The following is a 110,868-nucleotide window of genomic DNA, read 5'->3' as shown; positions in this document are numbered from 1 at the left end:
GTCAACCAGGCCCATGCCAGGTTCGATACCCTGAACCAGCAACTGGATGGGCTTGCTGAACGCCTGCAAGCGTATGAAGCGCGCATCGACACGGTGTCCGCGCCCGCCGAGGCCGCCGTAAGGGATATCGCCGTGCTGCAGTCGGGACAAGCCGGTCTTGCCGGCCAGGTCGCTGATCTGTCCAGCCAATGCGGCGCATTGTCGGCGCAGCTCGACGGCCTGTCGCGCCGATTGGGATCCGAATCCGCCGCGCTGGCCGAGCGTGTCCACCACGACACCATGGCGCTCTTCGCGCGCAACGCGGCGCTGTTCCGCTCGCACGCGCCGCGCGCGCCGGGCGCACCGCGCAAGCAGACCGAGGTGGTGGAGAAGATTGCGTTCCTGGTGCATTCCAAAGAGCTCATCAACCACTACGGATGCGTGTGGGACCAGCTCCCCCCGGACAGTTTCGCCGTCGTCCTGCATGGCTCGGTCGCGGCCGCGTCAGTGTCGGATTTCACCCGCTGGAAGTGCGACGTCGTCACCTCCGAGGCGGTGCTCTCATCCGGGCGCAGCTACCGCTATCTCGTCTCCAACCATCCCGTGTCCGACCATGGCGAGCCCCTGATCCAGCGCCTGGCGCAGATCAATATCCGGTTCATGTACGCCGCTGGCAAGTCCGGCTGGAACCTGTCCGCCTGGAACTCGCTGTATGACGTGATCCTGTGCTTCGGTCCCTATCACGCCGCGAACTTCTCGCACGCCAGCGACGCCGTCATCGTGCAGATGGGCTACCCGCGATTCGACCGATACTTCAACGAGCCGGCGGACCCGGAGCGCCTTGCCAAGGCGCTGGGCTGCGACCCGTCGAAAAAGACCGTCGTGTGGCTGCCCACGCAGGGCGCGATTTCGTCGCTGGGCCATTTCGACGAGGAAATCGCCGCACTCACGTCGCGCTACAACGTCCTGGTGAAAATGCATCCGCTCACCCCGCTGGCCGACCCCGACAAGGCGGCCGCGCTGAAACGGCTGCCGTTCACCCAGGTCATCGCCGATGCCTCCGACAATCTGCCTCTCTACCAGGTGGCGGACTACATGCTGTTCGACTATGGCGGCCCGCCCATGGCGGGCATCTACACCGACAAGCGCATGGTGCTGCTGAATGTGCCGGGCGCCGCGGACGATGCGCTCACCGGCGACGATTCACCCGATATCGCGATACGCCGGGAGCTGGTCAGCGTGGAGCCCGATGCGCACGCCATCGCGCGGCTGCTGGACGACGACACCACATGGCAGGTGCAGGCGCCCGCGCGGCGCCGCCTGCGCAGCCTGTACTTCGCCCCGCATTTCGGCTTTTCGGCTCAAGTCGCGGCGCAGGCGCTGACCAACCTGCACAGGCTCGTCCCCCATGCGGACGAGCCGGCGCCCGGCAAGGAGAACTTCTGACATGGTGATCTGGCTGGTGGGACTGTCTGGTTCGGGCAAGACGACCCTGGGCAGGGAAGTGGCGCGCCAATGGCGGCTGACCGCGAGCAACACCGTGCTGCTCGATGGCGACGAGCTGCGCGAGGTGTTCGCGCATGACCGTTCCGAATCCGCCTACACGGTCGAAGGCCGCCGCATCAATGCCGAGCGCATCGCCGCCCTGTGCAAGATGCTGGATGCCCAGGGCATCAACGTCGTGTGCTGCATCCTGTCCATCTTTCCGGAGATGCGAAAAGCCAACCGGCAGCGCTTCAGCCGCTATTTCGAGGTGTTCATGGACGCCGACATGGACGCGCTGGCCAGACGCGACACCAAGGGCCTTTATCGCGCGGCGCGCGCCGGGACGCAGCGCAATGTCGTGGGCGTGGACATTCCCTTTCCGCGCCCCGATACGGCGGACATGATCATCCCGTCTTCCGGCGAATGCCCAGACATCTCCGCGCTGGCCCGCAGCGTCCTGGAACAGGCTGGCCTCCATGAATAGCGATCACGCCGATATCTATCCCTACGCCGCCGGCCCGCTGCTGGACGCCCGCAATACGTACTCGTACACGGCCTACCACGGCACGGCCTTCCTGGACGCCTGGCGCGAAGCGCGCGAGCGGGTCCTGGCCGCCCCCACCCCGGATGCCGCGCCACGCGCCGAACCGCCGGCCAGTCCCACCGCGCGCCTGTTGCGCCGCATCCAGGCCAGCCTGGCGGGTGGCGATGAGCGAAGCGCGGCGCTCGCCGACCTGAACCGCCTTCTGCAGCGCTTCGAGGTCACCAAGCGCGTGCATGGCGAGTACAACGAAAACTGGCGGCCCGCCGATCCCGAGGATTTCCGCGAACTGGGCCTGTATCTGGTGCTTGCCGAGACGCTGGACGCGGCCTACACCGCCACCGGCGTGCTGCAATACCTGAATGGCCTGCTCAAATGCCTGGATACGCTGTCCGCGTACCTGCCGGTCCTGGACGGACCGCAGATGGGGCGCCTGCGCGCGCTCGTCCGGCAAGAACGCGCGCATGTCGACGCGTTGGGCGCAACCTTGGGAGCGAGCGGCACATGATCCTAGATAAAGTGGTCCTGCTCGCGGCCCGGACGGCGAGATCCCAAGCCTATCTCCAGACCCTGGCGGCGTTCGACCTGCTGCCTGGCGAAGTCATCCTGCTGGCGCCGCCGGAGAATGCGCCCCCCGCGCGGACTCACCCGGCGCCCCCGCCCGTGCCTGGCCTGTTGTTGCCAGACCTGAACGAAACCCTGGCGCAGACCTGCGCGCGCGCCGGGCTGCGCACCGCCGAGGCCGGCGTCCGGGACGTCAACGATCCCATGACCGCCGAGGCCATCCGCCGCTCGGGCGCCGAAATCGTGATCTATTCGGGCTATGGCGGACAGATCGTCGCCGACCCCATCCTGAAGCTGGGGCCGAAGTTCCTGCACATGCATTCCGGTTGGCTGCCCGAGTACCGCGGCAGTACAACCGTCTACTACGCGCTGCTCGAAAGGCAGCCGCCCGCGGTGTCCGCGCTGCTGTTGGACAAACATATCGATACCGGGCCGGTCGTGGCGCGCCGGCACTATCCCCCGCCCCCGGCCGGCATCGACGTGGACAGCGTCTACGATGCCGCCATTCGCGCGGATCTGCTCGCTCGCGTACTGAAGGACTATGCCGCCACGGGCGTGCTGGACGGCGAACGCCAGGACGCCGCGCCCGGCACCAGCCCCTATTTCGTGGTGCATCCGGTGCTCAAGCACCTGGCGCTGCTTTCCTTGTCACCCTCCACGGGACACGGCGATGCCTGAACATCCCCTCTCAACTGCCCCAGCCGGTCGCATCTTCGACTTCGGCACCAAGGCGGAGACGCTGCAGACATTGCAGGCCAGGCTGCAGCACGCGAGCGTGCCGGACTTTCTGTACTTCTCGCTGCGGCAGTGGAGCACCGACCGGGAGGCGATGCTCACGCGCATCATGGCGCAGTTTTCCGGCGTGCCGCTCGTCGTACGCAGCAGTGCCCTGATCGAGGACGGCGCGCGCGCCTCCATGGCCGGCGCGTTCCTCAGCCTGCTGGACGTGGACGGGAGCTCGCGCGACATCATCGCAGACGCGGTCGACCGGGTGGCGCGGTCGATGACCAACAACCCGCGAGACCAGGTGCTGGTCCAGCCGATGATCCGCGACATCGCGGTCAATGGCGTGATCATGACCTACGACATGGTTCACGGCACGCCCTACTACTGCATCGATTTCGACGACGAGAGCGGCCGCACGGACACGGTTACCGGCGGCAGCGCCATCAACAAAGGCCTGTTTGTCTACCGGCACGCCGCCCCCGAGTACCTGCGTTCGCCCCGCGTGGCCCGCTTCATCGCGCTGGCCCGGGAGCTTGAAGCGCTGTTCGGCTGCAGCGCGCTGGACATTGAATTCGGGCTGGACCGGGCCGGCAAGCTGCATCTTTTCCAGGTGCGGCGCATGGCGATGGCGGCGCAATGGCATCCCGTGACCGAGCGCCGCGTGGCCCGGCAACTGGCTTTCGTCGAGGATTACGTCCGCCACTGCTCGCTGGCGCGTCCCGGCGTGGTGGGCGAGGGCACCGTGCTGGCGATCATGCCGGACTGGAATCCCGCCGAATTGATCGGCACGACGCCCAAGCCCCTGGCCGCTTCGCTGTATCGCGAGATGATCACCCGCTCGACGTGGCACGAAGCCAGGGCGGAGATGGGCTACCGGCCGCTCGCGGACGCCGAGCTGATGGTGCTGATCAACGGCCATCCATACATCGACGTGCGGCTCAGTTTCAACTCCTTTCTGCCCGAGGGCGTGAGCGATGCGGTCGGCGGCAAGCTGGTCACCGCATGGCTGCGCCGCCTGGCAGCGCATCCCGAATTCCATGACAAGGTCGAATTCGATGTGGTGCCCACCTGCCTGGATTTCTGCTTCGAAGAGGATTTTGCGCAGCGGTATCCGGACCTGCTGGACGCCGCCGAATTCGAGGGATACCGCGAGGCGCTGCGAAAACTCACGCGGCGCGCCATCGAGCCCGGTCCCGATTCCACGTTGACGCGCGCGCTCGAGGCCGCCGCACGCCTGGAACAATTGACCCATCCGACGGATTCCGGCACGCAGGCGCTGGCCAGCGCCAGCCACCTGCTCGCGCAGTGCCGGCGCCTGGGGGTGCGGCCGTTCGCCGTGGCCGCGCGGCACGCATTCATCGCGGAGAACCTGCTGCGCTCCGCGGTCAGGCGGGGCGCCCTGACCCAGGCCAGGTTGAATGATTTCAAGCGCACCATCCGCACGGTCACGGCGAGCATCGTGGGCGAGTACGCAGCGGTGTGCCGCGGCGTGTCTTCGCGCGACGCGTTTCTGGCCCGCTACGGCCATCTCCGTCCGGGCACCTACGAGATCACGTCGCTGCGCTATGACGAACGCGACGACCTGTTCCAGAACGAAGCCCCCGTGCTGCCCGATCCGGTGGAGCACACCTTCGAGCCAACCGAACACGAGCGCGGGGCGCTCAACGCCCTGCTGCGCGAAAGCGGGTTGGACGTCGTGGACGCCGACCAACTGCTGGCCTATGCGCGCACCGCGATCGCGGCGCGCGAAGGGGTCAAGTTCACCTTCACCCGCACCCTGTCGGATGCGCTGTCGCAACTGGTCGTGTGGGGCGGGGAAATGGGCCTGTCGCGCGACGATCTGGCGTACCTGGACTGGGCGTCCATCCATGCCAGCCTGATCCAGCCTCCCATGGACTATGTGGATCGGCACTACCTGGCGCAGGTCGCCAACGCGCGCATCCAGATGGAAGCCGCGCACGCGTTCAAGCTCGCCCACATCATTTCCAGCGTGGACGACATCTATGTCGCTACCCTGAACCGCAGCGTGCCCAACTTCGTCGGGACAGGCAGCGTGTCCGGCGCCATCGTGGAGCTGACTGCCCGCATGTCCGCGCAGGCCGACATCGAGGGCAAGATCGTGTGCATCGAAAACGCCGATCCCGGATTCGATTGGATCTTCACCCAGCGGCCGGCCGCGCTGATCACCCGCTTTGGCGGGGCCAACTCGCACATGGCGATCCGCTGCGCCGAATTCGGCCTGCCGGCGGCCATAGGCTGCGGAGACCAGCTGTACTCGCGCATCGTGGCGGCCGGCACGGCCGAACTCGACTGCGGCCAGAAGAGCCTGAGGACCCTGCATGAAAAATGACCGCCGCATCGGCGTCAGCATGCGGATCGTCCAGGCGGACGGCTATCACGAACCGCGCGACGCCCTGTCCCAGCAATGGCCGGCTTTCCTGGCGAGGGCCCTGCCCGGCATCGCCTGGCTGCCGGTGCCGAACCTGGGCGCGGCCGGCGTGGATGCTTATTGCCGGCTATGGGGCCTGAATGCGTTGATCCTCACTGGCGGAGACGATCCCGGCGTTCATGCGCTGCGGGACGAGACTGAACTTGCGCTGCTGGACTGGGCGCAGCGCACCGGCGCGCCGGTGCTGGGCGTCTGCCGCGGCATGCAGCTCATGAGCCAGCGCGCCGGCGTGGCCCTCGTTCCCGTTCAGGGCCACGTGCGCACCCGCCATCTGCTGACCGGTGAACGCAGCGGCGAGGTGAACAGCTTCCACGGCTGGGCGCCGGCCGCCTGTCCCGACGCGTTCCGCGCGCTGGCGCATTCGCCCGATGGCGCGCTGGAAGCGATCGCACATGAAGCATTGAAATGGGAGGGCTGGATGTGGCACCCGGAAAGGGAAGCGTCCATGGACCCTGCAGACGCGCTCAGATTGCGGAGATTGTTCGAATGAAAGCCATCATCCTCGCCGCAGGCCGCGGGAGCCGCATGGGCGGCATGACCGACGCCCAGCCCAAATGCCTGGTGACGGTCAAAGGCCGGACGCTGCTGGACCGGCAGCTCGACGCGCTACGGCAGGCAGGCATCGACGAGATCGCCATCGTCACCGGCTACCGCCGCGAATCGCTGGCGGACCGGGGCCTGCATGAATTCCACAACCCCGACTGGAGCCGCACCAACATGGTGTCGTCGCTGGCGTGCGCGGCGCAGTGGTTGGAGCAAGGTCCCTGCATCGTCAGCTATTCGGACATTTTCTACGACGCCGCCGCGGTGCGCGCGCTGGCCGCCTGCGGGCACGCCCTGGCGCTGACCTACGATCCGAACTGGCTGGCGATCTGGCGCGCCCGCTTCGGCGACCCGCTCGTGGACGCGGAAACCTTCCGGATGGCGCCGGACGGCACCTTGCTGGAGATCGGCCAAAAGCCGCGCACCGTGGACGAGGTGCAGGGCCAGTACATGGGGCTGCTGCGCTTCACCCCGCAAGGATGGCGTGCGATGCAGGCCATGCGGGCCACGCTGCCCGCCGAGGAGCGCGACCGCATGCACATGACGGGCGCGCTGCAGCGATTGATCGCGACGGGCGCCCTGCCCGTTCACGCCGTCGCCTACACCGGAACCTGGGGCGAAGTGGATTCGCAAGACGACCTGTCGGTCTACGAATCCGCCTGACCTTACCGCAAATTGGGAACCGGGCAGCCTTCCGTGAACTGCGACGTCCCGTCGGCGTACAGATACACCATGCAGGTCGACGACGCGCCGCCCGTGGTGGGCGTGGCCTGCCAGGCGCTAACGCCGCCGCCCGTCACCGAGACGATCTTGCCGGCCACATAGCTGCCCTTGGGCACGTCGAGCAATGCGTATTCATTGTCCTTGAGCGCCGGCAGGTCGATGGGCACCCGGACGGTCGCGCCGTCGGGCGTGGACAACTGGAGTTCCGCGGCGCCGCTGTTGGTGCGCATGTGGGTGCCGAAGTTGATGCCCAGGCGGGTGATCTCGCGCTGGTGCGCAAGGTAGCGCGGGCTCATGGCGACCGTGATCGGATTGTCCGGCGAAAGCGGCGGCGTGGGGCTGACGGACACCGACGCCGACTCGATGGGCGCGAAGGACTGATAGTAGCGGCCCAGCATCAGCGAGACCGTCGCCGTGACGGACAGGTACGCCAGGGCGGCCAGCACGACGGCCGCGCCCTTCCTCGCCACGCCTTCAAAGGCGCCCTTGCCCGCCGCGATGGCGTAGGCCAGCAGGATCATCGGCAGCGTGAAATACCGCCCCTGCACGCCCAGGATCACGTCAGCCGGATGCTTGTTCCACGTCACCAGCAGCGCAAAAAAGGTCATGAGCACGGAGGCCACGGCGCAGAACAGCAGCATGGCGCGCGGCGGCCATTCCGTCCGCAGCCGCCGCAGCGACAGCGACAGCACGCCGATGACGACCAGCGCCGCCAACGCCAGCCGGTACACCTCCGGCCTGAAGCTCGCGTCCAGCCAGCCGAGCACCCCGACGAAGGACGACATGTAGAAGCCCATGAGATCCGGCCGGTCCAGCGTCGCGTGCAGCACGCGCAGGAAGGCAAAGGGATGCTTCAGGTAGTACAGGGCGACCTCGGACGTGCTCGCCCCCACCAGCACGCGCTTGTCGACGGTGCTGCCGATGGCGTGGAGCAGCCAGGCCGCGATGATGACGATCGACAGTGCGAACAGGACGTAGGCGGACCTGCGGCGCACCTGGAAGCAGGCCATGCCGAGCAACAGCAGGGCCGGCAGCATATGGATGCGGCTGCCGATCAGGACGACCAGCACCAGCGCCAGGACCGGCGTCAGCCACGCGGCCGCGGCGCGGCGATCGTGGGCGATGCGCAGGAACAGAGACACCGCCAGCACCGTCAGCGCCATCGACAGGCCGTCGATGGTGGCCGAGGCAAACTGGAAAAGGCTCATCGGCAGGATGAGCAGCGCCAGGACCGCGGGGTTCGCTGGATAGATGGCGAACGCGGCCCACAGCAGCGCCGCGCAGCTCAGGATGGTGAGCAGCACGGCAAGGTCGTAGGAATTGCCGATGGTCAGGCCGGCGGCCTCGCCGATGGCCAGCCCCAGCGCCTGCGGCACGTAGATGACTGGCAGGTAATAGCCGGTTCCCGGCGCGGCGCTGAATTCGCGCTGCCCGGTCCAGCGGGCGGCCTCGGCGGCATAGTTCTCTTCCAGCGACAGCTTGCGGTGCGGCCGGTAGGGGAGCACACCGTAGGCCTTGAAATACGTCATCAGGCCAGTGTCGACCAGGCCGCCCGATCCCTGCTCTTCGAAGCTCTGCAGCGTGAAGACGCCCTTGCCCAGCAGGTAGGCCCGCTTGACGTGATCGAACTCGTCCGGCGACTGCATCGACGGGATGAGCTTGGCCATCGTGATGCACACCAGCACGAACAGGGCGACCAGCCACCGCCGGCTGCAGCGCCCTGCGTGCAGATCCTGGATCAGGGTCACATCGGTTCGGTCCATTCCCATGATCAGGAGCGGACCGCGATCACGATGCCCGCGGCGATCAACGCGACGCCGACGAAATATTGCGGATTGAAGCGTTCGCCCAGGAAATAGTAGCTACCGATGGGCACCAGCACGAACGCCATCGCCATCAGCGGGTACACCCGGCCCAGTTCCGCCTTCTGCAAGACCCAGACCCACGCGATCGTGGTCAGGCCATACAGCGCGAAAGCGGAGAACAGCAAGGTGAGCGTGCCCAGGTCGAAGAAGCTGCCTGTCCTGTGCAGCGACTGCGCGCTGAGCTTGAAAAGAATCTGCCCGACGGCAATGCCGATCACGCAGATGATGGCGACGAGGTAAGTCATTGGACATCCACCGGTTTTCTGTTTTTCTTCATCAGGCTCCTCACGCGCCGGTGAAAAGGCCGCTTGGGCACGGACGCAATGTCGTACCCGATGAACGCAAGAATGAACTGCACGCCCAGGATGATGGGCAGGGCCGCCAGCATGACCGTGCCGGCCGGGGTAGCCACGCCGGCATGCGCCGACGAGCTCCACTGCACCAGGCCATAGCCCAGGCCCCAGGCCAGCATGGCCACGCCCAGCGGCAGTTCCAGCGAGGCCAGCGACATGTCGCGCAGGTAGTAGTTGTAGAACACGCGCTTCCAGAAATTGCGCACGTGCTTGGCGGCGAACTCGCCGATGATCTTCGAGATCTTCAGGTTGCTGACTTCGTCGCCGTACTTGGCGTCCATGGGGATGTCGACCACCACGGCGCGCAGGATGTTCAGGCGGAACAGCATGTCCGTCTCGAAAAAATAACGGTTGCTGATCTTGTCGAAGGGCAGGTGCTTGGCCACGTCCCGGTGAATGGCGGTGTAGCCATTGGTGGGATCGAACACATCCCAATAGCCCGAAGACACCTTGGTCATGAAGGAGAGCGCGGCGTTGCCGAAGGAGCGGATCCTGGGCATGTCGCGGATCTTCTCCAGGTCAAAGAACCGGTTGCCCTTGGTGTAATCGGCCTCGCCGGCCTGGATGGGCAGGACGAACTCGGAGATCAGCGCGGGATCCATCTGGCCGTCGCCGTCGATCTTGACGATGACCTCCACGCCTTCCTCCAGGGCCGCGCGATAACCCCGCATCACGGCCCCGCCCACGCCCCGGTTGACCTCGTTGCGGACCACCTTGACGCGCGGGTCGGTGCAATGCTGCGCCACGAAGTCGCCGGAGCCTTCCGGGCAGCAGTCGTCGACCACATAGATGCGTCCGACTTCGGGCCCGATGCTGTCGATGACGCCCAGAATGTGCGCGCACACCTTGTAGCTCGGTATGACAACGGCTATCTGGGGAACCGGACTTTGCATATCCACTCTGGGTCGCGCCTCGTTGGTAGGTTCATGTTGCGCGGCGGCGTCCGCACGCGCGCCAAACGACACGCCGGAACTCGGGTTCCGGCGCGTTCATGGGCAAGGGTGCGAAACCCCTGCCAGCCAGGCTGTCCTGCGTGGGATCAATTCACCCCAGCCGCATGCGCCTGTTCATCCGCATGGTACGAAGACCGCACCATCGCGCCCACCGCCGCATGCGAGAACCCCATGGCATACGCCTCGCGTTCGAACATCGCGAACGTGTCCGGGTGCACGTAGCGCAGCACCGGCAAATGATGCTCCGACGGCTGCAGGTACTGGCCGATGGTGATCATGTCGACGTTGTGCTCGCGCATGTCGCGCATCACCTGCAGGATTTCTTCGTCGGTCTCGCCCAGGCCCAGCATGAGGCCGGACTTGGTGGGCACTTCCGGATGCAGCTTCTTGAACTCGGCCAGCAGCTTCAACGAGTGCATGTAGTCCGAACCCGGGCGCGCCTGCTTGTACAGGCGCGGCACGGTTTCCAGGTTGTGGTTCATGACGTCGGGCGGGCCGGCGTTCAGGATGGTCAGCGCGCGGTCCAGCCGGCCGCGGAAGTCGGGCACCAGCACCTCGATGCGGGTGGTGGGCGACAGCTCGCGGATATGGGTGATGCAATCCACGAAGTGGCCGGCGCCGCCATCGCGCAGGTCGTCACGGTCGACCGAGGTGATCACCACGTACGACAGCTTCATGGCGGCGATGGTGCGCGCCAGGTTCTCGGGTTCTTTGGTGTCCAGGGGGTCGGGCCGGCCGTGGCCCACGTCACAGAACGGGCAGCGGCGGGTGCACTTGTCGCCCATGATCATGAAGGTGGCCGTGCCCTTGCCGAAGCATTCGCCGATGTTCGGGCAGGACGCCTCTTCACAGACCGTGTGCAGGTTGTGCTCGCGCAGGATGCGCTTGATGTCGTAGAAGCGCGAACCGGGCGCGGCGGCCTTCACGCGGATCCATTCGGGCTTCTTCAGGCGTTCGGCCGGAATGATCTTGATGGGGATGCGCGCCGTCTTGGCCTGCGATTTCTGCTTTTGCGTCGGATCGTAGACCGCGTCCGCGGGCGCGGCGGCGGATTCGTTCGAGGGCACAGGAGACTCGGCGAGCGTAGACATGGGACACCTTCATGACCGGCCCGCAGGACGGCCGGGTCTGGGAGAAAAAGGGCATTTTACCCTTCGCGGCCCGATCCGCCGCCCGATCGTCCGCCCGATTGCCCCCCCGGCAGCCCGCGGGCCTGGGTTATCGTCTGGCCTGGCGTATTTCCCGACTTTTCCATGCCCGCCCTGCCCTCGCCCGCCCCCGTCGCCGTGATTGCCCCCCGTCTGGATGCCGGCCCGGCCGCCCGCGCCCTCCAGGCCTGCGGCGAACGGCTCGCTCCCGCCGGCTATTTCCTGGCGGCCGCGCCCTGGCAGGACGCCGGTACGCTGCCCCTGCTGGAGGCCTTGCGCCCCGCTGCGGCCCTGGTCATCGGGCCGCTGGAGGACGCCGCGCTGCGCGCCGCGCTCACCGCGATGGAGATTCCGGTCGTCGAGACCTGGAGCGCGTCCCCGCAGACGCTGGACAGCGCCGTGGCGATCGACAACGCCGAGGCCGGCCGCCTGGCCGCCCGGCACCTGGCCGACAAGCGCCACCCGCGGGTCGCCTGCGTCAGCGCCGACAATCCGTGGGAACGCGCCCGGCGCGAGGGCTTCATCCACGGCGCCGCCGCGCTGGGGCTGGAGCTGGTCGCGGACATCGTGCAGCCCGAGGTCCAGCACATGGACGACGGCCGCATGGCCTTTTTGCGCCTGCTGGCCACCAATACGATCTTCGATGCCGTGTTCTGCACGTCCGACCTGCTGGCCGCCGCCGCCGTGTCGGAGGCGCACAACCGCGACCTGCATGTGCCGCAGGACCTGGCGGTGCTGGGATTCACGGACGACGGCAGCGCCGTGCAATGGGTGCAGGGGCTGACGACGCTGGGCGTGGACGCCGCCGACCTGGGCCGGCGTGCGGGTCAGTTGCTGCTGGACCGGCTGGACGGCGAACGTGGGCCCGGCCAACGCGACATGCTGGAAGTGGTGTTCGAGATTCGCTTAAGTACTTGAGCCACACCGGTACTTGAGCCACACCGGTACTTGAGCCACACCGGGGCATTCGTACGCTCAAATCAGGTCAGTGCAGTTCACTACGTGACCAAGAACTTCGCGTACTTGGGTCGAATCTTTTCGTAATCCGATCTTGAATATTCGAAAAAATGATCCAACGCCGTGGTGCGAACAATTTTTGCCCCGAATCGTTTATGAAACGCAACGACTCGCTCATTCTCTATCCTCACATCAAAGTGCGAATGAGAAAAACCCAATTCGAAAAAAGCAAACTCGTATAAAAGAATTGCGGACTCCAAAGCCGTTGTGCCCGAAACCCCCGGCTTCATCATCCAGCTTCCCCAACAAAACGAAGTCGGTCGCAAATCATAGATGCGCACTGTCCCGACCTGCTCTCCATTTTGTTCGACAATAAAATAGTGCTCTTCATCTCGCTGCTCCCGAAGCTTGTAGCTTTCCAGCCAGCGACGCTGATCCTCGACCTCTCCCGTTACCGTGGAAACAAACTTATTTCGACTCGAATCCGTTCTGAGGCCGAATACGAAAGCGGCATCATCTGGCGTCGCATAGCGAAACGATATGGATTTCCCACGGACAGGACCCTTCATACACTCATTCCCATCAAAATTTACGGCAACAACTATTAATTGATACTCGCGTGAACAAGCAGGTGCAAATATCCGCCCGGACCTGCGCGACAGGTCTGGTGGCGCCGGGCACCTGTCGACTCACGCCTACATCTCAGATCTCATACAGCGCCGGAAAGCCGCAGTCCTGCAGCATGCCGTTGGCTTCCTTCAGGAAGGCCGGCGTGGCGGTTTCGGGCACGCGGACGAGCCATTGGACGGCTTCTTCCTTTTTGCCTTGCAGGAGCAGCAGGCGGCCCAGGTGGAACATGCCCCGGAAGTCGCCGCCTTCGGCGCAGCGCTGGTAGCAATCGAACGCGCGCGCCATGTCCTGCGGGATCACGTCGCCCGCCTCGTAGTAGCGGCCGACCACGCCGATGGACTTCACGTGGCCCGCCTGCGCGGCCTGCTGGTACAGGGCCAGCGCCGCGGCGGGGTTCTGCGTGACGCCGCCGCGCCCGCTGCGCAGCATGTGGGCATAGTTGTACAGGCCCCAGTCGAGCCCCGCATCGGCGGCCCGGCGAAACCAGTACGCCGCGACGGTGTCGTCGGCCGGCACACCCCATCCGTTTTCGTAGCAGCGTCCCACCATGTTGATGGCCATGGGGTGATCGGCATGGGCGGCGCGCTTGAACCACGCCAGTCCCTCCGCGGGCTCGCGTTCGACGCCCACGCCGTCCAGCAGCATCTGCCCGTAGATCGTCTGGGCCTCGGTCAGGCCCAATTCGGCCGCGGTGCGGATCCACGCGGCGTATTCCTCGGGCGGGCCGGATTCGCGCAGGCGCGCGAGCTGTTCGGGCGTGGTGGCGGCGACCTCGGCCGCGGTGTAGGTCTTCAATTCGGGTTCCTTCGACGACGCCATGCCCGCGCCAGGTTCTGGGCCAACGCGTCGCCCGCCTCGGTGGGCGAGCAGCGCGCGCCACAGGCCGCCATGTCGACGGTGCGCAGCCCTTCGTAGCCGCAGGGGTTGATGCCGAGGAATGGCGCAAGATCCATCTCGACGTTCAGCGACACGCCGTGATAAGCCCTGCCATTGCGGATCTTGATGCCCAGGGCCGCGATCTTGGCGAGTTCGCCGCCGGCGGGGTCGGGCACGTAGACGCCGGGCGCGCCCGGCTTGCGACAGGCGCCGCTCACGCCGAACCGAGCCAGCGTGTCGATGACGGCGGATTCCAGCAAGGCGACGTATTCCTTGACGTACATGTCGGCGCGGCGCAGGTCGAACAGCGCATAGGCCATGACCTGGCCTGGGCCGTGGTAGGTCACCTGGCCGCCTCGGTCGCAATGGACGATGGGGATGTTGCCGGGGTTGAGCACATGCTGGGGCAGGCCGGCCTGGCCCAGCGTATAGACCGGCGTGTGCTCGCACAGCCAGATCTCATCCGGCGTGTCGGCGTCGCGCTGGCTGGTGTAGGCCTGCATGTCCTGCCAGACCGGCAGGTAGTCCACCGGCCGCGCGAGCCACTTGATCACGGCGATCTTGCCTTACAGGACGATGGACACCATGGGGTGGCCATGCAGCGCCCGATACAGGGCGTCGAGCTGCTCGCGGGAGGTCGCGCGCACGGTGAAGGTCAGTCCCAGGTAGTTGCCCCCCTTGCTGGGGCGCATTTCCACGGTCGCGGCGTCGAATCCCGGATCGAACTGCAGCACGACCTCGGTCAGCGTCTGCGCGAATTCGGGATGATGCTTGCCCATGACCTTGATGGGAAAGTCGCTGGGATATTCGATCAAAGAATCTTCGGGCGGAATGTGCATGATGTGCCTAAAAAGAGTTGCCCCTGAATGTTCTTATATGGGGGCAAGCGGCGCGCCGGCAAGGGCCGGCGCGCGCCGGGCGGGCGGCCCCGGGGCCGCCCCGCGCCGGGACTACAGCGCGGCGATGCGGGCATCATAACCCGCACGCAATTGCTCAAAAACAGGGCCGGGCTTGCCGGTTCCCACGGGTTTGCCGTCCAGCGAGACGATGGCCAGCACTTCCTTGGTGGCGGACGACAGCATCAGTTCGTCGGCCTGCTCCACCTCTTGCTGCGAGATGCGGCGTGCTTCGAACGGGATGCCGGTCTCGGCGGCCAGTTCGCCCATCAGCCCGTAGCGGATGCCCTCGAGGATCAGGTTGTTCTTGGGCGGGGCCAGCAGCTTGCCGCCCGAGACGACCCAGATATTGGTGGAGGAACCTTCGGTCAGGTAGCCGTCGCGGAACTGCAGGACTTCGTCAACGTGGGCGTCCACCGCCTGCTGCTTGGCCAGCACATTGCCCAGCAGCGACACGGACTTGATTTCGCAATGCAGCCAGCGCTCGTCGGGGATGCTGATCGCGGACAGGCCCTGGGCGCGCTGCGCGGCCGCCGGCGGCGACCAGGCCGAGATCATGCCGAACACCGTCGGGGGCACGGCGGGCGACGGGAACTGGTGGTCGCGCTTGGCCACGCCGCGGGTCACCTGCAGGTACACGATGCAGGTTTCCAGGTTAGAACGGTCCAGCAATTGCTGGATCAGGTCGATCCACCCGCTGCGGTCGAACGGCTGCGCGATGCGCAAGGCGGCCAGGCTGCGGTCGAGACGGTCGAGGTGTTCGGCCATGCGGAATGCATTGCCTTGGTACACGGGGACGACTTCGTAGATGCCGTCGCCGAAAATGAAGCCGCGGTCCAGGACGGAGACCTTGGCCTCGTCCACGCGCAGGAATTCACCGTTGAGATACACCTGGCTTTCGCCCGGCACGCCCGGAATCATGAGGCACTCCTGAATTTGAAATGGAACAGGGACGAGCCGCCCGGCCCGCCCCCGAAGAATGCAAAACGGGCGTTTCGCGCACGAAACGCCCGCTGCTAGCTTACACCCGCGGCCGGGGCCGCGGTGCCAGATTTACTGGAACCAGCGCTTGACGGTGTCGACCATGCGGCCGAAGAAGCCGGCGCGCTCGACGGCGTCCTGCACCACCAGCGGTTCGGTGCGCAGCACCTTGCCGTCCAGCGTGAATTGCAGCGTGCCGACCTGCTGGCCCTTGGCCAGCGGCGCAATCAGCGGATCGGTGCGCTGCGCGACCGGCTTGAGTTCGCCGGCCTTGCCGCGCGGCACGGCGATGGAGACGGGGTTGGGCGGGCCGAGCTTGACGTTTTCGGCGGTGCCTTCCCAGACGCGGGCGTCGATGCCGGGTTGGCTCTTGTCGAACAGCTTGACCGTGTCGAAGTTCTGGAAGCTCCAGTTCAGGAGCTTCAGGCTTTCTTCGGCGCGCGTGGCTTCGCTGTCGGTGCCCACCACGACCACGAGGATGCGGCGGTCGCCGCGCACGGCCGTCGACACCAGGCAGTAGCCGGCCGATTCGGTGTGGCCGGTCTTCATGCCGTCGACCGAGGGATCGGCCCACAGCAGGCGGTTGCGGTTGGGCTGCGTGATCTTGTTGTACGTGTAGCTTTTCTGCTTGTAGTAGTGGAAGTAGTCCGGGTGATCGGTGATCAGGTGAGCGGACATCGTGGCGAGGTCGCGCACGGACGTCGTGTGCTGCGGGTCGGGCAGGCCGGTGGCGTTCATGAAGTGCGTGTTCTTCATGCCCAGGCGCTCGGCCTCCTGGTTCATCAGGGCAGCGAAGGCGGACTCGCTGCCGCCCACGGCCTCGGCCAGCGCCACGGACGCATCGTTGCCGGACTGCACGATCATGCCCTGGTTCAGTTCGTCCACGGTGACCGGCTTGCGCGGCTCGATGAACATGCGCGAACCGCCGGTGCGCCAGGCGTGTTCGGACACCGGGACCGTCTGTTCCAGCGTCAGGCGCTTTTCTTCCAGCGCGTTGAAGACCACGTAGGCCGTCATGATCTTGGTGAGCGAAGCCGGCTCGACCTTCATGTCGGGATTGGAAGCGGCCAGCGTCTGGCCGCTGTTCACATCGACGACGATCCAGGCCTTGGCCGCGATCGTGGGCGCCGGGACGGCCGACACGTCGCCGACAGGGATCGCGCCCGCAGGCGTGGGGGCCGGGGCCGTCGCAGCCGGCGCGGCGGCGGGAGCGGCGGGCGCCTGCTGCGCCCAAGCCGGCATGGAGGCCGCCAGCATCGCCGACAACACGGCGCCTGAAACGAGGCGGCGGGTAAAGACAACGGGGGATTGAGCGGAGTGAGGCAATTTCTTCATCGGCAACGTGGGTCCAGGAATGACGCCCGCCGGCGCGGGGCAAGTGGCTGACAATTATAGGCAGTCGATCAGACCCATCCCGGCCACGCGGGGTTCCCCGCGCGCCTAAAACATGCAACCTGATGCAACCTGCGGCGTGCCGCGCGGACCGTTCAGTCCAGCGCGACCTTCAGGCGAGCCTGCACCAATTGGCGCAGCACGAGCAGCTTTCCGTGAAAGAAGTGCGAGGCGCCCGGCACCACCACGACAGGGATCGAGCGCGGACGCGCCCAGTCCATGGCCTCGGACAGCGGCACCACCTCGTCCTCTTCGCCGTGCACCATGAGCGTGTCGTCGGGGACCTGCACTTCGTGCGACTGAAAGCGGTTGACGGCGGGGCCCATCAGCATCAGGGCCGACGGCAGGACGGGCTCGCCCTGCTCGGCCAGCGCGGCGTAAGTCTGCGCCGCGACGGCCGTGCCGAACGAAAAGCCCGCGAGCACCCAAGGCGCCTGCGCCAGTTCGGGATGGCGTTCGCGCATCTGCGCCACGACGGCCAGCATGTCCTGGGTTTCGCCCACGGATTTGTCGAACTCGCCTTCGGACTGGCCCACGCCACGGAAGTTGGGCCGCACCGCCACCAGCCCGTGCTGCACGCACGCGCGCGACAGCGTCGTGACCACCTTGTTCTCGCGCGCGCCGCCCTGCAACGGATGCGGATGCAGCACCAGCGCCCATCCGCGCGGCGATCCGGCGGGCCAGTCGATGGCGCAGTCGATACGGCCGGCGGCGCCGACGAAAGCGTGGGTTTCAGTGCGTGCGGACATGGCGTGACTCAGCGTGCGGAAAAAGGAACGATGTTAACCGCTCATCTCGCGCGGGCCGTCTGTGCCGGCGCTGCCAGTGTGGCGCCGAGCCATTGCGCGAGCTGGTCGCAGGCCTGGTCGGTGGCCTCGCGCAGGGCCGCGACGCCGCCTTCGGCGTCCTGCGTAGGCGCGGGCGCCGTCACCAGGATGCGCTTCTGGTCCACCACGGCGCGTCCATTCAGCAGCACGGCCTGCAACAGGATGCGCCCCTGGCTGGACTGCCCGTCCTCGGTGAAGACCTGTTCGAACTGCGCCAGCGATAGCTGCAACTGCGGCGTCTGCAAGGTGACGCGATCGTTGAGCACCGGGCCCTGGCGCGACAGGCGGTCGACGACGCGCTGGCGCACCAGGTCGGCGGGCGACGCGGCCCAGCGATACGTCGCATAGGACCGCGGCGCGGCGCTGTCGCCCACGCGCCAGATCATGCCGGTGTCGGACAGGCCGGGCGCGGACTGGAACGTCAGCGCAATCGGGTCGCGCGCCGGCAAGGCGGGCACGGGCCTGGCGTCCAGCCCCAGGTCGAACACCTTGGGCGGCGCGTCGACGCGGCCGATACCGCAGCCCGCCAGGGTCAGGGTCAGGATAAGGAGGGCGCTGCGCATCTTCATTTCGGCTATCTCCCGAATCCGGCAAAGCCGGGTTCGCCGGGTCCCGGCGCCATGGGCGCGGGACCGAACAGGAACGATTGCGGCGTGCTGTCCACACGGCGCAGGGTATTGGCGGCGCCGCGCGCGGCCGCGCCGACGTCCGTCGCCATGCCGGTGATCGCCGGCAGGGTCTCGCCATCCAGGCGCGCGGCGGCCAGGGCGATGTCGTTGAGGCTGCGCGTGGCCACAGCCAGCGGGCCGTCCGGCGCATTCAGGCGCGCCAGCGACTGGCGGGCCTGCTGCGCCAGGTCGCCGATTTCGCGGGCGGCGCGGTCGGCCTGGCGCGAGGTGCGGTCCAGCGACTCCATGAGCGGCCCGAGCTTGGCCAGCGTCGGCGTCAAAGTGCGGCTGGCCTCTTTCAGGGATTGCGAGATATCGGTGGCGTTCTGCAGGCTGGCGGTAAGGGCCTGCACGTTCTGTTCGCTGAGCACGCGCTTCAATTGCTCGGTGGCGACCTCGACGTTGGAAATCAGCTTGTCGCCGCGCTGCTCCACGCGGTCCAGGAAGCCGGGCCGCAGCGGAATGGCGGCCGGATTCTCGGCGGTGGAGGTCAGGCGCTTGAGCGAGGAGCCGTCATCGCGCAGATCCACGTTGGCCATGCCGGTCACCCCCTGCACGCCCAGTTCGGCCCACGTCGATTCGGTGATCGGCGTGTTGGGAGCCACGCCGATGCGGATGCGCACCTGGCCCGGCTTGTTGGGATTGAGCGCGAGCGACTGCACCCGGCCCACGGGCACCCCCTGGTAGCGCACGGCCGATTGCGGATTCAGGCCGGTGACGGCCGTGGCCGAGATGATCTCGTATGGCTGCAACTGCGTCCGGTCGCGGCCGATCAGGATGGCCGTCAATACCGCTGCGGCCAGCAGGACCAGCGTGAAGATGCCGGCCATGAGCGCATGACTACGGTTTTCCATGTTGCATTCCCTTCGGTGCCAAGTCCCCCAGCGCGCGCAAGCCGCGCTCGCCCAGGAAGAACGTATGAATGAACGGGTGATCGAACTTCAGCACTTCAGGCACCGTGTCGCAAATGATCACCCGCTTTTCCGCCAGCACCGCGACGCGCGTGGCCAGCGCCAGCAGCGTGTCCAGGTCGTGCGTCACCATGACGACGGTAAAGCCGAGCTGCCGGTGCAGACTGCGCACCAGGTCCACGAACTCGTCGGATCGCAGCGGATCGAGCCCGGCCGTGGGCTCGTCCAGGAACAGCAATTCCGGGTCCAGCGACAGCGCGCGCGCGAGCGCCACGCGCTTGACCATGCCGCCGGACAGGTCGGACGGGCGCTTGTCGGCGTCGCGCGACGACAGGCCCACCATCGCCAGCCGGCACATGACGACGTCGCGCACCAGGTCCTCGGGCACCGTGCGCAGTTCCCGCAGGGGCAAGGCCACATTGTCGAATACCGACAGCGCGGAGAAAAGCGCGCCGGCCTGGAACAGCATGCCCCACCGGTATGACAGCCGGCGGCGTTCGCCGGGCGTCAGTTCGGACAGCGTGTGGCCCAGCACCTTCACGGTGCCCGCCGCCGGCACGTCCAGCCCGATGATCTGGCGCAGCAGCACCGTCTTGCCCGTGCCCGACCCGCCAACTAGCACCAGGATTTCTCCGGGGAATACGGTCAGGTCCAGGTTGTCGTGCACGACGTGGTCGCCGAAGGCGGTGCGCAGGCCCCGCACGGTGATGACCGGCTCGACGGTGACGCCTTCTTCGGTGAACAGCCGGTGCTGGGTGGCGCTGTTCATCAGATGCCCACCGTGCTGAAGATGACCGCGTACACCGCGTCGAGCAGGATGACGCCGGTGATCGAGGTGACCACCGAGGTGGTGGTGCCGCGGCCCAGGCTCTCGGTGTTGGGCTGGATGCGCAGGCCGAAGTGGCAGGCGATGAGCGCGATCAGGATGCCGAAGGTCACGCCCTTGAGCATGCCGATCCAGTAATTGGTCAGGGTGATGGCGTCGGGCAGCGACTGCAGGAACCACTGCGCGGACACGCCAAGCTGCGCCTGCGCGGCCAGCATGCCGCCCAGCAGCGCCATGGCGCTGGTCCACAGCACCAGCAGGGGCATGGTGACCGCCAGCGCCACCACGCGCGGCAGGATCAGGCGCTGCCCGTGCGAGATGCCCATGACCAGCATGGCGTCCAGTTCCTGCGTGACCCGCATGACGCCGATCTGCGCCGTGATGGCCGAACCGGAGCGGCCCGCCACCAGGATGGCCGCCAGCACCGGGCCCAGTTCGCGCACGATGGATACGCCCAGCAGGCGCACGATGAAGCGGTCCGCGCCGAACATCTGGAGTTGCTGCGCAGACAGGTAGGACAGCACCACGCCGATCAGAAAGCCCACCAGCGCGGTGATGCCCAGCGCCTGCGCGCCGGTGCGGTACACCTGCGCCGAGATCTCGCGCCACGGCCCCAACCGCGGCCGGCGCAGCATCGCGCCCACGTCGAGCACCAACTGGCCCAGCATGATGAGCAGGGCCTTGCCGTTTTCGGCCGCCCGCAGGATCCCGCCGCCCATGGCGCGCACCCACGCCCAGGTCTCGGGCCTGGGCGCCGCGGTCAGCGCCTCGCCCTTGTTCATCGCCAGGGCGTTGAAGACGTCCTGCTGTCCGGCGCCCCAGCGCACGCGCTCGGGCAGTTTCTCGCCCCAGGCCTGCCAGATGATCAGCGCGCCGATCGTATCCAGCCGGTCGATGCCGTGCATGTCCCAGCGCGCGCCGGCCTGGGCCGCCCGGCCCAGCGCCGCGCGCCGACGGTCGACCTCGCCCGGCTCGGCCAGCGCCAGCACGCTCCAGTCGCCGCCGACGTGGCAAACCCCGCCCTCGTGGCGAAAAGGCGCGGCGGCGGTCGCAAGCAAGGCGGAATGCGGCATGTCGTCCGGTTATCGATGCAAAATGTGTCGTCAATCATATACGCAGGGGCTGCGCGGCCGCGAGCGCGGCCCGCGTGCCCTACAATCGCCGCCATGCTCGACCAAGTCCGCCCCATCGACCTGCCCGCCCCGGAAATCCTCGCCCGGACGCTGGGCGACCGCCTGCCCGCCTTCCAGGACATCGCCTGGACCGCCAGCACTGGATCGACCAACGCCGACCTGCTGGCCCGCGCGCGGTCGGGGGCCGGGCCGGGCAAGCCGTGGCTGCTGGGCACGCACCTGCAGGAAACCGGCCGCGGCCGCGCCGGCCGTCCCTGGCAGAACCGCTCGGGCTCCACGCTCATGTTCTCGTGCGCGTTCGACGTGCACTTGCCCGCCATGCAACTGGCGGCGCTGTCGCCGCTGGCCGGCGTGGCCGCGTGCGAAGCCCTGCGTGCCGTTGCCGGCCGCGATGCGCGCGCGCTGTGCATGAAATGGCCCAACGACGTGCAATGGCACGACGCCAAGCTGGCGGGCATCCTGGTCGAGACCACCCGCAATCCCGGCGGCCGCGACGCCGGCTACACCGTGGTGATCGGCATGGGCGTGAACCTGGTCGATGCCCCCGAGCTGTCGCGCGCGCTGGGCCGCGAGGTCGCCGATTGGACCCAGGTGCAGGCCGCGTCCGCGCACGCCGCGGCCGCCGCCGACCTGGTCTGCGCCAGCGCCACGGCGTGGCACGACGCGGTGCGCACGCTCGAGCGCGAAGGCTTCGGCGCCTTCCGGCAGCGTTTCGACCAGGTGGACGCGCTGGCGGGCCGCAAGGTGAACGTGCTGGACAAGGACGCTATTCTTCTCAGCGGAACCGCCTGTGGCGTGGACGAGCAAGGCCGCCTGCTGGTGCAGACGCCCGAGGGCGCCACACCGATCTCGGTCGGTGAAATTTCGATTCGACGCCAAGCATGATTATTCTCATCGACTCCGGCAACAGCCGCCTCAAAGTGGGTTGGCTGGACGCCAGCAATCCGGACATGCCGCGCGAACCCGCGGTCGTCGCGTTCGACGGCCTGGACCTGGACGCGCTGGACAGCTGGCTGGCGGGCTTGCCTCAAGCGCCGCGGCGCGCGCTGGGCGTGAACGTGGCCGGCGCGGCGCGCGGCGATGCCATCGCGGCCATCCTGCAGAAACGCGGCTGCGCGGTGACGTGGTCGCCATCACAGGCCACGACGCTGGGCCTGGTCAACAGCTATCGCAACCCCACCCAGTTGGGCGCGGACCGCTGGGCCTCGCTGCTGGGCGTGCTGTCGCGCCTGCCGGGCACCCACCCGCCCTTCGTGCTGGCCAGCTTCGGCACCGCGACCACCATCGACACCGTCGGACCCGACAACGTCTTCGCGGGCGGCCTGATCCTGCCGGGACCGGCCATGATGCGCACCTCGCTAGCCCATGGCACGGCCAACCTGCCCATCGCCAACGGCCAGGTCGTGCCCTACCCCACGGACACGCACGAGGCCATCGCATCCGGCATCGCCGCCGCCCAGGCCGGCGCCGTGGTGCGCCAATGGCTGGCCGGCCGCCAGCGCTACGGCCAGACCCCGCAAATCTACGCGGCCGGCGGCGGCTGGCCCGAGGTGCACCAGGAGATCGAACGGTTGCTCGCCGACGCGGGCGGCGCCTTCGGCGCGGCGCCGGTGCCGGTCTACCTGGACCACCCCGTGCTCGACGGGCTGGCCGCCGTCGCGCGCGCCACGCTGTCCCCTCATCCCTGACGCAGGCCCGGCATGCGCGTGCTATTGATCCTGATTCTGCTTGCGAACCTGGGCGTGTATGCGCTGGGACAGGGCTGGCTGGGCGCCAGGCCCGACGACGAAGGCCGGGACCCGCGGCGCTTCAGCCAGGAACTGAATCCTGGCGCGGTCACGTTGACGCCCAAGCAAAACCCATAAGATTGCTGTACGTTGCGTTGGAAAGCCCCGCCCGGAACGATCCGTGACGGTGCGCTTTCCTGCGCCTTATACGCGCCCTCTCCCAGCTTGCGCTCGCCCGAGGAGCCCACGGCCCGCGTGCCTGCGTTGCAGGGGCGCCAAGCAGGCCGCCATCAAGGAGTGAAATGAACCAAGCCACGCCGGCCAGCCAGGAGCAAACTCCGCACATCCTGCTCGTGTACCTGTGCTACTTCCTGATTCTCGGCGCCTACGCCACCTTGGTGCACCAGCCCGCAGGACAGATCGACGCCTTTAACACTACCGCCCGCGACCTGCTCAAATTCGTTCCTTCCGATCCGGGCAGCTTTATCACGGGGGCCATGGACATCGCAGACAAGGGATGGATTGCGCCGAGCAACAACTGGATCATCAGTTTCTGGCCGCCCGGTTTCCTGCTGATCGAAGCGGGCCTGATCAAGGTAATGGGGCTGGATACCCCCCATTTCGTCTATGCCATCCAGTTACTGGCCTGTGCGGCGTGGGCCCTGGTCCTGTGCCAGTTCAATCGGACGCTGCGCGACTGGGTATCAGCGCCCCTCGCCTGGCTGTTGCCCCTGGCGCTCTTCGTCCCGCCCGTTGCGCGCTCATTCCTCCTGGAGCCCGGTCGCGTCATCTTCGGGGAAACGTTTTCCATCGCCTTCTTCTTTCTGGGCGTGCTGTATGCCCTGCAAGCGCTCGGCGCGATTCGTCCCCGAAAGCTCGCCATCCTGGCGGGCATGAGCCTGGGATTCGCCGCGTATTTTCGGTCGCAGTTCGAATTGTTTGTGCTCGGTTTGACGTTTTGGTTGCTGATAGCATGGCTCTGGCATCTGATGCGTCGCAAGCAGGAGCCGGCAAGCGCGCGCTGGATGGGCGTCGCGCTGGTCATCGTCCTTTCCGCTCACGTGCTGATGCTGCCGTGGCGTGTCTACCACCAGGTGACGATGGGCAGTCCCAAGTGGGTCTATACCGAGCAATTGTCTTTTTCCACGTCGGTAACGACCCGTGAGGAGTTGCTGAGCAAGGGAGGGGGATTCATTGTCGAGGGGGGCGGAGGCCTGACATGCCGCATCGACCCCAGCACGTGCGGACGGGTCGACGAGGCAGCCAGGCTGTTCATCCGTACGCTGCTGACGCATCCCATCCAGTGGCATGCGATGAAGTTCGGAATCATCGGTAAGTATTTCTTCGCCAGTCAGCAAGATATGGACCAGGCGGGATCACCGCGGAGCGTGACGGATTACGTCACGAACATTTACTTCCTGGCCTCGATGATCGGTGCCATCCTCTTGGGTATTGCGTTGGCGCGGCGGGGGTCGGTTTTCGCACCGTTGCTCAACTGGCTCAATGTCACCGTCCTATCGGCTTACTACCTCATATTCATGGTCCACCAGTATGAGGTCCGGTACTTTTATTTCGGCAAGCTGTACGCGACCCTGATGGCGCTCACCGGCTTGGTACTTTGGATAACGAACGACAAGCAACACAGGAAGAAGTCAACACTTCGGAAATGACAAGCTCGACTCGACAAGATCCTGACTCATTCGACGCCGACGCTCGATCCGAGAGCGAGGGCCTTGAAGTGTCGATCGTCATTCCTGTGTATCGCAGCGAGACCATCGTGCCCAAGCTGGTGGCCAAAGTGGCCGACGCCATGCACACGCTGCACCTGTCCAACCGTTTCGAGCTGGTGCTGGTCAACGATTGCAGCCCGGACGACAGCTGGAAAGCCATTACCGACAACGCCCGCCTCCACCCCTTTGTCAAAGGCATTACATTGCGCAGGAATTTCGGCCAGCACAACGCCGTGATGGCCGGCCTGCATTACGCCAGGGGTCGCTATGTCATCCTGATGGACGATGACCTGCAGCACCCTCCGGAGTCCATCGGAAAACTGCTCGAAGCGCTGCGCAGCGGCTACGACGTCTGTTATACGCGGTATGTCGGTCGTCAACACGCGCTGTGGAAACGGCTGGGCAGCAGGTTCAACGACATGGTCGCCACGTACGCGCTGCGCAAACCCAAGGGACTATACCTGTCTTCTTTCAAGGGGCTGCGCCAGGAAGTGGTGCAGGAAGTGATCCGCTACGACGGGCCGTACGCGTATGTGGACGGGCTCATCCTGGACGTCACTGCGTCGATCACCTCGGTGGACATCGAACATCAAGCGCGGGCCGACGGGGAAGGCAACTACAACCTGCGGCTGTCGCTATCGCTGTGGCTCAAGATGCTGACCAGCTTTTCGATCCTGCCCCTGCGCCTGGCCACGGGTATCGGCTTCTGCATGTCTGTTTTCAGCCTGATCATGATCCTGGTGATCACCGTCCACGAGTTCCTGCATACGGACTATCCCAGAGGCTGGACCTCGCTCATTGCCACCATTCTGATGGTGGGCGGCATTCAGACTCTTTGCCTGGGCCTGATCGGCGAATACCTGGGCCGAGCGTATCTCAAGGTCAATCGCAAGCCGCAATTCGTCATCGCAGGCACGACGTTCGGTATGCCGCCGCAAAACCGTTCGAGCGCGAGCAACCCCGAGCATCATGTCTAGATTGAAGAACGAAGCGCATCGCCTGGCGAGATTTGCGCTGGGCGGTGGTTTGAACACCCTGGTCGGCTTTGGCGTCATCTTCGTCCTGATGGCCCTGGGCGTCTCGGCCGTCCTGGCAAACATCATCGGCTACACCGTCGGGTTCATTCAGAGCTTCTTCTTTTCCAAGAAGTTCGTGTTCCGCAGCGAGGGCGGGTTGGCCAGCGAGGGCGTCCGCTTTTTCTACACCTTCGCCGTCTGTTTTCTATTGAACCTGGCGATCCTGAAGATCCTGCTGGCCTACAACGTGAGACCGGTACTCGCGCAGCTGGCGGCGGCGGCCACCTACAGCGGCGCAATGTACGTGCTGTCGGCATGGCTGGTGTTCCGCCCCGGCCGCCACGACGAATCCTGAAGGGATCGCTTCAGCGCAACAGCCCGTCCAGCGCCTGCATCGTGCGCGCCGTGGCGCCGGCATGGCTGCGGAACCATCGCGCCGCCGCCGCGCCCATGGCCTCGCGCCGCGCCTCATCGGCCAGCAACGCCATGGCGGCGTCCACCGCCGCGCCTTCGCGCTCGGCGCGGCACGCCGCGCCCGCCGCGACGGCGTCCTCGGCCGCCTGCTTGAAGTTGAACGTGTGCGGCCCGACGATGACGGGCACGCCCGCCGCGCAGGCCTCGATCAGGTTCTGGCCGCCCAGCGGCGCAAAGCTGCCCGCCACGATCGCCACGTCCGACGCGGCGTAATAAAAGGCCATCTCGCCCAGCGTGTCGCCCAACAGCACGGCGGCCTGCGGCGCGGGGGCCGTGCCCGCCGAGCGGCGCACGAACGCCAGCTTTGCGTCTGTCAGCAGCCGGGCCGCTTCGTCAAAGCGCTGGGGATGGCGCGGAATCAGCAGGAAGAGCGGCGCGTCCGGCGCGGCGGCGTGGCGCTTGATCGCGTCAAGGAACGGGGCATCCTCGCCCTCGCGGGTGCTGGCCACGGCGACGACACGCCGGCCCAGTTGGGCGCGCCACGCCCGTCCCGCCTGTACCTGCGCGGGCGGCAGGACGAGGTCGAACTTGAGATTACCGGTCACCTGGGCCGCCGGCGCGCCTGCCTGTGCCAGCCGGCCGGCGTCCTCGGCCGTCTGCGCCAGCACGATGTCCAGCCCCGCCAGCGCCTCGCGCATCACGCCGCCCATCCTGCGCGCCTGCCGCAGGGACGATTCGGAATAGCGGGCGCTGACCAGCGCCATCGGCACCCGCGCCTGGCGCGCCGCGGCCAGCAGATTGGGCCAGATCTCGCGTTCCATCAGCAGGCCGCAGCGCGGACGATGGGCCGCCATGAAGCGGCGCGTCGCGCCGGGAAAATCGTACGGGAGCCAGGCCTGGCGCAATTGGCCGCGCGCGATGGCGTCCTGGAACAGGCGCTCGCCTTCCGCGCGGCCCGTGGCCGTCACATGGGTCAACAACACCGGAAGGCCGCGTTCGAGCAGCGCGTTCAAAAGCGGTAGCGCCGCCCGGGTCTCCCCCAGGCTGACGGCATGCACCCAGACAGGCGCGGCGTAAGGCAACGCGGAAGGATTTTCCGAAGGAATCAGGGACGCAACTTGGGACGGCTGGGAAGACGGCTCGGACGACGGCCCAACACGCCCGAACCGCTCGGGAGAAAAGATTTCCCAGCGCCCGCCCGCGCGCCGGGCGCGATGGGCCATCCACAGCCAGATCAGGGGCGCGAGGGCCCGGAGCGCGAGCGTATAGACGCCGCGGTTCATGTCACTGCGCGGCCAGCGCCTGCTCGACCGAGGCCATGACGGCCTCGCGCGACGGCGAGGCGCCGCGGTCGCCCAGGCTGGCGGTGTAGTTGGACCCGACCAGAGGGGTGCGCACGGGCGTGGAGGCGCGGTAGATGCCGATGGTCGGGCGGCCCAGCGCGGCGGAAAGGTGCGTCAGGCCGCTGTCCAGCCCCACCATGAGGCGCGCGCCGGCCAGCAGCTTGGCCACCGCGGACAGATCCATGCGGGGCATGACCTCGGCGCCGTCCATGCCGGCCACCAGCAGGCGGGCGCGCTCGGCCTCCTGGTCATTGCCGGCAAGCAGCTTCAACATGCAGCCGGCCTCGCGCAGGCGGCGGAACACCGCGCGCCAGTCCTCTTCGGGCCACAGTTTGTCGTCGCGGCTGGCCGACGGCATGATCACCGCGTAGCCGCGGTCGGTGTCCAGATGGTGCAGCCGGGGCAGTTCGGTGGTGTTCAGGCCGCCGCTGCCCACTTCCAGGACCGGCTCGGGCGCCTGCGTCGCCTGGCGGGCGAACGCCTGCAATCCGAAATCCGGCAGGCCGGCGTGCTGGTAGCCGAAGGTCAGCCCGGCCAGCTTGCGCTGGCGGATCACGGCGGGCTGCCAGAACTCGACGCGATGGCGCACGTTGTAGAACAGCGAGGCCAGGGGTTCGCGCGCCGACCGCCAGTCCAGGCCGTGCTTGACGCCCTGCGTCTGGCGCACCAGCCACGCCGATTTGAGCAGGGCCTGCATGTCCAGGACGACGTCGTAGCGCACGGCGCGCAGGCGCTCGCGCAACGCGCGGCGCTCGGCCCGCACCTGCGCGGACCACCAGGACTTGCGCCAGCGGCGATGCGCGACCTTGATGATTTCATTGACGGCGGGATGCCACGAGGGGATCTCGGCAAACGCCTCTTCGACGACCCAGTCGATCTGTGCGTCTGGCACATGCCGGGCGATATCCGTGATCGCCGGCAGCATGTGGACGAGGTCGCCCAAAGAGGACGTGCGAACAATGAGAATTCGTGTGGGCATGGGCAAGGATTGGTGCTTGGAGCCGCCCTCGACCCGATGTGGGCGGACACCGTTCAACGCAGCCCGAACTGTACATCAACAATGGCGATTGCTGCGCAAACCGGCACCCGGTTTTGGCCAGCGCTGGCGGCGACCCCCGGGGCCCGGCGGCGGGGGATTATTGCCGCTTCTTTTTCTTCACGATCATCCATTTCGGCATGCGGAACAAAACCAGCTTGCGATACAGCACGACATAGGTGGTCGAGAATATGCCCGTAAACAGCATCAGCAGCCAGGGCTCCTGCCAGAACAGCACCGCCGGAATGACCGCCAGCGACGACAGCAGCCACAGGTAGGGCGACGTCATCGAATTGCGCTGCGTCTGGTGCCGCATTTCGCGTGAGCCGATGGCCCAGCGGACCAGGCGCTTGTAAATCAGCATATGCAGGTGCACCCCATCCGGCGCGCCAGGCGAGCGGCCGCGCAGCCACTTCTTGCGGTAAATGGAGAACAGCGTTTCGAACACCGGATAGATGCACAGCAGGAGCGGAAACCAGGCCGACACATAGGGGTGCCTTGCCAGCATCAGCACGGACAGTTCTCCGATGATGAAACCCAGGAAATATGCCCCGCCGTCGCCAAGGAATATATGGCCGTGCGGGTAATTCCAGACCAGGAAACCGATCACCCCGCCCAGCGTGCTCAGCGCGACGATCAATAAAAACCGGTCGCCCAGATAAAACGAGACATACGCGAATCCGGCCAATATCATCGCGGAAACCACGGCGGCAAGACCGTTATATCCATCGATAATGTTGATGGCATTGGCCGCGCCCCCGATGGCGACGGAAGTAAATACCAGCGAAACCACCCAGAACTGCAGCAGCCAGTCGATCCCGATAATGTCGACACGCGTGACCGCCGCACCCAGCAGATAATAGGCCGCCACGCCCGACAAAATCGCCAGGCCCAGCCGGACCAGCACGCGGACCTGCTTGGTGAGGTCTTCCGCGAACCCCCCCAGGAACGCCGGCATGCCCGCGGCGAGCAGCAGCACCATGCTGGGCAGCACGTCGGGTTCGCGCACGGCCACCAGGGCGCAGGTCACGCCGCTGGCGATCAGCAGGGACAGCCCGCCGATCCGCGGGACGGGGGCCGCATGATACTTCTGCACCCCTTCCATATCATGGTCGGCCGTCAGGCCGTCATGCCAGGAGCGGTAGCGAACGATCAGCAAGGTCGAGATGAGCGAAACCAGGAACGCTACGAGGACGTACAGCATGGAAGGGTGCCTTTTGGAATAGGGCGGATTGTAGCGTCAGACGCGGACAAGCCATGAAAGCAAAACCCACAGTTTTGCAAACGAATAGCAACGAGGCTTGCAAAATAAAAGGGGCCTGCATCGACGGCAGGCGAGCGGCTAAACTCCCGCATCTGCTAGATGGCGAAAGGCCGTCCGCCGGCGCTCCCGGCCTGCCGGCAGACCCGACCATTCCAGTATCAAGACGTATTCTCGAATATATGCATCCTTTCAAACCCGCTGAACACGCAAGCCTGTTGCACCTGTCCGAATGGAAGGCATATTCCGAAGCCGTGCTGGAAGCGTCGTTTCGCCCCGACGCGCTGCACCTCGTGCAGGCAGCCGGCCTGACGATCGACCTGAGCGCGCACGTGGATTCCCCCGCAGCCCGCCGGGCGGGCGAGGCGCTGCTGGAGGCCCGCGGCTTTGACGCCGCGCGCAAGGCGCTGATGGCGGGCGAACCCGTGAACATGACCGAGGACCGCGCCGCCTGGCACACCATGCTGCGCGCGCCCGCCCCCATCGAGGAGGTGGCCCGCGAACACCAGCGGGTGCGCGACTTCGTGCTGGACGCCGACGCGCGGGGCCAGTGGAAGTCCATCATCCACATCGGGATCGGCGGCAGCGACTGGGGCGTGCGACTGGCGACGGACGCCTGTGGCGGCTATGGTTGCCGCCGGACCTTGAAGTTCGTCGCCAACATCGACGGACATGCCATCGAGGATGCGGTCCAGGACATCGACCCCCACGAAACGCTGGTGGTGGTGACGTCCAAGTCCTTCACCACGGCCGAGACCCTTGCCAACCTGCGCCGCGCGGTGCAATGGCTGGCGGACGCGGGCATCGCAGACCCCTACCGGCAGGTCGTCGCCATCACCGCCCGGCCGGCCGCCGCCGCCCAGCTCGGGATTCCCGACAGCCAGATCTTCCGGTTCTGGGACTGGGTGGGCGGGCGCTACTCGCTCTGGTCGGCGGTCGGCCTGCCCGTGGCGCTGGCGGTCGGGCTGGACGTGATCGAAGGCATCCGCGCCGGGGCGGCCGCCATGGACGACCACTTTGCGCAGGCCCCCATCGCCGACAACGCGCCCGCGCAGCTCGCGCTGGCCGGGGTCGCCAATCGCAGCGTGCTGGGCTATGGCTCGCTCAGCATCGCCGCCTATGACGCCCGCCTGCAGTTCCTGGCGCCCTATCTGCAGCAGCTCGACATGGAATCGCTGGGCAAGTCGGTGGATATCGCCGGCAGGCCCGTGGGCGTGCCGACCGGGCCGTCGGTCTGGGGCATGCCGGGCACGGACGGGCAGCACACGTTCTTCCAATGGCTGCACCAGGGCACCGACGGCGCCGCGGTGGATTTCATCATGTGCCGCGAAGCCGATCACCAGTGGGTCGAGGAACACGCCATGCTGCTGGCCAATTGCCTGGCCCAGCGCCAGACCCTGCTGCGCGGCACCTCCATCGACACGGACGAGGCCGCGCTGCTGGCCCAGGGAATGCCGCAGGCCGACGCGCAATGGCTGGCCCGCCACCGTCACCACCAGGGCGGACGGCCCTCGACGCTGATCGTGCTGCCGCGCCTGACGCCCGAGGCGCTGGGCGCCCTGCTGGCACTTTACGAGCACAAGGTCTTCGTGCAGGGCCTGATCTGGGGCATCAATCCGTTCGACCAATGGGGCGTGGAGGCCGGCAAGAAGATGGCCAGCGGCATCCTGCGCGAACTGCATGGCGAACCGCAAGCCCCGTCGCACGACCAGTCCACCCGGCACTGGATCTCGCTGCTGGCGGGCGACAGGCAGGGACGCTGATCCGGCCTGGCGCCGGCCCCCCGATAGCCAAACCCGCTTTTTGGGCAGAGAATGTACGCATAACGCTTCCTACAAGGAGACAGCCATGCGCATTGCCGATGCCCAATGGATTCCTTCGACGCAGCACCAGACCTGGGATGCGTTGACCGACCCGCGAGTGCTGCAGAAGTGCATTCCGGGCTGCGTGGAAGTCGCGATGCGCAGCCCGACCGAATATGCCGTCACGCTGCGCGCCAAGATCGCCGGCATCGACACCGACTACGAGGGCGAGATCCTGCTGTCGGACGTCAACGCCCCCGATAGCTGCACACTGGTGTTCGAAGGCAAGGGCCGCGCCGCCTGCCTGGCGATCGGCACCGCCCAGGTCAACCTGTCCACCAAGGACGAAGGCACGCGCGTGGCCTACACGGTGGCCGGCATGGCGGGCGGCAAGCTGGCCGAATGCGGGGAAAGCGTGCTGCTGAAGGCCGCCGAAAAAATCATCGACAAGTTCTTCACCGCCTTCATCGACCACATGGCGGCGCAGCCGCGCATGGCCCCTCCCCCTCCTCCCCCCGAACCCGAGCCGCGCGGCCTGGCGAATTCGCGCTGGTCGTGGATGCTGGTGGTGCTGGTGATCGCGGTTTTCTGGGGATACCACACGTTTTACAAGTGATAACCCTAGGGTGCCGGTGATATCCTTGGCGGCATGACGCCGCCGCCCTCACCGCCCCAGCCCGCCGCCGATCCCGCACGTTCACGGCGGGATCTGCTGATGGCGATGGCCGGCGTATCGGCGACCGTGGTGCTGGCGGCGTTCGATTCCACCATCATCAGCACCACGCTGCCGCGTGTTGCCGAGGCGCTCAACGGCATGGCGCTCTATGCGTGGGTCGGCACCGGCTACCTGCTCGCCACCGCCGCCTCCATCCTCATCTTCGGCCGGCTGGGCGACATGTTCGGGCGCAAGCCCCTCATGCTGGTGTCGGTCCTCATCATCGCGCTCGGCTCCATCGCCTGTGGGCTGGCGCAGTCCATGACGCAACTGATCGTGTTCCGCACCCTGCAGGGGATCGGCGGGGGCATGATGATCGCCACCGCGTTTGCGGCGCCGGCCGACCTCTTTCCCGACGCCAAGCAGCGGGTGAGATGGATGGCGCTGGTGTCGGCAGCGTTCGCGATGGCCAGCGGCATCGGTCCGGTGCTGGGCGGCGCGGCCACGCAGGCGCTGGGCTGGCGCGCGGCATTCTTCATTTCGCCGATCGCGGCCGCGGGCGCGTTTTTCCTGCTGGCGCGCTACTTCCCGCGCATCCGCCCCATCCACGACGGCAACCGCAAGATCGACTGGGTGGGCGCCATCCTGCTGGTGCTGGCGGTGGGCGCGCCGCTCGCCGCGCTGGAACTGGCCTTTGCCAGCGGCGATCACGCGCAGCCGGTGCTGGGCCTGACGCTGGCGCTGGTCGGCGCGGCCGCCATCGCCATCCTGATCCCGACGGAACGCCGGGTGCAGTCGCCGATCTTCCCGCTGCGCGTGCTGTCCGGGCGCGAGCCGCGCCTGTTGAACCTGGCGGCCATGATGGTGGGCGCGGTGATGTTCATCCTGATCTTCTACAGCCCGCTGCTGCTGCAACAGGTGCTGGGCTACACGCCCAGCCAGGCGGGCCTGCTGCTGACGCCGCTGGTCGCGGCCATCTCGGTCGGCAGCATCATCAACGGCCGCATGTTTCCCAAGCAGACCGAGCCGCAGCGGCTGATGGTGTTCGGCGGCGGGCTGCTCGCGGCCGGCTCGCTGATGGTGCTGCTGATTTCGCCGGGCACGTCGGCCTGGTGGATCCTGGGCGCGTTCTTCGTCAACGGCTGCGCGCTGGGCTTTCTGCTGCCCAACCTGACGCTCTTCATGCAGATGCTGAGCGAACGGCGCGACGTCGGCGTCGCCTCGGCGCTGGTGCAGACCACGCGCGCCATCGGCAGCGCCCTGGGCACCGCCGTGGTCGGCATCCTGATTTCCCACAGCACGGTGCTGAACGGCGTGCGCACCGGCCTGGTCCTGTGCGTCGTCCTGTCCCTGACCTGCGCGCTGCTGGCGCACCGGGTCAAGATGAAGAATCTGGTCACGAACCGGAAATAAGGCGCTCCTCCGAGACAACTCATGCGTCAACGCAATCTGATGGACCTGCTGCTCCTGGCCGCTGTCTGGGGCGGTTCTTTCCTGTTCATGCGCGTGGCGGTGCCCGAGTTCGGCCCCATCGCGCTGATCGAGCTGCGCGTGGGCCTGGCCGCGCTGTTCCTGCTGCCGGCCGCGCTGTGGCGCGGCAAGTTGCGCGTGATCGCACGCCACTGGAAGGCGCTGCTGGTGGTGGGCACGCTCAATGCCGCCGTGCCGTTCCTGCTTTATGCCTACGCCGCCCAGTCGCTAGGCGCGGGCTTCCTGTCGGTGGCCAATGCGGTAACGCCTGTGTGGGGCGCGGTGGTGGGATGGTTGTGGCTCAAGGACAAGCTGCCCTGGATGCGGTCGCTGGGGCTGCTGATCGGCCTGGTCGGCATCGTGGTGCTGGTGTGGAACAAGCTGGACTTCGGCGCCGGCGGCACCGGGCCGGCCGTGCTGGCCGCCATTTCGGCGCCGGTCTTCTACGGCATCGCGGCCAACTGGACCAAACGATTCCTGTCTGGCGTCGACGCGCTGGCCAGCGCCACCGGCAGCATGATCGCCGCGTCGCTGGTGCTGCTGCCGTTCGCCATTCCAGCCTGGCCCGACACACCGGCATCGGCCACGGCCTGGATCGCCACGATTCTGCTGGCGGTCGTCTGCACCGGCGCGGCCTACATCATCTTCTTTCGCCTGATCGCGAATGTCGGCCCCACCGCGGCGGTGAGCGTGACCTTTCTGGTGCCGATCTTCGGCGTGGTGTGGGGCGCGACGCTGCTGGACGAGGCCGTCACGCCGTCCATCGCGATCGGCGCCGCCATCATCCTGGTGGGAACCGCGCTGGCGCTGGGTCTGCTCAAACCGCGCCGCTGAACGCGCGCGTTCAGTTTCAGTATTTGTCCGACGTGCCCGTGAACGCCACGCCGATCCGCAGCAGCGTGTAGGACATCGCGTCGACCCAGCGCCGCAGGAAGCCCCGGCGCTGGTAGTCCAGCGGCCGGATGAAGCGGCCGCCCTCGCGGATGGCGGTTTCCAGGCGTTCCTGCAGGTCCCAGGCAAACGGCTGGCTGTCGACCACGACGTTGGCCTCGCGCGCCAGCAGCAGGCTGAAGGGATCCAGGTTGGACGAGCCGACGGTGGCCACGTTGTCGATCACCGCCACCTTGGCATGCAGGTAGCTCGGCATGTACTCGTAGATTTCGATGCCGTCGCGCAGCAGCTTGTCATACAGCGAGCGCGTGGCGTGGTACTGCATCCGGTATTCGACCTTGCCCTGCAGCAGCAGCCGCACACGCACGCCGCGGGCCGCGGCCTTGGCCAGCGCGCGGCGAAAGCGCACGCCGGGAAAGAAGTACGCGTTCGCGATCAGGATGTCGCGGCGCGCGCGCGAGATGCCCAACAGGTACGCGCGCTCGAACGTCCGGCGAAAGCGCAGATTGTCGCGCAGCACCAGGGCCGCGCGCAGCACGCCGCCCGGCTCCACCGGCACGTCGCGCGGCTTGAGCAGCTGCATGCGGTTCCAGTCGCGCGGGTGGCGCCGCAGCCGCGCCCAGTTCAGGCGCACCCACAGCAGTTCCTGCGCATAGGCGGCCTGCGCAACCAGCGGGCCTTGCACCTGCACGGCGAAGTCGAACCGCGGGCCGGTAAGGCCGTCCGTGGGATCCAGGTCGTCATAGTCATCGACGATGTTGATGCCGCCGATGAAAGCGATGCGGCCGTCGACGACCGTGACCTTGCGGTGCAGCCGTCGCAAGCGGCTGCGCGACGGCACGAAGCGCGCGAACCAGCGCGGTTCGGGCCGGAAGATGCGGCACTGCGCGCCGGCGTTGGTCAGCGCGATGCGCACCCGCTCGGCGTGCAGGGCGCTGCCGAATCCGTCCAGGACCACGCGCACCTTGACCCCGCGGCGCGCCGCCGACGCCAGGCATTCCAGCACTTTCGCGCCGGTCCGGTCGACCATGAAAATGTAGGTTTCCAGGTGCACGCTGACCGTGGCGGCGTCGATCGCCGCACACAGGGCAGGAAAAAAGTCGGCGCCGTTCTGAAGCAAACGGATATCGTTGCCCTGCGCCCATTCCAGCTTGTCCTGCTCTTCCTTCACGGCAGTTCAAGCTCCGCCAGCAAGGGAGAGTGGTCGGACAGCTTGGCCCATTCGCGGCCGCGCAGCACGCGCGCGCTGCGCACGGCAAAGCCGCGCTGGTAGATGCGGTCCAGGCGGAACCACGGAAACACGGCCGGGAACGTGCGCGGCGGCGGCAGCAGCAGGGGCGCACTGCCTTCCATGCCGAGCTGGTTGGTGCGCTCCATGACGGAGACGCCGCTGTTGGGCAGCCCGCGCAGGGCGTTGCTCAGCCGCTTGACCGAGTCGCGCAGGCGCGGCAGGTCGCCGCCATGGCTGCGCGGAGCGTGCGAAAACACCTCGTACAGCCCCAGTTGCTGCACGAACAGGGGCGCCAGGCGGTCGTTCCAGTCGTTGAAGTCCCCGGCGATCAGGATGGGCTCGCCATCGGGCACCATGCGCTTGATGCGCTCGGTCAGCGCCAGGATCTGGCGGCTGCGGCTGCCGGCGAACAGCCCCAGGTGCACCACGAAGCAATGCACCGCGCGATCCCCGACGTCGATGCGGGCATGCAGCAGCCCGCGCTGCTCCAGCCGGTGGTCGGAGATGTCCAGGTTCTCGTGCTCGATGATCGGATAGCGCGACAGCAACGCGTTGCCGTGGTCGGTGGCGTGGCGGACCGCATTGCGGCCGTAGGCCACATCCAGCCGCAATGCGGCGGCCAGGGATTCGTGCTGGGCATCGAGCAGCGACTTCTGCTCGTTGCGGCCCTGGACCTCCTGCAGGAAGACCAGGTCGGGGCGCAGGCCGTACAGGCCCAGGCGAAGTTCATTCAGGGAGTCGCGCCGGCCCAGTGCCGAACGGCCCTTGTGTATGTTGTAGCTGACGACTCGGATGAGCGACATGGAAGCAATGGCGCCTTTCAAATCTGGGGAACCGCCGGCCGGGTCCCGGAAGGTCCTCTGGCCAGGCGCCGCCACGTCGGGCGGCGTCAGCCAGATTACTCCATTTCAGCCGGCCGTTCCCACCTTTGCGGTGCCTGTGCGCGAGCGCACCGCAAGCGCAGCGCCGCGGATCCGGCTCCGCCGGTCCGCCAGCGGGCCCCCTGGGGGGAGGCGCCGCAGGCGCTTCGGGGGGGGCTACTTCTCGACGTTGCGCAGGCGGATGTGCAGCTCGCGCAGTTGCTTCTCGTCAACTTCCGACGGCGCTTGCGTCAGGAGGTCCTGGGCGCGCTGCGTCTTCGGGAAGGCGATCACGTCGCGGATCGATTCGGCGCCGGTCATCATCGTAACGATGCGGTCCAGGCCGAAGGCGATGCCGCCGTGCGGAGGCGCGCCGTACTGCAGCGCGTCCAGCAGGTAGCCGAACTTCTCGCGGGCTTCCTCGGCGCCGATCTTCAGCGCGCGGAACACCTTGCTCTGCACTTCTTCGCGATGGATACGGACCGAGCCGCCGCCGATTTCCCAACCGTTCAGCACCATGTCGTAGGCCTTGGCGAACGCCTTGCTGGGATCGGATTCCAGGAAGTCTTCGTGGCCGTCCTTGGGGCTGGTGAACGGGTGGTGGGCGGCGGTGTAGCGGCCGTCTTCCTCGTCGTACTCGAACATCGGGAAGTCGACCACCCACAGCGGCTTCCAGCCGGCCGTGAACAGACCCGTCTTCTTGCCGAATTCGCTATGGCCGATCTTCACGCGCAGCGCGCCGATGGCGTCGTTGACGACCTTCTCGCGGTCCGCGCCAAAGAAGATGATGTCGCCGTCCTGGGCGCCCGTGCGCTTGACCAGCTCGGCCAGCGCAGCGTCATGCAGGTTCTTGACGATGGGCGATTGCAGGCCGTCGCGGCCCTTGGCCACGTCGTTGACCTTGATGTAGGCCAGGCCCTTGGCGCCGTAGATGCCGACGAACTGGGTGTAGGCGTCGATCTCGCTGCGCGACATCTCGGCCCCGCCCGGCACGCGCAGGGCAACCACGCGGCTGCCGGGCGCCGTGGCGGCGGCGGCGAACACCTTGAAGTCCACGTCGCGCATCACGTCGGTGATGTCGGTGAATTCAAGCTGCACGCGCAGGTCCGGCTTGTCCGAGCCGTAGCGGCGCATCGCCTCGGTCCAGGGCATGATGGGGAACGGCGACGGCAGGTCGACGCCCTGCACCACCTTGAAGACGTGGCGGATCAGGTTCTCGAAGATCTCGCGGATTTCGAATTCGTTCAGGAACGAGGTTTCGCAGTCGATCTGGGTGAATTCAGGCTGGCGGTCGGCGCGCAGGTCTTCGTCGCGGAAGCACTTGGTGATCTGGTAGTACCGGTCAAAGCCCGAGACCATCAGCATCTGCTTGAAGAGCTGCGGCGACTGCGGCAGCGCGAAGAAGTGGCCGGCGTTCACACGCGAGGGCACCAGGTAGTCGCGCGCGCCTTCGGGCGTGCTCTTGGCCAGCATGGGGGTTTCGATGTCGATGAAGCCCAGCTCGTCCAGGAACTTGCGGGTTTCGATGGACACGCGATAGCGCAGCATCAGGTTGCGCTGCATCTGCGGGCGGCGCAGGTCCAGCACGCGGTGCGTCAGGCGGGTGGTCTCGGACAGGTTGTCGTCATCGAGCTGGAACGGCGGGGTGACCGACGCGTTCAGGATTTCGACTTCCTTGCAGAGCACTTCGACCTCGCCCGAGGCCAGTTCGGCGTTGGCCGTGCCGGCCGGACGCTCGCGCACCAGGCCCGTGACGCGGATGCAGAATTCGTTGCGCAGGCGCTCGGCGGTGGCGAAGGCGGCGTTGTCCGGATCGAACACGATCTGGGCCAGGCCCGCGCGGTCGCGCAGGTCGATGAAGATGACCCCGCCGTGGTCGCGGCGGCGGTTCACCCAGCCGTACAGGGTGACGGTCTGGCCGAGATGGTCACGGCAAACCTGGCCGGTGTAGCAGGTACGCATGCGGGATGACTCCGTTGTGTGCTTGGTTTGAGCGTAAGGGTTACGAATCGGCGCGGGGTGCGTCGTGCACGCCCGGCGCCGGAGAGAGCGCAGCCGGCCGGACCGCGGGCGTCGCCGCCGGGACCGGGGCGACCACGCCCATGGAAACGATGTACTTCAATGCCGCGTCCACGCTCATCTGAAGGTCGATCGCCTCTTCGCGAGGCACCATCAGGAAAAAGCCGGACGTGGGGTTCGGCGTCGTCGGCACGTACACGCTGATGTGGTCGCCAGGCAGGCTGGAAGCCACTTCACCGCTGGGCGTGCCGGTGACGAAGGCGATGGTCCAGGCCCCGGCCCGCGGATACTGCACCAGCACCGCGCGGCGGAACGCCTGTCCGTTGGGGGCAAGCACGGTATCGCTGACCTGCTTGACCGAGTTGTAGATGGAGCGCACCAGCGGGATGCGGCCCAGCAGGCTTTCCCACTGGTCCACCATGGTGCGGCCGATCAGGTTGGCTGCGAAGACGCCAGTCAGAAGCACCACCACGATGACCAGGACGAAGCGGAAACCGGGAATGTCGATGCCGAAAAGCGATTCGGACGACAGGAAACCGGGCACGAACCCTTCCAGGGTGGCGACCAGCAGTCCCAGTACCCACACCGTGATGACCAGGGGAACCCAGATCAGCAGGCCGGTGATGAAGTACTTCTTGAAGACGCGCATCCGCATCGCGCGGGCTCTAGGCGGCGGTGCCGCCGGCAGCAGGCGCCGCCGGGGCGGGCGTTGCAGCCGGCGCCGCGGCGGGCGCGGCGCTTTCGGCGGACGCCGCCGGCGCACCGGCCGGCGCGGCGCCCTGGCCGCTGCCGCCGCCATTGCCATTGCCATTGCCACGGAAATCCGTGACATACCAGCCGGAGCCCTTGAGCTGGAATCCAGCCGCGGTCACCTGCTTGGAGAATGTGCTTTGGCCGCATTCGGGGCAATCCGAAAGCGGCGCATCGGAGATCTTCTGCAAGACGTCTTTGGCGTGGCCGCAGGCGCTGCACTTATAGGCGTAGATGGGCATCGAGGGCTCCCAGGCGCAAGCCGGGCATATCAAATTCCGCCGGTCCGCCTGCGCGGGCGCAGGGCTCGGCGGCTGGGCTAGGCCGGAAAAATACGGGAAAGTGTTGAATTTTAGCGGTTTTTCTTAAAGCATCGCAGGCCTGCCCGGCCTGCCGGCCGGAAGCCGCCGCCCCCGGCGCGGCCCCGGGGCCCGGCGGCCCCTGCCCTACACGGGCAGCAGGAACATCGCCGCGGCCACCAGGGTGGGCGCCAGGGCGCACAGGAAGAGGCGCCCGGAGGAAATGCTGCCGTCGGGGAAATGGTTCTTCAGGATGGCGAAGCCCGCGGGATTCGGGGCGTTGGCGATCACCGTCAGCCCGCCGCCGGTCACGGCGCCGGCCACCAGCATGTACCGCCAGGTCTCGTTGGTGCCTTCGACCAGCGACCCCAGATAAGTCAGGGCCGCATTGTCGGTGATGGCGGTGAGCGCGGTGGCTCCCCAGAACAGCAGGAACGGTTCCAGTCCGCCCAGCAGGTCCTGCAGCCACCACTTCTGCAAGCCGCCCAGCACCACCAGCCCCGCCAGGAAAAAGCCCACCATCAGGCCCTCTTTGATCATCAGGCGGTCCTGGTGCCGCTTGTAGGCCTCCGAGAAGCCGATGAACATCATGAGCAGGCCCATAAAAATCGCGGGATGATGCGCCGTCAGCACCACGGCGATCAGGAAGACCAGGTGCACCAGGATCACGATGGCCGGCACCGGCGCACGCTTGCCCGCGCCCTGCGGCGCGTCCACGCCGCCGCCGGTGCCCACCGAGTGCTCCATCAGCGCCTTGCGGCAGATGAACGTCAGCAGGCCGGCGTTCAGGCACACCGCGACCGCGGCGCGCCAGCCGAAATGCTGCAGCATGAAGGCGGCATCCCACCCGAACGTGCCCGCGACCATCAGCACGGGCGGCGCGGCGTATGAAGTCAGCACCCCGCCGATGGACACGTTCACGAACAGCACGCCCAGGGTCAGGTACTTGAAGCCGGCCCGGCCGCTGGTGCGGAAGTAGGCATCGCGCAACAGGATGGCCGCCAGGGTCATGGCGGCGGGCTCGGTGATGAACGAGCCGCCCAGCGGCACCATCGCCATCACCACGAAGAAGGTGGACAGTTCGCGCGGCAGGGGCAAGGCCCGGGCCACGACGCGGACCAGCAGACCCACCAGCTCCAGAATCGGCCGGCTGGCGGCCACGACCATGATGACGAAGACGAACAACGGCTCCGTGAAGTTGCGGGTGTCCATGTACGCGATGGCGCTGGCGGGGCCGCCCAGCGATGCCATCGTCACGATCAGCGCGAACGCCCAGACGCCGAAGACGGCCTCGACTTCGGAGAACAGATGCCAGAAGCCCGCATGCGGTCCGCCACGATGCGCGAGCCGCGCGAAGAAGGGAACCGAGAAGGTATGGAGGACCGCCACGGCGAACAGAATGGTGGCGATGACCTCTAGCGGCTGGGGCATGTAGGGGAATTCCTGTAACGGGTTCACGCGGCGCGCCGTCGGGCGGATCCGCCGCGCGACGGCGCGCCGCGCAACAGATACACGTTCCGGCAGGCTTGTCGGACAAGCGTCGCAATATAGCCCACCGGCCGGACGATGTAACGCCGGGTCAACACTGATCCCTGCCGTCTTTTCTACGCGATCGGGGCCGGCGGTTCGGCGCCCGCCTGCGCCGCTTTCATCTCCATCAGCAGGCTGTGCAGCATCTCGGTGGACAGCCCGTGCAGCACCAGCCGATAGCCCGCGCGCAGGGTCGACAGCGGCACCAGCGGATGGTTGTTGTTGACCAGGATCAGGTGCTGCGGCGCCCCCAGCAGCTTGGCCGCATAGATGCCGATGGTCTCGTCCAGCTGCAGCGAATTGGCCGCGCGCCAGAAGTCGTTGTCGGTCAGCATCAACTGGTACAGCGGCGTGAAAAGCTCGATGGCGCTTTGCAGATCCAGGAAGTTCAGCTTGCCCCGCGGCATGTCCTCCAGCCGGATCGGCGGGTCGCGGAGCATGGAGAAGTCCACCGTCTGGGGCGCATGCATCTCCACGCCCGCATCGCGCAGCGCCTGGTTCAGGCGGATGACGAAGTTAAAGAGATTCAGGTCGTGCTTGACGAAGAGATCGTCCTTCAGGTCGTCGATCTCCATCGGCTCGAGCGGCGTCGTGGTGATCGGCACCGGCGAGTTGGCGGCGATGAAGGCCAGCGCCTGCGCGCCCAGGTGGAAATGCCGCAGGATCAGCCAATTGGCCTCGGGCGACACGAACCGCTTCAGGCCCCAGGCCAGGATGCGGTGCAGCAGCTTCGAATGCGACCAGCGGCGCGGCAGGAAGGTCTTGATGACCTGGATCAGGATGATGAAGGCGCGTGCGATCGGCCGCAGGAACGGCAGCAGGTACTGGCGCGACGCGCAGCTCGAGTCCGTCAGCCAGGCCTTCTTGACCTTGTCCGGCAGCGGCGTGCTGCGGTCCAGGTACAGCGCGAGCCAGGGGCTCGGGTCCGCGGGATCGTGTTCCCGGGCAAGGAATTCGGGCTCCTTGTTCATGCCGCGTCCGCCTCCATCACATGATGAAACTGCATCAGGTAGAGCGCCGCCGTGCGGCGCGCCGTGTCGACGATGCGCTGCGCGGCGCGCCCGTCCTCGTCGCAATCGAGCACCAGCTCCACGGCGGTCAGCCACCGCGCCAGGTGGTGCTCGTCGTTGTGGCCGTGGTATTCCAGGAAGCGGAAGGCGTCGGGCGGCAGCGTCAGGCTTGCCTTGAGCAGCGGCAGCAACGCCGGCACGATGCGCTGTCCCGTGCCCTCGATGATGTAGATCGCACCCAGCAGTCCGATCGGATCGCGCGTGGCCGCCAGCCCGTGCAGATAGGCGTTGAGCGCCTCGCCGCCGGGATTGCGGCGCAGGGCGTCGATGTTGTCCACCGTGCCGCCCGCCGTGCGGTAGTCCTGGAACAGGATCTGGAAATCGTTCTGCTCTTCGCCCGCGTGCGTGTCGATCAGCGCGGCCAGGGGCGCGTACTGCTCGGACAGCGAGGCGGCGCCCTCGCGCATCCACTTGCTGCCTTCGCGCACCTGCGGGATCCAGTTCTCCATCCAGGTCAGGTAGTCCGCGGTCTGGAACCGGCGCTCGCGCAGGCGCCTGACCACCGGCGTGCGCCACACGCGCGAGCGGTAGTCGTGCCAGATGGACGCCAGCTCGGTCAGCAGTTGTCCCAGGCCTTGCGGGGCCATGTCGGGATCGTGCGGCGGCGCGATCGCCTCGGCGTCCAAGCTCGCCGCGTCCTGGCGCGCGGCGGCGGCGGGCACTGCGGCGGCGACGCTGGCGCTGGCGTGGACCGCCTCGGCTTCCAGCAGCATGTAGGCCGCCATGAAGCGGCCGGATTCCGGGATGTAGCAGAAGATCTGCTCGCCCGGCTTGACCTCGCGCGTCTCCAGGAACTCGGCCAGCATGATCAGGATGGACGCGGCGCCGGTGTTGCCGCGCCAGGCCAGGTTGCTGAACCAGCGCTCGCGCGGGATCGCAAGGCCCGCCTTCTCCATCAGGTCTTCCACCACGGGGATGAATTTCTCGGATGAGTAATGGCACAGGAAGTGGTCGACCTGGTCCGGATCCACCCAGCCGTCGCGCACCAGCTTGGCGTATTCATGGATGCCGATATCGAACAGATGCGGCAGCAGGCGGATGTCCTGGCGCAGCGACAGCGCGCCGTCCGCTTCGGCCTCGTTCCAGGACGGGTAGTCCAGGTGCCCCTTGCTCCGGTCCGCCGACAGCCCGAGCTGCATGCACACGGGGTAGTCGCCCGAGAACGAGCGCTGGTGCACCCACTTCAAGCGCAGGCGCACGCCCTGCGACGCGCCGGCCAGCGGCCGGCCGCTGTTGCCCAGCAATACCGCGCCGGCGCCGTCCGACAGCATCCAGCGCAGGAAGTGCGCGTCGAAATCCGCGTCATAGCCGCGCGCGGCGAAGCGCGAGCGCTTGAACAGGCGCGACGGCAGTTCGCTCGCCACGGCCAGGGCGCTGGCATGCGCCCCCAGCTCCACGCCCTGCGCGGCGGCCTGGATGGCCGAGACGCCCGCGGCGCAGATGCCATGCACCGACAGCGTTTCCATGGGCGGCGCGGCCAGCTCGCCCTGGATCATGTTCGAAAAACCCGGCATCAGCGCATCGCCGCCCGACGATCCGCTCGTGAGCAGGGACACGGCCGACAGATCGGTGTCGTGGCGCCGCAGGCAGTCGCGGATGGCGTTGGCCGCGAGCTGCGCGTTGGAAAACACGGTCGCGCCGTCGGCATCGATGGCGTAGTAACGCTGCTTGATGCCGTTCTCGGCCAGGATGCGGCTCTTGATCCGGCTGGACATGCGGTTCAGCGGCGCGATGTAACTGTCCATCGCTTCGTTGGACACGGGCTCGCCCGGCATGAAATAGCCGGCGCTCTCCAGGTAGACACGATGAAACGCAATAGGCATGGCGGATCTCTGGTGAAGGGTGGCAATGCGGCGCTAGCGGACGTGCTCGGGCGCCATGCAGGAACGGCTGCGAAACCGCGCAACGAAAGCGCCCAGGATGAAGACGCGGAACATATACGGCGTCAGGCCGCGTTCATTCAGTTCGCTTCGCACGCGGCCGCGATAGTGGTCGCGGTGCAGGCGGGTCAGTTCGGACCAGTGCGCGCGCGGATGCTCGTGATGCGCGGTATGCAGGCCGATATTGAATAGCAGCGGGTTGACCAGGCCCTCGAAGTTGCGCGCGTAGTTCAGGCCGGCCACGTGCCGTGGCCCGCCGTCCGCGTGCGCATGCTGCAGGTAATTTGTGGCCAGCAGCCAATGCAGGCCATGGAGCTGCGGCACGATCACGAACACCAGCGCCTTGACCGGGTTCAGCGCGATCAGGCCGGCCCACAGGCCCAGCCACGCGCCGTACTGCGCCATGCAGTAACGCCACGCGCCGGGCCAGTGGCGGCGCAGCCGCCCCAGCCACGCGAAGAACAGCGGATACAGCACCCAGACCGCCTGGACGGGATGGATGACATAACCCCACAGGTGGTTCGTGTCGCCGCCGAAACGGTAGGTGCGCGCCACGTCGCGCGCGCCATGCTTGTAGCGGTGGTGATTGGCCACGTGCGCCGGATAGAACACAAAGGTGGGGTGCCCCTGCAGCAGCGTGATCCAGAAGTCGGTGATCCGGTTCGCGCGCCGTCCGCGCCACATCCGGATGTGCGTGTGGTTGTGATGGATGACACCGATGCCCAGCGTCAGGAACAGCATCAACGCATAGAGCGGCCACCAGAACCCGTAGGCCCATTGCCACGCCGCCAGCGCGGGCAGCGCGGCCAGATAGGCCAGGCTCTGCCAGTCGCGCCGGTTGCGCAGCGCCGGCAGTCCGCGGCGCCGACCCAGGACTGCCGCCACTATGCGTTGCCCCGCTGGCCGGCGCCCGGCTCGCGCTGCCGGTAGGCGTCAAGCTGGCGCTCCGCCGCCTGCGCGCCCAGCCGCGTGCGGAACAGGCGATCCATGAAGGTGAACTGGAAGCCGTAATTGCCGTTGTAGCAGGCGTGGTGCAGATGATGCCGCCGGCTGGCGGCGAACCAGTGCGCGTACGACACTTTGGGGAAAAAGTCGTAATTGGCGTGCCCGATGCAATTGAAGAACAGGCTGAAGATCGGCACCGACGCCAGCGACCAGAAGCTGAAGTCGTGCACCACCATGGGCAGCAGGATCACGTTGCCCAGCATCAGCGCCTCGATGGGATGAAAGCTGTAGGTCGAAAACGGCGTGGTGACGACGGAGCGGTGGTGCGGCAGGTGAAAACGGCGCAGCAGCCGCGTGTGCAGCAGGCGGTGGTTGATCCAGAAATGCACGTCGTTCCAGGCTACCAGCGCCAGGATTTCCAGCACGATCTGCAACCCGCTCGCGTCCGGGTCCAGGCGCGCCCAACCCAGTTGCAGCAGGCCCCACGGGAAGATCATGCCGGTGCCGAACAGCAGGATCGACAAGCCGGACTGCGCGAACTCGCGCCGCAACTGGCCCGGCGCCAGCGGACGCGGGTCGAGCGGGCGGCCCAGGCCGAGCGCCGGCAGGACATGCCGGGTCAACAGCCAGGTGGCCGCGCCAAAGACCAGGTAGATGCCGCCAAAGAACAGCAGCCCCGCCAGCATCACCTGCCAGGCGGACAAGGCTTCGAAAGCTTGACCCATGAAGGTTTTGTTTCACCCTGAAGAATGGCCGCATGATAAGCAATCCGTCAGCGTCCGGGCGAGTCAATTATTACCAATTGAATCCGGACGCCACAAAGCGCTCACGCCGCGCGCAGGGTCGCTCCCGCCACGGGAAACTGGCAATCGAGCGCCGTGACGGCCGCCTCCAGCCGCTCTGCGAGCGCCGCGCTGGCCGGCAGCATCGGCAAGCGCAGCTCGTTCGACAGCAGCCCCTGGCGCGCCAGTTGCGCCTTCAGCGGTCCCGGGTTGGGCTCGGCGAACACCCGCTGGATCACCGGCGACAGCGCGTGGAACAGCGCCCTGGCCTCGTCCAGCCGCTGGTCCCGCACCGCGCGGTGCATGGCCACGAAGAGGTCGGGGCGCAGGTGCGCGGCGGCCGCGATCATGCCGGTTCCGCCCAGGCACAGCACAGAAAGCGATTGCAGGTCCTCGCCGGCCAGCACGTTCATCTGGCCGTCGGCGATCAGCGCCACCGTCTTTTCCAGGGAGCCGCCGCAGTCCTTGATCGCGGCGATGTTGGGATGCGCGGCCAGCGCCAGCAGGGTCGACGTGTCCAGCGTGGTGCCGGTGCGGTAGGGAATGTCGTAGAGCACCAGCGGAAAGCGCGAGGCGTCGGCCAGGCAGCGGAAGTACGCGGCCGCGCCTTCCTGGCCGGCGCGCACGTAGTACGGCGCAGGCGCCAGGATGCCGGCCAGCGGCCGGGTGCCGAACGCCGACAGCCGCTGCAGCACGTGTCCCTGGTGATTGCCTGCCAGGCCCATGACGATGGGCAGGCTGCCCGCTTCGGCCAGCACCGCGTCCAGCACGGCAAGCTGCTCGGCGTCATCCAGGGAGGCGGCCTCGCCGGTGCTGCCGCACACGACCAGCCCGTCCACGCCTGCGGCCGCGTAGTGCCGCACGAGGCGGCGCAGGGCCCCGCCGTCGACCGCGCCGCCCGAAAACGGCGTGACCAGCGGCACCCAGACGCCCTGGAACAGAGATTGATGTGATTGCATGAGAACACTCCTTCGGTAGGACCGTGGTGGGACCGTACAGAAGTGCTCGGGATGTCAGGGGGTGCGCGCGGAGGCGCAAACGCGCCGCCAGGAGGCCGCTGTTCCGTCGCCCATCTGACGGAACAGCATGCTCCGGTCAGATGAGCGGCTGTTTTTTGGATTTCAGGCCGGCGGCAGCCAGCACCACGCCAAGGGCGCGGATACGTGCAGCAGTCTGGTGGGCCTGAGGAATCATGAAATGGCGAAGCGCGATGAGGCGACGGTTGCGGAAATCTACCGGGCGCGCGCAGCGGTGTCAACGAGGTAGCGAATCCGGGCAGGCGACCGGCCCGGCCCGGGGATCAGGCCAGCGTGGCCATGAACACCTCGCACAGGGCCTGCATGCCCTTGCGGTCGTCTTCGTCGAAGCGGCCCGGCACGGGGCTGTCCACATCCCAGACGCCGATCAGCTCGCCCCGGTGCACCAGCGGCACCACGATTTCGGAGCGCGAGGCCGCGTCGCAGGCGATGTGGCCGGGGAAGGCATGCACGTCCGGCACGAGCTGCGTCTGGCGCTGGCTGGCGGCCGCGCCGCACACCCCGCGGTTCAGCGGGATGCGCACGCAGGCGGGCTTGCCCTGGAACGGCCCCAGCACCAGCTCCGTGCCGTCGAAGAAGTAGAAGCCCACCCAATTCAGGTCGGGCAAGGCCTGGAAGGCCAGCGCGCTCAGGTTGGCGGCATTGGCGATGCGGTCGGGCTCGCCTTGCAGCAGGGCGCGCGCCTGGACGGCGAGTTCGGCGTACAGGGCAGCCTTGGAATCGGCGACGATGGGAGCGGCTTCGAACATGGAAATGTAACTGTACAGGCGGTTATCGATGCAGGTGATTTTAGGGGTTCCACCGATGTTCCGCCCATTAAAGGGGTCGGGCTGTTACCGTGTGGGACAATACTTTGTTGTCAAACGCATCACCCGACCCACCCTTCTTGATCAAGAAGCACTCCATGGACAAGCCTATCGAACCTGCGTTTTCCTTTTCGGAACGCGCCCTGCAACTCACCAGCTCCGCCATCCGCGAGATCCTCAAGGTCACCGAGCGCCCTGAAGTCATTTCGTTCGCGGGCGGCCTGCCTGCGCCGGGCGGCTTTCCGGTAGAGGTGGTACGAGCAGCATTCGACAAGGTCCTGTCCACCAACGGCCGCGCGGCCCTGCAATACGGCCCGACCGAAGGCTACGCCCCGCTGCGCAAGTGGGTCGCCGATGACCTGACCGCGGCCGGCGCCGACGTCGCCCCCGACCAGGTCCTGATCGTGTCCGGCTCGCAGCAGGCGCTGGACCTGCTGGGCAAGGTGCTGATCGACAAGGACAGCAAGGTGCTGGTCGAAGACCCCAGCTACCTGGGCGCGCTGCAATCGTTCAGCCTGTACCAGCCCAAGTTCGTGCCGGTGCCCACCGACGAAGGCGGCCTGATCCCCGAAGCCATCACCCCCGAACTGGCCGACGGCGCGCGCTTCCTGTACGCCCTGCCCAATTTCCAGAACCCCACCGGCCGCACCCTCAACCTCGAGCGCCGCATCGCGCTGGTCAAGCGCGCCGCCGAACTGGGCCTGACCATCGTCGAGGACGATCCCTACGGCGAACTGCGCTACGCCGGCGAGCCGCAGCCCGGCCTGATCACGCTGGCCAAGGAATACGGCGCCAACGTCGTGCGCCTGGGCACGTTCTCCAAGGTGCTGGCCCCCGGCCTGCGCCTGGGCTATATCGCCGCCGGCCGCGCCCTCATCAACAAGCTGGTGCAAGCCAAGCAGGCGACCGACCTGCACACGCCCACGCTGACCCAGATGGCCGTGTACGAGATCGTCAAGGACGGCTTCCTGGCCGAGCACCTGCCCAACGTGCGCGAGATCTACCGCGCCCAGGGCAGCTGCATGCTGGACGCCATCCAGAAGGAATTCCCGGCCACCGTCACCTGGACCAAGCCCGAAGGCGGCATGTTCATCTGGCTGACCTTGCCCGAGCACATCGACAGCACCAAGCTGCTGGAAAAGGCCATCGCCCAGAACGTCGCGTTCGTGCCCGGCGCGCCGTTCTACAGCGGCGAAGGCAAGCGCAACACGCTGCGCCTGAGCTTTGCCACCGTGCCGGAAGACAAGATCCGCACCGGCATCGCCATCCTCGGCAAGCTGTTGAAGGCCGAATAAGGCCCGCCGGGGCAGGCCCGCTTCGGCGGCGCCTGCTGCGGCCCTGATCTGGTTGCGGCCGGGCGCGATGCCCGGCCGTTGTTTTATGCTGTCGGCTTTCCCGACCGATTCCTGACCGTGACAGTGAGCGCTTCGCAACAATCCCCTACCGATCTCAGCGACATCGTCTTCACCGACTGGGTCGAACGCTGGCTGCCCAAGTCGTGGCGGCCCTATGCCCGCCTGTGCCGGCTGGACCGGCCCATCGGCACCTGGCTGACCCTGCTGCCGGCCATCGCCGCGCTGGTGCAGGCCGCGGGCGGCCTGCCCGACCTCAAGCGGCTCATCGTGTTCTCGCTGGGCGCGCTGCTGATGCGCGGCATCGGCTGCACCGTCAACGACATGTGCGACCGCAACTTCGACAAGCACGTGGAACGCACGCGCTTCCGTCCGTTGACGAGCGGCCAGTTGACGATGAAGAACGCCGTCTGGTTCCTGCTCGGCCAGTTGCTGGTCTGCGGGTCGCTACTCTTTTTCCTGAACGACATGAGCCGCTGGCTGGCCGTGGCCGTGCTGCCGTTCGTCTTCATCTATCCCCTGTGCAAGCGCGTCACGTACTGGCCGCAGGTGGTGCTGGGCATCTGCTTCAACTGGGGCATGCTGATGGCCTGGTCCGACACGCAGAACCACGTCCCGCTGGCCGCCATCGCCATGTGGCTGGGCGCGGTGCTGTGGCAGGTGGGGTACGACAGTATCTACGCCTACGTGGACGTGCGCGACGACCGCAGCCTGGGCCTGCACTCGACCGCCATGCGGTTTGGCGACCAGGGCAAGCTGTGGATCGGCGGGTTCTACCTGGGCACCGTGCTGCTCTGGGCCTGGGGCGGCCATGCCATGGGCTTGTCGTGGGCCTATCAGGTGGGGATGGCGGCCGTGGCCGCGCACCTCGCCTGGCAACTGAAGGTCTTCGACATCCAGCGCCCCGACCGCAATTTCATGCTGTTTCGCGCCAATCTGTGGCTGGGCGCCCTCCTGGTCGTGGCCGCGCTGGCGGGCGCGCTGATCCGCTGAGGCGCATTTGCGGGCCTGCCGCGCTCGGGGGATGATGGGGCTTCCGCCCCACCGTCACGGAGACACCGCATGCCCGCAATGATCAAATCCCTGACTGCCGCCGCCGCCGCGTGCGCCCTGCTTGGCGCGCTGCCCGCACAGGCCGCCTCCGACTGCGCCGCGCTGCGCGGTTGCGCGGCCAAGTTCTGCCACATCGAAAACGACATCGCCGCCGCCCAGGCGCAGAACAATTCGCGCCGCGAGGCGGGCCTGCGCAAGGCGCTGGCCGAAGCCAAGGCCAACTGCACCGACAGCCGCCTGCAATCGCAGCGCGAAGCCGAGGTGCGCGAAAAGCAAGCCGAAGTCGCCGAGCGGCAGGAAGAACTGAAGGAAGCGCGCGCCAAGGGCAAGCAGGACAAGATCGACAAGGCGCAGCGCAAGCTGCAAGAGGCCCAGGCCGACTACGACGCCGCATTGGCCGAGCTGAACCGCTGAAAAGGCGCGATACGCGCCGCCGCCTGGCCGGCCCGCGTCGGCCAGGAACATGACCTGTCACCCGGTGGAAATATCGCCACCCATGGTGCCAACATGGTTAATTCAAATCGATTAGCCATGATTTTGGAAAGATGTTTTCTGAGAATAAGGGTTTATCCCAGGGTTGTTTAGGCACAGAATGCCTCTCATCGGGACACAGCAAGCGAGCCCTCGGCAATCAGGCCAGCGGCTCGGATCCCAAGCTCACAAGACATCGGAGGTCTGCCATGAAAACCCTTGCTACCGCATTGATGTTGTCCATGTCCGTTCTGGCCGCTGGCGCTCAAGCCGCCGAAGCCGACCAGGGCCCCACCCGCGCCCAGGTCCAGGCCGAACTGCAACAAGCCAAGGCCTCGGGCCAATACACCTTCGGCGAAGAAGGCTACCCCGCCCCGATCGTGCAGAAGTCCAGCCTGTCCTCGCAACAAGTCCAGGCTGACCTGGCCCAGGCCAAGAACGCTGGCCAAGTCACCTTCGGCAACCTGGACTACCCGCCCGTCGCCGCGTCGGCAACCGCCACGTCGCTGACCCGCGCCCAGGTCGAATCGCAACTGGCCCAGGCCAAGGCGGAAGGCCTGGTGACCTTCGGCAACATGGACTACCCGCCCCACATGGGCAGCTGATCGCACCGCCCGCTCGGGCGCGATTTGCCTCTCAAAGCCCTCCGGCCACAAGCCGGAGGGCTTTGTCATTGACGTTTCGACGTTCGATTTGGTCATATCGCCTGCAACTTAGGCCGTTACGACACTTTTGCAGCTACAAATCGACAGCGCTCCCGCATAGGATGAGGCCACTTCCCTCCCTCACATTGCAGGAGCAGCACCATGTCCACGCACACCAAATCCATCGTTCTGCTGGGCGCCGGCAAGATCGGCTTTGCCATCGCCCTGATGCTGGAACGCAGCGGCGATTACACCGTCCTGGTCGCCGACCAGGACGCCGGGCGCCTCGCGGTGCTGGCCGAGCTGGGATGCGAAACGCGCCAGATCGGCGACGACGCCAGCGTGGCGCGGTGCATCGAAGGCGCCTACGCCGTGGTCAATGCGCTGCCGTTTCACCGCGCCATTGCGGTGGCGGGCCTATGCGCGAAGGCCGGCGTGCATTATTTCGACCTGACCGAGGACGTGGCCAGCACCCATGCCATCCAGGCGCTGGCCACAGGCGTCAGCACGGTGCTCATGCCTCAATGCGGCCTGGCGCCGGGCTTCATCGGCATCGTCGGCAACGCGCTGGCGCGCCGTTTCGACACCCTGCTGGACCTGCGCATGCGCGTGGGCGCCCTGCCGCGTTATCCCTCCAACAGCCTGCGCTACAACCTGACGTGGAGCACCGAAGGGCTGATCAACGAATACTGCAACCCCTGCGAAGCCATCGTCGACGGCCAACTCACCAGCGTCCCCGCCCTGGAAGGCTACGAAACCTTCGCGCTGGACGGCGTGGAATACGAGGCCTTCAACACCTCCGGCGGCCTGGGCACCCTGCCCGCGACGCTGCTGGGCCGCGCGCGCAACGTGGATTACAAGTCGGTGCGCTATCCCGGCCACTGCAGCATCATGAAGCTGCTCCTCAATGACCTGCGGCTGCGCGACCGCCGCGATCTGCTCAAGGACATCTTCGAGTCGGCCATTCCCACCACCGAACAGGACGTGATCGTCATCCAGGCGTCTGCCTCCGGCTACCGCCGTGGCCGCCTGGAAGAAGAGTCCTACCCGATCCGCGTGTTCGGCGCGGAAGTCGACGGCCATCGCCTCAGCGCCATCCAGCTCTCGACCGCCGCGGGCATCTGCGCGGCGCTGGATCTGGTGGCCATGGGCGTGCTGCCGCAACAGGGGTTCGTGGGCCAGGAAGCCATCGGCCTGGACGCGCTGTTGAGCAACCGCTTTGGCCGCATCTACGCGGGCAAGCCGCTGGCGCTGGCCGGTTGCGCGGTCGCCGACCGCTGACCGCTGACCGAGTCCAGGCGCTGCGCGCCGCGCGATGCTACGTCCAGCCTTCCAGGCGCAGCGTCGCGCGCACCAGGCGCTGCTCTTCCTGTTCGATATCGGACAGGCTCTGGCGCACGCTGTCCACGTGGTCGGCCGCGGCCTTGCGCGCCTGCTCGGGCTGGCGCCCGATCACCGCATTGAAGAGCCGCGTGTGCTGGCGGTCGATCTGCCGCTTTTCGGGTTCGCGGTGGTACAGGTTGTTCACGCACGCAAACACCGAGCCCAGCAGCAGGTCCGTCAGCGATTGCAGCGTGTGCACCAGAACCGGATTGTGCGAGGCTTCGCAGATGGCCAGGTGGAAGGCATGGTCCAGATGCGCGTGCGTGGCGGTGTCGGTGGCCGCGCCCTGCGCCGACACCATCTCGTCATAGCGGCGCCGGATCATGATGAAATCCGCTTCCGTGCCGCGGATGGCCGCCAGCCGCGCCGATTCGGCCTCGAGCAGCGACCGCACTTCCAGCAGGTCGTACAGGGTTCGCGGCTGCGAATTGAACAGGTGCATCAACGGCCCCGCGTCGACCTTCGAGATGCGCGCCACGAACGAACCCTTGCCCTGCGCCGTATGGATGATCTCGCGCGCGCGCAGCAGCTTCAGGCCCTCGCGCAGCGCCGTGCGCGAAACACCCAGCTTTTCTGTCAGACGCCGTTCGGACGGCAGGGCCTGGCCGGCCTTGAGCACGCCGTCCAGAATCAGGCGCTCGATGCGTTCAGCCACTTCATCCGCCACCTGGCGGGGCCTTTCTTCAGTTTCCGCGTGCATGCGATCTCCGGACCAGTGGTATGACCATGTGTGGCCCGCGCTCGCGGGCCATGGCAATGCCTCTGTAAGTGGCTGATATCAAACCATAAAAATAGGACCTTTGCCCGGCAGCGGGCGAATAAACTGGTATGACCAGCGGGTTTTCGTATGGACATCGACGCGCACGCGAACGATGATGTCAGCACGCCTGGACCGGCGCGCCGCGCTGTCCATCCCTATTCATCGCCAGAGACCCGCATGACTCAACGCACCCAGCACCACGGCCTGCAAGTGGCGGCCGATCTCAGTCAATTCATCGAACAGGAAGCCCTGCCCGGCACCGGCCTGGATGCCGACGGCTTCTGGCAAGGCTTCGCCGCCCTGGTGCACGATCTGGCGCCGAAGAACCGCGCCCTGCTCGCCGAACGCGACCGGCTGCAGGCCGAGCTCGACGCCTGGCACCGCGCCCATCCCGGTCCAATCACGGACGCCGCCGCCTATCGCAAGTTCCTGGAAGGCATCGGCTACCTGCTGCCGCAGCCCGAGTCCGTCCGCGCCACCACCGACAACGTCGACACCGAGATCTCGCAACAGGCGGGACCGCAGCTCGTCGTGCCGATGTCCAATCCGCGCTACGCACTGAACGCCGCCAATGCGCGCTGGGGCAGCCTCTATGACGCCCTCTACGGCACCGACGCCATTCCGGCCACGCCCGGCGACACCGGCAAGGGCTACAACCCCGAACGCGGCGCAGCCGTCATCGCCCGCGCGCGCAGCTTCCTGGACACCGCCGCGCCGCTGGCGCAGGGCTCGCACGCCGATGCCCACGGCTACACCGTCGAAGACGGCCAATTGCGCGTGGCGCTCGCCAGCGGCGCCACCGGCCTGAAGTCCGGCGCGCAGTTCGTCGGCTACCAGGGCGACGCCTCCGCCCCCACCGCAATCCTCCTCAAGAACAACGGCCTGCACTTCGAAATCCAGATCGACCCGGCCAGCCCCATCGGCAGCACGGACGCGGCGGGCGTGAAAGACGTGGTGGTCGAAGCCGCGCTCACCACCATCATGGACTGCGAAGACTCCGTCGCCGCCGTCGATGCCGACGACAAGGTGCAGATCTACCGCAACTGGCTCGGCCTGATGAAGGGCGACCTCACCGAAGAAGTCACCAAGGGCGGCAAGACCTTCACCCGCAAGCTCAACGCCGACCGCCGCTACACCCGTCCGGACGGCTCGCCCCTGACGCTGCATGGCCGCTCGCTCATGTTCGTGCGCAACGTGGGACACCTGATGACCAATCCGGCAGTGCTGGACCGCGACGGACAGGAGATCCCCGAAGGCATCCTGGACGCCGTCGTCACCAGCCTGGCCGCGCTGCATGACCGCCACAACAAGCTCAATTCCCGCACGGGTTCCGTGTACATCGTGAAGCCCAAGATGCACGGCCCCGCCGAGGCCGCGTTCGCCAACGAACTCTTCGACCGCGTCGAGGACCTGATCAAGGTGCCGCGCCACACCCTGAAAATGGGCATCATGGACGAAGAGCGCCGCACCAGCGTCAACCTCAAGGCCTGCATCCAGGCCGCGGCGTCGCGCGTGGCCTTCATCAACACGGGCTTTCTGGACCGCACCGGCGACGAAATGCACTCGGGCATGGAAGCCGGCCCCATGCTGCGCAAGGGCGACATGAAGTCCAGCGCCTGGATCGCCGCCTACGAACGCAACAACGTGCTGGTGGGCCTGGACTCGGGCCTGCGCGGCCGCGCCCAGATCGGCAAGGGCATGTGGGCCATGCCCGACCTGATGGCGGCGATGCTCGAGCAGAAGATCGCGCATCCCAAGGCCGGCGCCAACACCGCCTGGGTGCCGTCGCCCACGGCCGCCACGCTGCACGCGCTGCATTACCACCAGGTCGACGTGCAGGCGGTCCAGCAGGAACTTGAACGCACCCGGCTGGACAGCGTGCGCGACGAACTCCTGGACGGGCTGCTCTCGGTCCCGGTCGGCGATCCCTCCAAGTGGTCGGCCGCGGATATCCAGCAGGAACTCGACAACAACGCGCAAGGCATCCTGGGCTACGTGGTGCGCTGGATCGACCAGGGCGTGGGCTGCTCCAAGGTGCCCGACATCCACAACGTGGGGCTGATGGAAGACCGCGCCACGCTGCGGATCTCCAGCCAGCACATCGCCAACTGGCTGCGCCACGGCATCACCCACCGCGACCAGGTCATGGAAACCTTCCAGCGCATGGCCAAGGTGGTGGACGGCCAGAACGCGGGCGACCCGCTCTACCAGCCGATGGCGGGCAACTTCGATACGTCGCTGGCGTTCAAGGCCGCCTGCGCGCTGGTCTTTGAAGGGCTGACGCAGCCCAACGGCTACACCGAGCCCCTCCTGCACAAGTACCGCCTGGAATACAAGGCCGCGCGCGCCTGATTCCCCTCCTGTATTGGGAACTGCCAAGCCGGACAGCGATGCTGTTCCGGCATTTTCTTTGGCCCGATGTTGCGGCCCGATGTTGCGGCCCGATTTAAAAACCCGGGCATTTTCGCACGGTCGTGCTAAATTCCCCGCATGACAGCGAAAACCGAAAAAAGCGAACTGACCTTCGCGGCCATCGTGGACACGGCCCTGGACATGGCGGCCGCGCAAGGCATGGAAAGCCTTTCGCTGGGCCAGGTCGCCAAGCGGCTGGGCATCAGCAAGAGCGGCGTGTTCTCCCGCGTCGGCTCCCTTGAGGCCTTGCAACAGGCGGTGCTGGACGAATACGACCGGCGTTTCGTCGCGGCGGTCTTCACGCCCGCCATGGCCTATCCGCGCGGCCTGCCTCGCCTCAATGCCCTGGTGTCGCTGTGGATCGAACGCGCCAGCAACGTCGAGACGCTGACGGGCTGCATCTATGTCGCCGGCGCCTTCGAGTACGACGACGTCGACTCCCCGCTGCGCTCGGTGCTGGAACACAACCTGAGGCGCTGGCGCGCGGCGATGGTGCGCACTGTGGACCAGGCGCTGGAGGCCGGGCATCTGCGCCCGGACACCGATCCGCAGCAGCTCGTATTCGAGATCTACAGCCTGATGATCGGATTGATGCATGACGCCCGCTTCCTGCGGGACCCCAAGGCGCCGGAGCGCGTCAAGGCCGCCTACGAGCGGCTGATTTCCACGTATCGCAGCTTCAAGACCATCGAGTAGCCCTGGTCCCCGCCAGCGCCGGCAGGTCGCCGGCCTTTCTTTTCCCTAATTTCGCACGATCGTGCGAATCTTGACAGGAGCAAGGCATGTGGATTCTTATTCCCCTGGGCGCAATCGGCGTTTCCGCCGTGATCTGGCGCCGCTGGCGCTCCCTGCTGCGCCAGCTTCCCGACCGCGCAGACCATCTCGTGCTGTTCTGACCTGATGTGCTGACCTGATGTGCTGACCTGATCTGCTGACCTGATCTGCTGACCTGCAGTTCTGACTAACTGGTCCAAGTGTTCTAAGGTCGGGGATCTCGTTCTATAGTCCGGTCTTCACCCTCCCGTCATGCCATGCCGCGCTCCATACACCTGCTGATCGTCGACCCGCAGAATGATTTCTGCGACCTGCCCGAAACGTATCTGCCCACGGATCCGCTCACAGGCCTTGCCCACCGGCCCGCGCTTCCGGTCGCGGGCGCGCACGCCGACATGCAACGGCTGGCGCGCTTTATCGATGCGACGGCGCACGCGCTCACCTCGATCACGGTCACGCTGGATTCGCACCATCGGCTGGACATCGCGCACCCGACCTTCTGGCGCGCGGGCAATGGCGACCCGGTCGCGCCGTTTACCCCCATCACGGCCGCCCAGTTGCGCGCCGGCGAATTCGTGCCGCGCCACGACGACGATCTGCCGCGCACGCTGGCGTACCTGGACGAACTCGAGGCCCGCGGGCGCTACACGCTGATGGCGTGGCCCGTCCACTGCGAGATCGGCACATGGGGGCACAACGTGCATGCCGACGTGCGCGCCGCCTACGGCCGCTGGGAAGAAGCGCGCCAGTTCATCGTGCGCAAGGTGCCCAAGGGCGCCAATCCCTGGACCGAACACTACAGCGCGCTCATGGCCGAAGTGCCCGACGCCGACGACCCGCGCAGCCAGCTCAACCGCGGCCTGCTCGATTCGCTGGACCGCGCCGACCTGATCCTCGTGGCGGGGGAAGCGGGCAGCCATTGCGTCAAGGCCACGGTCGAACATCTGGCCGAGCACCTGCCCGGCGGCAACCTGTCTCGCATCGTATTGCTGACCGACTGCATGAGTCCCGTCGCGGGCTTTGCCCAGGCGCAGGCGACCTTCCTGCAACGCATGCGGGACCTGGGCGTGCAGGAGCGCGCCAGCACCGACATGGCGCGCGCGCTGGCGTAACGCCGTCCCGCGCGGCGCACGCCCAATGACAACGGCCGCCTGCGTGGGCAAGGCGGCCGTGAAGGAGCGTGCGAAATGCAGCGGTTGGCGTTCAGGCGTCGTGCCCGGCCTTGCCGTCGCATTCGACGTAAAGCGCGCCGATCGCCTCGCACAACGCGGGCGGCTGCTGGAACAGGCGCGACACCAGCAAGCAGCCCTGGATCGTCGCGAACACGGCCCGCCCCGCAGCGTCGGGCGTGCCAGAAAACTTCAAGGTGCCTTGCGCGGCGCCTTCGGCCAATACGCGGGCCAGCCAGGCTTCGTGCGCGCGAAAAAACCCCTGCAGCGCGCCGCGGACCCTTTCGGACAGGCTCATCACGTCGGCAGCCAGCATGCCGCCCAGACAGAGTTCACCGGAACCGCACGCGGCCGATTCCATCATCGACAGGTATTTATCAAGCTGCGCCTGCGCCGGCAATGACGTATCGATGGCGCGCACCGCGCCGAGCGCGCGCGTGCTGTAGGCCTCGACCGCTTCATACAGCAGGTCGTCCTTGCCGGGAAAATAGTAGTGGATGCTGGACGTCTTGACGCCCACATGTTCAGCCAGGTCGCGGTAGCTGAAGCCGTTGCATCCGCGCATGCGGATCAGCTTCTCGGCGTGCGCCAGAAGCAGTTCGCGAGTGGTGTTGGAAGTCGGGGTATCCATGGCTGCATATTACCTACTAATAGATCGGTTCGTCATTGGGACGGTCCCTTATCGGCCTGGCCGAGAGGGCCGCTCAAGGCGCCCGACACTGCCTGCGGACCCCGGCCGGGATCGATCCCGCCGCACGGGGTCCGCATCGATTGCCATCTGGCTCAGCCTTGCACGGGCGGGTAGTCCAGTTCGCCGGCGTCGGTCAGGCCTTGGGCGCGGGCAGCGGCCAGTTCCTGCTTGACCTGGGCACGGGTCTTGTCGCCGGCGTGGGCAAACGCGGTCGCGGCATAGCCTTCTTCGCCGAACACCAGTTCGCCGTTGGCGCGGGCCTCAGCCAGTTCCTGCTGCACCTGGGCGCGGGTGACCGTGCTTTGGGTGTTCAGGGCGGGCGGATAGTCCAGCTCGCCAGCCTGGGCGGCGCCGATGAAGGAAGCGGAAAGGATCAGGGCGGAAATGAGGGTCTTCATGAGGATTCTCCAGATAGTGTGGGGTGATGCGTCGTGGTCGGATTAAAGCTATCTATATATAGATAGATACGAGGTCGAAAAAAAATCAGCCTTGGACGGGCGGGTAGTCCAGTTCGCCACCTTCGGTCAGGCCCTGGGCGCGCGCGGCGGCCAGTTCTTGCTTGATCTGGGCGCGGGTCTTGTCGCCTGCCTGAGCGATCGGGGCGGCGGCGTAGCCTTCTTCGCCGAACACCAGCTCACCGTTGGCGCGGGCTTCAGCCAGTTCCTGCTGCACTTGGGCGCGGGTGACCGTGCTGTGCGTGTCCAGGGCGGGCGGGTAGTCCAGTTCGCCGGCTTGGGCGGCGCCGATGAAGGAAGCGGAAAGAATCAGGGCGGATACGAGGGTCTTCATGGTCAATCTCCGAGTTGAAAGTTGCAGTGTGCGTTTCAGTTAGCTATCTACTTATAGGTAGATGAAAAGGGAAATAAAAAAGCGGTCCTACTGTATTTCTGGTTTCGGCGCCGGGCGGTTTTGGTTGGGTGGGCTGCGTCGATGGATGAATCTTACCTACTACTAGATAGACAGCACAAGCCGGTAAAGTGAAACAATTTATGTCTGACTCGGAAATGCCACGTATCGGACCTTGCCGTCCGCTCACCAAGACCGCGGAGAAGCGCCGTACCGCGCCTTGAAGATCTTGCTGAAATGGCTAAGGCTCGAATACCCGAGATCCCCGGCCGCCTGCGTCACGCTCATGCCGCCGCGCAGCAATTCCGCGGCTCTCGCCAGCCGCACATCGCTCAGGTACGCGTGCACCGATCGGCCCACGGTTTCCCGCATCAATTGCTGCAGGCGTTTTTCCGACAACCCCACCATCCGCGCCAGACGGCCAGGCGGCCATTGTTCCGTACAGCGTTCACGCAACAGCAGACACGCTTCATGCAACCGCCGGTGTTCCAGCCCGGCCAGGCTCTTCGGCAATTCGGGCACGGACAACAGTTGCACGAAGGCCGCCAGCATTTCCAATGACTTGGCGCGATACCAGAGTCGACGTGCTTCGGGCGCCGACGGCGCATCGCGGGAGAGTGCGCCGGCCAACGCCAGCAGGCTGGCGGGCGCGTCCAGCGTGGCCACCAGCGAACCGTGCGCCGGCACACTCACATCGTGGGAAAACCGCTGCCGCAACAGGGCGATGGGCGCCGTGTCGCCCGCCCGCGCCAAGGCGTCTGGAGTAAAGCGGATATCCACCATTCGCACCCGCTGCTTCGCAAACAGATGCGTGGTCCAGCCCACCGCCTGCTCGTGGTTGAACAGCAAGGCCGCGCCGCCCGACAGGTTCAACGGCTTGCCTCCGTCCAGCGCCAGGATCGCGCCGCCCTCCAACCACACCTGCATGCCGAACACCGGCGCGCCGGGCGCCGGCAGGGTCAGCGCCCCCGATGGGCAGCCATCCAACACCACGACGCTGACGCCTTCCTCGACGCGATGCACGCACTGGATGACGTTTTCCCAGTCGTCGGTCTGAGGCACCGTCGGGAGTGTGCCGCGCCACCACTCGTGGGGCTTGGCAGGCGCGGTGTACGGATCGAGCAGAGGCACGACGGGCAAGGACGCAGGGACGCGGGCGGGCATGGATTACAGGCGCTTCGCGCCAAGTGCAGCAAAACCGTCAATCGGCGCCGGGAAATCGTCAGACACGCGGCGGCTCTTCTGGAATCATGCCGTCGCGCAGGAATGATTCTTGTTAATTATAAATTGATCAAGAGGTATCAACGTGTCCTTTACCGTCAAGCCGCCCCCGTTGGCATTGCTCGCAGCCCTGGTCGCGTCCGCGCCGGTTGCCGCGCAAACGGCTCCCTCTGCCTCGGCGGGCGTCTCCACGCTGGCCCCGGTCCTGGTGCAGGGCACGACCGACGCCTCGGCAACGTCCGGCGGCGATTACGTCGCCACGCGCAGCCGATCCGGCACCAAGTCGGATGCCGCATTGATCGATACCCCCCAGACCATCAATGTCATCACCCGGACGGAAATGGACCAGCGCGGCGTCACCTCCCTCGCGCAGGCCGTCCGCTACACGCCAGGGGTTTTCGCCCAGTACGGTGACAACGACGTGCGCTACGACTGGCTGACGATCCGCGGGTTCACCCCGTCGCGCTACCTGGACGGACTGCTGCTGCCCTTCGGCGCGCGCGGCTATGCCCAGCCGCGCATCGACACCTATGGACTGGAACGGATTGAGATCCTGAAGGGGCCTTCGTCCGGCCTGTATGGCCAAAGCGCTCCGGGCGGCCTGGTGAACATGACCAGCAAACGCCCCACCGCCGAACCGTTCAATGAAGTGGTCCTGCAGGCCGGCAGCTTCAACCGGTATCAGGGGTCGTTCGATTTCTCGGGCCCGGCCGACGAGGCGGGCCAGTTCCTGTACCGCCTGACCGGCACATTGCGCGACAGCGACACGCAGTACCAGCATGTCGACGACGACCGCCAGTTCATCGCACCCAGCTTCACCTGGCGCCCATCGTCCGACACCAGCCTGAACGTCAGCGCGCAATACCAGAAGATCACCAGCCACGGCGGCGGCGGCGCGCCCGTGCTGCCGGTCATCGGGACACTGGAGAAAAGCAGCGCCGGCTACATTCCCCGCGACCGCTTCGTGGGCGAACCGGGCTACGACATCTTCACCAATGAACAAACCATGATCGGCTACACGCTGGACCACCGCGTGAACGACACGTGGAGCCTGCGGCAAAGCGCGCGCTATACCAACGTCGACACCAACACGCGCCGCGTGCAGATCGGCGCCATGGTGTCGGAGACGCAGGCCATCCGCTACGCCTGGGCCTTCCCCGAAACGTCGCATGCGTTCCAGATCGACAACCAGGTCAATGCCAAATTCACGGCCGGCCCGACGCGCCACGACCTCACGATGGGCCTGGATTATCTGCGGGAAAAATCGCGCTACAACGAAAGCAGCCTGGGCCTGATGATGCCCCCCGCCTATCCGCTGTTCGACGTCTTCGACCCCGTCTACGGAGCGTCGGTAACGCGCCCGCCCACGGCCACCAAGATCAACATGACGCGCAGTCAGATCGGCGTCTACGCGCAAGACCAGATCGAACTGGACCGGCTGCTGCTTACGCTCGCCGGCCGCTACGACTGGACCGACGGCACGACCGACACCGGCGCGCGCGGCAGCGCCGGCCAATGGAACTGGTCCTCCCGGGATGCCGATGCCAACCGTTTCACCGGCCGTCTCGGCGTCACGTATCGCTTTGACAACGGCCTGGCGCCCTACCTGAGCTACTCCACGTCGTTCCAGCCCGTGACGGGCGTCATGCGCGATGGCTCGCCCCTCAAGCCCACGACCGGCGAACAATATGAGGCCGGCGTGAAATTCCAGCCCAACGGCTACGCCAGCTTCGTGACGCTGTCGGCGTTTCAGATCAACCAGAACAACGTCAGCACGCCGGACCCGGTCAACACCAGCTTTGTCGTGCAGACCGGCCAGGTTCAGGTGCAGGGCATCGAGCTGGAAGGCAAGGCCAGTTTCGACAACGGCCTGGACCTGACCCTGTCCTATGCGCTCAGCGACAGCGAGATCACCCAGAGCAACGTTGCCGCGCAACGCGGCAATCAACTGAACTTCGTGCCGCGCCACCAGGCGGCGCTATGGGCCGACTACACCCTGCGCGACGGTCCGTTGCAGGGGGTCGGCCTGGGCGCGGGCGTGACGTACCGGGGCGGCTTTTACGGCGATCTGAACAACAACTACGCCATTCCGGCCGTCACCCTGGTCGACGCCGCCATCCGCTACGACCTGGGCCGCGCCAGCCCTGCGCTCGCTGGCGCGCAGGTGGCCTTGAACGTCTCCAATCTGTTCGACAAACGCTACGTCGCCAACTGCCTGGGCACCGCCGTGAGCTGCTACTGGGGCGCGGAACGCACGGTCATGGCGACCCTGCGGTATCGCTGGTGAACCCCGGGCCTGGGCTCACGACGAGAGTTCCCGCATGACGGCATACAGGTCCGCCTTGCCCTCAAAGCCGATGCCCGGCAGATCGGGCATCGTCACGTAGCCGCCTTCCACCTTGACGCCATCCGGGAAGCCGCCGAACGGCTGGAACAGGCCGGGATAGCTCTCGTTGCCGCCCAGGCCCAGGCCCGCCGCGATGTTCAGCGACATCTGGTGCCCGCCATGCGGCACGCACCGGCTGGCCGACCAGCCATGCTGGCGCAGCATCGCCAGCGTGCGCAGGTACTCCACCAGGCCATAGCTGAGCGCGCAGTCGAACTGGAGGTAATCGCGGTCGGGCCGCATGCCGCCATAACGGATCAGGTTGCGCGCGTCCTGCATCGAGAACAGGTTCTCGCCCGTCGCCATCGGCTTGTCGTAGTAATTGCGCAGCGTCGCCTGCAGCTCGAAATCCAGCGGATCGCCCGCCTCTTCATACCAGAAGAGGTCGTACTGCGACAGCGCCTTGGCGTAGGCGATGGCCGTGTCCAGGTCGAAGCGGCCATTCGCGTCGACGGCCAGTTTCTGGCCATCCTGCAACACGCTCAGCACCGAATCGATGCGGCGCAGGTCCTCCTCCAGGGATGCGCCGCCGATCTTCTTTTTCACCACCGTATAGCCGCGATCAAGGTAGCTACGCATCTCGTCCTTGAGCCTGGCGTGGTCCTGGCCGGGGTGGTAATACCCGCCCGCGGCGTACACAAACACCCGGCGGTCCGGCTGGCCATTGCCATAGCGTTCGGCCAGCAACTGGAACAGCGGCTTGCCCTCGATCTTCGCGACCGCGTCCCACACCGCCATGTCGATGGTGCCGATCGCGACCGAACGCTCGCCGTGGCCGCCGGGCTTCTCGTTCTTGAACATGGCGTCCCAGACCTTGTGCGGATCCAGGTTGCGTCCGGTGGCGTCGACCAGCGAATCCGGGTCTGCCTCCAGCACGCGCGGAATGAACCGCTCGCGCATCAGCTTGCCCTGCCCGTAGCGGCCGTTCGAGTTGAAGCCGTAGCCGACCACCGGCTTGCCGTCGCGGATCACGTCGGTGATCACGGCCACCAGGCTCAGCGTCATCTTGCTGAAGTCGATATAGGCGTTGCGGATGGGCGAACTGATGGGCAGGGTCTGCTCGCGGATGTCGACGATTCTCATGGTTTGTCTCCGATTCTCAGGGCTGGCCTCCGTCAGGGGCGGCCGGGGGAATCGATAGGTTAGAGGCGCCAGTCTGACCTAGAATTCACTCACATTCATTTGATTATTAACTTTCAGTGAAAGCCGACCTGGCCTCCGAGCTGCAGTTCTTCGTGCTGATCGCCCGGCAGGGCAGTCTGTCGGCCGCGGCGCGGCAGTTGGACCTGACGCCGCCCGCGGCCACCAAGCGCCTGGCGCTGATGGAAAAGCGCCTCGGCGTGCGGCTGGTCAACCGGACCACGCGCAGCATCAGCCTGACCAACGAAGGCGAGACCTATCTCGCCTACGCCACGCGGATCCTGGCCGACCTGCGCGAGATGGAAGACGTGGTCTCCCGCAGCAGCGCCCAACCGCGCGGCCTCATCCGCGTCAATGCCACGCTGGGCTTCGGCCGCACGACCATCGCGCCGCTGGTGTCCGAGTTCGCGAAACGCTTTCCGCAGGTCCAGGTCGAGCTGGACGTGACGGACAGGCCCGTCGACCTGGTGGAAGGCGGCTTCGACCTGGCCATCCGCTTCGGAACGCTGCCCGACAAACGCCTCGCCGCCCGGCGCATCATGACCAACCGCCGCTTCCTGTGCGCCTCGCCGCGCTACCTGCAGACCCACGGCACGCCCGCCGCCTTGGCCGACCTGGCGCATCACCACTGCATCCTCCACCGGCAGAACGACGAGGCGCACGGCGTCTGGCGCTTCACACACAAGGGCCGCGTCGAGGGGGTGAAAGTGGAAGGCGGCCTGTCCAGCAACGACGGCGACATCGTGCTGGGCTGGGCGCTGGACGGACACGGCATCCTCATCCGGTCGGAGTGGGATCTGGCCAAGTACCTGGAAAGCGGCAGGCTGCGGGTGGTGCTGCCGGACTTCACGCTGCCCTCGGCCGACCTGTTCGTCTACTACCCGCAACGCCGCAACCAGACGGCGAGGACGCGCGCGTTCATCGATTTTCTGGTCGAGGCGTTCCAGCCAGACGCAACGGGGGCTGTGGCGGGCAGGCCGGGGCCGTAACAAACCCGGGAGCGCCGAACCGCCCCCGGCACGATCCGAACCGCCAAAATGAAAACCCCCGGTATTTCCAGAAGGAAAGCCGGGGGTCGCATGCCCTGCTTCGCGGCGCGAAGGCAGGACGGTGAGACGATTAGACGGTCAGAACGGAATATCGTCGTCCATATCCGCCAGATTGGCGCCGCTGCTGGCCGGGGCCGCCGCGGGTGCCGGACGCTGCTGGGGCGCAGGACGCTGCGCCGGGGCGGCGCGCTGCTGGCGCGGTGCGTCGTCGTAGCCGCCACCGCCGTAGCTGCCGCCGCCACCGCCGCCGCCGTCTTCGCGGCCGCCCAGCATCTGCATCTGGTCGGCGACGATTTCGGTGCTGTAGCGGTCAGCGCCGGTGTCCTTGTCTTGCCACTTGCGCGTCTTGAGACGGCCTTCGATGTACACCGAGCGGCCCTTCTTCAGGTATTCGCCGGCGATTTCCGCCAGGCGGTTGTACATGACGACGCGGTGCCATTCGGTCTCTTCGCGCTTCTCGCCGCTGGCCTTGTCCTTCCAGGAGGAGGTCGTGGCGATCGACATATTGCAGATTGCCGCCCCGTCGGGGCTGTAGCGGACTTCCGGGTCGCGACCCAGATTGCCCACGAGTATGACTTTGTTAACCGATGCCATGCCGATGTCCCTCTGTTGTTGACAGCCTGCGCCTGTGCGTTGCCGCGAGCGCGCCGGCAACAACATAAAAAGCGATGTTGAAGACGGCTTCATGAAACTCGCCGGTCATCATAGCGATGACCGGCGATGCCAGGTGAAGCCCGTGTTGATCCGTATTATCGACGAAAGCGCGCCCCGCGCCAAACGGGATCCGTGACAAAACGCTCACCCCTGGCAAACGAATTCGCCGCTGTTGGACGCCGTTCGCGGCCAGATCGGCGACTTTCCCCGTACCGCGGGAAAGCCCCAGCCATCAGGCCAGGGGCCGCAGCGCCCAGGTGACCGCCAGCCAGATCGCCGACAGGACCGCCGCGGCGACGAACACCGCGCTGGAACCCGAGTTCGCCGCCAGCCAACCGCCCAGGGCGCCGCCCGTGAACAGGCCCGCGGCCTGCGCGGTGTTGTAGAAGCCCAGCGCCAGCCCCTTGTAGGCCTGCGGCGCCACGCGCGAGACCAACGAGGGCTGCAGGGCCTCCAGCACGTTGAAGGCCACGAAAAAGCCCGTCAGCGCCACGGCCAGTGAGTAAAAACCGTGGCTGGCCGCCGGCAGCAGCGCGCATACCAGCACCAGGCCGGCTACCGACGCGCGCAAGGCGCCGCGATGCGCCCGGCGCTTTTCCGCGACAAACACCACGGGCACCATCAGCACGAAGGACACCAGGATGACCGGCAGGTAGACCTTCCACAGGTCGCGCGCGTCCAGCCCGCCCACTTTCGCCAGCAGCGCGGGCACCACGACGAACAGCGACACCTGGATCAGGTGCAGCACGAAGACACCGAAATTCAGGCGCAGCAGGTCGCGATGGGTCAGGACTTCCCGGGGCTTGGCGGCCTGCATGGTGCGCGCCTGCGTGCGGGGCACCACCGGCACCACCCAGCGCGCCACGGCCAGGCAGATGACGCCCAGGCAGGCGATGGTCCAGAACAGGCCCGACAGCCCCCACCACCCCACCAGCACGGGCGAGAGCACCAGCGATACGGCGAAAGACAGGCCGATCGACGCGCCCACCATGGCCATCGCGCGCGTGCGCACCTCGTCGCGGGTGGCGTCGGCCAGCCAGGCGGTGACGGCGGCCGATATCGCGCCGGCGCCCTGGATGGCGCGGCCTATTGTGATCCAGAAGACGTCCGTGGCCTGCGCGCAGACGATGCTGCCCGCCACGAAGAGCAGCAGGCCGAACAGCACGACGGGCCGGCGCCCCCAGCGGTCGGACGCGAGGCCGAAGGGAATCTGCATGAAGGCCTGGGTCAGGCCGTACATGCCCAGCGCCAGGCCGACCCGGGCCGGATCGTCGCCGCCCGGCATGCCGCTTGCGGCAACGGCAAACACGGGCAGCAACAGGAACAGTCCCAGCATCCGCGCGGCGAACAGGCCGGCCAGGGCCACGCTGGCGCGGCGCTCGGAAGGGGTCAATTTCAGTTTTTTATCTGCCGGCATGCGGAAATTTCAACAATGACTAGGGCGGCGCGCATGCGTCTCATGTCATACGCTCACGGTCTGATTCTTGCGGTGCGGCGCCGGCCTCGGCCCAGTCCAACCATGCGGACGACCTTGAACGCCAGAGGATTCGGCGCGCTATAGTACCAAGTTGGCCTTTGAATCCGCTGAAATCCGCCCAAAAGGCGCACGGGCTCAAAGGCGCCATCGACGACGCAACTGGACGTTAACCAATACCGACGTGACCATACGCATCCGGGGTGCCCGCACCCACAATCTCAAGAACGTCTCCCTGGACCTGCCGCGCCACAAGCTGGTGGTCGTCACGGGCCTGTCCGGGTCGGGCAAATCCTCGCTGGCGTTCGACACGCTGTATGCGGAGGGCCAGCGGCGCTACGTGGAAAGCCTTTCCGCCTACGCCCGCCAGTTCCTGCAACTGATGGACAAACCGGACGTGGATCTCATCGAAGGCCTGTCGCCGGCCATTTCGATCGAGCAGAAGGCCGCGGGGCACAATCCCCGCTCCACCGTCGGCACCATCACCGAAATCCACGACTACCTGCGCCTGCTTTACGCGCGCGTCGGCACGCCCTATTGCCCCGACCACGGCCTGCCGCTGCAGGCCCAGAGCGTCAGCCAGATGGTGGACGCGGTGCTGGGCTGGACGCCCGAGACGCGGCTGGCGGTGCTGGCTCCCATCGCGCGCGGCAAGAAAGGCAGCTTCGAGGACGAATGCGCCAGCCTGCAGGCGCAAGGCTACGTGCGCCTGCGCGTCGACGGCCAGATGATGGAAATCGACGGCATGGCGCCGCTCAAGAAGACCGAAAAGCACGACATCGACGTCGTGATCGACCGTCTGCGCATCCGGCCCGAAGGCAAGCAGCGCCTGGCCGAAAGCTTCGAGACCGCGCTACAGCTTGCCGAAGGCCGCGCGCTGGCGCTGGACATGGACAGCGAACGCGAGCAGGTCTTCTCCAGCCGCTATGCCTGCCCGGTGTGCAGCCACAGCCTGCCCGAGCTGGAGCCGCGCCTCTTCAGCTTCAACAATCCCATGGGCGCCTGCCCCAGTTGCGACGGCATCGGCCAGGTCGGCTTCTTCGATCCCAAGCGGGTCGTCGCCTTTCCGGAACTGAGCCTGGCGGCCGGCGCGATCCGCGGCTGGGACCGCCGCAACGCGTTCACGCACTCGCTGCTGACCAGTCTTGCGGCCCACTACGAATTCGACATCGAGGCGCCCTTCGAGGACCTGCCCGAAGCGCTGCGCGACAAGGTGCTGTACGGTTCGGGCGATGAAGAGATTTCGTTCCTCTACCTGAACGAGAAAGGCCGCAGCACGGTCAAGCGCCACACCTTCGAAGGCGTGATCCCGAACCTGGAGCGCCGCTGGCGCGAAACGGACTCGGCGACGGTGCGCGAAGAACTGGGCAAGTACCGCAACATCAAGACCTGCCCGGACTGCGCCGGCTCGCGCCTGCGTCCCGAAGCGCGCAACGTGCTGATCGGCCATGACCCGCGCGGCGGCGAGCGCCACGGCCAGGCCATCTACGAAGTCGAGGCCATGCCGCTGTCGAGCTGCCTGGACTGGTTCCGCAACCTGAGCCTGACCGGCGCCAAGCAGGAGATCGCGCAACGCATCGTGCGCGAGATCGAGGCGCGCCTGAGCTTCCTGAACAACGTCGGCCTGAACTACCTGTCGCTGGACCGCAGCGCGGACACGATCTCCGGCGGCGAGGCGCAGCGCATCCGGCTGGCCAGCCAGATCGGCTCGGGCCTGACCGGCGTGATGTACGTGCTGGACGAGCCCTCCATCGGCCTGCACCAGCGCGACAACGACCGCCTCATCGGCACCCTGCAGCACCTGCGCGACCTCGGCAACAGCGTCATCGTCGTCGAGCACGACGAAGACATGATCCGCATGGCCGACTGGGTCGTGGACATGGGCCCCGGCGCGGGCGAACACGGCGGCGAGGTCGTCGCCCAGGGCGCCCCCGACACCGTGCAGCGCGACCCCAATTCGCTGACGGGCCAGTACCTGAGCGGCGCCCGCGCCATCGCCATCCCGAAGCGCCGGCCGGTCGATGACGAACTGCCCTGGCTGACGCTCACCGGCGCCAGCGGCAACAACCTGAAGGACGTGGAGCTGCGCGTGCCCGCGGGGCGCCTGGTCTGCGTGACGGGCGTGTCCGGTTCGGGCAAATCCACGCTCATCAACGATACGCTGGCGGTGGCCGTGTCGCGCCAGCTCCATCACGCGCAAAGCGAGCCCGCGCCTTATGTGTCGATGCAGGGCCTGGAGAATTTCGACAAGATCATCAGCGTCGACCAAAGCCCCATCGGCCGCACGCCGCGCAGCAACCCCGCCACTTATACGGGCCTGTTCACGCCGATCCGCGAGCTTTTCGCCGGCGTGCCGGAAGCGCGCACGCGCGGCTACGATCCCGGCCGGTTCAGCTTCAACGTCAAGGGCGGCCGCTGCGAAGCCTGCCAGGGCGATGGCGTGGTCAAGGTCGAGATGCACTTCCTGCCCGACATGTACGTGCCCTGCGACGTCTGCCATGGCAAGCGCTACAACCGCGAAACGCTCGAGATCCGCTACCGCGGCCGCAACATCAGCGAGGTGCTGGACCTGACCGTGGAGCAGGCGCTCGAATATTTCGAATCGGTGCCGGCCATCTCGCGCAAGCTGCACACGCTCATCGACGTGGGCCTGTCGTACATCCGCCTGGGCCAGAGCGCGACCACGCTGTCGGGCGGCGAGGCGCAGCGCGTGAAGCTGTCGCAGGAGCTGTCGCGCCGCAGCACCGGCCGCACGCTGTACATCCTGGACGAGCCCACCACCGGCCTGCATTTCCGCGATATCGAACTGCTGCTGCAGGTTCTGAACCAACTGGTCGACGCCGGCAACACCGTGCTCATCATCGAGCACAACCTGGACGTCATCAAGACGGCCGACTGGGTGGTCGACATGGGTCCCGAAGGCGGCGACGGCGGCGGCCGCGTCGTGGCGCAAGGCACGCCGGAGACGGTCGCGGCCGCAACGGCCAGCCACACCGGCCAGTACCTGGGCAAGCTTCTGCGCCGCAAGCCGGGCGACTGATCACCAACCTTCCCTTCTTGGAAAGCACCAGCATGTACACCTTGATCATCGGCAACAAGAATTACTCTTCCTGGTCCATGCGTCCGTGGATCGCGTTGCGCCAGGCGGGCATCCCGTTCACGGAGCAGAAGGTGGGACTCTTCACCGAGGAGTTCTCGCAACGCGTGGGCGCGGTGTCGCCCGCCGGCCTGGTGCCCGTGCTGCTGGACGGCGATTTCGCGGTCTGGGATACGCTGGCCATCTGCGAATACGCCGCCGAGCGCCATCCCGAGGCGGGCTTGTGGCCCAAGGACGCAAAAGCCCGCGCGCGGGCGCGGTCGCTTGCCGCGCAGATGCACAGCGGTTTCAGCGCCCTGCGCCAGGCCATGCCCATGAATATCGAGGCCAGCCTGCCCGGCATCGACTTCCCCGAGGCGGCGCTCGCCGACGTCGCGCGGGTACAGGCCATCTGGCAGGAAACGCGGGCGCAGTTCGGCCAGGGCGGCCCGTTCCTGTTTGGCGCGTTCTCGATTGCCGATGCGTTCTTCGCGCCGGTGGTCTCGCGCTTTACCACCTACGGCATCGCCGCGTCGGGGCCGGTGCGCGAATACATGGATGCCGTGCTGGCGCTGCCGGCGATGCAGGAATGGACGCGCGACGCGCTCGCCGAGGCCACCTTCGTCGAGGCGGACGAGCCCTACCGCAAGCACCGCTGAACGCCCGCCCGGGCGCCCGCTACGCCATGTCGAACAGGCGCTTGTGCTCGCGGATGGCGTAGCGGTCGGTCATGCCCGCGATGTAGTCGGCGATGGCCCGGGCCTGTTCATTGAAGTGGGCGCGGCGGTAATCGGGCGGCAGCAGCCGCGGATCGTCCAGGAACGCCGCAAACAGATCGCGCACGATGCGCCGGGCCTTGCGGGTCATGCGCAGCACGCGATAGTGCCGGTACAGGTTGTCGAACAGGAATTTCTTCAGGGTGTCGGCTTCGCGGCGGATCTCGTCGGAAAACCCTGCCAGCGGCGGCGAGCGCCGCACATCGTCCGCGCTGGCCGGCGCCGCATCGCGGATGCGCGCAAGCGACGTTCGCGTGAGATCGACGATCAGCGTATTGATCATGCGGCGTATCGTCTCGGACACCGCTCGGCGCGGCGCCAGGCCGGGATAGCGATCCAGCACATAGGCGTGATGGCGCTCGAAGATCGACACGTCCTTCAACTGTTCCAGCGTGATGAGCCCCGAGCGCAGGCCGTCGTCGACGTCGTGGTTGTTGTAGGCGATTTCATCGGCCAGGTTGGCCAGCTGCGCCTCCAGTGACGGCTGCGTGCGGTTCAGGAACCGTTCGCCCACGTCTCCCAGCATCCGGGCATGGGCGACAGAGCAATGCTTGAGTATGCCCTCGCGCGTTTCGAAGCACAGGTTCAGGCCGTTGAAGTCCGCGTAGCGCTCTTCCAGCTCATCCACCACGCGCAGGCTCTGCAGGTTGTGCTCGAAGCCCCCGGCCTCGGGCGCCAGCTCGCGCATGCAGGCGTTCAGTTCGTCCTGGCCGGCATGGCCGAAGGGCGTATGGCCCAGGTCGTGCGCAAGCGAAATGGCTTCGGTCAGGTCTTCGGACAGCCCCATGCTGCGCGCCAGCGTGCGCGCGATCTGCGCCACTTCCAGACTGTGCGTCAGACGCGTGCGAAAGAGGTCGCCTTCGTGGTTGACGAAGACCTGCGTCTTGTACTCCAGCCGCCGGAACGCGCCCGAGTGGACGATGCGATCGCGGTCGCGCTGGAATTCGGTGCGGTTTTCCGGCGGCGGCTCGGCGTGGGCCCGGCCGCGCGATCGGGACGGGTGGGAAGCATAGGAAGCCAGTTCATTCATCTGCAACACCGTCCGTCGCTGCGTTTACCGGGTGGTTCGCGCCAGCACGGCGCGCACCGCGTCGTCGGGCGCCGGCCGGGTCACGGCCTCGCCGATCCGCGTCATGAGCACGTAGCGGATCGAGCCGCCTTCGGTCTTCTTGTCCACCTGCATCAGATCGAGCCAGCGGTCGGCGCCCAGGTCGGGCGCCACGGCCGGACACCCGATGGCCTGCACCAGCGCGCGCACGCGCTCCACGTCGCCGCGATCAAATCCGGCCACGTCCGCCGACAGCTCGGCCGCCTGCACCATGCCGCAGCCCACCGCCTCGCCATGCAGCCAAGCGCCATAGCCCAGGCCCGATTCGATCGCGTGGCCGAACGTGTGCCCCAGATTCAGGATGGCGCGCAGGCCGGACTCGCGTTCGTCCTTGCCCACCACCTGCGCCTTCAGCTCGCAGGAGCGGCGGATCGCATACGCGACGGCCTCGCGGTCCAGGGCGCGCAGCTTCTGCGCGTTGTCCTCGCACCAGCGCCAGAACTCGGGGTCCAGGATGAGGCCGTACTTGATGACTTCGGCCAGGCCCGCCGACACTTCGCGCGCCGGCAGGGTGCCCAGCACGTCGGTGTCGATTTCGACCGCGATCGGCTGGTAGAACGCGCCGATCATGTTCTTGCCGAGCGGATGGTTCACGGCGGTCTTGCCGCCCACCGAGGAGTCCACCTGCGCCAGCAGCGTCGTGGGCACCTGCAGAAAGCGCACCCCCCGCATGTACACGGCGGCCGCAAAGCCCGTCATATCGCCGATGACGCCCCCGCCCAGCGCGACCAGGACGCAGCGGCGGTCCAGCCGGTTGCCCAGCAGCGCATCGAAGATCAGGTTCAGCGACTGCCAGTCCTTGTAGGCTTCGCCGTCAGGCAGTTCGATACGCAGCACGCGCTTGCCCGTGCGCGCCAGCGCGGCTTCGGCTCGCTCGGCGTACAGCGCCGCCACGGTCGGGTTGGTGACCACCGCGATCGCGGTCGCGTCCGCGGGGATGCATTGATCCAGGGCGTCCAGGCGGCCGGGACCGATGTGGATCGGATAGCTTCCGCCCGGGGTTTCGACGTCGACAACGTTCATAGGTGCTTCTCGAAAGCTTGTAATTGCGGCAGCAGCGCCTTGACCAGGGTGTGGATGGGCATCGACCCCGTTTCCACCACCAGATCGGCCACTTCCTTGTAGAGCGGTTCGCGCTGGGTCATCAGGTCGCGCAGGGTGCCGCGGGGATCGGCGGTGGCCAGCAGGGGCCGGTTGCGGTCGCGGCAGGTCCGGCGGAACAATTCGTCCACGCTGGCCCTCAAATAGACCACAATGCCGCGTTCGCGCAGAAGCTGCCGGTTTTCGGCGGCCAGGATGGCGCCGCCGCCGGTGGCAAGAATTATGTTGCGCCGTTGGGTACACTCTTCCAAGGCGGCGGACTCTCGGCGACGAAAACCGGCTTCGCCCTCGATTTCGAAGATTACCGGCACCCGCACGCCGCAACGCGCCTCGAGCTCATGATCCAGATCCATAAAGTCGCGCCCCAGCGCCCGCGCCAGGCTACGGCCGATGGTCGTCTTGCCGGCCCCCATCATCCCGACCAAAAATACCGGCAGGTCGTGCGGCAACGACACGGTCTTGCCTGCGCACTGGACGGCGCAAGGCGGGCTTTCGGGCGCTGCGTCGGCGCGCGCCGGGTCCGGGGCAGCCTCCGGACATGAGTTAGCGGCAAAGTTCATGCCGGCATTATCACATTTGCCGCCAGTTGCCCGCGCACCACACTGAACTATTTTGTTACAGAAACCGATCCCCCGCGATAAGGCGGGCCCGGAGATACCCGTAAAATCGCCGCGATGAGCAAGCCCCAGAATTCCTCCAAAAAAGACAAGCCCGCCAGCAGCGGCTCCCCGATACTGCGGTTCTTCGTTAAAACCGGCATCCTTTTCGCCGGCCTGTTCCTGTGCGGCGTACTGCTCGCGGGAATGGCGCTGGCGCTTGCCTGGCCCAATCTGCCCGATCTGAACGCCATGACGGACTATCGGCCGCGAGTGCCGCTGCGCGTCTACACGGCGGACCGCGTCCTCATCGGCGAATTCGGCGAAGAACGCCGCAACGTGCTGCGCTTCAACGAAATCCCGGATGTCATGAAATCCGCGGTGCTGGCGGCCGAAGACGACCGCTTCTACCAGCACGGCGGCATCGACTGGATGGGCGTGGTGCGCGCGGGCCTGGCCAACCTGGTCAGCATGTCCAAGACGCAGGGCGCCAGCACGATCACGATGCAGGTCGCGCGCAACTTCTACCTGTCATCCGAAAAGACCTACTCGCGCAAGTTCTATGAACTGCTGCTGACCTTCAAGATTGAATCCGAGCTCACCAAGGACCAGATCCTCGAGCTCTACATGAACCAGATCTACCTGGGCCATCGCGCCTACGGTTTCGCGGCCGCCTCGCGCACGTACTTCGGCAAGCCGCTCGCGGAAGTCACGCCGGCCGAAGCCGCCATGCTGGCCGGCATTCCCAAGGCCCCTTCGCGCTTCAACCCCATCGCCAACCGCCCCCGCGCCGAACTGCGCCAGCGGTACGTGCTGGGCCGCATGCACTCGCTGGGCTACCTGACCGAGCCGGAATACAAGCAGGCGATGGCGCAGCCGATCGTCATGAAGTCCGCCGAAGGCACGCCGGCAGGCGGTTACTCCATCCATGGCGAATACGTGGCCGAGCTGGCGCGCCAGCTCCTCTACAACGTGTACCAGGACAACGTGTATTCGCGCGGCCTGAACATCTACACGACCGTCCAGTCCAAGGACCAGGAAGCGGCCTACCGCGCCGTGCGCGAAGGCGTGCTGGAATACACGCGCCGCGCGCCCTACCCCGGTCCGGAAGAACAGCTCGACCTGCCCCCGGGCACCGAGAACAACCCCGCCGCGCTGGACGAGTTCCTGGACGGCGTGTTCGACAAGTTTTCCGACAGCGGCGACCTCCTGACCGCCGTGGTGCTGTCGGCCAGCCCCACGGAAGTGAAGCTGGCGCGCAGCTCGCGCGAGATCATCACCGTCACCGACAAGAAGGTGCTGGGCGTGGTGGCCCGCGCGCTCAACGACAAGGCCAAGCCGGAGCAGCGCATCAAGCGCGGCTCGGTCGTCTACATCCGCAAGTTCGGCGACAACTGGGAAATCATCAACCTGCCTTCCGTGCAGGCGGCCTTCGTGTCGCTGTCGCCGCAGGACGGCGCCATCCGCGCCATGGTGGGCGGGTTCGATTTCTATCGGGGCAACTTCAACCGCGTGACGCAGGCATGGCGCCAGCCGGGCTCGAACATCAAGCCCTTCATCTACGCCGCCTCGCTCGAACGCGGGCTTACGCCGGGCACGCAGATTTCGGACCAGCCGTTCGAACTGACCGCCGCGCAGACCGGCTCCAAGGCCTGGAACCCGAAGAACTACGGCAACCAGTACGAGCCCATGCTGACGCTGCGCCAAGGCCTGTACAAGTCCAAGAACATGGTGTCGATCCGCATCCTGCAGGCCATCGGCCCGCAGTATGCGCAGGACTACCTCACCCGCTTCGGCTTCGACAAGGCCCGCCAGCCCGCCGTGCTGCCGCTGGCGCTGGGCGCGGGCTCGGTCACGCCGCTGCAACTGGCCGGCGCGTTCTCGGTGTTCGCCAATGGCGGCTACCGCGTCACGCCCTTCCTGATCGATCGCGTCACCGACAGCAGCGGCAAGGTCATCATGCAGTCCAAGCCGGTCGTCGCCGGCGACGCCGCCGCCCGCGCCATCGACCCGCGCACCGCCTGGGTCATGGATGACATCCTGCGCGGCGTGGCCACCTACGGCACGGCGGCGCGCGCCCGGGTGCTGCTCAAGCGCAGCGACATCGCCGGCAAGACCGGCACGACCAACGAATCCGTGGATGCGTGGTTCTCCGGCTACACCCCCAGCCTCGTGGCCACCGCCTGGCTGGGCTTTGACCAGCCCAAGTCGCTGGGCTCGCGCGAGACCGGCGGCGGCGTGGCCATGCCGATCTGGGTGGACTACATGCAGGAAGTCCTGAAGGGCGTGCCGGAAGAAAAGCCGCGTCCGCGTCCCGAGGGCCTGCTCGTCGAAGGCGGCGAGTTCTATTTCTCGGAATTCCCGCCCGGACAGGCCGTGGCCCGCCTTGGGCTGCCAGAGGCCGACACGTTGGGTGAGTTCCTCAATGGCCTGACCAGCAGTTCGGGCGAGGACACCCGGATCAAGGTCGCGCCAGGCGTGGGAACGCAGACCAACACGCCCTGGTCGCAGAAGATTCCCTTCTGACGAAAAAATGGCCGGCCTGATGACAGGCCGGCCATTTTGTTTACAGCCTGATCGTCACGGGGACGCCGGCAGCGGCGGAGCAGATCTGGGACAAGGCATCCGGCAACTGCGGTCCGCCTCGGGTATCGTTCCAGTGCTGGCCATCGTAGCGGTAGTGAAAGCCGCCGCTGCGCGCAGCCACCCACAGCTCCTGCATGGCGGCCTGGCTGTTCACCACGACGTGGGTGTCGTCCTCGAAAACCAGGGTCAGCACATTGCCGCTGCGGCTGGTTTCGACGTCGACGTCGAGCGAAGCCGCCCAGTCATCGGCCTGGCTTTCGATGCTCTCCAGCACCTGGTCGATCAACGCAAGAAATTCGGTTTCGGTCATAATCGAGCCTGCAAGAATTACGGAGTTCCCAGTGTTCCAATTGGCATACAGCCGCATGGCTCTTCGCATTGTAGCCACGCTGATGGCGACCGGCATGATGGCGGCCTGCGGGTACAAGGGGCCTTTGTACATGCCTCCTCCCCCTGAAGGCCAGGCGCCGGCCCGCACGCCGCAAAGCCAGCCGAAGCCGGCGATCCCCCCCGCGCCGTCCATCCCATGACGTCCGCGTTCCCGACGCCCCCAGCGCTGGCCGGCCACCCGTACTTCCAGTACCGCAATAATGCGTTGTACGCCGAAGACGTGCCGCTTGACCATCTGGCCGAACGGTTGGGAACTCCGCTTTACGTCTACTCCCGCGCGGCCCTGAAGGCCGCGTGGCAATCCTACGCCAGCGCCATCGGACCGCGTCCCGTGCTGGTCTGCTACGGCATGAAGGCCAATTCGAATCTCGCCGTCCTCGCGGAGTTCGCGCGGCTGGGCGCGGGGTTCGACATCGTGTCCGGCGGCGAACTCCAGCGCGCGCTCGTGGCGGGCGCAGATCCGTCCAGAATCGTGTTCTCGGGCGTCGGCAAGCAGGAATGGGAAATGCGCGACGCGCTGCAGGCGGGCGTGAAGTGCTTCAACGTCGAGTCGCTGGACGAACTGCACCGCCTGTCGGACGTCGCCGACGCCATGGGCCTGCGCGCCCCCGTGTCGCTGCGCGTGAATCCCGACGTCGACGCCCGCACGCACCCCTACATCTCGACCGGCCTGAAGGAAAACAAGTTCGGCATCGCCATCGGCGACGCGCTGGATGCCTACCGCACCGCCCAGTCGCTGCCCGGCATCCGGGTCGTGGGCGTCGATTGCCACATCGGCTCGCAGCTCACCGACATCAGCCCCTATTTCGACGCGCTGGAAAAACTGCTGGACCTCATCGACGGCCTGGACCGGGCTGGCATCCGCATCGAGCACCTGGACCTGGGCGGCGGCCTGGGCATCCGCTACGCGGACGAGACGCCCCCGTCGCCCCGCACCTTGCTGGACCGCGTCTTCGAGCGCCTGGACGCACGCGGACAGGGCCATCTGCAGCTCGTGCTGGAGCCCGGTCGCTCGCTCGTGGGCAATGCCGGCGTCCTGCTCACGACCGTCCAGTACATCAAGCATTCCGAAGCCCGCAACTTCGCCATCGTCGACGCGGCCATGAACGACCTGCTGCGTCCGGCGCTCTATGACGCCTTTCATGGCGTGCAGCCCCTGCGCCCGCGCGCGGGCGACGCGGCCGTCTACGACATCGTCGGCCCGGTCTGCGAAAGCGCCGACTGGCTGGCCCGGCAGCGCACGCTGGCCATCCGCCAGGGCGACGTGCTTGCCGTGGAATCGGCCGGCGCCTATGGCATGACCATGGCCAGCAACTACAACTCGCGCCCGCGTCCGGCCGAGGTCATGGTCGATGGCGACAAGTACTACGTGGTGCGTCAGCGCGAAACCTTCGCGGACCAGATACGGGGCGAGTCGCTGCTGCCTTGAATCCGCGCGCGCCAAAAAGCAAGAAGGCCCCTGCATGCAGGGGCCTTCGTCCATCTGGCGGGCCGAGCCGGCTTAGAGCTGGCCGTACGAGTGCAGCCCCGACAGGAACATGTTCACGCCCAGGAAGGCAAAGCCGGTGATCAACAGGCCCATCAGCGCCCAATAGGCCGCCATCGCGCCGCGCAGGCCCTTGATGAGGCGCATGTGCAGCCAGGCCGCGTAGTTCAGCCAGACGATCAGCGCCCAGGTCTCCTTGGGGTCCCACTGCCAGTACGCGCCCCAGGCGTCCGCCGCCCACAAGGCCCCCAGGATGGTGGCCACCGTGAAGAAGGCGAAGCCGATCGCGATGGCGCGATACATGATGTCGTCCAGCACTTCCAGCGACGGCAGCGCGTCGGCGATGCGACGGCGGCCCAGCAGGATGGCGCCGACGATCACCGCCCCCACGCCGAAGTACAGCATCCACGTCGCCGACAGGCCATCGGTGCGGAACACCATCGGCTCGGCGCACAGCAGCACGCCCAGGATGAACAGCGGCGCAAGCTTGGCCCAGGAGGTCGTCTGCCCGTGCTGCTTGACCAGATACGCAAAGCCCACCATCGCCGCCAGCGAGAACGTGCCGTAGCCGATGAAGTTGGCGGGCACGTGCAGTTTCATCCACCAACTCTTGAGCGCGGGCACCAGCGGCTGGATCTGCCCCGCGTCGCGCGTGAACGAATACCACAGCAGGAACACGACGGCCGAGGTCACCACCAGCAGCACAAAGCCGCCCAGCGCGCGCGTGGCGTACTTGCGTTCGTAGTAAAGGTAGAAAAGCGCCGTGATCAGGCAAAACAGGACGAAGACTTCATACAGGTTGCTGACCGGGATATGGCCCAGGTCAGGCCCCATCAGATGGCCCTCGCGCCAGCGCACGAGCAGGCCGGTGACGCCGGCGAACACCGCGCCCCAGGTCAGCGCCGTGCCCAGCCATGCGGCCGTCGGGCTGAAAACGCCGATCCAGTAGCACACCATCGCCAGCGCAAACATCGCGCTCATCCACAGAATCGCGGACTGCGAGGAAAAGAGATACTTCAGGAAGAACACCTGCTCGGCGCGCGCCAGGTCGGTGCCGTAGAGCATCAGCGCCAGGCCCGAGGAGATCGCACAGGCGATCATCAGGCGGCGCAAGGGGCGCCACAGCCAGCCCAGCCAGGCCAGCGCGGGCACCGTGCCGCACAGGATGATCTTTTCGTAATAGTCCATCGCGTGACCGTAGCGGGTCAGCGCGAATCCCGCCCCCACCGCCAGCAGCAGAAAAAAGACGACATCGGTCCAATCCGGCTTGCCGCGTTGCGCGCGGCTGTCGCCCGTTTCTGACAGGGCATCCTGCCAGAGCGATTCAGGCGACGGGGGTTGCGTGGTGGTCGTAGTGGACATAAAAAACCTTAGGACCCTTTTTTCTGGCGCAGCAGCGCCTGCTTGAAGCGTTCGAACTCTTGGTTGAAGTCAAGTGTACGCTTCTGTGACGTCATGGCCGCCAGGATGCTGCTGCCGCCGGCCTGCGGCTTGACCCAGATCCAGATGCGGCGATCGCGGATGTAGAACATGGAAAACACGCCCAGCACCAGCAGCAGGCTGCCCAGGTAGACGGTGTTCTTGCCGGGCGTGCGGCTGACCTGGAACACGCTCGCCTGCACATGCTTGAAGTCGGCCAGCGACAGGAAAACGGGCGCCGGATAGACGGTCAGGTCGGACAGCGCCGCCACCGCCAGGCGCGACCACACCGCCGCGCGCTCGCCTTCGGGGCCCTCGATCGCGACGGGAGCCTGCCCGGCGCGTTCGCGGGCGATGGCGCGCAGTTCATTCATGCTGGCGCCGATCAGGCGGATCACGACGTCGGCCGCGCGCTCCAGGTCCGCGGCGGGGGTATTGGCCTGCAGAAACGCGGCAACGGCTTGCAGCCCGCCGGAAGCGAAGGTGTCCAATGCACGTTCGGCCGCGGTCTGCAGCGGCTGGCGGTCAGCGCCGGAGGGGCTGTTGCGTTCGGCGAAGCGCCGCGCGGCTTCCTTGCGCGCGGCCGGGTCGGCCAGGGTGGCGCGCAAACGCATGAACTCGGCGATCGAACTGTCGTCATCGGCCGGGATGCGCAGATAGCGGAAGGGCTCGGCGGCGTTGTTGCGCACGCCGGCCAGGAACACGGCCGCGCCATCCAGTTCGACGGGCAGCATGTAGTTCTGGAATTCATGCGCCTGGCCGGCGTCGTCGATCAGCTTGTATTCGACGCTGGGCCCCACGTTGCGCAGGTTTTCGTTCTTCTTGCCCGCCGCGCTGCCGGCGACCGAAGCGACATGCTCGGCAAAGCTCTGGTCCGCGCCCTTGGGATCGCCGCGCGTCAGGTCCTCGACGTTGATCGGCCGCATCGCCGTGATCTCGATCCCCATGCTGCGCGGGCCCTTGGCGGTCTGGGCGGTGAGCTCGCTGCTCTTGCCCACCGTGCCATCGACGGAGAACGTGGCGTCGTTGGCGCCCACCAGCGGATAACCCTTGAGCACGACCGTGCTGCCGCCGTCGTCGAAGCTGGATTGGTAGACCGTCATGCCCTTGAAGCGCAGCGGCTCGTTCACCTCGATGGTCGAATCGAAGGTCTTGCCCGTGTCCGGGTCCGTCACCTCGACTTCGCTGGCGAAGCGGCTGGGCATGCCGGTGGAGTAGTAATCGACGACGAACTTCTTCAGCTTCAGCGTGAACGGCATGGGCTGCACGAGCGCGCCGTCTCCCACCATCACGACGGCGGTGCTGGCCTGGCCGCCCTCGGGCACGAGCACGCTGGCGCGAAAGCTCGGGTTGTTGACCGACAGGCGCCCGCTCTCCGGCACCTCGGAGATCAGCATGTTGTCCACGATGGGTTGCTTGCCGCCGAACATGACCTGCAGGCGCACCGGCAGCTCGCTGTCCAGCAGGCCGCCGATGCAGATGATGACCATGGCCGCGTGGGCGAACACATAGCCCAGGCGGTTCGCGCTGCCCTTCTTGGCCGCCAGCAAAACCCCGTCCTGGTCCTGGCGCACGCGCACCGCATACCCGAGCCGTCCGAGCAAGGCCTTCAGGCCGGCCGCGGTCTGCGGCACGTCGGTGGGCGCTTCGGTTTCGACGCGGTGCGGGAACGCGCGCAGGCTGCCTTCGCGCACGTGTTCGCGGAATGACCGCGCGTCGCGCAGCATCTTGGGCGCGTTGCGAATCAGGCAGACGGACGTGGACACGACCAGAAAGCCCATGATCAGCAGGAACCACCAGCTGTTGTAGACGTGCCAGATGGAGAACTTGTCGAACACCTCGAACCAGAACGGGCCGAACTGGTCGATGTAATTGTTGGACGAGCGGTTCTGCTGGAGCACCGTCCCCACCAGGCTGGCCACGCAGATGAACATCAGCAGGCTGACGGCAAAACGCATCGAACCCAGAAGTTCAAAGAGATCGCCTGGCAGGCTGCGCAGAGAGGGGCGGGAGTGGGTTCGGGTCGAATTCATGAAAAAAGGGGGGCCGCGCGATCGGCTACCCCCCTCATAGACAGTGCGCGGCGGAACGAGGTTCCATCGCGCTCAAGTTGCGTCAACGCGGACCGGCCGCGCACGTTGCGGCCAATCGCTTACCGTAGCCCAGCCGCGTAATCCGACACCGCCTTGATGTCGGCATCCGACATGCGGTCCGCAATGGCGTGCATGACGTCATTCTTGCGGTCGCCGCTGCGGAAAAGCTTCAGCTGCGCTTCGATGTACACGGGGAATTGCCCCGACAGGCGGGGGTACTGGCCGGGAATCCCGGCGCCATTGGCAGAATGGCACGCCGCGCACGCGGGCACGTTGCGTTCGGGCAAACCGCCGCGCCAGATCTTTTGACCCAGCTCAACCAGATTCTCATGGCCGGCCGTGGCAGGCTCCTTGAGCGGCTGGGTCGCCAGGTACAGCGCGATGTTCTGCATGTCGGCCGGCGTCAGGTTCTGCACCATCGCCGTCATGGGGCTGGGGTTGCCGTCCGGGCCATTGCGCACGGGCGTCTTGGCGCCTTCCTTCACCTTGAAGTCGGCAAGCTGCTTGGCCAGGTATTCGTGCGGTTGCGCGGCCAGGTTCGGGTTCACCGGAATGGTGCTGTTACCCGCCGCGCCGTGACAGGAGGCACAGGCAATGATGCCTCGGGACGCGTCGCCCTGGTCAAACAGCTGGCCGCCCTTCGCGGCATCTGGTTTGGCCGGGCCCGCAGCGCCGTCGGCGGCGAAACTCGTAGCAGAGAAGGCGGAGGCGCCGAGCAACAGCCCGCTCGCGACCAACATCCGGGACAGCACACGCTTCATGAAGACCTCGACGATCACATCGATCAAGGCGCAAAAAGGCGCCCACGCCTGCCCGCACTCGCAGTAAACCGTAACGAACCTGTTTTGCTTGTCCTGCTTGCGATCTTGCTGCGACGCTGCGGCAACCTGCCCAAGAGGGGCTCAAAACGGCTGGACGGCAACTAAACAGTAAGCAAAAAAGACGGCTCCGCGCACGGGGACCACTGTAGCAAACGCCGGATTATACAATAGGGCTCGAAACCAACCGTATCCAAAGCCATCCGTGTCCCTCCTACATCGCGCCTCTTTCCTCACCTCCGCGGCTCGCCTCGACCAGTTGCCGGCCGCCGGCGCTCCCGAGGTTTGCTTTGTCGGCCGCTCCAACGCCGGCAAATCCACGGCCATCAACGTGCTGTGCAACCAGCGCCGTCTTGCGTTCTCCAGCAAGACGCCGGGCCGCACACGCCTGATCAACATGTTCAGCCTGCCGGACCCCCTGGATCCCGAAGCGCACATCGGCTATCTGGTCGACCTGCCGGGCTACGGCTATGCCTCGGTGGCCCGCAACGAAAAAGAAAAATGGGCGGACATCCTGGGCGGCTATCTGCGCGACCGTGAATCGCTGGTCGGCATCGTGCTGCTCATCGACATCCGCCGCGGCGTCACGGAATTGGACCGGCGCCTGGCCAATTTCATCGCCCCCACCGGCCGTCCGGTGCTGGCGCTGCTGACCAAGGCCGACAAGCTGCCTTACGGCCAGCGCATGCGCACCGTGTTCTCCGTCCGCAAGGACTTGGCCGACATCGGCGCGCTGCACACGATTCCCTTCTCGGCGCCCGAGCGCATCGGCCTGGAAGAGGCCGGCGCCCACATTGAAAATTGGATTTCCCCCAAGGTCGTACCATGAACCCGCAGATCATCACCCCTGAGTTTCCGGTTTCCCGCCCCCGCCGCCTGCGCCGCGACGACTTTACCCGCCGCCTGGTGCGTGAGAACGCCCTGACGGTCAACGACCTCATCTACCCGGTCTTCGTGGCCGAGGGCTCCGGCCTGCGGCAAGCCGTGGCGTCCCTGCCCGGCGTTGTGCGCTATTCCCTGGATACCCTGCTGCCCGTGGCAGAGGAATGCGTGGCGCTGGGCATCCCGGTGCTGTCCCTCTTCCCGGCCATCGACCCGGCCCTCAAGACGCCGGACGGCATCGAAGCCACCAATCCCGACGGCCTGATTCCGCGCGTGGTGCGCGAACTGAAGTCGCGCTTCCCGGAACTGGGGGTGTTGTGCGATGTGGCGCTGGACCCTTACACCAGCCACGGCCAGGACGGCGTCATCGACGCAGACGGCTACGTGGTCAACGAACCCACGGTCGAAATCCTGGTCAAGCAGGCGCTGACGCAGGCCGAAGCCGGCGTCGACATGGTCGCGCCCAGCGACATGATGGACGGCCGCATCGGCGCCGTGCGCCGCGCGCTGGAGGCCAATGGGCACATCCACACGCGGATCATGGCGTATTCGGCCAAGTACGCCAGCGCCTTCTACGGCCCGTTCCGCGACGCCGTGGGCTCGGCCACCAATCTGGGCAAGTCCAACAAAATGGCCTACCAGATGGACCCGGGCAACCTCGACGAGGCCCTGCGCGAAGTGGCCGGCGACCTGCAGGAAGGCGCCGACATGGTCATGGTCAAGCCGGGCATGCCGTATCTGGACGTGCTGCGCCGGGTCAAGGACACCTTCCGCGTGCCGACCTTCGCCTACCAGGTAAGCGGCGAATACGCCATGATCAAGGCCGCCGCCGCCAATGGCTGGCTCGACCACGACAAGGTCATGATGGAGGCGCTGCTGGCCTTCAAGCGGGCCGGCGCCGACGGCATCTTGACGTACTTCGCCATCGAAGCGGCCAAGCTGCTCAAGAACCAGCGCTAGGCTCCCCGCCCGGGCCGGTCACGCCTTCGCGGCCGCGGCACGCCCCGGCTGCGCGCCGCGACGCAGGCCCAGCCACGTGCCGCCCAGCACGCAGCCCAGGCCGACCACGTGCGTCAGCGTGACGTGCTCGTCCAGGAACAAGGCCGCGAACAGCAGGCCGAAGATCGGCAGCCAGTTCACGAAGAGCGCCGCGCGGCTGATGCCCAGGCGGGCGATGCCCGCATTCCACACGATGTTGCTGACGCCCGACGCGATGACCGCCGAGAACATCAGCACGGCCCATGGCCACCACGCCATCTGCCACGTGCCGGCCTGGTAGGAACTCGGCGTCAGCGCGGCGTGGCCCATCAGCATCAACCCGCCGGCCAGGTACATGTACCAGAGCATCCCCAGCGGATCCATCATTCGCGACATCCGCTGGATGACCAGGCCGCCGAACACGAACACGAGCACCGCCACGAACACCACCGCGTCGCCCCAGCCGGTCAGCCCGAGTTGCGCGCCGCCGCCCACCACCACCATGCCCACGCCCACCAGGCCAAGCAGCGCGCCCGCGATACGGGTCGTGGTGAGCCTTTCTCGGTAGAAAATGGCGGCCAGGAAGGCGGACAACAAGGGACTGGTGGCCATGATGAGCGTGCCGTTGGCCGCCGACGAGAATCGCAGCCCCGACACCAGCGCCACCTGATGCGCATACACCACCAGGAACCCCGCCAGCGCCACCCAGCCCAACTGCGCGCCGCCCAGTTTGGGAATGCGTCCGCCGCGCGCCTTGATGATGAGGGTGACCGTGATGAACGCAATCAGGATCCGCACGGCGGCCAGCGCCTGGATGTCCATGTGCTGCGTCAGGTACTTGATGGAGACGATGTTCAGGCCCCACGTGGCCATGACGAACATCAATTGAAGATAGATCAGACCGTGCCGGTCCTGGCTTGCATCAATTGGGGGGGACGTCACGGCGTCGGCCTGGAGGGAGTGGGATGCGCCGCGCGGGCGGCGAAGCGACCATGGTATATCGCCACTTCCCTCGATTCAATCTGCGTGAGGCCGCGTTGCGCGCATCAGACGATGGCGGGCGCCCGCCACCCGACCTTGGCCCCCACGCCGCGCTCAGCGCGTCAGGACGCGATCCAGCGACGCGGCAAAGCGCTTCGCATCCTGAAAGCCCACGACGCGCGCGTCGGCGATTTCCTTGCCACCGGGTTCAAAGAACATGATGCCGGGCGGACCGAAGAGACGAAAGCGCTTGAGCAGCGCGCGGTCGTCGGCATTGTTCGCGGTCACATCCGCCTGCACCAGCACCATCCCCGCCATCCGCTGCGCGACGCCGGCATCCGTGAACGTGAAGCGCTCCATCTCGCGGCACGACACGCACCAGTCCGCATAGAAATCCAGCATCACCGGCCGGGTGCTCTGCGCCAGCAAGGCGTCCAGCTCGGCGTTGGTGCGCACGCGGGTGAATTTGATCTCGCCCTCGGCTGTCCCAGCGGCCGGCGTCTCGCCACGCGCGGCCAGGTGCGACAGCGGCTGCAGGACATCGCGCCCGCCGCTGGCGGCGCCCACGAGCCACGCCGCAGCCGCCAGCGCGAGCAGCAATCCCAGGCCCTTGCCGAACATGCGGCCGGCGCCGGCGCCCTGCGGCAAGGCGTCGAAGGCCCGCAGCATCACGGCGGAGACGACGGCCAGGAACGCCCAGCCCGTCATCTGGACCCACGTGGGCACCACGGGGATCAGCATCCACCAGGCGGTGGCGAGCAAGAGCATGCCGAACAACCGCTTCATGCCGTCCATCCAGGGTCCGGCCTTGGGGAGCAGGGCCGAGGACGACGCGCCAACGATCAGCAGCGGCACGCCCATGCCCCAGGCCATCGCGAACAACGCCGCCCCGCCCAGCAACACGTCGCCGGTCTGCGAGATATACAGCAAGGCGCCGGCCAGCGGCGCGGCCACGCAGGGACCGACGATCAGGGCCGACAGCGCGCCCATCACCAGCGCGCCGGTATAGCGCCCGCCCGGCACGCGCGACGAGCGCTCGGACAGCATGGCCTGGACGCCGGAGGGCATCTGGAACGTGAACACGTCGAACATGGCCAGCGCCAGCACGGCCAGCAGAATGGCGAAGAGGGTCAGGATCCACGGCGTCTGCAGCCAGGCGGCAAGGCCCGCGCCGCTCAGACCCGCGGCCACGCCCAGGGCGGTATACACCACCGACATGCCCAGCACATAGGTGGCCGCCAGCGCCAGTCCGCGCCCCCGGCTGGGCCGCTGCTGCTGAGCCCCGCCCAGCACGATCGAAGACAGGATGGGGATCATGGGCAGGACGCACGGCGTGAAGGCCAGCAGCAGTCCCAGCACCAGGAAAACGCCCGCCGTCTTGACCCATCCCAGGCCGCCCAGGGCATCCGCCAGGCCCGTGTCGCCGGCGTTGACTAGCGCGGACAGCCCCCCGGACGACGCTGGCGGCACAGACGCCCCGCCCAGTCCCGTGGCCGCCACGGTGTACCCGCCGGCCACGGGCGTGAGCGTCACCGTGCTGTCCATCGGGGGATAGCAAAGCCCCGCATCCGCGCAGCCCTGCCCGGTCAACGTCAGGGTGAAGGGCTGCTCGCCCGCGCCCACCGGAACGCGTATCGCGACATCCTTGTGGAAGACCTCCATGTCTTTCTCGAAGGTCGGGTCGTACTTGACCTCGCCCTTGGGATAGACGGGCTCGCCGAGCGTGACGGCATCGGCCGGGGTATGGTCCAGCGCGAATCGCTCGCGGTACATGTAGTAGCCGGGCGCCACCCGGTAGCGCAGTTCCAGCGTGTCCGCGGACGCCATCTGCGCACTGAACACAAAGGCCTTTTCGGGTTCGAGGAACTCGGCCTGCGCGCGCGCGGCGGCCTGCCAACCCAGCAGCAGGAAAACCATCGCCAGAAGCGCCAGGCAGCGCCTGAACAAGGCGGGGGGCGCGCTGACGGCGCGCCTGTGCGCGCCAACCGTACCGGCAAGTTGCAACATCAGTTTCTCTTGTTCTGCGTAGGGGCCGTCTGCTCGCGCACCCAGTCCAGGTAAGGCGCCGCGCCGCCGATGACCGGCAGCACGATGATCTCGGGAACGTCGTAGGGATGCATCTGCGCCAGGACCTGCACGACGGCAGCGTGCCGGGCGTGGGTGGTCTTGATCTGGATGGGGATTTCTTCCGCGCCTTCGACCTCGCCGTTCCACATATAGATGGACAGTCCGGGCGCGCCGAGGTTCACGCACGCGGCCAACCCGTCCTCGACCAGCACGTGCGCAATGCGCTTGGCCAGCAACAGGTCCGGTGCATTGCTGATGACCAGCACGACGTCGTCATCGCGCAACATGGAAGCTCCTTGGGATACCCGCGTGGGATGTAACTCGGGGTATTTTATCGGTATTGCGGCCAACTCCCCGGAACAGCCGGGCGCCCGCCGCCGCGCCGTCATCTTCCACGCCGAGGCAAGCATGTCCGACAACTGCCTGTTCTGCCGCATCGCCCGTCACGAGATCCCCGCGCACGTCATCCACGAAGATGACCGCCTGCTGGCCTTCCTGGACATCCAGCCGGTGCGCCCCGGGCACACGCTCATCATTCCCAAGCAGCACTACCCCTACTACGAAGACATGCCCGCCGACCTGGCGGCGAGCATCGTCAATCTCGGCCAGCGGCTGGGCCGCCACATGAAGCGCCTGTACGGCGTCGAGCGCGTGGGTTTTGCGTTCACCGGCATCCACGTGGCCCATGCGCACGCCCATGTCATCCCGATGCACCACCCGCAGGACCTGACGTCCACGCAGTACATCGAGCAGCAGGACCTGACCTTCAAGATGCCTCCCCAACCGGCGCAGGAAGCGCTGGCGGCCACCGCGTCCGAGTTGCGCGGGCAGTTGCGGGGCGGGCCCGATCGCGCATCCTGAGCGGGCCGCCGCGAGGCCACCGGCGGCCCGCCCAAAAAAAACAAGGGCGGGTCCGAAGACCCGCCCTTGTCGCTTATCGAGCTGCCGAATTTACTCGGCGCTGTCCTCAGCGGCTTCATCGACTTCCGGACGGTCAACCAGTTCCATGAAAGCCATGGGAGCGTTGTCGCCTTGACGGAAGCCCATCTTCAGCACGCGGGTGTAGCCGCCGTTACGGGCCGCGTAGCGCGGGCCGATTTCGGCAAACAGCTTCACGACCGCATCGCGATCGCGCAGACGGGCGAAAGCCAGACGCTTGTTCGCGAGCGTGGGCTCCTTGCCCAGCGTGATCAGGGGTTCGATGACGCGGCGCAATTCTTTCGCCTTCGGCAGCGTGGTCTTGATTGCTTCGTGAGTGATCAGCGAAACAGCCATGTTGCGGAACATGGCAAGACGGTGACTGCTGGTGCGGTTGAGCTTACGCAAGCCATTACCGTGACGCATGATAAGTTTCCTTTGAATCTAAAGACGGCGTTTCCGCCATCGGGTTGCCGGCTCTTCTATCGACCTGCAATCAGGCCGCGGTCCGGTAGAAAACGGGGCATTTTACGACGGTTTCGCAAATCGCCCGGCGGTGAAGCCGGGCGCTGCGGGAGACGCCCCTGATCCGGGGCGGCACCCTTTCAAGACTTAGGGACGCTCCAGGCCCAGGGGCGGCCAGTTCTCGAGCTTCATGCCGAGGGTCAGGCCACGTGCAGCCAGCACTTCCTTGATCTCGTTGAGCGACTTGCGACCCAGGTTCGGGGTCTTGAGCAGCTCGTTTTCGGTACGCTGGATCAGGTCGCCGATGTAGTAGATGTTTTCGGCCTTCAGGCAGTTGGCCGAACGCACCGTCAGCTCCAGGTCGTCGACCGGGCGCAGCAGCACCGGATCGATCTGCGGCGTGCCGCGGACCGGGGCTTCGTACGAATCGCCAGCGCCTTCCAGGGCGGCGAACACCGAGATCTGGTCCATCAGGATGCGGGCCGACTGGCGCACCGCTTCCTCGGGCGAGATGACGCCGTTGGTTTCGATGTCCAGGACCAGCTTGTCCAGGTCGGTACGTTGTTCCACACGGGCGCTTTCAACGGCGTAGCTCACGCGGCGGACCGGGCTGAACGAGGCGTCCAGGACGATGCGGCCGATGGTGTGGGTGCGGTCTTCCGACAGCGCGCGCACGTTGCCCGGCACATAGCCGCGGCCCTTTTCGACCTTGATCTGCATTTCCAGCTTGCCCGCTTCCGTCAGGTTGCAGATGGCGTGGCCGGGGTTGATGATCTCGACGTCGTGCGGCAGTTCGATGTCGCTGGCCAGCACCGTGCCGGCGCCGGACTTGCGCAGCACCAGGGTGACTTCGTCACGGTTGTGCAGCTTGAAGACCACGCCCTTCAGGTTCAGCAGGATGTCGACGACATCTTCGCGAACGCCGGGGATGGTCGAGTATTCGTGCACCACGCCCGTCATTTGCACTTCGGTCGGCGCGTAGCCGGTCATCGAAGACAGCAGGATGCGGCGCAGGGCGTTGCCCAGCGTGTGACCGTAGCCACGCTCGAACGGCTCCATCACGATCTTGGCATGGTGCGTGCCGACCGGTTCGACTTCAATGGAGCGCGGCTTCAGGAAACCTTGAGTGGACATTTACTGTGTTCCTTTTCAATACCCTCGGCTCGTTACACCGATAAGGCTGATGGACAGGGTGAGACTGGATACTGGGACAGCGCAAAAACGCCGCCCGATACTTACCGCAAAGCCCGCTCCACCAAAAGGCGAAAGCGGGCTGCTGCGGGACGTGCAAACGGGGTCGCGAGACCAGCTTGCCTGCGCCTTGCGAAGGAGGCGCCGGCAGGCGTGATTAACGCGAGTACAGTTCGACGACCATCGATTCGTTGATGTCGCGAGCGACGTCAGCGCGATCGGGGGCCGACTTGAACGTACCGGTCAGCTTGGTCGTGTCGACTTCCACCCACTGGGGGATGCCGATGCTGGTGGCCAGGTCGAGCGATTCCTTGATGCGGCCTTGCTTCTTGGCCTTTTCGCGGATCGAGATGACGTCGCCAGCCTTGACCAGCATCGAAGCGATGTCAGCCGTGTGGCCGTTCAGTTCGATGGCGCGGTGGCTCACCAGCTGGCGAGCTTCGGCGCGCGTCGAGCCGAAGCCCATGCGGTAGACGACGTTGTCCAGGCGCGATTCCAGCAGCTGGATCAGCGTTTCGCCGGTGTTGCCACGGCGACGCTCGGCTTCAGCGAAGTACTTGCGGAATTGCTTTTCCAGCACGCCGTACATGCGCTTGAGCTTTTGCTTTTCGCGCAGCTGCAGGCCGTAGTCGGAAGTGCGGGCACCCGAAGTGCGGCCGTGTTGGCCAGGCTTGGAATCCAGCTTGCACTTGGAATCCAGCGAGCGACGGGCGCTCTTCAGGAACAGGTCAGTACCCTCGCGGCGCGAGAGCTTGCATTTGGGTCCAATATAACGTGCCATGTGGATTCCCTTTAGATACGACGACGCTTCGGCGGACGGCAGCCGTTGTGCGGAACGGGCGTGATGTCGGCGATGGACGAGATCTTGATGCCCAGCGCGTTCAAGGCGCGAACCGACGACTCGCGGCCAGGACCGGGGCCCTTGATGCGGACTTCCAGCGTCTTGATGCCGTACTCGAGCGCAACGCGGCCAGCCGTTTCAGCGGCAACCTGCGCGGCAAACGGGGTCGATTTGCGCGAACCCTTGAAGCCAGCACCGCCCGACGTGGCCCACGACAGTGCGTTGCCCTGACGGTCGGTGATGGTGATGATGGTGTTGTTGAACGAAGCGTGAACGTGCGCGATGCCGTCCGAGACGTTCTTCTTGACCTTTTTGCGCACGCGCGAAGCGCCGCTGGTGGAAGCTTTCGCCATAATCCTGTTCCTCGATTATTTCTTCAGGGACGCAGCAGCACGACGCGGGCCCTTGCGGGTCCGGGCGTTGGTGCGAGTGCGCTGGCCGCGCACGGGCAAACCGCGCTTGTGACGCATACCGCGGTAGGTTCCCAGGTCGATCAAACGCTTGATCGAGAGCTGTACTTCACGACGCAGGTCGCCTTCAACCGTGAACAAACCAACATGTTCGCGGACGCGTTCCAATTCAGCGTCGCTCAGATCCTTGACCTTTTTGTCAAAGGGTACGTTTGCCGCTTCGCAAATCTTGCGAGCGCGCGTACGACCGATGCCAAAAATGGCGGTCAGGCCGATCTCGGCGTGCTGTTGCGGCGGAATGTTAATGCCAGCAATACGGGCCATGACTGTTCCTTGAATAAATCCGTTGCGTAGTCGCTAACCCGAGTTAGCCTTGACGCTGCTTGTGACGCGGGTCGGTGCAGATAACGCGCACCACGCCGTGACGTTTGATAACTTTGCAGTTGCGGCAGATCCGCTTAACCGATGCCATTACTTTCATGGTTGACTCCTAATTTTCCGTAATCCGGTTCCGCTCATTTGGAGCGGAAAACTATCCTGGCTCGCGTCAGATCATAGGGCGTGAGCTCCACTGTGACCTTGTCACCCGGCAGGATCCGGATGTAATGCATACGCATCTTGCCGGAAATATGGCCCAACACCACGTGGCCGTTTTCGAGCTTGACGCGAAATGTCGCGTTCGGGAGGTTCTCAAGAACCTCACCTTGCATCTGAATGACGTCGTCCTTGGACATTCTTTTGCTTACCGCATCGGCAAACCCGCGCCCTTGAAGTTCGCCTTCTTGAGCAACGAGTCGTACTGGTGAGACATCATGTAGGCCTGAACCTGCGCCATGAAATCCATCGTCACCACCACAATGATCAACAGAGACGTACCACCGAAGTAGAAGGGAACGTTCCAGCGCATCACCAAGAATTCCGGCAACAGGCACACCAACGTGATGTAGATGGCACCTGCGAGCGTCAGACGCATCAGGATCTTGTCGATGTAGCGCGCCGTTTGTTCGCCCGGACGGATGCCCGGAACAAACGCACCACTCTTCTTCAGGTTGTCCGCCGTTTCGCGGCTGTTGAAAACCAGAGCCGTGTAGAAAAAGCAGAAGAAAATAATCGCGACCGAGTACAGCGTGATGTAGAGCGGTTGACGAGGCGACAGGGCCGCAGCCAGGTCGCTAAGCCAGCGCATGTTCTCGCTGCTGGAGAACCAGCTCGTGATCGTGGCCGGGAACAGAATGATCGACGATGCGAAGATCGGCGGAATCACCCCTGCCATGTTCAGCTTCAGCGGCAAATGCGAGCTTTGACCACCGTAGACCTTGTTGCCGACCTGACGCTTGGCGTAGTTGACCGTGATCTTGCGCTGTCCGCGTTCCACGAACACCACAAAAGCGGTCACCAGCACCACCAGAGCCACGATGAACAGCGCCGAAAGCACAGACATCGCGTTGGTGCGGACCAGGTCCAGCAGTGCAGCCAGCGCCGCGGGCAGACCCGCAACGATACCTGCGAAGATCAGGATGGAAATCCCGTTGCCCAGACCGCGCTCCGTGATCTGCTCACCCAGCCACATGACGAACATGGTGCCGGTGACCAGGGTCACGACGGTCGTGAAGCGGAATAGCATGCCCGGATCGATCACCAGTCCCTGCTGGGACTCCAGCGCCACCGAAATGCCCACAGCCTGCACCAGCGCCAGCACGACCGTGCCGTAGCGGGTGTATTGGGTAATCTTCCGACGGCCGGCCTCGCCCTCTTTCTTGAGCGCTTCCAGCGACGGCACCACCACCGACATCAACTGCATGATGATGGATGCCGAAATGTACGGCATGATCCCCAGGGCAAAAATCGAGAAACGCGAGAGCGCCCCGCCCGAGAACATGTTGAACAGGCCCAGGATCCCGCCCTGGTTCTGACGGAACAAGTCCGCCAGCGCGTCCGGGTTGATACCCGGAACCGGGATGTGTGTACCCAAACGGTAAACCACCAGGGCGAGCACCAGGAACACCAGACGGCGCTTCAGATCGCCGTATCGTGCTCCGGATTTGCCCAATGCCTGCGCGTTAGCCACTCGTCACCTCTGATCAAGCAAGCGAGCCGCCCGCGGCTTCGATGGCGGCGCGAGCGCCAGCCGTCGCGGTAATGCCCTTGAGCACGACCTTGCGCGAGAGTTCACCAGACTTGATGACCTTGGCGTAACGAACCGCCTGGCCAATCACGCCGGCCGCCTTCAGCGCTTGCACATCGATTTCGTCGATGGGCAGGGCTTCGAGGTCCGACAACAGAACTTGGGCATACAGGTGTTGACCCAGCGGGGTGAAACCACGCTTGGGCAGGCGACGTTGCAGCGGCATTTGACCGCCTTCGAAGCCAACCTTGTGGAAACCGCCCGAGCGCGACTTCTGACCCTTGTGACCACGGCCGGCGGTCTTACCCAGACCCGAACCGATGCCACGGCCGACGCGGCGCTTGGCGTGCTTGCTGCCCTCGGCGGGCTTCAGCGTATTAAGTTGCATATCCGACATGGTGATTCCTTAGGCTTCCGAGACGGAAACGAGATAATCCACCTTACGGATCATCCCACGCACCTCGGGCGTATCGACCAGCACGCGGCTGCTGTTGATGCGACCCAAGCCCAAACCGCGAACCGTATCACGGTGCGATTGCTTGGTACCGATCACCGAGCGCACGAGGGTCACTTTGATCTGCTTCTGAGCCATGATTTACCCCAGGATTTCTTCGACCGTCTTGCCGCGCTTGGCAGCAACATCGGCCGGGGTCAGGGAGGCGCGCAGGCCATTCAACGTGGCGCGAACCATGTTGTAGGGGTTGCTCGAGCCCAGGCTCTTGGCAACCACGTTACGCACACCCATCACTTCGAAAATTGCGCGCATCGGGCCGCCGGCGATGACGCCGGTACCTTCAGCAGCGGGCGAGATCAGCACGGTAGCGGCGCCATGCTTGCCAACCACGGTGTGGTGCAGCGTGCCGTTCTTCAGCGCGACCTTGAACATGCCGCGACGGGCTTGTTCCATGGCCTTCTGAACGGACACCGGCACTTCACGCGCCTTGCCCTTGCCCATGCCGATGCGGCCATCGCCATCGCCAACCACGGTCAGCGCGGCAAAGCTCATGGTGCGACCACCCTTGACCACTTTGCTCACGCGGTTGACCGCGATCATCTTTTCGCGGAGGCCGTCATCGTTCTCTTTTTCCGCGGCGTTCTTGCCTTGTACTTTAGCCATTTGACAGATCCTCGCTTAGAACTTCAGGCCGGCTTCACGCGCGGCATCGGCCAGCGCTTTCACGCGGCCATGGTAACGAAAGCCCGAGCGATCGAAAGCGACCAGTTCGATACCGGCAGCCTTGGCCTTTTCGGCCACGCGCTTGCCGACCAGCGTAGCAGCGGCTTTGTTGCCGCCCTGGCCGGTTTGGCCGGCCAGTTGCGCACGCACTTCGGCTTCCACCGTCGAGGCGCTGACCAGAACGCGATCGCCTTCCGGCGAAATGATGTTGGCGTAGATGTGCTGGTTCGAGCGGAAGATCGAGAGGCGATGAACGCGCAGCTCGTTGATCTTCCGGCGGGTCGGAACCGCACGACGCAAACGGGAAACTTTTTTGTCCATGATTCGTCCTTGCGTGCGCCGTTATTTCTTCTTGGTTTCTTTGATGACGACGCGTTCGTCCGAGTAACGCACACCCTTGCCCTTGTAGGGTTCGGGTTCGCGGTACGCGCGGATTTCAGCGGCCACCTGGCCGACGACTTGCTTGTTGGAGCCCTTGATGACGATTTCCGTCTGGGTGGGGCACTCGGCCTTGATACCGGCCGGCAACTGGTGCAAAACGTCGTGCGAGAAACCGAGCTGCAGCTTAACGGCGTCGCCTTGAATCGAGGCGCGGTAACCCACGCCAACCAGATTCAGCTTGCGCTCGAATCCCTTGCTCACACCGTTGACCATGTTGGCCACCAGCGCGCGCACGGTACCCGACATGGCGTTCGCGTGACGCGAATCGTTGGCGGCGACAAACGTGAGCTTGCTGCCGTCCAGCGAAATCGTGACGTCGCCAGTCAGGGCTTGAGTCAGGGAGCCCAGCGGGCCCTTGACGGTGATCTGATCCTGCTTGATGTCAGCTTCGACACCCTTGGGCAGTTCGACCGGATACTTAGCGATACGTGACATTCGAATTTCTCCTTAGGCCACGTAGCACAGCACTTCGCCGCCGACGCCGTTGGCGCGAGCCTTACGGTCGGTCATGACGCCGCGCGAGGTCGAAACGATAGCCACGCCCAGGCCGTTCATGACCTGAGGAATGCTGGTACGGCCCTTGTAGATACGCAGACCAGGGCGCGAGACGCGTTCGATGCGCTCGATGACCGGACGACCAGCGTAGTACTTCAGGGTGATCTCGAGCTCAGGCTTGGCCTGGGTGCCCTTGATTTCAAAGCTGTCGATGTAGCCTTCGTCCTTCAGCACAGCGGCAATGGCCGCCTTCAGCTTCGAGGAGGGCATGCTCACCGTAACTTTGTCCACTTGCTGCGCATTGCGAATGCGGGTCAGCATATCGGCGATGGGATCGCTCATGCTCATATTGTTTCTCCTACCAGCTGGCCTTGGTGATGCCGGGGATTTCACCCTTCATCGCCATTTCACGCAGTTTGTGGCGCGTCAGGCCGAACTTGCGGAACACGCCGCGAGGACGACCGGTGACCACGCAACGATTGCGTTGACGCGTCGGGTTGGCATTGCGCGGCAGCTGTTGCAGCTTGAGCCGAGCTTGGTAACGTTCTTCGTCGGTCTTCGACTGGTCGTCGATGATCGCCTTCAATTCGGCGCGCTTGGCGGCGAACTTGTCAGCCAGCTTGGCGCGCTTGATGTCGCGATTGATGAGGGAAAGTTTAGCCACGTCATCAGCCCCTTAGTTACGGAACGGGAAGCTGAAGGCCGTCAACAGCGCCTTGGCTTCTTCGTCGGTCTTCGCGGAGGTGGTGATGCTGATGTTCAGCCCACGCAGCGCGTCGATCTTGTCGTACTCGATTTCGGGGAAAATGATCTGCTCTTTCACCCCGATGTTGTAGTTGCCACGGCCGTCGAACGCACGACCCGAGATGCCGCGGAAGTCGCGCACGCGAGGCAGCGCAACCGCCACCAGGCGATCCAGGAATTCGTACATGCGTTGACCACGCAGCGTGACCATGCAACCAATCGGGTAGTTTTCGCGGATCTTGAAACCGGCGATAGCCTTCTTGGTCTTCGTCACGACAGGCTTTTGGCCGGCGATCTTGGTCAGATCCGACACAGCGTGTTCGATGACTTTCTTGTCGGAGACCGCTTCCGAGACACCCATGTTCAGGGTGATCTTGGTGATGCGCGGCACTTCCATTACGCTCTTGTAGCCAAACTTGGCCTGCAGGTCGCCAGCGACCTTGCTCTTGTAGAAATCTTGCAAACGAGACATGTCTATCGCCCCTTACGCCTTGGCGCCGACAACGGCACCATTGGAACGGAACACGCGGACCTTGCGACCTTCGACTTCTTGAACGCCCACGCGGTCGCCACGACCGGTTGCGGGGTTGAAGAGCGCCACATTCGAGATGTGGATCGGCATGGTCTTTTCGACAATCCCGCCCGGGTTGTTAGCCATCGGGTTGGCTTTCACGTGCTTCTTGGCAACATTGACGCCTTCGACCAGGACGTGGTCGGCGCCAACGCGAGCCAGCACGGTGCCGCGACGCTTCTTGTCGCGACCGGTCAGGACGATGACTTCGTCGCCTTTACGAATGTTGTTCATCGTAGGGCTCCTTACAGCACTTCCGGGGCCAGCGACACGATCTTCATGAACTTCTCGGTACGCAGTTCACGCGTAACGGGTCCGAAGATGCGGGTGCCGATGGGCTCCAGCTTGGCGTTGAGCAACACGGCGGCATTGCCACCGAAACGAATCAGCGAACCGTCTTTACGGCGCACGCCCTTGGCGGTACGAACCACCACGGCATTGTAAATTTCGCCTTTCTTGACGCGTCCGCGCGGAGCCGCATCTTTGACGCTCACCTTGATGATGTCGCCGATACCGGCATAACGGCGCTTGGAGCCACCGAGCACCTTAATGCACATGACATGACGCGCACCAGTGTTATCGGCCACGTCCAGCGTGGTCTGCATTTGGATCATGATTTTTCCTGTTCCAACTTAACTGGAAATACGGTTTTCCCAACAAGGGAACACTGCAATTCCTGCCAGTTTTGGTCCCGTCAGGTCAGCCGCCCTGCTTTGGTGTCGGCAAGTCCATAACTTCTGGACCAGCAACCGGTTGGCAACGCAACGACCCTGGGTTGAAATCCTGCGGGTATTCCCCCCGACGCGCTCATCTAACGTTCGGATAGATGAATCGACAATCTGGGAAAGCTGATCATTCTAACGTGGTTAAAATTTGAGCGCAAGCACTTTGTTGGGATCGCGCACAAAAGACCACGCCCCCCTGTCAAGGGAGTGGTTTGTCGGGCTCTGCCCCCTATTTTTGGCGGTAGTAGCCCTTCTCCCAGGCATCGTGATTGACCTTGCCGCGACGGATTTCGTCCGTGAACGGCGCGGCCATGAGCACCAGGCGATTCAGCCATTTTACAGGAGCGCGGCAGGGTCGCTCGAAATCGACGAACAGCACCGCGCGCAGCCCGTCGGTGTCGTTGTGCACCTGGTGGGGATAGAGGTCATCGAACACCACGGCCTGTCCTTCCCGCCAGCTGTAGCGTTCGCCGCCCACTTCGATCCAGCATCGCTCGGGCGGATCGGGGATGACCAGGCCCAGGTGCAGACGCAGCACGCCGTTGTAGGGACCCGTGTGCAGCGGAATGCGCTTGCCGGCTTCCAGGATGGAAAAGAACGCAGTGCGTATCCCGGGAATGTCCTGCAACGCCTGGGCGGTGGCTGGGCAGCGCGCGAGGTTACGGTCGGAGCGCAGGCCGTAGCCCATGAAGACGAAGGTCTTCCATTGGTCGTCGGACGTGATCATGCCCACATCGGGGGATATCTCGTGGAAGGCGGGCAGTTTGCTGCGCTCGGCCAGCAGGCCGGTCAGTTCGGCGCGGATGGCGGGCGCCCGCGCTTCCAGCGTGGCGAGCCACGGAAACTGGCTGTTATGAAAGATGGGCTTGTCCCCCACGAGCGACGCCTGGGCGATGCGCTGGCGGAGCCAGTCGATGAAGCGGAAGAAGACCCGGGAATAGAGGCTGGGCTTGGCGGCCGGGCGCGCATCGACAGGTTGCACGATAGATAGATGGGGGGACAGCCGAAGATCCCTCATTTTGTCGACGGCGGCGCGCGCGCGCAAGCGCCGTGCACGCACCCAGCACGCACCCAGCACGCGAATGGCCCCAAGCCCGCCACCGGGATTGGCTCCCTCCGCTGGGAGGAAGCTGGTTTAGACTGCCGTGGCGACAGCGGTCGCTACCCCTCCCATTTCGCAAGGAACGACAGGCATGTATGAACAGTTGGCGCTGTATATCGACGGCGAATTCGTCGCTGGCGAGGGCAGGCGCACCCAGGATGTCATCAACCCGGCCACCCTCGAAGTGCTCGGCCAGCTGCCCCACGCCACGGAGGCAGACCTGGACCGCGCGCTGGCCGCCGCCCAGCGCGCCTTCGAATCGTGGAAGAAATCCTCGCCCATGGATCGCTCCGCCATCCTGCGCAAGGTCGCCACGCTGTCGCGCGAACGCGCCAAGGAAATCGGCCGCAACATGACGCTGGACCAGGGCAAGCCGCTGGCCGAGGCCGTGGGCGAAGTGACGTCCTGCGCCGAGCATGCCGACTGGCACGCCGAGGAATGCCGCCGCATCTACGGCCGCGTGATCCAGCCGCGCAACCCGGACGTGCGCCAGATCGTGGTGCGCGAACCCATCGGCGTCTGCGCCGCCTTCACGCCCTGGAACTTCCCGTACAACCAGGCCATCCGCAAGATCGCCGCCGCGATCGGCGCCGGCTGCACGGTCGTGCTCAAGGGCCCCGAGGATTCGCCCAGCGCGGTCATGGCGATTGCGCGCATGTTCCATGACGCCGGCCTGCCGAAGGGCTGCCTGAACATCGTCTGGGGCGAGCCCGCCAAGATCTCCGACTACCTGATCCGTTCGCCGATCGTGCGCAAGGTGTCCTTCACGGGTTCGGTCCCGGTCGGCAAGCAGCTTGCCGCGCTGGCCGGCGCCCACATGAAGCGCGTGACCATGGAATTGGGCGGCCACTCGCCCGTGCTGGTGTTCGACGACGCGGACATCGACCGCGCCGCCGAAATGCTGGCCAAGTTCAAGGTGCGCAACGCCGGCCAGGTCTGCGTGTCGCCCACCCGCTTCTACGTGCAGGACGGCGCATACGAACAGTTCCTGGCGCGCTTCTCGGATGTGCTGAAGAACATCAAGGTCGGCGACGGCTTGGAAGCCGGCACCGACATGGGACCGCTCGCGCATGAACGCCGCGTGCCCGCCATGAGCGCCTTCATCGACGACGCCAAGAAGCATGGCGGCAAAGTCGTGGTCGGCGGCGGCCCGCTGGACCGCAAGGGCTTCTTCTTTGCGCCCACGGTCGTGACGGAACTGCCCGACAACGCCATGCTGATGACCGAGGAGCCGTTTGGCCCGGTGGCGCCCGTGGTCCGCTTCAGCGATACCGACGAAGTGCTGCGCCGGGCCAACAGCCTGCCGTTCGGCCTCTCGTCGTATGTGTTCACGAATTCGCTGAAGACCGCGACCAAGGTGTCCAACGGCCTGGAGGCCGGCATGGTCAACATCAACCACTTCGGCAGCGCCCTGGCCGAGACGCCGTTCGGCGGCATCAAGGACAGCGGCATCGGCAGTGAAGGCGGTACGGAGACGTTCGAAGGCTATCTGGTCACGAAGTTCATCACGCACATCTGACCCGAACCGCCGGCCCGCTCAAGGCGCGCTTTCCGCCGCTGAACAAGCGGGCCGTTCTGCTTTGGCGCTGCGGCCGCGCCCGGGGCCGCCCGCTCAGGCCCGCGGCCCCGCCCCGGCCGCGCGCATATCCCGCGGGGTCATGCCGAAGCGCTGCTTGAACAGCCGGCTGAAATGCGAGGGATGGGCAAAGCCGACCTGGTAGGCCAGTTCGGCGATGCTGCGATGATGATGCCGCGCGTCCAGCAGCAGTTCGCGGCACCGGTCCAGCCGCTGCTCGAAGATGAACGCCTCCGGCGACACGCCCCCCGCGCGCAGAATGCGGTGCAGGTAAGCCACCGACACGCCGCAGCCCTGCGCCACCCGCAGGGGTGACAGGTCCGGATCGGCGAGATGCTGGCGGATGTAGGCGAGCACGCGCGCCCGGTGCGCTACCGTGACGCTGCTGTCCGCTTCCGACACCTGCCCCTGCCCCGGCTGCACCAGGAACAGGACGATGAGGTCGATGAGACGTTCGCCCAGTTCCGCCGCCTCGGTGTCGGACCACGTGGCCATCCCCTTGAAGAGGTGATCCATGTAGCCGGCCAGCAGCGCGCCGCGGGGCGATCCGTCATCGATGCGCAGCTTGTAGAAGGCGCCGACGCGCGAATCACGCTGCGACAAGGCGCTGCGCGGAAACGACACACTCAAGCTGCGATACCCCGATGCCCCCTGCGCCGTCGCCTGGTACGGCAGACTCTGGTTCATCAGATAGACGCAGCCGGGCTCCACCTGGAATTCCCGGCCCTGCTGGCGCACCGCCAGCGGACCGGCCAGTGGCAGGCCGAAGGTATAGAACTCCTGGTCGAGCCGAGACACGTTTCCCGTGGTGCGCTCCAGGCGCTGGCCCTGGTAGTGCAGGTCGTTGAACTGCAGGCTGGCGCGCCGCGCGTAACGCACGTGTCCCGCAAAGTTGCCTGGCTTTCCGCCATGCACCTCGAACGGCCCGAACGCATCGGAAAGCGCCGCGCGCCACTGATCGCGCCGGTCGGCGCCGGCGCCGGCCGAAATGGCGAATTCCGTATCTGGCATCGCACGGTCTCCTGGTGCACGGGGTGCGCAAATTGATCTTGCGTCTACATATTCTTGACTCACCCTGCTCTGGGGTGGCGGGCGCATTGTGGGCGCGCCTGCCGCAAGTCTATATTCAGCCCGATAAGCACACAACCTGGACAACCCGGGAGGAGACACATGGCACAGGCAAGCGCGGCAGCCGCCCGCCCAACGCCCGTCTCGCGCTACCTGCGCTGCGCGGGGCGTGAGCTGCACTACACCGAGTGGGGCCCGGCCGACGCGCCCCCCATCGTCATGTGGCATGGCCTGGCCCGGACGGGCCGCGACTTCGACGAACTGGCGCAGGCCCTGGCGGGCGACTACCGCATCCTCTGTCCCGATGCGATCGGGCGCGGCCTGTCCCAATGGAGCCCCGATCCGGTCGCGGAATACCGGCTGGACTTCTACGCCACGCTCGCGCGGGCCTTCCTGGACGGCCTGGCGCTCCAGCGCGTGCGCTGGGTGGGAACTTCCATGGGCGGGGCGACCGGCATGCACGCCGCCGCCACCACGCTGCGCGACCGCATCTCGCATCTCGTGGTCAATGACATCGGACCGGAGCTGCCGCAACCGGCTATCGAGCGCATTCTTGCCTATGCCGGCAATCCGCCGGCCTTCGACACCGTGACCGAACTGGAGACGTGGTTGCGCGCGGCCTACGAGCCCTACGGCTGGCAAAGCGATGAGCAGTGGCGCCGCATGGCGGAAACGTCGGTGCGCCGGCTGCCCGACGGCCAGGTGACGACGCATTACGACCCCGCCATCGTCGGCCAGTTCAGCCATCATCCCCGCGACTACGACCGTTGGGCGGGATACGACTCGCTGCGCATGCCTGTGCTGCTGCTGCGCGGCGCCGATTCGGATCTGCTGCTGCCCGAGGTCGCCGACGCCATGACACGGCGCGGCCCGCGCGCGCAGCGTATCGACTTTCCCGACTGCGGCCACGCCCCCGCCTTGAACGTGCCGGCCCAGATCGACGCCATCCGACAATTCCTTGCCACGCCGGACGACACGGCGGCACGTGCCCACTGACACCAGGAGACTTCCATGAAACGCGTTCTGCTCGCCACACTGGCCAGCCTTTGCATGAGTTCCGCGGGTTCCGCGCTTGCAGCGAAGGATTTCGTGGTGGCCCACGTCTACGACAAGACCGGCCCGCTGGAGGCCTACGCCAAGCAGACCCAGAACGGGTTGATGCTGGGCCTGGAATACGCGACCCAGGGCACCATGACGGTGGCGGGGCGCAAGATCCGCGTCATCGAAAAGGACAACCAGGGCAAGCCCGACGTCGCCCGCGCACAGCTCGCGTCCGCCTATGCCGATGACAACGCGGACATCGCGGTGGGGCCCACCTCGTCGGGCGTGGCGCTGGCGATGCTGCCGATCGCGGAAGAATACGAAAAGATCCTGCTGGTGGAACCCGCCGTGGCGGACTCCATCACCGGCGAAAAGTGGAACAAGTACATTTTCCGCACGGGCCGCAATTCGTCGCAGGACGCCATCGCGAATGCCGTGGCGTTCGACCAGCCGGGCACGTCGATCGCCATGCTGGCGCAGGACTATGCCTTTGGCCGCGACGGCGTCAAGGCATTCAAGGGTGCGCTCAAGAACGCGAAGATCGTGCACGAGGAATACCTGCCGGCCAATGCCACGGACTTCACCGCCGGCGCGCAGCGCCTGTTCGATGCGCTCAAGGACAAGCCGGGTCGCAAGATCATCTTCATCCTGTGGGCGGGCGCGGGCAATCCGTTCAAGATCGCCGATCTGGACCCCAAGCGCTACGGCATCGAAATCGCCACGGGGGGCAACACGCTGACCGCCATGACGCCGCTGAAGTCGCTGGCGGGCATGGAAGGCGCCACGTACTACTACTACGGCATCCCGAAGAATCCGGTCAATGACTGGCTCGTGGCCGAACACCAGAAGCGCTTCGGCCAGCCGCCCGACTTCTTCACGGCGGGCGGGATGGCCTCGGGCATCGCGATCGTCGCGGCGCTGAACAAGACCGGCGGCGATTCCGACACCGACAAGCTGATCAAGGCCATGGAAGGCATGAGCTTTGACACGCCCAAGGGCAAGATGACGTTCCGGCCCGAGGATCACCAGGCGATGCAGTCGATGTACCACTTCCGCATCAAGAACGATCCCTCGGTGCCGTGGGCGGTCCAGGACCTGGTCAAGGAGATCACCCCCGACCAGATGGCCGTTCCGGTCCAGAACAAGCGTTGATTCCCGCCGCTCATGCTTGAGACCCATTCGCTCTCCGTCCGCTTTGGCGGGCACGTGGCCGTCAATGACGTGAGCTGCGCCTACGCGCCCGGCACGCTGACGGCCATCGTCGGTCCGAACGGCGCGGGCAAGACGACATACTTCAATCTGATCTCGGGCCAGTTGCGCGCCAGCGCCGGAACGGTGACGCTGGACGGACGGGACCTGACCGGACTGTCCGCACCCGCGCGCATGCATGCGGGATTGGGGCGCGCGTTCCAGCTGACGCAGCTTTTTCCGCGCCTGAGCGTGCACGAGAACGTGCGGCTTGCCCTGCAGTCGCGCCAGCAGGGCCTGGGCTGGCGGCACATCAGGTTCTGGCGCACCTGGAGCGACGACCGCGGCCTCATCGAGCGCGCCGATGCGCTGCTCGAACGCACGCGCCTGACCGCGCGCCGCGATCACCCCGCCGCCGACCTGCCCCATGGCGATCAGCGCAAGCTCGAGATCGCCATGCTCATCGCGCTGGAACCCAAGGTATTCATGTTTGACGAGCCCACCGCCGGCATGAGCGTGGACGACGTGCCCATCGTGCTGGCGCTGATCCGGGAACTGAAGCGCGATGGCTCCAAGACCATCCTGCTCGTGGAGCACAAGATGGATGTCGTGCGCGAGCTGGCGGATCGGATCGTCGTGCTGCACAACGGCCGGCTGATGGCGGACGGCGATCCTGCGGCGGTCATCGCATCGCCCATCGTCCAACAGGCCTACCTGGGCATCAGCGCGCCGGAGGTGGCGGCATGACGGCGCATCCGCTCCTGCACCTGAAGGACGTCCACACGCACATCGGCGCGTATCACATCCTGCATGGGGTGAATCTTTCGGTGCCGGCTTCGGGCGTCACCATGCTGCTCGGCCGCAATGGCGCGGGCAAGACGACGACGCTGCGCACCATCATGGGCCTGTGGCGCGCGTCGCAGGGCCAGGTCAGCCTGGACGGCAAGCCCATCGGCGGCCCGGGCACGCGCACGACGCCGCCCGACATGGCGCGCATGGGCATGGCCTACGTGCCGGAGAACATGGGCATTTTTGGCGACCTGTCCGTGAAGGAGAACATCCTGCTCGCGGCGCGCCTGGCGCGTAGCGCCGACCACCTCGACACGGCGCGGCTGGAGTGGATCTTCGGATTCTTCCCCGCATTGAAAAAGTTCTGGCTGCATCCGGCCGGCAAGCTCTCCGGCGGCCAGAAGCAGATGCTGGCGATGGCGCGCGCGATCATCGAACCGCGCCGCCTGCTGCTGGTCGACGAACCGAGCAAGGGCCTGGCGCCCGCCATCATCCAGAACATGATCGATGCGTTCATCGAGCTCAAGCAGTCCAGCACCACCATTCTGCTGGTCGAGCAGAACTTCAATTTCGCCCGCCGCGTCGGCGACTACGCCGCGATCATGGACAACGGCAAGGTGGTGCACGCCGGCGCGATGGACGAACTGGCCGCGGACGAGGCGCTGCAGACGCGCTTGCTGGGCCTGTCACTAGGAAGCCACCAATGAGTACGCTGGACATCGAGGCCCCCCTGCCCCGCGCGCGCGCCGATCTTCTGCCGGTGCTGCTGGTGCTGGCGCTGGCCGCCATCGCGCTGCCGCTTGTCGGGTCGTTCTCCACCTGGGTCACGCTGACCTTCGCGGGTCTGGCCATGGGCATGATCATCTTCATCGTGGCTTCAGGGATGACCCTGGTCTTCGGCCTGATGGACGTGCTGAACTTCGGGCACGGTCTGTTCATCGCAATCGGCGCCTACATGGCCGCGACCATCCTGGGCTCCATGGCCGACTGGACGCAGTCCGGCAGCCTGTGGGCCAATCTCGTCGCGGTGTTGCCCGCCATGATCGTGGGCATGCTGGTGGCCGGCGCCGTGGGCCTTGCGTTCGAGCGCGTGATCGTGCGGCCGGTCTATGGCCAGCATCTGAAGCAGATCCTCATCACCATGGGCGGCATGATCATCGGCGAGGAAATCATCAAGATGATGTGGGGGCCGCAGACGCTCACCCTCGCGCTGCCGGAGTCGCTGCGCGGCGCATTCCTGCTGGGCGACGCCGCCATCGAGAAGTACCGCGTGCTGGCGTTGCTGGTGGGCCTGGTAGTCCTGGGCGGCATGCTGTGGGTGCTCAACCGCACCAAGCTGGGGCTGCTGATACGCGCCGGCGTCGAAGACCGCGAGATGGTCGAAAGCCTGGGCTACCGCATCCGGCATCTCTTTGTCGGCGTATTCGTCGCCGGGTCGATGCTTGCCGGCCTGGGCGGCGTGCTGTGGGGGATGTACCAGCAGTCGATCGTGCCCCAGCTGGGCGCGCAGGTGAACGTGCTGATCTTCATCGTCATCATGATCGGGGGCCTGGGCTCGACGGTGGGATGTCTCATCGGCGCCCTGCTGGTGGGCCTGATGGCGAACTACACAGGCTTCCTGATGCCGAAGGCCGCCCTGTTCTCGAATATCGCGCTGCTGGTCGCCATTTTGCTGTGGCGGCCGCAAGGCGTGTACCCGGTCACGAACCGCTAGGAGCCGTCGACATGTCGTTCCGCCTGCTTTCCGGCGACCCTCCGCGCAGCGCGATCCTGGCCCTGCTGCTCATGGCGATCGTGGCCGCGCTGGCCGTGGCGCCGTTCCTGTTCCCCGGCCCGAAGGCGCTGGCCGTGGCGGCGAAGATTCTCGTCTTCATCATCCTGGTTGCCAGCTACGACCTGCTGTTGGGGTACACCGGCATCGTCAGTTTCGCGCACACCATGTTCTTCGGAATAGGCGCGTACGGCGTGGCGATCGCCAGCATGCGCATGGATGCGGGTTGGACGGCGGTTTTCACGGGGGTCGCGGGCAGCCTGGCCGTGTCGCTCGCCTTTGCGCTGTTGATCGGCCTAGCCAGCCTGCGCGTGCGCGCGATCTTCTACGCCATGATCACCCTGGCCGTCGCCGCGGCCTTCCAGACGCTGGTCTCGCAGCTCTCGGACCTGACGGGTGGCGAGGACGGCCTGAACTTCAAGGTGCCGCAGATGCTGCGGCCTGCGTTTCGCCCTTTGTCCGAGCCCGTGTTCGGCGTCAACGTGGACGGGCGGATCATCACGTACTACCTGATCGCGGCCGTCTGCGTGGTGCTGTTTCTGATGTTGCTGCGTATCGTGAATTCCCCGTTCGGCCGCGTGCTGCAGGCGATCCGCGAGAATCCCTTCCGCGCCGAAGCCATCGGTTATCGCACCGTGCTGTACCGCAGCCTGTCCAATCTGCTGGCGGCCGCGTTCGCCACGCTGGCCGGGGCGATGTACGCGCTATGGTTGCGCTACAACGGGCCGGATACGACCCTCTCGTTCGAGATCATGCTCAACATCCTGCTCATGGTGGTCATCGGCGGCATGGGCACGATGTACGGCGCGGTGCTCGGCGCGAGCCTGTTCGTGTTCGCGCAGAGCTACCTGCAGGACGGGCTGCACGCGATCCACGATGGGGTTTCCGGCATCGCGCCTTTGGCCATGCTGTTCGAACCGGACCGCTGGCTGTTGTGGCTGGGGATTCTGTTCGTGTTGTCGGTCTATTACTTTCCCACGGGCATCGCCGGGCGCCTGCGGGAGTTCGCGCGCCGCCCTGCCCGCCAGGCCGCGCATCCGAAATCCCACGGCCTGCGCTAACGGCCCAGCTGCCTCAACGTATCCGCATCGCGCCGCAGCGCGTTGACTCGGCGTTGCATCTCGTCAACGCTTCGGCGCGAGTCGCTGCCCGCCCGATCCAACTGGGATCCCGATGGCGTCGGGGCCAGCCGGGGCATGTTCATCGGCGCCCCGGAACTCAGGGGGATCGTGGCCGGGGCCGGCGGGCCCGCTCCTTGCGGCGTGGCGTTCAGCACGCGCTCCAGTATCCGCAGCTGATCGCGTTGTGCCTGCAGCGCACGTTCCTGGTCCAACAACGCCTGTTCATCCGGATCGTCGGTGCCGAAGATCGCCGCATGATCGCGCGACCGTCCTTCCAGATTGACGCGAGGATCCGGCCCCGCGTTCAGCAAGGCGCGGCCGATCGTCGCGGGATCCGAGGCCGTTGGCGGGCTGGCTGCGGCGTCCGGCTTCACCACGCCCTTGCCCGACTGCGATGGCGCGCCGGTGCGTGGCTCGGAGGCCAGGGAACGCGAGGGCGCGGTTGCCGGGTCCTGGGCCTGCGCCTGCGCCACGGCGCTGACCATCGCAAAGCCGCATGCGGCCAGCCAGGCCGATCGGCGCGATTTCATGAAACGGTGCATGGTTCCTCTGCTTCGTGGCACGCAGGCGGCAAAAAAAAACGGCAAGGGGTTTAGCCCTTGCCGTTTTATATCAGAACGGCGAACCGTTCCGATGTCTTGCTTTCACTTAGATGATACGTGCGGCTTCAACCAGACGCACCACGCGCCACGACTTCGAGCGCGAGATGGGACGGCCTTCAGCGATTTCAACCGTATCGCCTTCGTTGTACTGGTTCGACTCATCGTGCGCCTTGTACTTCGCGGAACGCATGATGATCTTGCCGAAGATGGGGTGCTTGACGCGGCGTTCAACCAGAACCACGACAGTCTTGTCCATCTTGTTGCTGACGACCTTGCCAACCAGCGTGCGCTGGCGCTTGGCCACTTGGGTGTTTTGAGTTTCGCTCATCTTTATTTCCCTGCCTTCTCGGTCAGCAAGGTACGAACGCGCGCAATGTCGCGACGCACGTTGCGCAGCTGGCTGGTGTTGGCCAGTTGCTGCGTGGCCTTCTGCATACGCAGACCGAATTGTGCCTTCAGCAGGCTTTCGAGCTCTTTGCCGAGCTCGGCGGCGTCTTTCGAACGGAGTTCGCTAGCTTTCATGTTAGTACTCCTTAAGCACCGATATGACGCGCGACGAACGTGGTCGAAATCGGCAGCTTGGCAGCGGCCAGGCGGAAAGCTTCACGCGCGAGCTCTTCGCTAACCCCTTCCATTTCGTAGAGCACCTTGCCGGGCTGGATTTCAGCAACCCAGTACTCCGGGTTGCCCTTACCGTTACCCATACGGACTTCGGCAGGCTTCTGCGAGATGGGCTTATCCGGGAAAATGCGAATCCAGATACGGCCGCCACGCTTGATGTGACGATTGATGGCGCGACGAGCAGCTTCGATCTGACGGGCGGTCAGACGGCCACGGCCCGTGGCCTTCAGGCCGAACTCGCCGAACGACACGTGGGTGCCACGGGTCGCCAGACCGGTGTTGCGGCCCTTCTGCTCTTTGCGATACTTTCTGCGAGAGGGTTGCAGCATGGTTATTCTCCTTCAGGCGCCGGAGCAGCATCCGCCTTGCGGGGAGCGCGGCCACGACCACCCGGACGACCGGTGCGAGCACCGTCCGGACGATCGCCACGCGGAGCGCGGCGCGGACGACGTTCTTCTTCACGCGGGGCTGCGGTTTCCGGCGGCAATTCGCCGTTGGCCAGCATGTCGCCCTTGTAGACCCAGACCTTGATGCCGATCACGCCGTACGTGGTGTGGGCTTCGGAGGTGCCGTAGTCGATGTTGGCCTTGAGGGTGTGCAGCGGCACACGGCCTTCGCGATACCACTCGGTGCGAGCAATTTCGATACCGTTCAGACGGCCCGAGCTCATGATCTTGATGCCCTGGGCACCCAGACGCATGGCGTTCTGCATCGCGCGCTTCATGGCGCGACGGAACATGATGCGCTTCTCGAGCTGTTGCGAGATCGAGTCGGCGATCAGTTGAGCATCGGTTTCCGGCTTGCGGATTTCTTCGATGTTGACGTGCACGGGCACGCCCATCAGGCGCTGCAGATCAGCCTTCAGGCTTTCGATGTCTTCGCCGCGCTTGCCGATCACCACGCCCGGACGAGCCGAGTAGACGGTGATGCGGGCATTCTTGGCGGGACGCTCGATGATCACGCGACCAACGGAGGCGCTCTTGAGCTTCTTCTTCAGGTACTCGCGAACGCGAATGTCTTCGGCGAGCATCGTGCCGAAGGCCTTGTCGTCGGCGAACCAACGCGAGGACCAATTACGGGTGACCGCGAGACGGAACCCAGTGGGGTGAATTTTCTGACCCATCGTGACTCCTTAAGCTCCGACCTTGACCGTGATGTGGCAGGTCTGCTTCTCGATACGGTTGCCGCGGCCCTTGGCGCGAGCGGAGAAGCGCTTCATCGACTGAGCCTTGTCCACAAAAATCGTGGTGACTTTCAGTTCGTCGATGTCGGCGCCGTCGTTGTGCTCGGCGTTGGCGATGGCGGACTCGACAGCCTTCTTCAGGATGACGGCAGCCTTCTTCGGCGAGAAGGTGAGGATTTCCAGCGCACGGCCGACCTTCTGGCCGCGGATCAGGTCCGCAACCAGACGGGTCTTCTGTGCGGAGATGTGAACCCCACGGATAATGGCAGTAGTTTCCATCGCTTACCTCTTCGCCTTCTTGTCCGCGGCGTGACCCTTGAACGTACGGGTCAGCGCGAACTCGCCCAGCTTGTGACCGACCATGTTCTCGTTGATGTACACGGGAACATGCTGCTTGCCGTTGTGCACAGCGATCGTCAGACCGATGAACTCGGGCAGGATCGTGGAACGACGCGACCAGGTCTTGATCGGCTTCTTGTCTTTGCCCGCGACGGCCGTGTCCACCTTTTTGATCAGGTGAGCATCGACAAACGGGCCTTTCTTGATCGAACGTGACATAGTGTTCGCCTCTTACTTGCGCTTGCGCCGTTGGACGATCATATTGTTCGTCCGCTTGTTGCGACGGGTCTTGTAACCCTTCGACGGAGTGCCCCACGGGCTGACCGGCTCGCGTGCTTCACCGGTACGGCCTTCGCCGCCACCGTGCGGGTGATCCACCGGGTTCATGGCAACGCCACGAACGGTCGGGCGGACACCGCGCCAACGCATTGCACCGGCCTTGCCGATTTGGCGCAGGCTGTGTTCTTCGTTACCGACTTCACCGATGGTGGCACGGCATTCGATGTGCACACGGCGGACTTCACCCGAGCGCAGACGCACTTGAGCGT

Annotated in this window: 119 protein-coding genes (2 of these 119 only partly in view); 43 read left to right on the top strand and 76 right to left on the bottom strand. The window is 66.0% G+C overall.

What is annotated here, in order from left to right:
* The 7 genes in view from BXA00_RS10325 to BXA00_RS10295 are tightly spaced (at most 1 nt apart) and all read left to right on the top strand, a layout consistent with a single transcriptional unit that may run on beyond the window.
* Positions 1–1,425, top strand: partial view of a CDP-glycerol glycerophosphotransferase family protein gene (locus BXA00_RS10325; protein ID WP_083714235.1) — the 3' portion only. 48 nt of this gene lie to the left of the window's left edge; only the last 1,425 of its 1,473 coding nucleotides appear in the window; the start codon falls outside the window, past its left edge; the stop codon is at positions 1,423–1,425.
* A 1-nt stretch (position 1,426) separates the two neighbouring features.
* Positions 1,427–1,948 carry an adenylyl-sulfate kinase gene (locus BXA00_RS10320; RefSeq protein WP_076518411.1) on the top strand — a complete coding sequence of 174 codons (522 nt, stop codon included), beginning with the start codon at positions 1,427–1,429 and terminating at the stop codon, positions 1,946–1,948.
* On the top strand, positions 1,941–2,513 hold the full coding sequence (locus tag BXA00_RS29075) for a hypothetical protein (protein ID WP_076518410.1): 573 nt from the start codon (positions 1,941–1,943) through the stop codon (positions 2,511–2,513). The genes BXA00_RS10320 and BXA00_RS29075 overlap by 8 nt, the downstream gene beginning before the upstream one ends.
* Positions 2,510–3,247 (top strand): formyltransferase family protein, encoded by a 738-nt coding sequence (locus tag BXA00_RS10310; protein WP_076518409.1) that lies wholly within the window; start codon positions 2,510–2,512, stop codon positions 3,245–3,247. Before BXA00_RS29075 ends, BXA00_RS10310 begins: the two co-directional genes overlap by 4 nt.
* Positions 3,240–5,645, top strand: coding sequence for a PEP/pyruvate-binding domain-containing protein (locus BXA00_RS10305; protein WP_076518408.1), 2,406 nt, complete (start codon positions 3,240–3,242; stop codon positions 5,643–5,645). Before BXA00_RS10310 ends, BXA00_RS10305 begins: the two co-directional genes overlap by 8 nt.
* On the top strand, positions 5,635–6,234 hold the full coding sequence (locus BXA00_RS10300) for a gamma-glutamyl-gamma-aminobutyrate hydrolase family protein (RefSeq protein WP_076518407.1): 600 nt from the start codon (positions 5,635–5,637) through the stop codon (positions 6,232–6,234). The genes BXA00_RS10305 and BXA00_RS10300 overlap by 11 nt, the downstream gene beginning before the upstream one ends.
* The gene (locus BXA00_RS10295; protein WP_076518406.1) at positions 6,231–6,950 is read left to right on the top strand and encodes an NTP transferase domain-containing protein; all 720 of its coding nucleotides are present in this window, start codon (positions 6,231–6,233) and stop codon (positions 6,948–6,950) included. The genes BXA00_RS10300 and BXA00_RS10295 overlap by 4 nt, the downstream gene beginning before the upstream one ends.
* A gap of 2 nt (positions 6,951–6,952) precedes the next feature.
* Here the strand turns inward: BXA00_RS10295 and BXA00_RS10290 are convergent, their stop codons facing one another.
* From BXA00_RS10290 to lipA, 4 genes are all read right to left on the bottom strand, one after another.
* Positions 6,953–8,773 carry a DUF2142 domain-containing protein gene (locus tag BXA00_RS10290; protein WP_076518405.1) on the bottom strand — a complete coding sequence of 607 codons (1,821 nt, stop codon included), beginning with the start codon at positions 8,771–8,773 and terminating at the stop codon, positions 6,953–6,955.
* Positions 8,774–8,781: 8 nt separating this feature from the next.
* Positions 8,782–9,120, bottom strand: a complete 339-nt coding sequence (locus tag BXA00_RS10285) for an EamA family transporter (protein WP_076518404.1) — start codon at positions 9,118–9,120, stop codon at positions 8,782–8,784.
* Positions 9,117–10,121: a glycosyltransferase gene (locus BXA00_RS10280; RefSeq protein WP_076518403.1), complete on the bottom strand. Its 1,005-nt coding sequence runs from the start codon at positions 10,119–10,121 to the stop codon at positions 9,117–9,119. The genes BXA00_RS10285 and BXA00_RS10280 overlap by 4 nt, the downstream gene beginning before the upstream one ends.
* Positions 10,122–10,267: 146 nt before the next feature.
* Positions 10,268–11,272 (bottom strand): lipoyl synthase, encoded by a 1,005-nt coding sequence (lipA, locus tag BXA00_RS10275; RefSeq protein ID WP_076518402.1) that lies wholly within the window; start codon positions 11,270–11,272, stop codon positions 10,268–10,270.
* A gap of 162 nt (positions 11,273–11,434) precedes the next feature.
* Here lipA and BXA00_RS10270 point away from each other — a divergent pair, with 162 nt between their 5' ends.
* Complete coding sequence (locus tag BXA00_RS10270; protein ID WP_076518401.1) at positions 11,435–12,247, top strand: substrate-binding domain-containing protein; 813 nt, start codon at positions 11,435–11,437, stop codon at positions 12,245–12,247.
* An 80-nt stretch (positions 12,248–12,327) separates the two neighbouring features.
* On the opposite strand, the gene BXA00_RS10265 is transcribed toward BXA00_RS10270, so the two are convergent.
* From BXA00_RS10265 to BXA00_RS10215, 11 genes are all read right to left on the bottom strand, one after another.
* The gene (locus BXA00_RS10265; protein WP_076518400.1) at positions 12,328–12,855 is read right to left on the bottom strand and encodes a GNAT family N-acetyltransferase; all 528 of its coding nucleotides are present in this window, start codon (positions 12,853–12,855) and stop codon (positions 12,328–12,330) included.
* Between the two features lie 133 nt (positions 12,856–12,988).
* On the bottom strand, positions 12,989–13,711 hold the full coding sequence (locus BXA00_RS10260) for a tetratricopeptide repeat protein (RefSeq protein WP_076518399.1): 723 nt from the start codon (positions 13,709–13,711) through the stop codon (positions 12,989–12,991).
* A complete protein-coding gene (gene lipB, locus BXA00_RS10255; RefSeq protein ID WP_076518398.1) occupies positions 13,708–14,346 on the bottom strand; it encodes a lipoyl(octanoyl) transferase LipB in 639 nt (212 codons plus the stop codon). The genes BXA00_RS10260 and lipB overlap by 4 nt, the downstream gene beginning before the upstream one ends.
* Before the next feature lie 12 nt (positions 14,347–14,358).
* The gene (locus BXA00_RS10250; protein WP_076518397.1) at positions 14,359–14,631 is read right to left on the bottom strand and encodes a YbeD family protein; all 273 of its coding nucleotides are present in this window, start codon (positions 14,629–14,631) and stop codon (positions 14,359–14,361) included.
* 111 nt (positions 14,632–14,742) lie between these two features.
* Complete coding sequence (locus tag BXA00_RS10245; protein ID WP_076518396.1) at positions 14,743–15,609, bottom strand: D-amino acid aminotransferase; 867 nt, start codon at positions 15,607–15,609, stop codon at positions 14,743–14,745.
* 132 nt (positions 15,610–15,741) lie between these two features.
* Complete coding sequence (locus BXA00_RS10240) at positions 15,742–17,004, bottom strand: D-alanyl-D-alanine carboxypeptidase family protein (RefSeq protein WP_156902783.1); 1,263 nt, start codon at positions 17,002–17,004, stop codon at positions 15,742–15,744.
* A gap of 152 nt (positions 17,005–17,156) precedes the next feature.
* A complete protein-coding gene (locus tag BXA00_RS10235) occupies positions 17,157–17,810 on the bottom strand; it encodes an alpha/beta hydrolase (protein WP_076518395.1) in 654 nt (217 codons plus the stop codon).
* A gap of 41 nt (positions 17,811–17,851) precedes the next feature.
* Entirely contained in the window at positions 17,852–18,457 is a 606-nt protein-coding gene (locus BXA00_RS10230; RefSeq protein WP_076518394.1) for an ABC-type transport auxiliary lipoprotein family protein, read from the bottom strand.
* 5 nt (positions 18,458–18,462) lie between these two features.
* A complete protein-coding gene (locus BXA00_RS10225; RefSeq protein WP_076518393.1) occupies positions 18,463–19,410 on the bottom strand; it encodes an MlaD family protein in 948 nt (315 codons plus the stop codon).
* On the bottom strand, positions 19,397–20,236 hold the full coding sequence (locus BXA00_RS10220; RefSeq protein ID WP_076518392.1) for an ABC transporter ATP-binding protein: 840 nt from the start codon (positions 20,234–20,236) through the stop codon (positions 19,397–19,399). The genes BXA00_RS10225 and BXA00_RS10220 overlap by 14 nt, the downstream gene beginning before the upstream one ends.
* Positions 20,236–21,366, bottom strand: a complete 1,131-nt coding sequence (locus BXA00_RS10215) for an ABC transporter permease (protein WP_076518391.1) — start codon at positions 21,364–21,366, stop codon at positions 20,236–20,238. The genes BXA00_RS10220 and BXA00_RS10215 overlap by 1 nt, the downstream gene beginning before the upstream one ends.
* 93 nt (positions 21,367–21,459) lie before the next feature.
* Here BXA00_RS10215 and BXA00_RS10210 point away from each other — a divergent pair, with 93 nt between their 5' ends.
* From BXA00_RS10210 to BXA00_RS10190, 6 genes are all read left to right on the top strand, one after another.
* Entirely contained in the window at positions 21,460–22,311 is an 852-nt protein-coding gene (locus BXA00_RS10210) for a biotin--[acetyl-CoA-carboxylase] ligase (protein ID WP_076518390.1), read from the top strand.
* Positions 22,308–23,114, top strand: coding sequence for a type III pantothenate kinase (locus BXA00_RS10205; RefSeq protein WP_076518389.1), 807 nt, complete (start codon positions 22,308–22,310; stop codon positions 23,112–23,114). Before BXA00_RS10210 ends, BXA00_RS10205 begins: the two co-directional genes overlap by 4 nt.
* 12 nt (positions 23,115–23,126) lie before the next feature.
* Positions 23,127–23,291: a hypothetical protein gene (locus tag BXA00_RS29070; RefSeq protein WP_172805869.1), complete on the top strand. Its 165-nt coding sequence runs from the start codon at positions 23,127–23,129 to the stop codon at positions 23,289–23,291.
* A 164-nt stretch (positions 23,292–23,455) separates the two neighbouring features.
* A complete protein-coding gene (locus BXA00_RS10200; protein ID WP_076518388.1) occupies positions 23,456–24,823 on the top strand; it encodes a hypothetical protein in 1,368 nt (455 codons plus the stop codon).
* Positions 24,824–24,891: 68 nt separating this feature from the next.
* The gene (locus tag BXA00_RS10195) at positions 24,892–25,860 is read left to right on the top strand and encodes a glycosyltransferase family 2 protein (protein ID WP_231952240.1); all 969 of its coding nucleotides are present in this window, start codon (positions 24,892–24,894) and stop codon (positions 25,858–25,860) included.
* Positions 25,853–26,254 carry a GtrA family protein gene (locus tag BXA00_RS10190; RefSeq protein WP_076518386.1) on the top strand — a complete coding sequence of 134 codons (402 nt, stop codon included), beginning with the start codon at positions 25,853–25,855 and terminating at the stop codon, positions 26,252–26,254. Before BXA00_RS10195 ends, BXA00_RS10190 begins: the two co-directional genes overlap by 8 nt.
* Before the next feature lie 10 nt (positions 26,255–26,264).
* Here BXA00_RS10190 and BXA00_RS10185 read toward each other — a convergent pair whose 3' ends face one another.
* From BXA00_RS10185 to BXA00_RS10175, 3 genes are all read right to left on the bottom strand, one after another.
* The gene (locus tag BXA00_RS10185) at positions 26,265–27,596 is read right to left on the bottom strand and encodes a 3-deoxy-D-manno-octulosonic acid transferase (protein ID WP_076518385.1); all 1,332 of its coding nucleotides are present in this window, start codon (positions 27,594–27,596) and stop codon (positions 26,265–26,267) included.
* Position 27,597: 1 nt separating this feature from the next.
* Complete coding sequence (gene waaC / locus BXA00_RS10180; protein WP_076518384.1) at positions 27,598–28,635, bottom strand: lipopolysaccharide heptosyltransferase I; 1,038 nt, start codon at positions 28,633–28,635, stop codon at positions 27,598–27,600.
* 157 nt (positions 28,636–28,792) lie between these two features.
* The gene (locus BXA00_RS10175; protein WP_076518383.1) at positions 28,793–29,896 is read right to left on the bottom strand and encodes a glycosyltransferase; all 1,104 of its coding nucleotides are present in this window, start codon (positions 29,894–29,896) and stop codon (positions 28,793–28,795) included.
* A gap of 239 nt (positions 29,897–30,135) precedes the next feature.
* On the opposite strand from BXA00_RS10175, the gene pgi reads away from it, so the two are divergent.
* From pgi to BXA00_RS10155, 4 genes are all read left to right on the top strand, one after another.
* Positions 30,136–31,716 (top strand): glucose-6-phosphate isomerase, encoded by a 1,581-nt coding sequence (gene pgi, locus BXA00_RS10170; protein WP_076518382.1) that lies wholly within the window; start codon positions 30,136–30,138, stop codon positions 31,714–31,716.
* An 85-nt stretch (positions 31,717–31,801) separates the two neighbouring features.
* Complete coding sequence (locus tag BXA00_RS10165; RefSeq protein WP_076518381.1) at positions 31,802–32,371, top strand: carbon monoxide dehydrogenase subunit G; 570 nt, start codon at positions 31,802–31,804, stop codon at positions 32,369–32,371.
* A gap of 99 nt (positions 32,372–32,470) precedes the next feature.
* Positions 32,471–33,823: an MFS transporter gene (locus tag BXA00_RS10160; RefSeq protein ID WP_076518380.1), complete on the top strand. Its 1,353-nt coding sequence runs from the start codon at positions 32,471–32,473 to the stop codon at positions 33,821–33,823.
* Positions 33,824–33,844: 21 nt separating this feature from the next.
* Positions 33,845–34,714 carry a DMT family transporter gene (locus tag BXA00_RS10155; protein ID WP_076518379.1) on the top strand — a complete coding sequence of 290 codons (870 nt, stop codon included), beginning with the start codon at positions 33,845–33,847 and terminating at the stop codon, positions 34,712–34,714.
* A 16-nt stretch (positions 34,715–34,730) separates the two neighbouring features.
* Here BXA00_RS10155 and clsB read toward each other — a convergent pair whose 3' ends face one another.
* The 12 genes from clsB to BXA00_RS10090 form a co-directional block, all read right to left on the bottom strand.
* Positions 34,731–35,942 carry a cardiolipin synthase ClsB gene (gene clsB / locus BXA00_RS10150; RefSeq protein ID WP_076518378.1) on the bottom strand — a complete coding sequence of 404 codons (1,212 nt, stop codon included), beginning with the start codon at positions 35,940–35,942 and terminating at the stop codon, positions 34,731–34,733.
* On the bottom strand, positions 35,939–36,805 hold the full coding sequence (locus BXA00_RS10145) for an endonuclease/exonuclease/phosphatase family protein (protein ID WP_076518377.1): 867 nt from the start codon (positions 36,803–36,805) through the stop codon (positions 35,939–35,941). The genes clsB and BXA00_RS10145 overlap by 4 nt, the downstream gene beginning before the upstream one ends.
* A gap of 234 nt (positions 36,806–37,039) precedes the next feature.
* Positions 37,040–38,824: an aspartate--tRNA ligase gene (gene aspS / locus BXA00_RS10140; protein WP_076518376.1), complete on the bottom strand. Its 1,785-nt coding sequence runs from the start codon at positions 38,822–38,824 to the stop codon at positions 37,040–37,042.
* A gap of 40 nt (positions 38,825–38,864) precedes the next feature.
* The gene (locus BXA00_RS10135) at positions 38,865–39,530 is read right to left on the bottom strand and encodes a DUF502 domain-containing protein (RefSeq protein ID WP_076518375.1); all 666 of its coding nucleotides are present in this window, start codon (positions 39,528–39,530) and stop codon (positions 38,865–38,867) included.
* Positions 39,531–39,546: 16 nt separating this feature from the next.
* Positions 39,547–39,873: an FmdB family zinc ribbon protein gene (locus tag BXA00_RS10130; RefSeq protein ID WP_076518374.1), complete on the bottom strand. Its 327-nt coding sequence runs from the start codon at positions 39,871–39,873 to the stop codon at positions 39,547–39,549.
* A 204-nt stretch (positions 39,874–40,077) separates the two neighbouring features.
* Complete coding sequence (locus BXA00_RS10125; RefSeq protein WP_076518373.1) at positions 40,078–41,361, bottom strand: putative Na+/H+ antiporter; 1,284 nt, start codon at positions 41,359–41,361, stop codon at positions 40,078–40,080.
* Between the two features lie 173 nt (positions 41,362–41,534).
* Complete coding sequence (locus BXA00_RS10120; protein ID WP_076518372.1) at positions 41,535–42,431, bottom strand: hypothetical protein; 897 nt, start codon at positions 42,429–42,431, stop codon at positions 41,535–41,537.
* Complete coding sequence (locus BXA00_RS10115; RefSeq protein WP_076518371.1) at positions 42,428–44,353, bottom strand: StlD/DarB family beta-ketosynthase; 1,926 nt, start codon at positions 44,351–44,353, stop codon at positions 42,428–42,430. Before BXA00_RS10115 ends, BXA00_RS10120 begins: the two co-directional genes overlap by 4 nt.
* 33 nt (positions 44,354–44,386) lie before the next feature.
* Positions 44,387–45,295, bottom strand: a complete 909-nt coding sequence (locus BXA00_RS10110; protein ID WP_076518370.1) for a fatty acid desaturase — start codon at positions 45,293–45,295, stop codon at positions 44,387–44,389.
* Positions 45,295–46,080: a sterol desaturase family protein gene (locus BXA00_RS10105; RefSeq protein ID WP_076518369.1), complete on the bottom strand. Its 786-nt coding sequence runs from the start codon at positions 46,078–46,080 to the stop codon at positions 45,295–45,297. Before BXA00_RS10105 ends, BXA00_RS10110 begins: the two co-directional genes overlap by 1 nt.
* A 101-nt stretch (positions 46,081–46,181) precedes the next feature.
* Complete coding sequence (dapA, locus tag BXA00_RS10100; protein ID WP_076518368.1) at positions 46,182–47,096, bottom strand: 4-hydroxy-tetrahydrodipicolinate synthase; 915 nt, start codon at positions 47,094–47,096, stop codon at positions 46,182–46,184.
* Between the two features lie 341 nt (positions 47,097–47,437).
* Positions 47,438–47,923 carry a GAF domain-containing protein gene (locus BXA00_RS10090; protein ID WP_076518366.1) on the bottom strand — a complete coding sequence of 162 codons (486 nt, stop codon included), beginning with the start codon at positions 47,921–47,923 and terminating at the stop codon, positions 47,438–47,440.
* Positions 47,924–48,078: 155 nt separating this feature from the next.
* Here BXA00_RS10090 and BXA00_RS10085 point away from each other — a divergent pair, with 155 nt between their 5' ends.
* The 5 genes from BXA00_RS10085 (at position 48,079) to BXA00_RS10065 (ending at position 52,781) form a co-directional block, all read left to right on the top strand.
* Complete coding sequence (locus tag BXA00_RS10085; RefSeq protein WP_076518365.1) at positions 48,079–49,275, top strand: PLP-dependent aminotransferase family protein; 1,197 nt, start codon at positions 48,079–48,081, stop codon at positions 49,273–49,275.
* Between the two features lie 123 nt (positions 49,276–49,398).
* Complete coding sequence (gene ubiA / locus BXA00_RS10080) at positions 49,399–50,325, top strand: 4-hydroxybenzoate octaprenyltransferase (RefSeq protein WP_076521890.1); 927 nt, start codon at positions 49,399–49,401, stop codon at positions 50,323–50,325.
* A 69-nt stretch (positions 50,326–50,394) separates the two neighbouring features.
* Entirely contained in the window at positions 50,395–50,799 is a 405-nt protein-coding gene (locus tag BXA00_RS10075) for a DUF1090 domain-containing protein (RefSeq protein WP_076518364.1), read from the top strand.
* 266 nt (positions 50,800–51,065) lie between these two features.
* Positions 51,066–51,461: a DUF4148 domain-containing protein gene (locus tag BXA00_RS10070; RefSeq protein ID WP_076518363.1), complete on the top strand. Its 396-nt coding sequence runs from the start codon at positions 51,066–51,068 to the stop codon at positions 51,459–51,461.
* A gap of 201 nt (positions 51,462–51,662) precedes the next feature.
* On the top strand, positions 51,663–52,781 hold the full coding sequence (locus BXA00_RS10065; RefSeq protein WP_076518362.1) for a saccharopine dehydrogenase family protein: 1,119 nt from the start codon (positions 51,663–51,665) through the stop codon (positions 52,779–52,781).
* 37 nt (positions 52,782–52,818) lie between these two features.
* Here BXA00_RS10065 and glcC read toward each other — a convergent pair whose 3' ends face one another.
* Positions 52,819–53,583, bottom strand: a complete 765-nt coding sequence (gene glcC, locus BXA00_RS10060) for a transcriptional regulator GlcC (protein ID WP_076518361.1) — start codon at positions 53,581–53,583, stop codon at positions 52,819–52,821.
* A 237-nt stretch (positions 53,584–53,820) separates the two neighbouring features.
* Between glcC and BXA00_RS10055 the strand changes: the two genes are divergently transcribed.
* The 3 genes from BXA00_RS10055 (at position 53,821) to BXA00_RS10045 (ending at position 57,941) form a co-directional block, all read left to right on the top strand.
* Positions 53,821–55,995, top strand: a complete 2,175-nt coding sequence (locus BXA00_RS10055; RefSeq protein ID WP_076521889.1) for a malate synthase G — start codon at positions 53,821–53,823, stop codon at positions 55,993–55,995.
* A 138-nt stretch (positions 55,996–56,133) separates the two neighbouring features.
* Entirely contained in the window at positions 56,134–56,751 is a 618-nt protein-coding gene (locus tag BXA00_RS10050; RefSeq protein WP_076518360.1) for a TetR/AcrR family transcriptional regulator, read from the top strand.
* A 335-nt stretch (positions 56,752–57,086) separates the two neighbouring features.
* Positions 57,087–57,941, top strand: coding sequence for a cysteine hydrolase (locus BXA00_RS10045; protein WP_076518359.1), 855 nt, complete (start codon positions 57,087–57,089; stop codon positions 57,939–57,941).
* Between the two features lie 91 nt (positions 57,942–58,032).
* Here the strand turns inward: BXA00_RS10045 and BXA00_RS10040 are convergent, their stop codons facing one another.
* The 4 genes from BXA00_RS10040 to BXA00_RS10025 all read right to left on the bottom strand — a co-directional run bounded on the left by BXA00_RS10040 (position 58,033) and on the right by BXA00_RS10025 (position 60,699).
* On the bottom strand, positions 58,033–58,629 hold the full coding sequence (locus tag BXA00_RS10040; protein WP_076518358.1) for a TetR/AcrR family transcriptional regulator: 597 nt from the start codon (positions 58,627–58,629) through the stop codon (positions 58,033–58,035).
* A 152-nt stretch (positions 58,630–58,781) separates the two neighbouring features.
* On the bottom strand, positions 58,782–59,087 hold the full coding sequence (locus BXA00_RS10035) for a DUF4148 domain-containing protein (protein ID WP_076518357.1): 306 nt from the start codon (positions 59,085–59,087) through the stop codon (positions 58,782–58,784).
* 85 nt (positions 59,088–59,172) lie between these two features.
* Entirely contained in the window at positions 59,173–59,478 is a 306-nt protein-coding gene (locus BXA00_RS10030; protein ID WP_076518356.1) for a DUF4148 domain-containing protein, read from the bottom strand.
* A 243-nt stretch (positions 59,479–59,721) separates the two neighbouring features.
* The gene (locus BXA00_RS10025; protein WP_076518355.1) at positions 59,722–60,699 is read right to left on the bottom strand and encodes an AraC family transcriptional regulator; all 978 of its coding nucleotides are present in this window, start codon (positions 60,697–60,699) and stop codon (positions 59,722–59,724) included.
* Between the two features lie 142 nt (positions 60,700–60,841).
* On the opposite strand from BXA00_RS10025, the gene BXA00_RS10020 reads away from it, so the two are divergent.
* Positions 60,842–63,043: a TonB-dependent siderophore receptor gene (locus BXA00_RS10020; RefSeq protein WP_076518354.1), complete on the top strand. Its 2,202-nt coding sequence runs from the start codon at positions 60,842–60,844 to the stop codon at positions 63,041–63,043.
* Positions 63,044–63,058: 15 nt separating this feature from the next.
* Here BXA00_RS10020 and BXA00_RS10015 read toward each other — a convergent pair whose 3' ends face one another.
* Positions 63,059–64,225, bottom strand: coding sequence for a mandelate racemase/muconate lactonizing enzyme family protein (locus BXA00_RS10015; protein ID WP_076518353.1), 1,167 nt, complete (start codon positions 64,223–64,225; stop codon positions 63,059–63,061).
* Positions 64,226–64,341: 116 nt separating this feature from the next.
* On the opposite strand from BXA00_RS10015, the gene BXA00_RS10010 reads away from it, so the two are divergent.
* Positions 64,342–65,271 (top strand): LysR family transcriptional regulator, encoded by a 930-nt coding sequence (locus tag BXA00_RS10010; protein WP_076518352.1) that lies wholly within the window; start codon positions 64,342–64,344, stop codon positions 65,269–65,271.
* A 138-nt stretch (positions 65,272–65,409) separates the two neighbouring features.
* Here BXA00_RS10010 and ssb read toward each other — a convergent pair whose 3' ends face one another.
* Complete coding sequence (gene ssb, locus BXA00_RS10005) at positions 65,410–65,925, bottom strand: single-stranded DNA-binding protein (RefSeq protein ID WP_076518351.1); 516 nt, start codon at positions 65,923–65,925, stop codon at positions 65,410–65,412.
* 292 nt (positions 65,926–66,217) lie between these two features.
* Entirely contained in the window at positions 66,218–67,402 is a 1,185-nt protein-coding gene (locus BXA00_RS10000; protein WP_076518350.1) for an MFS transporter, read from the bottom strand.
* A 241-nt stretch (positions 67,403–67,643) separates the two neighbouring features.
* Here BXA00_RS10000 and uvrA point away from each other — a divergent pair, with 241 nt between their 5' ends.
* Both uvrA and BXA00_RS09990 read left to right on the top strand, forming a co-directional pair.
* A complete protein-coding gene (uvrA, locus tag BXA00_RS09995; protein ID WP_076518349.1) occupies positions 67,644–70,499 on the top strand; it encodes an excinuclease ABC subunit UvrA in 2,856 nt (951 codons plus the stop codon).
* Positions 70,500–70,531: 32 nt separating this feature from the next.
* Entirely contained in the window at positions 70,532–71,194 is a 663-nt protein-coding gene (locus BXA00_RS09990; RefSeq protein WP_076518348.1) for a glutathione S-transferase family protein, read from the top strand.
* Positions 71,195–71,213: 19 nt separating this feature from the next.
* Here the strand turns inward: BXA00_RS09990 and BXA00_RS09985 are convergent, their stop codons facing one another.
* Genes BXA00_RS09985 through BXA00_RS09975 form a run of 3 tightly spaced genes read right to left on the bottom strand, consistent with a single transcriptional unit; the run spans position 71,214 to position 74,080 of the window.
* Positions 71,214–72,341: a deoxyguanosinetriphosphate triphosphohydrolase gene (locus BXA00_RS09985; protein WP_076521888.1), complete on the bottom strand. Its 1,128-nt coding sequence runs from the start codon at positions 72,339–72,341 to the stop codon at positions 71,214–71,216.
* A 24-nt stretch (positions 72,342–72,365) separates the two neighbouring features.
* A complete protein-coding gene (aroB, locus tag BXA00_RS09980) occupies positions 72,366–73,442 on the bottom strand; it encodes a 3-dehydroquinate synthase (RefSeq protein WP_076518347.1) in 1,077 nt (358 codons plus the stop codon).
* The gene (locus BXA00_RS09975; protein ID WP_076518346.1) at positions 73,439–74,080 is read right to left on the bottom strand and encodes a shikimate kinase; all 642 of its coding nucleotides are present in this window, start codon (positions 74,078–74,080) and stop codon (positions 73,439–73,441) included. The genes aroB and BXA00_RS09975 overlap by 4 nt, the downstream gene beginning before the upstream one ends.
* A 114-nt stretch (positions 74,081–74,194) precedes the next feature.
* Here BXA00_RS09975 and BXA00_RS09970 point away from each other — a divergent pair, with 114 nt between their 5' ends.
* Positions 74,195–76,642, top strand: coding sequence for a penicillin-binding protein 1A (locus tag BXA00_RS09970; RefSeq protein WP_076518345.1), 2,448 nt, complete (start codon positions 74,195–74,197; stop codon positions 76,640–76,642).
* Between the two features lie 40 nt (positions 76,643–76,682).
* Here BXA00_RS09970 and cyaY read toward each other — a convergent pair whose 3' ends face one another.
* Positions 76,683–77,012 (bottom strand): iron donor protein CyaY, encoded by a 330-nt coding sequence (gene cyaY / locus BXA00_RS09965; RefSeq protein ID WP_076518344.1) that lies wholly within the window; start codon positions 77,010–77,012, stop codon positions 76,683–76,685.
* Here cyaY and BXA00_RS29500 point away from each other — a divergent pair.
* Together BXA00_RS29500 and lysA are read left to right on the top strand one after the other, a co-directional pair.
* The gene (locus BXA00_RS29500; RefSeq protein WP_369825604.1) at positions 76,963–77,232 is read left to right on the top strand and encodes a lipoprotein; all 270 of its coding nucleotides are present in this window, start codon (positions 76,963–76,965) and stop codon (positions 77,230–77,232) included. The two genes, cyaY and BXA00_RS29500, sit on opposite strands and share 50 nt — an antisense overlap.
* On the top strand, positions 77,229–78,521 hold the full coding sequence (gene lysA, locus BXA00_RS09955; protein WP_076518343.1) for a diaminopimelate decarboxylase: 1,293 nt from the start codon (positions 77,229–77,231) through the stop codon (positions 78,519–78,521). Before BXA00_RS29500 ends, lysA begins: the two co-directional genes overlap by 4 nt.
* Before the next feature lie 72 nt (positions 78,522–78,593).
* Here lysA and ccsB read toward each other — a convergent pair whose 3' ends face one another.
* The 3 genes from ccsB to BXA00_RS09940 form a co-directional block, all read right to left on the bottom strand.
* Positions 78,594–79,940, bottom strand: a complete 1,347-nt coding sequence (ccsB, locus tag BXA00_RS09950) for a c-type cytochrome biogenesis protein CcsB (protein WP_076518342.1) — start codon at positions 79,938–79,940, stop codon at positions 78,594–78,596.
* An 8-nt stretch (positions 79,941–79,948) separates the two neighbouring features.
* Positions 79,949–82,030, bottom strand: coding sequence for a cytochrome c biogenesis protein ResB (locus BXA00_RS09945; protein WP_076518341.1), 2,082 nt, complete (start codon positions 82,028–82,030; stop codon positions 79,949–79,951).
* Positions 82,031–82,149: 119 nt separating this feature from the next.
* The gene (locus BXA00_RS09940) at positions 82,150–82,851 is read right to left on the bottom strand and encodes a cytochrome c (RefSeq protein WP_156902911.1); all 702 of its coding nucleotides are present in this window, start codon (positions 82,849–82,851) and stop codon (positions 82,150–82,152) included.
* Between the two features lie 262 nt (positions 82,852–83,113).
* Between BXA00_RS09940 and yihA the strand changes: the two genes are divergently transcribed.
* Positions 83,114–83,737, top strand: coding sequence for a ribosome biogenesis GTP-binding protein YihA/YsxC (gene yihA, locus BXA00_RS09935; RefSeq protein ID WP_076518340.1), 624 nt, complete (start codon positions 83,114–83,116; stop codon positions 83,735–83,737).
* Positions 83,734–84,750, top strand: a complete 1,017-nt coding sequence (gene hemB / locus BXA00_RS09930) for a porphobilinogen synthase (protein WP_076518339.1) — start codon at positions 83,734–83,736, stop codon at positions 84,748–84,750. The genes yihA and hemB overlap by 4 nt, the downstream gene beginning before the upstream one ends.
* An 18-nt stretch (positions 84,751–84,768) precedes the next feature.
* On the opposite strand, the gene BXA00_RS09925 is transcribed toward hemB, so the two are convergent.
* The 3 genes from BXA00_RS09925 to cutA all read right to left on the bottom strand — a co-directional run bounded on the left by BXA00_RS09925 (position 84,769) and on the right by cutA (position 88,103).
* Complete coding sequence (locus BXA00_RS09925) at positions 84,769–85,650, bottom strand: DMT family transporter (protein WP_076521885.1); 882 nt, start codon at positions 85,648–85,650, stop codon at positions 84,769–84,771.
* Between the two features lie 213 nt (positions 85,651–85,863).
* Positions 85,864–87,666, bottom strand: coding sequence for a protein-disulfide reductase DsbD (gene dsbD / locus BXA00_RS09920; protein WP_231952271.1), 1,803 nt, complete (start codon positions 87,664–87,666; stop codon positions 85,864–85,866).
* Positions 87,667–87,755: 89 nt separating this feature from the next.
* Positions 87,756–88,103, bottom strand: coding sequence for a divalent-cation tolerance protein CutA (cutA, locus tag BXA00_RS09915; RefSeq protein WP_076518337.1), 348 nt, complete (start codon positions 88,101–88,103; stop codon positions 87,756–87,758).
* 121 nt (positions 88,104–88,224) lie between these two features.
* Here cutA and BXA00_RS09910 point away from each other — a divergent pair, with 121 nt between their 5' ends.
* Positions 88,225–88,677 (top strand): HIT family protein, encoded by a 453-nt coding sequence (locus BXA00_RS09910; protein WP_076518336.1) that lies wholly within the window; start codon positions 88,225–88,227, stop codon positions 88,675–88,677.
* 90 nt (positions 88,678–88,767) lie between these two features.
* Here the strand turns inward: BXA00_RS09910 and rplQ are convergent, their stop codons facing one another.
* The 19 genes from rplQ to BXA00_RS09815 all read right to left on the bottom strand — a co-directional run bounded on the left by rplQ (position 88,768) and on the right by BXA00_RS09815 (position 98,901).
* Entirely contained in the window at positions 88,768–89,160 is a 393-nt protein-coding gene (gene rplQ, locus BXA00_RS09905; protein WP_006389635.1) for a 50S ribosomal protein L17, read from the bottom strand.
* A gap of 186 nt (positions 89,161–89,346) precedes the next feature.
* Positions 89,347–90,333 (bottom strand): DNA-directed RNA polymerase subunit alpha, encoded by a 987-nt coding sequence (gene rpoA, locus BXA00_RS09900; RefSeq protein WP_008169002.1) that lies wholly within the window; start codon positions 90,331–90,333, stop codon positions 89,347–89,349.
* A 214-nt stretch (positions 90,334–90,547) separates the two neighbouring features.
* On the bottom strand, positions 90,548–91,171 hold the full coding sequence (gene rpsD / locus BXA00_RS09895) for a 30S ribosomal protein S4 (protein WP_006389633.1): 624 nt from the start codon (positions 91,169–91,171) through the stop codon (positions 90,548–90,550).
* A gap of 11 nt (positions 91,172–91,182) precedes the next feature.
* Positions 91,183–91,584, bottom strand: a complete 402-nt coding sequence (gene rpsK / locus BXA00_RS09890) for a 30S ribosomal protein S11 (protein ID WP_006216516.1) — start codon at positions 91,582–91,584, stop codon at positions 91,183–91,185.
* Between the two features lie 15 nt (positions 91,585–91,599).
* Complete coding sequence (gene rpsM / locus BXA00_RS09885) at positions 91,600–91,965, bottom strand: 30S ribosomal protein S13 (RefSeq protein ID WP_008168996.1); 366 nt, start codon at positions 91,963–91,965, stop codon at positions 91,600–91,602.
* A 43-nt stretch (positions 91,966–92,008) separates the two neighbouring features.
* Positions 92,009–92,122, bottom strand: a complete 114-nt coding sequence (gene rpmJ, locus BXA00_RS09880; protein ID WP_003806928.1) for a 50S ribosomal protein L36 — start codon at positions 92,120–92,122, stop codon at positions 92,009–92,011.
* A gap of 34 nt (positions 92,123–92,156) precedes the next feature.
* Entirely contained in the window at positions 92,157–92,375 is a 219-nt protein-coding gene (gene infA / locus BXA00_RS09875; protein WP_003806927.1) for a translation initiation factor IF-1, read from the bottom strand.
* Between the two features lie 8 nt (positions 92,376–92,383).
* On the bottom strand, positions 92,384–93,709 hold the full coding sequence (secY, locus tag BXA00_RS09870) for a preprotein translocase subunit SecY (protein WP_043519460.1): 1,326 nt from the start codon (positions 93,707–93,709) through the stop codon (positions 92,384–92,386).
* 13 nt (positions 93,710–93,722) lie between these two features.
* Positions 93,723–94,163 (bottom strand): 50S ribosomal protein L15, encoded by a 441-nt coding sequence (gene rplO / locus BXA00_RS09865; RefSeq protein ID WP_056327061.1) that lies wholly within the window; start codon positions 94,161–94,163, stop codon positions 93,723–93,725.
* A gap of 9 nt (positions 94,164–94,172) precedes the next feature.
* Positions 94,173–94,358, bottom strand: coding sequence for a 50S ribosomal protein L30 (gene rpmD / locus BXA00_RS09860; protein ID WP_006216520.1), 186 nt, complete (start codon positions 94,356–94,358; stop codon positions 94,173–94,175).
* A 3-nt stretch (positions 94,359–94,361) separates the two neighbouring features.
* Positions 94,362–94,883: a 30S ribosomal protein S5 gene (rpsE, locus tag BXA00_RS09855; RefSeq protein ID WP_008168987.1), complete on the bottom strand. Its 522-nt coding sequence runs from the start codon at positions 94,881–94,883 to the stop codon at positions 94,362–94,364.
* Positions 94,884–94,898: 15 nt separating this feature from the next.
* The gene (rplR, locus tag BXA00_RS09850; RefSeq protein ID WP_008168985.1) at positions 94,899–95,264 is read right to left on the bottom strand and encodes a 50S ribosomal protein L18; all 366 of its coding nucleotides are present in this window, start codon (positions 95,262–95,264) and stop codon (positions 94,899–94,901) included.
* A gap of 21 nt (positions 95,265–95,285) precedes the next feature.
* Complete coding sequence (rplF, locus tag BXA00_RS09845) at positions 95,286–95,819, bottom strand: 50S ribosomal protein L6 (RefSeq protein ID WP_076518335.1); 534 nt, start codon at positions 95,817–95,819, stop codon at positions 95,286–95,288.
* 12 nt (positions 95,820–95,831) lie between these two features.
* Positions 95,832–96,227, bottom strand: a complete 396-nt coding sequence (rpsH, locus tag BXA00_RS09840; protein ID WP_006216525.1) for a 30S ribosomal protein S8 — start codon at positions 96,225–96,227, stop codon at positions 95,832–95,834.
* Between the two features lie 10 nt (positions 96,228–96,237).
* A complete protein-coding gene (rpsN, locus tag BXA00_RS09835; protein ID WP_006216527.1) occupies positions 96,238–96,543 on the bottom strand; it encodes a 30S ribosomal protein S14 in 306 nt (101 codons plus the stop codon).
* 12 nt (positions 96,544–96,555) lie between these two features.
* The gene (rplE, locus tag BXA00_RS09830; protein WP_006216529.1) at positions 96,556–97,095 is read right to left on the bottom strand and encodes a 50S ribosomal protein L5; all 540 of its coding nucleotides are present in this window, start codon (positions 97,093–97,095) and stop codon (positions 96,556–96,558) included.
* A 12-nt stretch (positions 97,096–97,107) separates the two neighbouring features.
* Entirely contained in the window at positions 97,108–97,428 is a 321-nt protein-coding gene (rplX, locus tag BXA00_RS09825; protein ID WP_008168975.1) for a 50S ribosomal protein L24, read from the bottom strand.
* A gap of 11 nt (positions 97,429–97,439) precedes the next feature.
* Positions 97,440–97,808 (bottom strand): 50S ribosomal protein L14, encoded by a 369-nt coding sequence (rplN, locus tag BXA00_RS09820; protein ID WP_006216531.1) that lies wholly within the window; start codon positions 97,806–97,808, stop codon positions 97,440–97,442.
* Positions 97,809–98,148: 340 nt separating this feature from the next.
* Positions 98,149–98,901, bottom strand: a complete 753-nt coding sequence (locus BXA00_RS09815; protein WP_156902780.1) for an aspartyl/asparaginyl beta-hydroxylase domain-containing protein — start codon at positions 98,899–98,901, stop codon at positions 98,149–98,151.
* Between the two features lie 211 nt (positions 98,902–99,112).
* Here BXA00_RS09815 and BXA00_RS09810 point away from each other — a divergent pair, with 211 nt between their 5' ends.
* Positions 99,113–100,540 carry an NAD-dependent succinate-semialdehyde dehydrogenase gene (locus BXA00_RS09810; RefSeq protein ID WP_076518334.1) on the top strand — a complete coding sequence of 476 codons (1,428 nt, stop codon included), beginning with the start codon at positions 99,113–99,115 and terminating at the stop codon, positions 100,538–100,540.
* Positions 100,541–100,633: 93 nt separating this feature from the next.
* Here BXA00_RS09810 and BXA00_RS09805 read toward each other — a convergent pair whose 3' ends face one another.
* The gene (locus BXA00_RS09805; protein WP_076518333.1) at positions 100,634–101,608 is read right to left on the bottom strand and encodes a helix-turn-helix domain-containing protein; all 975 of its coding nucleotides are present in this window, start codon (positions 101,606–101,608) and stop codon (positions 100,634–100,636) included.
* A 159-nt stretch (positions 101,609–101,767) separates the two neighbouring features.
* Here BXA00_RS09805 and BXA00_RS09800 point away from each other — a divergent pair, with 159 nt between their 5' ends.
* From BXA00_RS09800 to BXA00_RS09775, 6 genes are read left to right on the top strand one after another with little or no spacing between them, the layout of a single operon-like run.
* Positions 101,768–102,661, top strand: a complete 894-nt coding sequence (locus BXA00_RS09800; protein WP_076518332.1) for an alpha/beta fold hydrolase — start codon at positions 101,768–101,770, stop codon at positions 102,659–102,661.
* Between the two features lie 15 nt (positions 102,662–102,676).
* Positions 102,677–103,858 carry a substrate-binding domain-containing protein gene (locus BXA00_RS09795; protein WP_076518331.1) on the top strand — a complete coding sequence of 394 codons (1,182 nt, stop codon included), beginning with the start codon at positions 102,677–102,679 and terminating at the stop codon, positions 103,856–103,858.
* 12 nt (positions 103,859–103,870) lie between these two features.
* The gene (locus BXA00_RS09790; protein ID WP_076518330.1) at positions 103,871–104,641 is read left to right on the top strand and encodes an ABC transporter ATP-binding protein; all 771 of its coding nucleotides are present in this window, start codon (positions 103,871–103,873) and stop codon (positions 104,639–104,641) included.
* Positions 104,638–105,390 carry an ABC transporter ATP-binding protein gene (locus tag BXA00_RS09785; RefSeq protein WP_076518329.1) on the top strand — a complete coding sequence of 251 codons (753 nt, stop codon included), beginning with the start codon at positions 104,638–104,640 and terminating at the stop codon, positions 105,388–105,390. Before BXA00_RS09790 ends, BXA00_RS09785 begins: the two co-directional genes overlap by 4 nt.
* Positions 105,387–106,397 carry a branched-chain amino acid ABC transporter permease gene (locus BXA00_RS09780; protein ID WP_076518328.1) on the top strand — a complete coding sequence of 337 codons (1,011 nt, stop codon included), beginning with the start codon at positions 105,387–105,389 and terminating at the stop codon, positions 106,395–106,397. Before BXA00_RS09785 ends, BXA00_RS09780 begins: the two co-directional genes overlap by 4 nt.
* Before the next feature lie 11 nt (positions 106,398–106,408).
* Positions 106,409–107,515 (top strand): branched-chain amino acid ABC transporter permease, encoded by a 1,107-nt coding sequence (locus BXA00_RS09775; RefSeq protein WP_076518327.1) that lies wholly within the window; start codon positions 106,409–106,411, stop codon positions 107,513–107,515.
* Here the strand turns inward: BXA00_RS09775 and BXA00_RS09770 are convergent.
* The 8 genes from BXA00_RS09770 to rplB form a co-directional block, all read right to left on the bottom strand.
* Positions 107,512–108,117, bottom strand: a complete 606-nt coding sequence (locus tag BXA00_RS09770) for a hypothetical protein (protein ID WP_231952239.1) — start codon at positions 108,115–108,117, stop codon at positions 107,512–107,514. The genes BXA00_RS09775 and BXA00_RS09770 overlap by 4 nt on opposite strands.
* A 106-nt stretch (positions 108,118–108,223) precedes the next feature.
* Positions 108,224–108,505, bottom strand: coding sequence for a 30S ribosomal protein S17 (gene rpsQ, locus BXA00_RS09765; RefSeq protein WP_006216549.1), 282 nt, complete (start codon positions 108,503–108,505; stop codon positions 108,224–108,226).
* A gap of 2 nt (positions 108,506–108,507) precedes the next feature.
* Positions 108,508–108,699, bottom strand: coding sequence for a 50S ribosomal protein L29 (gene rpmC, locus BXA00_RS09760; protein ID WP_003806912.1), 192 nt, complete (start codon positions 108,697–108,699; stop codon positions 108,508–108,510).
* 11 nt (positions 108,700–108,710) lie between these two features.
* Complete coding sequence (gene rplP / locus BXA00_RS09755) at positions 108,711–109,127, bottom strand: 50S ribosomal protein L16 (RefSeq protein WP_006389610.1); 417 nt, start codon at positions 109,125–109,127, stop codon at positions 108,711–108,713.
* 2 nt (positions 109,128–109,129) lie between these two features.
* The gene (gene rpsC, locus BXA00_RS09750) at positions 109,130–109,921 is read right to left on the bottom strand and encodes a 30S ribosomal protein S3 (protein WP_056571007.1); all 792 of its coding nucleotides are present in this window, start codon (positions 109,919–109,921) and stop codon (positions 109,130–109,132) included.
* A gap of 9 nt (positions 109,922–109,930) precedes the next feature.
* On the bottom strand, positions 109,931–110,260 hold the full coding sequence (gene rplV, locus BXA00_RS09745; protein ID WP_006227021.1) for a 50S ribosomal protein L22: 330 nt from the start codon (positions 110,258–110,260) through the stop codon (positions 109,931–109,933).
* 3 nt (positions 110,261–110,263) lie between these two features.
* Positions 110,264–110,539, bottom strand: a complete 276-nt coding sequence (gene rpsS, locus BXA00_RS09740; RefSeq protein ID WP_006216555.1) for a 30S ribosomal protein S19 — start codon at positions 110,537–110,539, stop codon at positions 110,264–110,266.
* Positions 110,540–110,551: 12 nt separating this feature from the next.
* A protein-coding gene (gene rplB, locus BXA00_RS09735) for a 50S ribosomal protein L2 (protein ID WP_076518326.1) crosses the window boundary here: on the bottom strand, positions 110,552–110,868 show its end. It continues 511 nt past the right edge of the window; the window shows 317 of its 828 coding nt (coding positions 512–828); the start codon falls outside the window, past its right edge; it ends in the stop codon at positions 110,552–110,554.

Origin of the sequence: Achromobacter sp. MFA1 R4, from assembly GCF_900156745.1 — a bacterium.
Lineage (GTDB): Bacteria > Pseudomonadota > Gammaproteobacteria > Burkholderiales > Burkholderiaceae_B > Achromobacter.
This window is presented reverse-complemented; position numbering and strand designations above follow the sequence as displayed.

Coding starts and splice junctions, on each gene's coding strand:
- BXA00_RS10320 (WP_076518411.1), top strand. CDS start 1,427: ATGGTGATCTGGCTGGTGGGACTGTCTGGTTCGGGCAAGACGACCCTG.
- BXA00_RS29075 (WP_076518410.1), top strand. CDS start 1,941: ATGAATAGCGATCACGCCGATATCTATCCCTACGCCGCCGGCCCGCTG.
- BXA00_RS10310 (WP_076518409.1), top strand. CDS start 2,510: ATGATCCTAGATAAAGTGGTCCTGCTCGCGGCCCGGACGGCGAGATCC.
- BXA00_RS10305 (WP_076518408.1), top strand. CDS start 3,240: ATGCCTGAACATCCCCTCTCAACTGCCCCAGCCGGTCGCATCTTCGAC.
- BXA00_RS10300 (WP_076518407.1), top strand. CDS start 5,635: ATGAAAAATGACCGCCGCATCGGCGTCAGCATGCGGATCGTCCAGGCG.
- BXA00_RS10295 (WP_076518406.1), top strand. CDS start 6,231: ATGAAAGCCATCATCCTCGCCGCAGGCCGCGGGAGCCGCATGGGCGGC.
- BXA00_RS10290 (WP_076518405.1), bottom strand. CDS start 8,773: ATGGACCGAACCGATGTGACCCTGATCCAGGATCTGCACGCAGGGCGC.
- BXA00_RS10285 (WP_076518404.1), bottom strand. CDS start 9,120: ATGACTTACCTCGTCGCCATCATCTGCGTGATCGGCATTGCCGTCGGG.
- BXA00_RS10280 (WP_076518403.1), bottom strand. CDS start 10,121: ATGCAAAGTCCGGTTCCCCAGATAGCCGTTGTCATACCGAGCTACAAG.
- lipA (WP_076518402.1), bottom strand. CDS start 11,272: ATGTCTACGCTCGCCGAGTCTCCTGTGCCCTCGAACGAATCCGCCGCC.
- BXA00_RS10270 (WP_076518401.1), top strand. CDS start 11,435: ATGCCCGCCCTGCCCTCGCCCGCCCCCGTCGCCGTGATTGCCCCCCGT.
- BXA00_RS10265 (WP_076518400.1), bottom strand. CDS start 12,855: ATGAAGGGTCCTGTCCGTGGGAAATCCATATCGTTTCGCTATGCGACG.
- BXA00_RS10250 (WP_076518397.1), bottom strand. CDS start 14,631: ATGCACATTCCGCCCGAAGATTCTTTGATCGAATATCCCAGCGACTTT.
- BXA00_RS10245 (WP_076518396.1), bottom strand. CDS start 15,609: ATGATTCCGGGCGTGCCGGGCGAAAGCCAGGTGTATCTCAACGGTGAA.
- BXA00_RS10240 (WP_156902783.1), bottom strand. CDS start 17,004: ATGAAGAAATTGCCTCACTCCGCTCAATCCCCCGTTGTCTTTACCCGC.
- BXA00_RS10235 (WP_076518395.1), bottom strand. CDS start 17,810: ATGTCCGCACGCACTGAAACCCACGCTTTCGTCGGCGCCGCCGGCCGT.
- BXA00_RS10230 (WP_076518394.1), bottom strand. CDS start 18,457: ATGAAGATGCGCAGCGCCCTCCTTATCCTGACCCTGACCCTGGCGGGC.
- BXA00_RS10225 (WP_076518393.1), bottom strand. CDS start 19,410: ATGGAAAACCGTAGTCATGCGCTCATGGCCGGCATCTTCACGCTGGTC.
- BXA00_RS10220 (WP_076518392.1), bottom strand. CDS start 20,236: ATGAACAGCGCCACCCAGCACCGGCTGTTCACCGAAGAAGGCGTCACC.
- BXA00_RS10215 (WP_076518391.1), bottom strand. CDS start 21,366: ATGCCGCATTCCGCCTTGCTTGCGACCGCCGCCGCGCCTTTTCGCCAC.
- BXA00_RS10210 (WP_076518390.1), top strand. CDS start 21,460: ATGCTCGACCAAGTCCGCCCCATCGACCTGCCCGCCCCGGAAATCCTC.
- BXA00_RS10205 (WP_076518389.1), top strand. CDS start 22,308: ATGATTATTCTCATCGACTCCGGCAACAGCCGCCTCAAAGTGGGTTGG.
- BXA00_RS29070 (WP_172805869.1), top strand. CDS start 23,127: ATGCGCGTGCTATTGATCCTGATTCTGCTTGCGAACCTGGGCGTGTAT.
- BXA00_RS10200 (WP_076518388.1), top strand. CDS start 23,456: ATGAACCAAGCCACGCCGGCCAGCCAGGAGCAAACTCCGCACATCCTG.
- BXA00_RS10190 (WP_076518386.1), top strand. CDS start 25,853: ATGTCTAGATTGAAGAACGAAGCGCATCGCCTGGCGAGATTTGCGCTG.
- BXA00_RS10185 (WP_076518385.1), bottom strand. CDS start 27,596: ATGAACCGCGGCGTCTATACGCTCGCGCTCCGGGCCCTCGCGCCCCTG.
- waaC (WP_076518384.1), bottom strand. CDS start 28,635: ATGCCCACACGAATTCTCATTGTTCGCACGTCCTCTTTGGGCGACCTC.
- BXA00_RS10175 (WP_076518383.1), bottom strand. CDS start 29,896: ATGCTGTACGTCCTCGTAGCGTTCCTGGTTTCGCTCATCTCGACCTTG.
- pgi (WP_076518382.1), top strand. CDS start 30,136: ATGCATCCTTTCAAACCCGCTGAACACGCAAGCCTGTTGCACCTGTCC.
- BXA00_RS10165 (WP_076518381.1), top strand. CDS start 31,802: ATGCGCATTGCCGATGCCCAATGGATTCCTTCGACGCAGCACCAGACC.
- BXA00_RS10160 (WP_076518380.1), top strand. CDS start 32,471: ATGGCGATGGCCGGCGTATCGGCGACCGTGGTGCTGGCGGCGTTCGAT.
- BXA00_RS10155 (WP_076518379.1), top strand. CDS start 33,845: ATGCGTCAACGCAATCTGATGGACCTGCTGCTCCTGGCCGCTGTCTGG.
- BXA00_RS10145 (WP_076518377.1), bottom strand. CDS start 36,805: ATGTCGCTCATCCGAGTCGTCAGCTACAACATACACAAGGGCCGTTCG.
- aspS (WP_076518376.1), bottom strand. CDS start 38,824: ATGCGTACCTGCTACACCGGCCAGGTTTGCCGTGACCATCTCGGCCAG.
- BXA00_RS10135 (WP_076518375.1), bottom strand. CDS start 39,530: ATGCGCGTCTTCAAGAAGTACTTCATCACCGGCCTGCTGATCTGGGTT.
- BXA00_RS10130 (WP_076518374.1), bottom strand. CDS start 39,873: ATGCCCATCTACGCCTATAAGTGCAGCGCCTGCGGCCACGCCAAAGAC.
- BXA00_RS10125 (WP_076518373.1), bottom strand. CDS start 41,361: ATGCCCCAGCCGCTAGAGGTCATCGCCACCATTCTGTTCGCCGTGGCG.
- BXA00_RS10120 (WP_076518372.1), bottom strand. CDS start 42,431: ATGAACAAGGAGCCCGAATTCCTTGCCCGGGAACACGATCCCGCGGAC.
- BXA00_RS10115 (WP_076518371.1), bottom strand. CDS start 44,353: ATGCCTATTGCGTTTCATCGTGTCTACCTGGAGAGCGCCGGCTATTTC.
- BXA00_RS10105 (WP_076518369.1), bottom strand. CDS start 46,080: ATGGGTCAAGCTTTCGAAGCCTTGTCCGCCTGGCAGGTGATGCTGGCG.
- dapA (WP_076518368.1), bottom strand. CDS start 47,096: ATGCAATCACATCAATCTCTGTTCCAGGGCGTCTGGGTGCCGCTGGTC.
- BXA00_RS10090 (WP_076518366.1), bottom strand. CDS start 47,923: ATGTTCGAAGCCGCTCCCATCGTCGCCGATTCCAAGGCTGCCCTGTAC.
- BXA00_RS10085 (WP_076518365.1), top strand. CDS start 48,079: ATGGACAAGCCTATCGAACCTGCGTTTTCCTTTTCGGAACGCGCCCTG.
- BXA00_RS10075 (WP_076518364.1), top strand. CDS start 50,395: ATGCCCGCAATGATCAAATCCCTGACTGCCGCCGCCGCCGCGTGCGCC.
- BXA00_RS10070 (WP_076518363.1), top strand. CDS start 51,066: ATGAAAACCCTTGCTACCGCATTGATGTTGTCCATGTCCGTTCTGGCC.
- BXA00_RS10065 (WP_076518362.1), top strand. CDS start 51,663: ATGTCCACGCACACCAAATCCATCGTTCTGCTGGGCGCCGGCAAGATC.
- glcC (WP_076518361.1), bottom strand. CDS start 53,583: ATGCACGCGGAAACTGAAGAAAGGCCCCGCCAGGTGGCGGATGAAGTG.
- BXA00_RS10055 (WP_076521889.1), top strand. CDS start 53,821: ATGACTCAACGCACCCAGCACCACGGCCTGCAAGTGGCGGCCGATCTC.
- BXA00_RS10050 (WP_076518360.1), top strand. CDS start 56,134: ATGACAGCGAAAACCGAAAAAAGCGAACTGACCTTCGCGGCCATCGTG.
- BXA00_RS10045 (WP_076518359.1), top strand. CDS start 57,087: ATGCCGCGCTCCATACACCTGCTGATCGTCGACCCGCAGAATGATTTC.
- BXA00_RS10040 (WP_076518358.1), bottom strand. CDS start 58,629: ATGGATACCCCGACTTCCAACACCACTCGCGAACTGCTTCTGGCGCAC.
- BXA00_RS10035 (WP_076518357.1), bottom strand. CDS start 59,087: ATGAAGACCCTCATTTCCGCCCTGATCCTTTCCGCTTCCTTCATCGGC.
- BXA00_RS10030 (WP_076518356.1), bottom strand. CDS start 59,478: ATGAAGACCCTCGTATCCGCCCTGATTCTTTCCGCTTCCTTCATCGGC.
- BXA00_RS10025 (WP_076518355.1), bottom strand. CDS start 60,699: ATGCCCGCCCGCGTCCCTGCGTCCTTGCCCGTCGTGCCTCTGCTCGAT.
- BXA00_RS10015 (WP_076518353.1), bottom strand. CDS start 64,225: ATGAGAATCGTCGACATCCGCGAGCAGACCCTGCCCATCAGTTCGCCC.
- ssb (WP_076518351.1), bottom strand. CDS start 65,925: ATGGCATCGGTTAACAAAGTCATACTCGTGGGCAATCTGGGTCGCGAC.
- BXA00_RS10000 (WP_076518350.1), bottom strand. CDS start 67,402: ATGCCGGCAGATAAAAAACTGAAATTGACCCCTTCCGAGCGCCGCGCC.
- BXA00_RS09990 (WP_076518348.1), top strand. CDS start 70,532: ATGTACACCTTGATCATCGGCAACAAGAATTACTCTTCCTGGTCCATG.
- BXA00_RS09985 (WP_076521888.1), bottom strand. CDS start 72,341: ATGAATGAACTGGCTTCCTATGCTTCCCACCCGTCCCGATCGCGCGGC.
- aroB (WP_076518347.1), bottom strand. CDS start 73,442: ATGAACGTTGTCGACGTCGAAACCCCGGGCGGAAGCTATCCGATCCAC.
- BXA00_RS09975 (WP_076518346.1), bottom strand. CDS start 74,080: ATGAACTTTGCCGCTAACTCATGTCCGGAGGCTGCCCCGGACCCGGCG.
- BXA00_RS09970 (WP_076518345.1), top strand. CDS start 74,195: ATGAGCAAGCCCCAGAATTCCTCCAAAAAAGACAAGCCCGCCAGCAGC.
- BXA00_RS29500 (WP_369825604.1), top strand. CDS start 76,963: ATGCTCTCCAGCACCTGGTCGATCAACGCAAGAAATTCGGTTTCGGTC.
- cyaY (WP_076518344.1), bottom strand. CDS start 77,012: ATGACCGAAACCGAATTTCTTGCGTTGATCGACCAGGTGCTGGAGAGC.
- lysA (WP_076518343.1), top strand. CDS start 77,229: ATGACGTCCGCGTTCCCGACGCCCCCAGCGCTGGCCGGCCACCCGTAC.
- ccsB (WP_076518342.1), bottom strand. CDS start 79,940: ATGTCCACTACGACCACCACGCAACCCCCGTCGCCTGAATCGCTCTGG.
- BXA00_RS09945 (WP_076518341.1), bottom strand. CDS start 82,030: ATGAATTCGACCCGAACCCACTCCCGCCCCTCTCTGCGCAGCCTGCCA.
- BXA00_RS09940 (WP_156902911.1), bottom strand. CDS start 82,851: ATGAAGCGTGTGCTGTCCCGGATGTTGGTCGCGAGCGGGCTGTTGCTC.
- hemB (WP_076518339.1), top strand. CDS start 83,734: ATGAACCCGCAGATCATCACCCCTGAGTTTCCGGTTTCCCGCCCCCGC.
- BXA00_RS09925 (WP_076521885.1), bottom strand. CDS start 85,650: ATGTTCGTCATGGCCACGTGGGGCCTGAACATCGTCTCCATCAAGTAC.
- dsbD (WP_231952271.1), bottom strand. CDS start 87,666: ATGGTTTTCCTGCTGCTGGGTTGGCAGGCCGCCGCGCGCGCGCAGGCC.
- cutA (WP_076518337.1), bottom strand. CDS start 88,103: ATGTTGCGCGATGACGACGTCGTGCTGGTCATCAGCAATGCACCGGAC.
- BXA00_RS09910 (WP_076518336.1), top strand. CDS start 88,225: ATGTCCGACAACTGCCTGTTCTGCCGCATCGCCCGTCACGAGATCCCC.
- rplQ (WP_006389635.1), bottom strand. CDS start 89,160: ATGCGTCACGGTAATGGCTTGCGTAAGCTCAACCGCACCAGCAGTCAC.
- rpoA (WP_008169002.1), bottom strand. CDS start 90,333: ATGTCCACTCAAGGTTTCCTGAAGCCGCGCTCCATTGAAGTCGAACCG.
- rpsD (WP_006389633.1), bottom strand. CDS start 91,171: ATGGCACGTTATATTGGACCCAAATGCAAGCTCTCGCGCCGCGAGGGT.
- rpsK (WP_006216516.1), bottom strand. CDS start 91,584: ATGGCGAAAGCTTCCACCAGCGGCGCTTCGCGCGTGCGCAAAAAGGTC.
- rpsM (WP_008168996.1), bottom strand. CDS start 91,965: ATGGCCCGTATTGCTGGCATTAACATTCCGCCGCAACAGCACGCCGAG.
- rpmJ (WP_003806928.1), bottom strand. CDS start 92,122: ATGAAAGTAATGGCATCGGTTAAGCGGATCTGCCGCAACTGCAAAGTT.
- infA (WP_003806927.1), bottom strand. CDS start 92,375: ATGTCCAAGGACGACGTCATTCAGATGCAAGGTGAGGTTCTTGAGAAC.
- rplO (WP_056327061.1), bottom strand. CDS start 94,163: ATGTCGGATATGCAACTTAATACGCTGAAGCCCGCCGAGGGCAGCAAG.
- rpmD (WP_006216520.1), bottom strand. CDS start 94,358: ATGGCTCAGAAGCAGATCAAAGTGACCCTCGTGCGCTCGGTGATCGGT.
- rpsE (WP_008168987.1), bottom strand. CDS start 94,883: ATGGCTAAAGTACAAGGCAAGAACGCCGCGGAAAAAGAGAACGATGAC.
- rplR (WP_008168985.1), bottom strand. CDS start 95,264: ATGGACAAAAAAGTTTCCCGTTTGCGTCGTGCGGTTCCGACCCGCCGG.
- rplF (WP_076518335.1), bottom strand. CDS start 95,819: ATGTCACGTATCGCTAAGTATCCGGTCGAACTGCCCAAGGGTGTCGAA.
- rpsH (WP_006216525.1), bottom strand. CDS start 96,227: ATGAGCATGAGCGATCCCATCGCCGATATGCTGACCCGCATTCGCAAT.
- rplE (WP_006216529.1), bottom strand. CDS start 97,095: ATGTCTCGTTTGCAAGATTTCTACAAGAGCAAGGTCGCTGGCGACCTG.
- rplX (WP_008168975.1), bottom strand. CDS start 97,428: ATGAACAACATTCGTAAAGGCGACGAAGTCATCGTCCTGACCGGTCGC.
- rplN (WP_006216531.1), bottom strand. CDS start 97,808: ATGATCCAAATGCAGACCACGCTGGACGTGGCCGATAACACTGGTGCG.
- BXA00_RS09810 (WP_076518334.1), top strand. CDS start 99,113: ATGTATGAACAGTTGGCGCTGTATATCGACGGCGAATTCGTCGCTGGC.
- BXA00_RS09805 (WP_076518333.1), bottom strand. CDS start 101,608: ATGCCAGATACGGAATTCGCCATTTCGGCCGGCGCCGGCGCCGACCGG.
- BXA00_RS09800 (WP_076518332.1), top strand. CDS start 101,768: ATGGCACAGGCAAGCGCGGCAGCCGCCCGCCCAACGCCCGTCTCGCGC.
- BXA00_RS09795 (WP_076518331.1), top strand. CDS start 102,677: ATGAAACGCGTTCTGCTCGCCACACTGGCCAGCCTTTGCATGAGTTCC.
- BXA00_RS09790 (WP_076518330.1), top strand. CDS start 103,871: ATGCTTGAGACCCATTCGCTCTCCGTCCGCTTTGGCGGGCACGTGGCC.
- BXA00_RS09785 (WP_076518329.1), top strand. CDS start 104,638: ATGACGGCGCATCCGCTCCTGCACCTGAAGGACGTCCACACGCACATC.
- BXA00_RS09780 (WP_076518328.1), top strand. CDS start 105,387: ATGAGTACGCTGGACATCGAGGCCCCCCTGCCCCGCGCGCGCGCCGAT.
- BXA00_RS09775 (WP_076518327.1), top strand. CDS start 106,409: ATGTCGTTCCGCCTGCTTTCCGGCGACCCTCCGCGCAGCGCGATCCTG.
- BXA00_RS09770 (WP_231952239.1), bottom strand. CDS start 108,117: ATGCACCGTTTCATGAAATCGCGCCGATCGGCCTGGCTGGCCGCATGC.
- rpsQ (WP_006216549.1), bottom strand. CDS start 108,505: ATGAGCGAAACTCAAAACACCCAAGTGGCCAAGCGCCAGCGCACGCTG.
- rpmC (WP_003806912.1), bottom strand. CDS start 108,699: ATGAAAGCTAGCGAACTCCGTTCGAAAGACGCCGCCGAGCTCGGCAAA.
- rplP (WP_006389610.1), bottom strand. CDS start 109,127: ATGCTGCAACCCTCTCGCAGAAAGTATCGCAAAGAGCAGAAGGGCCGC.
- rpsC (WP_056571007.1), bottom strand. CDS start 109,921: ATGGGTCAGAAAATTCACCCCACTGGGTTCCGTCTCGCGGTCACCCGT.
- rplV (WP_006227021.1), bottom strand. CDS start 110,260: ATGGAAACTACTGCCATTATCCGTGGGGTTCACATCTCCGCACAGAAG.
- rpsS (WP_006216555.1), bottom strand. CDS start 110,539: ATGTCACGTTCGATCAAGAAAGGCCCGTTTGTCGATGCTCACCTGATC.